Here is an 82,387-nt window from a genome sequence, read left to right as displayed (position 1 = left end):
GATTGTGGTGATCCACACCAAACCCGGAGGTCCTCCCTCACTTCAAGATCATCTGCCTAGGTGTCCCGCTGTTCACAACCTCCCGGGGCAGTACACCTAGGGCGCGGGACGCCCTGGCCAGGTGAGAGAGCTACGGGTGTGCCGGAGACGCTCAGTGTCTCCAATGTCGCGTTGGGGACTTCCTCGTTCGGCCTCGAAGCCACCGACGCCCGGAACGCCACGTTGCCTTGTCCCTTGAGTAACCGTCCCTGCCCACGAGCTGTCGTCGCGCGGAAAGGAGCGAGGGACCTTTGCGCACCGGGGTGGCAAAGATCCCTCGCGTGGGAGTGTGGCGTGGGGGGTCAGGCCAGGACGTCGGCCAGGTCGGTGGCGGCCAGGCCGTGCGCGGCGGCGACGGGGGCGTTGGTCAGGGCGCCCGCGTGCGTGTTGAGGCCCTTCGCCAGCGAAGCGTCGGCCTGCAGCGCCTTCTGCCAGCCGTGCTCCGCCAGCTGCACGGCGTACGGCAGCGTCACGTTGGTCAGGCCGTAGGTCGACGTCCGGGGCACCGCGCCCGGCATGTTCGCGACGCAGTAGAACACCGACTCGTGGACCTTGTAGGTCGGCTCGTCGTGCGTGGTCGGCCGCGAGTCGGCGAAGCAACCGCCCTGGTCGATCGCGATGTCGACCAGTACGCTGCCCGGGCGCATCCGCGAAACGAGTTCGTTCGAGACCAGCTTCGGCGCCTTCGCGCCGGGCACGAGCACCGCGCCGATGACCATGTCGGCCTCCAGCACGGACTGCTCCACCGACAGCGCGTTCGAGGTCACCGTGCGGATGCGGCCGCCGAAGTCGTTGTCGATCTGACGGAGCCGGTCGACGTTGGTGTCGAGGATCTCGACGTCCGAGCCGAGGCCGAGCGCGACCCGCGCCGCGTTGAGGCCCGCGACACCGCCGCCGATGACGACCACGCGAGCCGGGTGCACGCCGGGGATGCCGCCGGGCAGCACGCCGCGGCCACCGCTCGGCTTCATCAGCGAGAACGCGCCCACCTGCGGGGCCAGCCGTCCGGCCACCTCGGACATCGGCGCGAGCAGCGGCAGCGCGCGGTTCGGGGTCTGCACCGTCTCGTAGGCGATCGCGGTGGTGCCCGCGGCCAGCAGCGCGTCGGTCAGCGGGCGGTCCGCGGCGATGTGCAGATAGGTGAAGAGCACCTGGCCGGCGCGCAGCCGCGGATACTCCTCGGCGATCGGCTCCTTGACCTTGAGCACGAGCTCGCCCTCGGACCAGGTCTCCTCCGCGGTCGCGAGGATCTTCGCACCCGCGGCGAGGTACTCCTCGTCGGTGATGGACGAGCCGAGGCCGGCGCCGGTCTCGACGAAGACGTCGTGGCCGCGCCCGGTCAGTTCGTGCACGCCCGCCGGGGTGAGCGCCACCCGGTATTCATGCTTCTTGATCTCACGGGGGACGGCGATACGCACGGAATGCCTCCTGGCGGCGGGTCTGCGAACAAAGGTGCTGCCACTCACGGTGAGCCACCCGGACGGCGGTGTCATCGTTCGCCCGCGACAGTGTTGAGAACCGATCATGGTTTCGCGAGCACAATCGCTTGACCTCCAGTCAGCTGGAGCTTGCACCTTGGGTCACATGAGAGCCGTGTGGTTGAAAGAGTTCGGCGGGCCCGAAGTGCTCGTCGCGGGCGATGCCCCGGATCCGGTCCCCGCCGCGGGGCAGGTCCTGATCGAGGTGGCGTTCGCCAACATCACGTTCGTCGAGACGCAGTTCCGCGCCGGCGGAGGCGGGCCGTTCCGCGCCGAACCGCCGATGATCCCCGGCAACGGCGTCGGCGGCGTGATCAGCGCGGTCGGGGAAGGGGTCGACCTCGGCCTGGTCGGCAAACGCGTCGTGACCTCGACAGGCGGTTCCGGGGCGTACGCGGAACAGGTCGCGGTCGCCGCCGACGGTGTCTTCGAGGTGCCGGACGGCTTGGCCCTCGACGCCGCGGTGGCGATCCTCGCCGACGGCCGCACGGCGACCGCGCTCGTGACCGCCGCGCGTATCCGGCCCGGCGAGCGCGTGCTGGTGGAAGCAGCGGCGGGCGGTGTCGGCGGGCTGGTCGTCCAGCTCGCCAAGGCGGCCGGTGCCGAGGTCGTCGGCGCGGCGGGCGGCGCGGCGAAGACCGGGCACGTCCGGGAGCACGGCGCGGACGTGGCGGTCGACTACCGCGAGCCGGACTGGGCGGCGAAGGCCGGCGAGGTCGACGTCGTGTTCGACGGGGTCGGCGGCGAGATCGGGCAGAAGTCGTTCGGGTTGCTCAGGCCCGGCGGCCGGATGCTGATCTACGGACTGTCGAGTGGTTCGTGGACGGAGGTGTCCGAAGAAGACGCCGCCGCGCGCGGGGTCACGGTTATCCGCGGCCTCGGCGGACCGGCCGAGATGCGGGCGTTCACCGAGTCGGCACTCGCCGAAGCCGCCGCCGGACGGCTGGAACCCGTGATCGGTCAACGATTCCCGCTCGAACGGGCGGCCGACGCGCACGCGGTCATGCAGACGCGTGGCGCGATCGGCAAGACGTTGCTCGAGGTCTGATGTTCGACGTCGACGAATTCCTCGCCGGTCCGCTCACGGCCAGGGTCGCCACCGCGGGCCCGACCGTGCGCCCGGCCTGGTACCTCTGGGAGAAGCGGGCCTTCTGGATCCTCACCGGACCGTGGGCGCGGCTGGCCGGCCTCGTCCGCGAGTCGCCGTCGATCGCGGTGACGGTCGACGTATGCGACGTCGGCACCGGCCTGGTGCGGCAAGTGCTCGCGCGTGGTGAAGCGGAGGTGCTGCCCTTCGACGTCCCTCGTGGACGCCGGCTGCTGAGCCGGTACCTCGGTCGGGACGAACGCGAATGGGATGCGCGTTTTCGTTCTTACCTGCACGATGATCCCGAGGTGAAAGGGACCGTCTGGGTCCGGATGGTGCCGAAGAGATTCGTCGCCGAAGACCTCGGCTATCGGGTATGACGAACGGCCCTGCAACCTGCGAAACGGTAAATGCAGCACGATCGAGTCAAGATGTTGATCTTACTGGCCGGTAAGCTGCCATTCTGTTCCGCATGACAAATCAGGACTGGCGACGGGAGCGGCGCGTCCGCACCGTCGACACCGAAGGCAATCCGGCAGATGTCATCGTGGGCCTGGTCGAAACCCCGGGAAACGGCTACGAAGCCGCGCTGCGGGTCGACGGCGGCCCCGGTGTTCTTTTGCCGCTTTACCCCGGTGCCGATCTGCTCGCCGCGGTGCGGCAGACCATTGAGGACGGTTATCGCGCCAGCGCGCACTGAACCGTCGGATGTCAGGAAAGGGTCTTTCAAGACGTTTTTCGTCCTGAAAGACCCTTTCCTGACGTCTGGACAAGGTTTTGTCGAACTACAAACTGTTCGTTGTCGAGCATTTTGTAGTGGAATCAGCTCCATCGCAGGGAAACGAGTTGCGTGATCAGTGCCAGCCGGACATCGGGATCGTCGAGGTCCAGCGGGACGAGATCGAGCAGCCGCCGCATCCGGTACCGCAGGGTGTTGGGATGGATCCGGAGTTCCTTCGCGGCCGCGCGCGGGTCTCCGGGATGCCGCAACCATTGATAGAGCGTGTCGACGTAGCCGCTCTCGTGGGCTTCGTCGTGCGCGCGCAGCAAGCCGAGCGGGCCGAGCTCGGCGACCCTCGCGGTACTCGCCGCCGTCGCCCCGCGGTGCAGCGAAAGTGCGGTCCACGCCTCGTCGAAGGCCACGACGCGGCCGGGCACGAGCTTCGCGCGAAGCAGCCCCAGTGCCTCGTCGGCCTGAAGCCGTGACGTCGCGAGCTCGCCGATTTCGCAGGCCGACCCGGCGGCCGCCCGCGGTGTCCCGCCCTTCCTCGACGACGGCAGGGCTTCGAGTGCGGCCCGGAGTTCGTTCCAGCCGTCGCCGTCGGGGACGACCGCGTAGAGCACGCCGCCGAGTTCGGTGGCCACCGGCCGCCTGCCGACACCCTGCGAGATCCGTTCGAGGAGGGCGAGCCGCAGGCCCTCGTCGTCGCGGCCGTCGCCGCCGGAGACCTCGATGACCACGACGCGGTGCGGCTCCTCGGAGAGGTCGAGTTCCGCGATCGCCTTGCGCGGGCTGGCCTTGCCTTCCAGTACGGCACGCAGGAGCTCGGCCGAGACCCGGCGTTGCGAATCGGTGTGCGCGCGGCGGCGCAGCAGGTGCAGCGCGACGACGGGCGCCGCGTCGGCGAACGCGGCCGCGCGTTCGTCGGAGACCGGGCCCGCGACGACCGCCCACATCGACCCCAGCAGCTCACCGCCCATCCGGATCGGCACGATGAGCCGGGGCAGGGTGCCGTCGCGCTGCGCGGGCACGAAGATCGTCTGCCGCCCGCGGGAAAGCTCGCGGAACACCCCTCGCGAACGGAACCGCGCGAGCACGTCGTCGGGGATGCGGCGGCCCATGATCGTGGACACGCGCGCCGAGTCGGTCAGGTCCTGCCTGGCCGAGTAGGCGAGCACCCGCGAGTTGGTGTCCTCGATGGTCACGGGCGCGTCGACCACCGAAGCGACGGCGTCCGCGAGCCGGAACAGGTCACCGGAACCGGGGCCGCCGCCGTCCTCCAGCGCGTCCGACTCGTCGGCCAGCGCGTCGAGGACCGTCCTGAGCAGCCAGACGAGCTGGGCCCACGACGTCGCCGAACGCACCTCGATCAACGCGATGTCCGCCGATTTCGCCGCCCGCTTCACCGAGGGTTTCGCCGCGAGCGGCGGTTTCAGCAGGACGGCGGCGGCGCCTTTGGCCGCGCTGAGCCGGACGAGCTCCGCGGCGTCCGGCGTTTCGGTGATCGCGACACCTAGGACGAGATCCCCCGCGGCGAGGGTGTTGCCGGGTTCGGCGATGACGACGTCGCCGACGGCCGGGGACTCCTCGGGGACCTGGAGGGCGTGCAACAGCGTCGGACCGACCCGATCGACCACGCTCCGCACGGAAACCATGGGGCGATTGTCCAGCAGGTGGGACCGCCGCACACGTCAGACCTCGCGTGGCGTCCGCGCGTCGATGTCTTCCGGCGTGAACCGTTCCCGTTTGGTCGTCAGCGCCCAGCGGTGGCCGTCGGGGTCGACGATGCGGCCGTAGCGCTCGCCGAAGAACATCTCCTCGACCGGCGCCTCCACCCGGGCGCCCGCGAACACCGCGCGCCGCGCGAGGTCGTCGGGATCCTCGGTCTCCAGGACGAGCAGCATCGGGGTGCCGCCGAGGGTGGCGGGCGCGAGCGCGTCGAGCCGCGGGATCTCCTGGCTCACCAGCAGCCGCGCGTCGCCGACGGCGACTTCCACGAACAGCACGACGCCGTTCGGCAGCACGTTGCGGAACAGTTCCACGGCGCCGAACGCCTTGGTGTAGAAAGAAAGCGACGCGTCGACGTCCTTGACGAACAGATGCGGCACCAAACCGAGCGCCCGGCTCACGCCGACTCCGCCCGCTTCAGCAGCCCGGCCTGCCCGGCCACCGCGACGAGCCTGCTCAGGAACTCCGCCTCGCGGGCGGCGACGTCCCGGCCGGCGGGGGTCAGCCGGTAGTAGCGGCGGCGCGAGTCGTGCGGCTGGTCCTCGCTCGTGTCCGGGGCCTCTTCGACCAGGCCGTCGGCGACGAGCCGGGCGAGCGTCCGGTACAGCGTGCCCGGACCGAGTTGGGCGGTGCCGCCGCTCACCTCGTCGACGAAACCCATGATCGCGTAGCCGTGCGCGCGACCTTTCGCGAGCGCCAGCAGGGTCTGGAACGCCGCGGGGGTGAGCTGCGGGTTGCCGTCGGCCATCCGGGAAGCATACACTCCGATCTCGTTATATCCATCATGGATACAAAGGAGCCGGCGTGGCGATTCAAGGTGTGCACAAGATCGTGGTCGGGGTGCGGGATCAGGATCGGGCGAAGAGGTTCTGGTCCGAGGTCGTCGGGTTCGAGATCACCACCGACGTGCCGTACGACGACAAAGGGAACCGGTGGGTCGAGGTCACTTCGGCCGATGGGGTGACGTCGCTCGTTTTGAGTACCGCGCCGGAGGACCTCAAGCGCTTCGAAGTGCGGGACGAACTCCCGACGGGCAACTTCTTCTTCTACGCCGACGACATCGAAAAGACGTATGAGGAGCTTTCGGCGAAGGGAGTCGAGTTCCCCTCCCAGCCGGAGAAGCAGCCGTGGGGCTGGTGGGCGATGTTCACCGATTCGGAGGGCAACAGGTTCGCTCTTCAGGAAAGGAATCCCACCTCCTGAGAGTGGTTGGGTGCTGCGTGCGGCGGAGCTAGCGTCGGTGACAACAGCCGAAACCCCTTGAACCGCTAGGAGAATCGCGATGAGCGCGGACGGATGGTCGTTCGAGACCAAGCAGATCCACGCGGGTGCGGCGCCGGACACCGCCACCGGCGCGCGGGCGACCCCGATCTACCAGACCACCTCGTACGTGTTCCGCGACAGCCAGCACGGCGCCGACCTCTTCAGCCTCGCCGAGCCCGGCAACATCTACACGCGGATCAACAACCCCACGCAGGACGTGCTGGAGCAGCGGCTCGCGGCGCTCGAAGGCGGTGTCGCGGCGCTGGCGTTCGCCTCCGGGAGCGCGGCGACGACGGCGGCCATCCTCAACCTCGCGAACGCGGGCGACCACTTCGTCTCCAGCCCCTCCCTCTACGGCGGCACCTACAACCTCTTCCACTACACGCTGCCGAAGCTCGGCATCGAGGTCTCGTTCGTCGAGGATCAGGACGACATCGAGCAGTGGAAGGCCGCCGTCCGGCCCAACACCAAGCTGTTCTTCGCCGAGACGCTGGCCAATCCGGGCAGCAACGTGCTCGACATCCGCGCGGTCGCCGACGCCGCGCACGAATCCGGTGTCCCGCTGGTCGTCGACAACACCGTGCCGACCCCGTACCTCGTGCGCCCGATCGAGCACGGCGCAGACATCGTGGTCCACTCGGCGACCAAGTACCTCGGCGGGCACGGCACCACGGTCGCCGGTGTGCTGGTCGACGGCGGCACCTTCGACTTCGGCGAGGATCCGGCGCGGTTCCCCGGATTCAACGAAGCCGACCCGAGCTACCACGGCCTCAAGTACTGGGAGGCCCTCGGCCCGGGAGCGTACGCCGCCAAGGCCCGGGTCCAGATCCTGCGCGACACCGGCGCCGCGATCGCGCCGTTGAACAGTTTCCTGATCCTGCAAGGAATCGAGACACTTTCGCTGCGTCTGGAGCGGCACGTGGCCAACGCGCAGGCACTGGCCGAATGGCTGGAGCAGCGCGACGAGGTCGAAAAGGTGTACTACGCCGGGCTGCCGTCGAGCCCGCACCACGAGGCGGCGAAGAAGTACCTGCCGAAGGGTGCCGGCGCGGTGCTGTCGTTCGATCTGCGCGGCGGTGTCGAAGCCGGACGGGCCTTTGTGGACGGTACGGAACTGCACAGCCAGCTGGTCAACATCGGTGACGTGCGCAGCCTGATCGTGCACCCGGCCTCGACCACGCACAGTCAGCTCACGCCCGAGGAGCAGGCCTCCAGCGGGGTCACGCCGGGTCTCGTGCGGCTCGCCGTCGGGCTGGAAGGGATCGAGGACCTCAAGGCCGATCTCGAGGCCGGATTCCGGGCGGCCAAGGCCGCTCTGTGACCGGTGCGTGGCGAGAGGGAGAGCCGCCTGGACGTCGCCGGTTCGTCGGCGGCGTCCAGGCGCTCGAAACCGGCGGGACGCTGCCTTTCACCCTCGCCTACGAGACCTGGGGAACGCTGAATTCCAGCGCCTCCAACGCGATCCTCGTCGAGCACGCGCTGACCGGGGACAGCCACGCCGTCGGCCCCGCGGAGGAAGGCCACGTCAGTCCCGGCTGGTGGGACGGCCTGATCGGGCCGGGCAAGGCGATCGACACCGACGCCTTCTTCGTGGTGGTCCCGAACGTACTCGGCGGCTGCCAGGGCTCGACCGGCCCGTCTTCGCGGCATCCGGACGGAAAGCCTTGGGGCAGCAGGTTTCCCGCCGTGACCGTCCGGGACCAGGTGGGCGCCGAGGCCGTCCTCGCCGACGCGCTGGGCATCGGCCGGTGGGCCGCGGTGGCCGGTGGCTCCATGGGCGGCATGCGCGCGCTGGAATGGGCGGTGAGCGAGCCGGATCGGGTCGCGGCGCTGCTCGTGCTCGCGTCGACGGCGCAGGCGTCGGCGGACCAGATCGCCTGGGCCGCGCCGCAACTGCACGCCATCCGCGCGGATCCGGGCTGGCACGGCGGCGACTACTACGACGTCCCCGGCGGCGGCCCGGAGGCCGGCCTCGGTATCGCGCGCCGTATCGCGCACGCGACCTATCGCAGCGAAGCCGAACTGGCGCAACGCTTCGGCCGGCGTTACCAAGACGGTGAAGACCCCTTGCGCGGCGGGCGGTTCGCCGTCGAGTCCTATTTGGACCATCATGCCGGGAAGCTTTCCCGCCGATTCGACGCCGGCAGCTACGTGGTGCTCACCGAATCGATGAGCACGCACGACGTCGGTCGCGGGCGGGGCGGGGTCGCGAGCGCGCTCGGCCGGATCACCGCGCGCACGGTCGCGGCCGGGGTGGACAGTGACCGGCTCTACCCGCTGTACCAATCGCAGGCCATCGCGGACGGGATCGACGGGGCGGAGTTCGCCGTCATCGGCTCGCCGTACGGGCACGACTCGTTCCTGATCGAGACCGAGCAGATCGCGCGGCTGGTGAAGCTGCTGCTCGATCAGGTGACTCGCGTGATGTCCGGCTGATCACGCGTGTCGTCCCTTACGGGCTAGTCGGTGGTACCTACTGGCGCGGGGAAGGTGCCGTTGCGAAAGCCACTTTCGCAACGCGGCCCGCCGGACTGTCCGCCCTGCCGCCGACGCTCAGTGTCCCCAATGTCGCATCGGAGACACTGAGCGTCTCGAATGCGACATTGGGAACCTGGCGGCTCCTCGGAGCCAGGACACCGCCTAGTCCGCCACGGCGTCCGAGATCCAGGGCGCCACCGGCAGATCCCGGTCCAGGCATTCCGCCGACAGCCGGATCGTCCAGCGCAGCGCCTGCAGCACGAGGCTGTCGACCTCGTCCGGCGCGGCGTTGGCGAGCGCGATCTCGACCTGTTCCTGCGCGGCCTCGCTGTTGCCGTGCACCTCGGCCAGCAGCGTGCGCACGGCCGTCCGCACGGGCGGGTCCGCCTGGTCGATCGAGACCTCTTCGCCGTCTTCGTCGAACACCTGGACCTTGACCGGCGCGCTGCCGCCGTCACCGAGGGTCGACACCATGGCGCTGCATTCACCGAAGAGCATCATCACGAGCTCTTTGGTCTCTTCGGAGCGGGCTTGGGGCTCGACGGCGGTCGGCGTGAGCTCGTCGAGCGCCTCGGCGTCCTCCCCGAGGCTGATCGCCACGAGCGCGCGCTGCGCCTTTTCGACGAGCCTCCGCTCGTACTCGCTCCTGTCCGGCTCCACGTGCCTATCAAACACCAGAGGACGGAAAAGTGGGGATAGGCCGAAACCCGGACGTGGTCACTTGGCGGCGTGCAGTGCACCCAGCGCGAGGCGGCAGAGCATTTCGGCCAGTTCGCTGTCACCGAGATGGCGGTTGTACGGCGTCGAGTTGATCAACCCGAAGACCGCGTGCGCCGCCGACCGCGCCTGACGCTCGCCGATCCCGGGGACGGCGTCACTGATCGCGCGCACCCAGACCTCGACGTACTGGCGCTGCAGGGCCCGGACCTGTTTGCGATCACTGTCGGTGAGATTGGCGAGGTTGCGTTCCTGGACGGTGATCAACGCGGGATGCGCGAGCGCGAAGTCGACGTGGAAGTCCACCAGTGCTTCGAGGACCTCGCCCGGCTCGTCCCGCTGGCTCGCCCTCGCCGTCCCGCCGTCGAGCAGATAGCGGCTGATCGAGTTCAGCATCTCGCCGAGGATGGCGTCCTTGCTGCGGAAATGCCGGTACAGCGCCGGACCCGAGATGCCGACGGCCGCGCCGATGTCGTCGATGCCGACGCCGTGGAAACCGTGGTGGGCGAAGAGCTCGGCGGCGGCGGCCATGATCTGTTCGCGCCTGTTCGCCTTCTCGCCGTTCACGAGTGGGGTGGGGTTCGCCGGCATCTGGCCATATTAAGGCCGCACAGCTCGAGGCACGCTTTTCCGCCGAGAGCTCATCATCACAGTAAGCGAGCGCCGACACGCCACCCTTACTTCCAGCCTGAGCCAAGCGGGTTACCTGGGGAAATGACCCTGTTGCGTGGGGCTACCACCTGGTAATGCTGTCTCTCGTTAACTTGTCACGAAGGAGTGACCATGGCCGTCCCTGCTCGGATCAAAGCCCTTTCCTTCACTCGTTTTGGTGCGGCCCTGGGGGTCGCTGTCCTTGCCACCCTCGGTCTCGCGGGCACCGCCCAAGCGGCGACCAACTACGTGGCGCTCGGTGACTCGTACTCGTCCGGCGTCGGTGCCGGCAGCTACGGGAACTCGGGCGACTGCATGCGCAGTGCCAACGCCTATCCCCAGCTGTGGGCCAACGCCCACGCCGGGACCACCTTCAAGTTCGTCGCGTGCTCGGGGGCGCGCACCGGCGACGTCCTCAACCAGATCGCGAACGTCACCTCCAGCGCCACGCTGGTGACGGTCTCGGTCGGCGGCAACGACGCCGGGTTCGCCGACGTCATGACCACCTGCACCACCGGCAGCGACCAGACCTGCATCAACCGGGTCAACACCGCGAAGACGTACGTGAACAACACGCTTCCGGGGCTGCTGAACAACGTCTACAGCAAGATCAAGGCGAAGGCGCCCGGCGCGAAGCTGGTCGTCCTCGGGTACCCGCGCTTCTACACCGTGCCGGGTTCGTGCTCGGTCGGGCTGAGCGACACGAAGCGCACCGCGATCAATTCGGGTTCCGACGCGCTGGCGTCGGTGCTCTCGGCCCGTGCCGCGGCGAACGGTGCGAAGTTCGTCGACGTGCGGGGCGCGTTCACCGGGCACAACATCTGCTCGTCGGCCGACGACTACCTGCACAGCCTCACCTGGCCGATCGTGAACTCGTATCACCCGACGGCCGCCGGTCAGCGGGGCGGCTACTACAACCCGCTGGTCTCCGCGATCGGCTGATCGTTTCGCGCGTGAAGGCCCCCTTCCCTCGGCTCAGCCAAGGGGAAGGGGGCCTTCACGCGCTTCGAGGGATGCGGTGGACAGAGCGGGTTAGTGGGCGTTAACCTGGGCGAGCGAGTTAACGACGGCTAACTTGGCGACGAGGAGCCATGGACACACCCGTACTGAGCACTTCTGCCGATCCGGGCAGCGACGAGTACGCCCGCAGCGTCACCTCCCACGCCGAGCTGGTCGAGGATCTGCGCAAGCGGCTCGCCGCGGCCCGGCTCGGGGGCCCGGAGAAATCCCGCACCCGCCACGTCGAGCGGGGCAAACTCCTGCCACGCGACCGGGTCGACACCCTCCTCGACCCGGGTTCGCCGTTCCTGGAGTTGTCCCCGCTGGCCGCTACCGGACTGTACGACGACGAGGCGCCCTCGGCCGGGATCATCACCGGAATCGGGCGGGTCTCCGGACGCGAATGCGTGATCGTCGCCAACGACGCGACGGTCAAGGGCGGCACCTACTACCCGATGACGGTCAAGAAACACCTGCGCGCGCAAGAGGTCGCGCTGCACAACAACCTGCCGTGCGTCTACCTGGTCGACTCCGGCGGCGCGTTTCTGCCCAGGCAGGACGAGGTCTTCCCGGATCGTGAGCACTTCGGCCGGATCTTCTACAACCAGGCCACGATGTCGGCGCGCGGCATTCCCCAGATCGCCGCGGTGCTCGGGTCCTGCACCGCCGGCGGCGCGTACGTCCCGGCCATGAGCGACGAAGCGGTCATCGTGCGGAACCAGGGCACCATCTTCCTCGGCGGCCCGCCGCTGGTGAAGGCCGCGACAGGCGAGGTCGTCACGGCGGAGGAGCTCGGCGGCGGCGACGTCCATTCGCGTCAGTCCGGCGTCACCGACCACCTGGCCGAGGACGACGCCGACGCGTTGCGCATCGTTCGCTCGATCGTGTCGACTTTGGGGCCGCGGACGCCGCGTCCTTGGGACGTCCTCCCGACGGAGGCTCCGGTCGCCGACCCGAACGAGTTGTACGGCGTCGTCCCGACCGACCCGCGCGTGCCCTACGACGTCCGCGAGGTCATCGCCCGGATCGTCGACGGCAGCCGGTTCGGCGAGTTCAAGAAGGAGTACGGCTCGACGCTGGTCACCGGGTTCGCCCGGATCCACGGCCACCCCGTCGGCATCATCGCGAACAACGGCGTGCTGTTCGCCGAGTCCGCGATGAAGGGCGCGCACTTCATCGAACTGTGCGACAAACGCTCGATCCCGCTGCTGTTCCTCCAGAACATCACCGGTTTCATGGTCGGCAAGGCCTACGAGGCGGGCGGCATCGCCAAGCACGGCGCGAAGATGGTCACCGCGGTGGCCTGCGCGCGCGTGCCGAAGCTGACCGTCGTCATCGGCGGCTCGTTCGGCGCGGGCAACTATTCGATGTGCGGCCGCGCGTACTCGCCGCGGTTCCTGTGGATGTGGCCGAACGCGCGGATCTCCGTGATGGGTGGCGAGCAGGCGGCGTCGGTGCTTTCGACGGTCCGCCGGGACGCCATCGAGGCTCGCGGCGGCGAATGGTCCACAGAGGACGAAGAGGCCTTCAAGGAGCCGATCCGAGACCAGTACGAGGCGCAGGGCAGCCCGTACTACTCGACGGCGCGGCTGTGGGACGACGGTGTGATCGACCCGGCGGACACCCGCACGGTGCTCGGCCTCGCGCTGTCCGCGACGGCCAACGCGCCCTTGTCCGATGTCAACTACGGCGTCTTCAGGATGTGAGCATGTTCGACACGGTTCTGGTCGCCAACCGCGGGGAGATCGCCGTCCGCGTGATCCGCTCGCTGCGGGGGCTCGGCATCCGTTCGGTCGCGGTGTACAGCGACGCGGACGCCGACGCCCGGCACGTCCGGGAGGCGCACACCGCCGTCCGCATCGGCCCGGCCGAAGCGGCGAAGAGTTACCTGTCCATCCCGGCGATCGTCCAGGCGGCGGTCGACACGGGCGCGCAGGCGGTCCACCCCGGTTACGGCTTCCTCGCGGAGAACGCGGAATTCGCGCGTGCCTGCGCCGACGCCGGCCTGGTCTTCATCGGCCCGCCGGTCGAGGCCATCGACGCCATGGGTGACAAGATCCGCGCCAAGGCGACGGTGTCCAAGGCCGGTGTCCCGGTGGTGCCCGGTGCGTCCGATGTGGACATTCCCGAAGGCGGGTTCGCGGCCGCCGCGGAAAAGGTCGGCTTCCCGCTGCTGCTCAAGCCGTCCGCCGGTGGTGGTGGCAAGGGTATGCGGCTGGTCACCGGACTTTCCGAATTGGACGCGGCGGTCGAGTCCGCGCGCCGTGAGGCCAAGGGTTCCTTCGGTGACGACACCCTGCTCATGGAGCGGTTCGTCACCACGCCGCGCCATATCGAGATCCAGGTGCTCGCCGACACGCACGGCAACGTGATCCACCTCGGCGAGCGCGAGTGCAGTCTTCAGCGGCGGCACCAGAAGATCATCGAAGAGGCGCCGTCGGTGCTCCTCGACGAAGCCACGCGCGCGAAGATGGGCGCGTCCGCGGTCGAGGCCGCGCGCTCGGTGGGTTACGTCGGCGCGGGGACGGTCGAGTTCATCGTTTCGGCCACCGCGCCCGACGAGTTCTTCTTCATGGAGATGAACACCCGCCTCCAGGTCGAGCATCCGGTGACCGAGCTGGTCACCGGGCTGGATCTCGTGGAGTGGCAGGTCAAGATCGCCGCGGGGGACGTGCTCACCGTGGCGCAGGACGACGTCCGGCTGGACGGCCACGCCGTCGAAGCCCGTGTCTACGCCGAAGACCCCGCTCGCGGCTTCATCCCGACGGGGGGAACCGTGCTCGCGGTCCACGAGCCGTCCGGCGAGGGCGTGCGCGTCGACTCGTGGATGAGCGAGGGCGCGGTCATCGGCTCGAACTACGACCCGATGCTGGCCAAGGTCATCGCCTGGGGCCCGGATCGCGCGGCCGCGTTGCACCGGCTCGATCTGGCGCTCGCGGACACCGCGCTGCTCGGCGTCGGCACCAACGTCGCCTTCCTGCGCGGGCTCCTCGCCGACGGCGACGTCCGCGACGGCGAGCTCGACACCGGACTCGTCGACCGGCGACTGTCCACTTTGGTCTCCGAGGAGGTGCCGCCGGAGTTCTTCGTGGCGGCGGCGCTCGACAGGCTGCTTTCCCTGCAACCGCGGGGAGCCGTCATCGATCCTTGGGACGTGCCGGACGGCTGGCGGCTCGGCGGATCCGGCGGGATCGACTTCGCGTTGAAGTCGGGAAGTTCCGAAGTCGTCGTGCGGGTGCAGGGCACTCCGGCGAACGCGCTCGTGAGCGTCGACGGCGCCGAGCCGGTACGGGTTTCCGCGCGACGCGAGGGTGATCTGCTGGAAGTCCGGCATCCCACCGGTTTCCACCGCTATCGGCACGCGGCCGGGAGCGGGCGGACGGTGTGGCTCGCGCGTGACGGTCACAGCTTCGCGATCGGCGAGCGCGAGAGGCTGCGCTCGGCGGCCGGTGCCGCGGGCGGCGCCGGACCGGTCACCAGCCCGATGCCCGGAACCGTGCTGGTGGTCAAGGCCGCCGCCGGTGACGTCGTGAGTGCCGGGACGCCGCTCGTGGTCGTCGAGGCGATGAAGATGGAGCACACGATCACCGCGCCGATCGACGGCGTGGTCAGCGAACTCCCCGTCCGGGCGGGCCAACAGGTCGCGCTGGACGAGACGGTAGCCGTTGTGACACCCCAAAAGGATGAGCGATGATCGACTTTCGGCTGGATGACGAGTACGAGGCGCTGCGCAAGACGGTCGAGGAGTTCGCGCGCTCCGAGGTCGCCCCGGTCATCGGCGACCTCTACGAGCGGGAGGAGTTCCCGTACGAGATCGTCGCGAAGATGGCCGAGATGGGCCTGTTCGGCCTGCCCTTCCCCGAGGAATACGGCGGCATGGGCGGCGACTACTTCGCGCTCTGCCTGACCCTGGAGGAATTGGCGCGCGTCGATTCCTCGGTCGCGATCACCGTCGAGGCGGGTGTTTCCCTGGGCGCCATGCCGATCTACCGGTTCGGCACCGAGGAGCAGAAACAGAAGTGGCTTCCGGAGCTGTGCGCCGGCACCGCGCTCGGCGCCTTCGGGCTCACCGAGCCCGGCGGCGGCTCGGACGCCGGTGCCACCCGCACGCGCGCGAAACTCGACGGCGACACCTGGGTGATCAACGGCAGCAAGTCGTTCATCACCAACTCCGGCACCGACATCACGAAACTGGTCACGGTCACCGCCGTCACCGACGTGAAGGAGAACGGGCGCAAGGAGATCTCGGCGATCATCGTCCCGTCCGGCACCCCGGGTTTCGCCGTCGCGCCGAAGTACTCCAAGGTCGGCTGGAACTGCTCGGACACGCACGAGCTCTCGTTCGACGACGTCCGCGTTCCGGCCGAGAACCTGGTCGGCGAACGCGGCCGCGGTTACGCCCAGTTCCTGTCCATTTTGGACGAAGGCCGGGTCGCGATCGCCGCGCTGAGCGTCGGGCTCGCGCAGGGTTGCGTCGACGAATGCCTGACCTACGTCAAGGAACGCGAGGCGTTCGGGCACAAGATCGGTGAGTACCAGGCGATCCAGTTCAAGATCGCCGACATGGAGGTGCGCACGCACACCGCACGGCTGGCGTACTACGCGGCGGCGTCGAAGATGCTGCGCGGCGAGCCGTTCAAGAAGGAGGCGTCGATCGCGAAGCTCGTCGCGTCGAACGCCGCCATGGACAACTCGCGCGACGCGACGCAGATCTTCGGCGGGTACGGCTTCATGAACGAGTTCCCGGTGAGCCGTTTCTACCGGGACGCGAAGATTCTCGAGATCGGTGAAGGGACCTCGGAGGTGCAGCGGATGCTGATCGCGCGGCACCTCGGCGTCGCCTGACACCCTTGACCATGCAGATAACTATACCGGTATAGTTATCTGCATGGTCGGGCTGAAATCCGCCGCCGAGCTGGACGCCATGCGCGAGTCCGGCCGTGTCGTGGCGCAGACGTTGCACACCGTGAAAGAGGCGTCGGCGATCGGCGTGAGCCTGAAAGAACTGGACGAGATCGCCGCGCAGGTGATCCGGGACGGTGGCGCGAAGCCGTCGTTCCTCCACTACCAGCCGCATTCCGCCCCGGCGCCGTTTCCCGCCGTGATCTGCGCGAGCGTCAACGACGCCGTGGTCCACGGCATCCCGTCGGACCACCGGCTGAGTGACGGCGACCTGGTCAGCATCGACGCCGGCGCCTACATCGACGGCTGGCACGGCGACGCGGCGATCAGTTACGTCGTCGGCGAGGCCGATCCCGCCGACCTCGAACTCATCGCGACCACCGAACGCGCGCTGGCCGCGGGGATCGCCGCCGCGCTGGCGGGCGGCAGGATGGGCGATATTTCCCATGCCGTCGGCGCGGTCGGTCGCGAAGCCGGGTACGGCCTCCTCGCTCACCATGGCGGGCACGGGATCGGCCGCAGCATGCACGAGGATCCGCATCTGCCGAACGAGGGTAAGGCGGGGCGCGGCATGCGGCTCAAGCCGGGGCTGGTGCTGGCGATCGAGCCGATGTTCATCGCCGACGGCCGCGACGGCTACCGGATCGAGGACGACGGCTGGACGCTGCGCACCGTGCGCGGCGCCAGGGCCGCGCACGTCGAACACACGGTAGCGATCACCACAGAAGGCCCGCGCGTGCTCACGATGTTGTAGAACGGAAGGATGAGCGACTTCATCATCCGCCAGGGTGGTTCTGGGGACTTCCAAACGTTGCTGGACATGTTCGACGAGGTCGTCGCGTGGCTGGCCTCGCGCGGCAGCGAAGGGCAGTGGGGGACCGAGCCGTGGTCTACGATCCCGAAGCGGGTCGAGCGGGTCCGAGGAATGGCGGACGGGCCGGGGCTGTACCTCGCCGAGATCGACGGCCAAGTGGCCGGTGCGATCATCCTCGGTGACCGTTTCCCGCATGTCTCGCCGGTCGACGAACCGGAGATCTACATCGGCTTGCTGCTGACCTCGCGCCGGTTCACCGGTCACCGGGTCGGCTCGCGGCTCATCGAGTTCGCGCTGACCGAGGCGCGGGAACGCGGTATCGGCCTGGTGCGGGTCGATTGCTGGGCGGGCGGCGACGGCGACCTGCAGCGCTATTACGAGAGCCAGGGCTTCAAGCCGACGGAGCGCTTCGACGTCAAGGGCTGGATCGGGCAGGTGTTCGAGCAGTGTCCGTAGGACTGGCGTCCTCGCGGCTTCCGGTGCACCATAGTTGACACATCGCCAACAGTGCCCCGGACAGCGAAGCCGCGGAGGAGCCCAGCATGGCCAAGCGTGAACGTTCCCTGGCAGGCAAGGTCGTCGTGATCACCGGAGCGGCGCAGGGCATCGGGGCCAGCACCGCGACGGCGCTGTCCCGGCTCGGCGCCAAGGTGGTCATCGGCGACCTGGACCAGGTCCTCGCCGAGAAGACCGCGGCCGAACTGGGCGCGGAGGCGCTGCCGCTCGACGTCACCGACACGCGCGGCTTCACCGAGTTCCTCGACGAGGTCGAGCGGCGCGTCGGCCCGATCGACGTGCTGATCAACAACGCGGGCATCATGCCGCTCGCACCGCTCGAAGAAGAGGACGACGCGGCGACCCGCAGGCTGCTCGAGATCAACCTGCACGCGGTCATCCACGGCACCAGGGAAGCCGTGAAGCGGATGCGCCCGCGTGGCACCGGCCACATCGTCAACATCGCTTCGATGGCGGGAAAGGCGGGCTTCCCCGGCGCCGCCACCTACTGCGCCACGAAACACGCCGTCGTCGGCCTGTCGGAATCGGTGCATCTGGAATTGCACGGCACGGGCGTGCTGGTGTCCTGCGTGATGCCCGCGGTGGTGCGCACGGAACTGGCCAGCGGGCTCGGCGAGGCGAAGTTCTTCAAATCGGTGCAGCCGGAAGATGTGGCGCAGGCCATTGTCGATGCGTTACGCCGTCCCAAGTTCGACGTCTTCGTGCCCGCGTCGCTGGACGCCATGGGCAGGATCACACGGCTGCTTCCGCGCCGCCTCGGCGAAGGCCTGCTTCGCGCGCTCGGCGGCGACAAGATTCTTTCCTCCGCAACGCATTCCAGTGCTCGCGCGGAGTACGAATCGCGTGCCGCGCGGAGTGCTCCAGGGGCGGAAAAGGGCACCGATTCTTAACTCGTACGGCCTAGCCACTGTCCGAAATGGACGACCTGTGGCGGCCGGGGTGTTGAGTCGTGCGCTCCCAGGCGGCAAGATTACGTCTTACCGCGTTGATTCCCCAGGAGGCACACCATGGCCACACCCCCGGCACGGCTCGCCGCCGCCGCGTCGAACGTCGTCGGGAAGGTGCTGCACGGTGGTGTCGCCGATCTTCGCCCGGTGCCGCGCGTCCTGATCGACCAGGGCCCGAATCGTTCGCTGTACCGGCTGACGAACGGCAAGAGCCCCCAGTCGGGCCCGCCGGTGCTGCTGGTGCCGCCGCTGGCCGCGCCCGCGCTGTGCTTCGACCTGCGCCGCGGGTGCAGCCTCGCCGAGCACCTGGTCGAGGGCGGCCGCAACACGTACCTGGTCGACTACGGGAACGTCGCCTTCTCCGACCGGCGCCTCGGCATCGAGCACTGGATCGAGGAGGTGCTCCCGCGCGCGATCCGCAAGGTCAGCGAGGACTCCGGTGGCCAGGGCGTGCACGTCGTCGCGTGGTGCCTCGGCGGGATCTTCTCGTTGCTGACCACCGCCGACCAGCCCGATCTGCCGATCGAGTCGATCGCCACCATCGCGTCGCCGTTCGATTTCACCGCGATCCCGCTGATCGCCCCGTTCCGCCCGCTGGTCGACCTCACCGGCGGCCACCTGCTGACCCCGTTCTACCGGGCGCTCGGCGGCGCACCGTCCTATTTGGTCAGCCGCGTCTTCCGGGCGACCGGGATCAGCAAGGAGATCACCAAACCCCTTGCCATCCTGAAGAATCTCGACGACCGGGACTACCTGGCGCAGATCGAGGCCGTCGACCACTTCATGGACAACATGATCGCCTACCCCGGGCGTACGTTCGGCCAGATCTACCACCGGTTCTTCCGCGCCAACGACCTCGCCGAGGGCACGGTCGACCTCAACGGCCGCATCATCGCGCTGTCCGGGGTCAAGGTGCCGACGCTGGTCATCGCCGGGCAGAACGACACGATCGCGCCGCGCGCGGCCGTCGAACGGCTCACCGAGCTGCTGGACAACTCGCCGTCGGTGACCTTCGAGACCGCGCCCGGTGGGCACCTCGGCGTCCTCACCGGCCGGAAGGCCCGCGGGACCACGTGGCGCTACCTCGACCGTTTCCTCGACGAACAGGCCGCTTGAGCCTCGTCTTCGGTGCGCTGGGTGATGGCGCTGCGCAAGGACTGGCGTGGCGCGATCATGTCCACCATCTCGGTGATCTGGCGCCAGGCGTCGGCGATCTCGGCCGTCGCGCGGTCGCGTTGCAGGACGACCGTGGACAACACGAGCGCGGTGAGGCCGACGGTGGCGTCGAAGGCCTGGACGTGCAGCATCCGGGCGGCCAGTTCGTAGGAGCCGTAAGGACCGAGCCCGCGTATGGCGGCGATGATCGTGACGGTGCAGACGCACAAGGAGCACAGCAGCGCCCCGGCCTGCCGGAAGCGCAGCGCCGCCCACACGAGCACGGGGAAGACCAGGAACAGCTTCGCCGTCGTCGTGGACGCGAGGATCGACGTGCCGACGGCGAAGAGCGCGAGCGTCGCCGCCTCGCCCCAGCGGAGGAGCGGAACCCGCCTGGGCAGACGGAACCTCGGCGCTAGAAGCAGCAACGGCGTGATCGTCAGGACGCCCATCGCGTCGCCGGTCCACCACACGAGCGCGGTCGCCCAGAAGTCGCCGGGGCTCAGCGCGCCGCCGACGATCAGCACGCCGGTGCCCAGTGCGGCGCTGAAGGCCGTGCCCCCGATCGCTCCGACCGCCACCAGGAGGACGGCGTCGGGAAGCCGGTCGAGCTCGTTGCGGAAACCTAGCCGCCGCATGACCGCGTACGCCAGCATCGGGCCGATCGTGTTGCCCGCGGAGATCGCCAGGACCGTGCCCAGCGAAGGACCGAGGGCGATGTTCGTCAGGAGGGCGCCGAGGAAGATGCCCGGCCAGAGCCGGGGCCCCAGGAGCATCGGCACCGCCAGCGCGACACCGGCGGCCGGCCACAGCGGCGAGATCTGTCCTCGCACGATCGCCCACTGGATCCCGATCCGGGCGGTGGCGAAGTAACAGATCGTGACGCCGAGGACGATGAGACACCAGCGTGCGGCGGGGGAAAGCGGTCTCATCACGACTCCGGCCTTCGCTGGCTGAGGAAGCTAGGAGAGTACCCCTGTCCAGCGGCCGCGGAGGTGTTGTCGAAATGGTGGAAATAAACGGGCTCGTGAGTGGCAAGGACGGTTCTAACCGTCCTTGCCACTCACGAGCCCCACGCCTTACTTGAGCTCCGCCGACGTCTTGCCCAGGATCCGGCGCGCCACGATCAGCTGCTGGATCTGTTGCGTGCCTTCGAAGATGTCCAGGATCTTCGCGTCCCGGCTCCACTTCTCCAGCAGCGATTCCTCGGTGTAGCCGAAGGTTCCGGCCAGCTCGACGCATTTCAGCGTGATCTCGACGACCGACCGGCCGGCCTTCGCCTTGGCCATCGAGGCCTGCAGCGAGTTCGGCTTGCGGTTGTCGGCCATCCACGCCGATTCCATGGTCAGCAGGTACGCCGATTCGTAGTCCGCCTCCAGCTGCAGGAACGTCGCGGCGGCGGCGTGCTGGCTGTGGACGGGCTTGTCGTAGTCGATGGTCACCCCGGCGTCGGTGAGGATCTTCCGGGTCTCCTCCAGCGCCGCGCGGGCGACACCGATGGCCATGGCGGCGACCAGCGGGCGGGTGTTGTCGAAGGTCTGCATGACCCCGGCGAAACCCTTGGCGGTGTCGATCTCCGGCGTGCCGAGGAGGTTCTCCTTGGGCACGCGGACGTTCTCGAACCGCAGCACGGCGGTGTCGGAGGCACGGATGCCGAGCTTGTGCTCGACGCGCACCACCTCGAAGCCGGGTGTGCCCTTCTCGACGACGAACGACTTGATCGCCGCGCGGCCCTTCGTCTTGTCCAGCGTGGCCCAGACGACGACCGCGTCGGCGCGCTCGCCCGCGGTCACGAAGATCTTCTCCCCGTTGAGCACGTACTCGTCGCCGTCCAGGCGCGCGGTCGCGGTGATCGCGGCGGAGTCCGAGCCGCAGTCCGGCTCGGTGATCGCCATCGCGGCCCACAGCCCGGAGAACTTCTTGAGCTGTTCATCCGTGGCGACCGAGCCGATGGCGGCGTTGCCGAGCCCCTGGCGCGGCATGGACAGCAGCAGACCGACGTCGCCCCAGCACATCTCGATCGTGCCGAGCACGATGTTGAGGTTGGAACCGTTGCGGTTGCCCGGTTTCTCGTTCTTCTCGGACCGGCGGACACCCGCCGCGCCCGCACCGCCCTCGCCGGAGGAGTTCAGCCCGTCCAGCAGCGCGGCGAACATGTCGAGTTCGGCCGGATAGGTGTGCTCGGCGCGGTCGTACTTGCGCGAGATCGGCCGGAACACCTCGGCCGCGGCCTGGTACGCCTGGTTGATCAGGGTGCCGGCCTTCTTCGGAACCTCAAGGTTGATCATGACTGCCTTTCGAAAGTCCTGGGTCGTGTCCTGTGAGTCCGTTCGGTGGGCTTCGTGATCCAGGTGGTTTTGGTGCCGTCAGTGGCCGCCTGGGCGCGAAGACCGCGGACATGACTTGCAGGGCACGACCTAAAGAAGGACGGCGCCTTCCATCACGCCGATCGCACGGAGGTCGCGGTACCAGCGTTCGACCGGGTGTTCCTTGACGAACCCGTGCCCGCCGAGGAGCTGCACCCCGGCGCTGCCGATCTGCATCCCCTTGTCGGCGGCCAGTTTCCGGGCCAGCGCGACCTCGCGGGCGTACGGCTTGCCCTGTTCGGCGCGGGAAGCGGCGCGGAGCGTGACCAGCCGCAACCCTTCCAGCTCGATGGCGATGTCGGCCACCGAGAACGCGACGGCCTGCCGGTGGCTCACCGGTTCGCCGAACGCCTTGCGCTCGTTGACGTACGGCACCACGTAGTCGAGGACGGCCTTCGCGGTACCGGCGGCCAGTGCGGCCCAGCCGAGCCGCGAGAGCCGGACGACCTCGGTGAAGACCTCGGCCTTGCCGCCGCCGAGCAGCGCACCGGCCGGAAGGGCGACCTTCTCCAGGTGCAGCTTCCCGGTCGCCGCGCCGCGCAGGCCCATCGCCGGTTCGTTTTCGATGGTGACACCGGAGTTCGACGACTCGACGAGGAACAGCGCCGGGCCGCGGCCTTCCAGGTCGGCCGACACGATGAACAGCTCGGCGTCGGCGGCCCTCGGGACCAGCGACTTCACACCGTCGAGCTGGTAGCCCTTCGGCGTGCGGCGGGCCTTGGTCGCGGGCTTGAACGGGTCGAACAGCGCGGTGCGCTCCTGCAGCGCGAGCGCCGCGGCCGGGACGTTCTCGCCGACGAACGCGGGCAGGTAGTCCGCCTGCTGCTGCTCGTCGCCGTAGGACACCAGCGCGGTGCTGACCGCGGACGGCGCGAGCACCGCGACCGCGAGACCCAGGTCGCCGTGCGCGAGGGCCTCGGCGACCAGCGCGTTCGTGACGACCGACCGTTCGGTGCCGACCCCGCCCAGCTCCTCGGGGATGCCGACGAGCGTGATGCCGAGTTCGGCGGCACGGCTCAACAGGCCCTCGGGTGCCTGAAGCTTCGCGTCGGCGTCGGCCGCGGCGGGCCGCAGCTGTTCGGCCGCGAACTCCGTCACGGTCTCGACGATGAGCTGCTGGTCCTCACTCGGGGTGAGGTCGAACAGCCCGGTGTCCTCGGCAGGCGCGAGCCGCGCGGGCTTGCCGAGCTTTTGGGCGGATTTGAAGGTCCGTCCCGCCGCGCCCGCGACCCGGAAGCCGTTGCGCGTCCCGGCACTGACCAGGTTCTGCACGGGCTTCCGAAGTCCGGCCCGTTCAATGACCTTGCTCCCGGCCAGCCGGGTGAGCGCGGACAGGCCAAGGCCCATCGCGTCTCGTTTCCTAGGCGCACCCACGGTGAGTCTCCCTGCCTCGCTTACCTACTCGCGAGTAGGTTAACTCTCCTCGGGCGGAATCGCCACCACGGGGGAGGCGAACGTCACGCCGGTGAGTGATTCGGGAGGCCGGGCCTGCCCGGATTGCTCACGATCTTGCGCCTCTCGATGACCACGAGGCCCACCGCCGCCAGTGCGACGATGCCGACGAGCACGATCGCCGGCACCAGCTCCAGCAGCGGAGTCGCGGCCAGCAGGACCACCGCGAGCACCAGCCGCCGCACGTTCCACGAGCCCAGGTTCCGCCGCCGTAGCCCGCTCAACGCGATGAGGTACAGCGCGAGCCCGCCGGTGAGCGCCCAGATCGGGGTCCCGTGGAGGCCGTCGGCGAGGCTGTGGTGCTCGGTGTCGGACACGTACAGCAGCGACTTCTTCAACCCCAGCGCCACGAGCACGATCCCGGCGATGAGCGGGAGGTGCAGGAAGGTGTACGTGTCCGTCCCGATCCGCACCCGCTCCACGCCCTCCGCGCGCTTCAGGTTGTGCTCGGACACGTGCGCGACGACGGCGAAGTACATCCACCACATCGCCGAAGCGAGCGTGAGCCCGAAGACGGCGGCCAGCGTGATCGGCCAGGACATCGGGTACGAGCTGATCCCGATGCCGATCGCCACGATCGATTCGCCGAGCGCGATGATCACGATCAGCCCGAACCGCTCGGCGAAGTGGCCGGGCTGGTGCAGCCGCCAGTCCGAGGACCGGGTCCGGAAGACGTTGACGTAGTCGGCCAGCATCGCGACGGCCCAGATGCCGAGCTGTGCCCAGCCGGAGAAGAACGCGGCGGTGGTCAGCATCGCGACGCTCGGCAGCAGGCCGACGAACATCTTCAAGACGGTCCTGCGCAGCTCGGGGTCGGTCCGCGCGGCGCCGAAGTACGCGGTCAGGTGCAGCAGCCGGACGAGGAAGTAGCAGCCGACGAACATCAGCGGGGCGTACAGGCCGCCGGGCAGGTCGGTGAACGCCTCCGGAATGGTCAGCGAGACGAGGAACATCGTCCCCATCGCGGCGAACATCGCCAGCTGGGCGATGCCGCGGTCGACGTGCAGGGTGTTGGCCAGCCAGGCGTAGGCGCACCAGCACCACCACAGCACGGCGATCATCGCGACGCCCTGCCCGATGCCGAGCGGGGTGAGGTGATCGGCCATCAGCTGCGTGGTCTGGGTGATGGCGTAGACGAAGACCAGGTCGAAGAAGAGCTCCAGCGTGGTGACCTTGTGGTCTTCTTCCCGGGTTACCAGATGCAGGCCGCGTTTGATGGGCACGCGCATATCGTGCACCGCGGGCCTTTGCGGGACACGCGAGTTTGCCCAAAGCGGACTTTCAGACCCCGAGGACGGCGTGCATCAACGTCGTCAGCTCGGCCTCGATATTCGGGCGGCCGTTGACGCGCCGGGTGCGCGCGAGGTCGTTCGCGATGGTCAGCGCCGCGTGCACGGTGATCTTCACTTCGCGCAGGCTCAGTTCCGGCCGGACCTCCGACGCCAGCGCGATCCAGCGCGCGACGTAGTCTCGCTGGACCCGGATCAGGTCCGCCTTGTCGCGTTCCGGCAGTTCCATGGGGCTGCCGGAGAACGACACCAGCAGTTCGGGCGTGTGCAGCAAGGTGTGCACATAGGACGCCGCGAGCCTGCGCAGCGCGTCGCGTTCGTCGCCGGTCCGCAACGCGCGTTCCGCGGCGAGCGCCAGCCGGTCGGCCGCTCGGTGCCCGATCGCCACCATCAGCGCGGCCTTGCTGGGGAAGTGCCGGTACACGCTCGGCCCGGCGATCCCGGCGGCCGCGCCGATCTCCTCCATGCTCACCGAACGGAAGCCGCGTCGGCCGAACAGCTCCGTCGCGGCCGCGAGGATCTGCTCGCGGCGGGACGGTTCGCCGAGTGCCATCGACGGCGTCTCTTCCGGCGGCTCCGAGGGTTCGGGAAGTGTGACATGCAGCACCGACTCCGCCAGCTGCACCAGGATCTGCGCGAAGCGTTTCTTCGCCACGGACGTGTGATGCACGGAGACGCTGCCGAACACGCTCAGCCCCGCCCAGCACAGCAGCTCGGCGTCGTCGGCGGTCAGTTCGGGCCGCAACGCGAGCAGCGCCTTCGACCACGCTTCGAGCACCGCGCCCGACCGGCGGCGGATCTCGCGCCGTTCCTCCCGCGGCAGGTGCCTGCCCTCCCAGCGCCACAGCGCGGCGACCTCGCGCCGCTCCACCGCCTGCGCCGCGAGGGTGCCCAACAGGGCGTTGACCTGGGCGGGAACGGGAAGGTCGACGTCCGCGAGCGTCTCGGTGGTGGCCGTCTCCATGTCGTCGATGCCGGACAGCACGACGTAGGACAGCACCGCCTGCTTGTCCGAGAAATGCCGGTACAGCGCGGGCCCGGTGATCCCGGCCGCGGCGGCGATGTCGTTGATGCCGACGCCGTGGAACCCGCGGGCGCGAAACAGCTCCGCGGCGAGGCCTGCCAGCTGGGCCTTGCGGTCGCGCGGTCGGGCTGAACGCTCGGTCGGGTGATCCATGGGTGAACACACGATAGCGCCGGTTGCGTGCATCGCAACCCATTGACACCTTGGGGTTATCGCGGTTTATGTTAATGACCATTAGCATGGCTACCGGCCGGTACGACCCGGCTGTGTCCATCCCTGATACAGCGCCGTACTGCGGAGGAGTTTTTCTGTGAGTAGCGAGGCCTACATCTACGAGGCGATCCGTACGCCTCGCGGCAAGAACAAGGGCGGTGCCCTCCACGGCACCAAGCCGGTCGATCTCGTGGTCGGCCTCATCGAGGAACTGAAGGTCCGGCACCCGAACCTCGACCCCGCCGTGATCGACGACATCGTCCTCGGCGTGGTGTCCCCGGTCGGCGAGCAGGGCGCCGTGATCGCGCGCACCGCCGCGCTGAACGCGGGTCTTCCCGAGTCGGTCGCCGGCGTCCAGCTGAACCGCTTCTGCGCCTCCGGCCTCGAAGCCACGAACACCGCCGCGCAGAAGGTGCGTTCCGGCTGGGACCAGCTGATCATCGCCGGTGGTGTCGAGTCGATGTCGCGCGTGCCGATGGGCTCCGACGGCGGCGCGCTGTTCATGGACCCGGCCACCGCGTACGACAACTACATCGTCCCGCAGGGCACCGGCGCCGACCTGATCGCGACCATCGAGGGCTTCTCCCGCGAAGACGTCGACGCGTGGGCCGTGCGTTCGCAGGAAAGGGCCGAAGCGGCCTGGTCCGGCGGCTACTTCGCGAAGTCCGTCGTCCCGGTGAAGGACATCAACGGCGTCACGATCCTCGACCACGACGAGCACCGTCGTCCCGGCAGCACCATCGAGGGCCTCGGCAAGCTCAAGCCCGCCTTCGCAGGCATCGGCGAGCTGGGCGGCTTCGACGCCGTCGCGCTCCAGAAGTACCACTCGGTCGAGAAGATCAACCACGTCCACACCGGTGGCAACTCGTCCGGCATCGTCGACGGCGCCGCGGTGGTGCTGGTCGGCAACGAGCAGATCGGCAAGGACTTCGGCCTGACCCCGCGCGCCCGCATCGTGGCGACCGCGACCGTCGGCTCCGAGCCCACGATCATGCTCACGGGCCCGACCCCGGCCACCGAGAAGGTCCTCAAGATCGCCGGCCTCACCCCGGACGACATCGACCTGTGGGAGCTGAACGAGGCCTTCGCCTCGGTCGTCCTCAAGTGGATCAAGGACCTGCACCTCGACGAGGAGAAGGTCAACGTCAACGGCGGCGCCATCGCGATGGGTCACCCGCTGGGCGCCACCGGCGCGATGCTGGTCGGCACCGTCGTCGACGAGCTGGAGCGCCGCCAGGCGCGCCGCGCCCTGGTCACCCTGTGCATCGGCGGCGGCATGGGCGTCGCGACCATCATCGAGCGGGTCTGAGGAAGAGACAATGACTGAAGCGAAGACCATCCGCTGGGAGCAGGACGCCGACGGCATCGTCGTGCTCACCCTGGACGACCCGAAGCAGTCCGCCAACACGATGAACGCCGACTTCCGCGAGTCGCTCGGCGTGGTCGTGGACCGCCTGGAGGCGGAGAAGGACAGCATCACCGGTGTCGTCCTCACCTCGGCCAAGAAGACCTTCTTCGCCGGTGGCGACCTCAACGACCTGATCCAGGCCAAGCCGGAGCACGCCGCCGAGATCACCGAGAGCAGCGCCCTGATGAAGGGCCAGATGCGACGGCTCGAGCAGCTGGGCAAGCCGGTCGTGGCCGCCATCAACGGCGCCGCGCTCGGCGGCGGCCTCGAACTCGCGCTCGCGACGCACCACCGCATCGCGGCCGACGTCAAGGGCAGCCAGATCGGCCTCCCCGAGGTCACCCTCGGCCTGCTCCCCGGCGGCGGCGGCGTCGTCCGCACCGTGCGCCTGCTGGGTATCCAGAGCGCGCTGCTGAACGTGCTGCTGCAGGGCCAGCGGCACCGCCCGGCCAAGGCCAAGGAACTCGGCCTCGTGCACGAGCTCGTCCGCACCGTCGAGGAGCTGGTCCCGGCCGCGAAGGCGTGGATCAAGGCCAACCCCGAGGCCGGCGTGCAGCCCTGGGATGTCAAGGGTTACAAGATCCCGGGCGGCACCCCGTCGAACCCGAGCTTCGCGGCGAACCTGCCCGCGTTCCCGGCGAACCTGCGCAAGCAGATCAAGGGCGCGAACATGCCTGCCCCGCGGGCGATCCTGGCCGCGGCCATCGAAGGTTCGCAGGTCGACTTCGACACCGCGATCACCGTCGAGACCCGCTACTTCGTGCACCTCGCCACCGGCCAGGTCTCGAAGAACATGACGAAGGCGTTCTTCTTCGACCTGCAGAGCATCAACTCCGGCGGCTCGCGTCCGGAAGGCTTCGAGAAGTACACCGCCAAGAAGGTCGGCGTTGTAGGCGCGGGCATGATGGGTGCCGCGATCGCGTACGTCTCGGCGAAGGCCGGCATCGACGTCGTGCTCAAGGACGTCACCCTCGAAGGCGCCGAAAAGGGCAAGGGCTACGCGGTCAAGCTGGAGGAGAAGGCGCTCTCCCGCGGCAAGACCACGCAGGAGAAGTCCGACGCGCTGCTCGCCAAGATCAAGCCGACCGACAAGGCGGAGGACTTCGCCGGCGTCGACTTCGTGATCGAGGCCGTCTTCGAGAGCGTCGAGCTGAAGCACAAGGTGTTCCAGGAGATCGAGGGCATCGTCAACCCCGACGCCGTGCTCGGCTCCAACACCTCGACCCTGCCGATCACCGCGCTCGCCGAAGGTGTCCAGCGGAGCGAGGACTTCATCGGGATCCACTTCTTCTCGCCGGTGGACAAGATGCCGCTGGTCGAGATCATCTGCGGTGAGAAGACCTCGCCCGCCACGCTGGCGAAGGTCTTCGACTACACGCTGCAGATCAAGAAGACCCCGATCGTCGTCAACGACAGCCGCGGCTTCTTCACCTCGCGCGTCATCGGCACGTTCCTCAACGAGGCCGTCGCCGCGCTGGGCGAGGGTGTCGAGCCGGCGTCGATCGAGCAGGCCGGCGCCCAGGCCGGGTACCCGGCCCCGCCGCTGCAGCTGATGGACGAGCTGACCCTGACGCTGCCGCGCAAGATCCGCAAGGAGACCCGCGAAGCGATCGAGGCCGCCGGCGGCACCTGGAACGCGCACGCGTCCGAGGGCGTCATCGACCGGATGGTGGAGGAATTCGACCGCAAGGGCCGTTCCACCGGTTCGGGCTTCTACGACTACGACGAAGACGGCAAGCGGGCCGGTCTCTGGCCGGGCCTGCGTGACGCGTTCAAGTCGGGCACCGCCGAGGTTCCCTTCGAGGACCTCAAGGAGCGCATGCTGTTCGCCGAGGCGCTCGAGACCGTGAAGTGCTTCGACGAGGGCGTGCTCACCACCGTCGCCGACGCCAACATCGGCTCGATCTTCGGTATCGGTTTCCCGGCGTGGACCGGTGGTGTCATCCAGTACATCAACCAGTACGAGGGTGGCCTGCAGGGCTTCGTCGACCGGGCTCGTGAGCTGGCGGAACGCTACGGCGACCACTTCACCCCGCCCGCTTCGCTGGTCGAGAAGGCCGCGAAGGGCGAGATCTACGAATAAGCCGCTTCGTGAACGGCCCGTTCCTTGCGAAATTCGCCAGGAACGGGCCGGTTTCGTACTGCGACGCTCTTGCTACTTCTTCTTGCGGTTCAGCTGAGGGAGCCAATACCCAGGAGGCTGGGGGTCTGTGCCGCTGGGTGCCCAATGTTCCGGGTCGGGATTCCTCGGGGCCCAGCTTCGAGGAGGTGGCAACGAACACACGAAGATCACCGTGTACGCGGCCACGGGTCTGGACTGGGTGCGCGCGCATCGCGAAGTGCTGCAGGACCGGCTGCGCGAGCACGGCGCGATCCTGCTGCGCGGGATGCCTGCCGACCTGGCGGTGTTCAACCAGGTCACGGAGGAGATCGGCGGCTCGCTGCTGACGTACACGGAACGGTCGACGCCGCGGTCGGCGGTCTCGGGCAACATCTACACCTCGACGGAGTACCCGCCTGCCGAGTCGATCCCGATGCACAACGAGAACTCGTACTCGGCGCGCTGGCCCGCCCGCCTGTTCTTCCTGTGCGCCACCGCGGCCGAAACCGGCGGCGCGACGCCGATCGCCGACAGCCGCGCGATGTACCGCCTGCTGCCGGAGGACCTGCGGGAGCGCTTCGCGGGCGGCGTCACCTACACCCGGGCGTTCCGTGAAGCCCGCCGATTTGGCGAGCTCGGCGACCCTGGCCAGGCTGGGCGTGTCCACCTGTCGCAGCATGCCCAATGTGGCGCGGAGTTCGCGCAACGCCTCCTTGCTGGTCTGTTTGATCGTGGTCAGTGCCTCCTCTGATTTCGCCGGATCCTTGCCGTGCAGGGCCGCGCCCGCCTGGACGTTGATGAGCGCCAGGTTGTGGCCGAGGACGTCGTGCAGTTCGCGCGCGAACCGGAGCCGCTCGTCCGTGGCCCTCCGCCGTGCCCCGGTCTCCTTGGTGCGTTCGGCTTCGCGGCGGTAGTACGTCACCGCGCCGACCGCGATGAACCAGCCCGTCATCAGCAGGAACGCGAAGTCGTCCACCTGCCGTACGGCGCCGCCCTGTGCCTCGCCGATCGCGACGCCGCCCATCGAGGCCGCCGCGACGACCGCCGCGCTGCGGATCCGCCCGGTCGAGGCGTTGTTGTACAGCGCGAAGGCGAACGCGAGCAGCACGAATCCGTCGGGGTCGGTCTGCGGATAGCAGATCGCGCAGCAGGCCGCGGTGAAGATCGCGACGGGGAGTGGATACCGGCGGCGCAGGAACAGCGCGGCGCAGGCGAGTGCCACGCAGGCCCAGCCGATGACCGCGTTGCGCGGTGCTTCCGCGCCGTCCCCGAGCGAGACCACGACGGAACCCGGATCACCGCCGCGGTGACCGCGATGTCCGCCGTGTACCGCGCAGGATCGCCACACGACGAGAGTAGCGCGAACCGGGGCGATTGACAAAATGGATTTTTACGTTCAAACTTGTTTTTGTGATCAAGGGCGTGGTGCTGTGAGAGACGTGGAGTACCTCGATCGGCTGGAGCAGGCGGAGGCGTTGCTGAAACCGCAGCGGGTGGACGTCCTGCGGCAGCTGGCGGAGCCGCGGTCGTGCACCGAGGTGGCGACGGTGCTGGATCAGACTCCGCAACGGGTCTACTACCACGTGAAACGACTGGTGGAAGCCGGTCTCGTGAAGCAGGTGTCGGAGCGGAAGGTGCGCGCCGTCAGTGAGGGCGTGTATCAGGCGACAGCCCGTTCGTACTGGTTGTCACCCGGACTGGTCGGACGGCTGGGCCCGCGGGCGGCGCGGGACGAGCTGAGCCTTGGCTACTTGGTGGACCTCATGGAGGAGGTCCAGGCGGACGTCGCCGCGCTCGACAGGACCGCACCGGAGCTGCCGTCGATCGGTGTCTCCGGTGAGATCCGGGTGGAGCCCGAGCGGCGGCAGGAGTTCCTCGACGAGCTGAAGACGACTTTGCAGGATCTGTTCACCCGCTACGGCGGAGCGGAAGGCGACGCCTTCAAACTCGCCGTGGCCTGTTACCCGAAGGGAGATGCCCGTGACTGAACCGACGAGGTTCGAGGTGCGCCTGCGCGCGCCGATCGACGAGGTCTGGCACGCGCTGACCGATCCCGGGGCACTGCGCGAGTGGCTTTCCGAATACGCGGAAGTCGGCCTGCCGTCCCGGTACGAGTTCTGGGGCCGCTACACGCCGGAAGGCGATCGTCCGCGCCAGCGGCTGCTACTGGCCGAGAACAATGTCCTGCGGTTCGCCTGGACCGTCGACGGGACGGAGACCGTCGTCGAGATCGCGCTGACGGAAGACGGGGGCGAGACGTCCTTGTCGTTCAGTCAGAGCGGTCTGCCGGACTACGCCGCGATGCTGGCCGATCCGGACTCGTCACTCGGCATGATGCACACGTTCTGGGCGCTTTCCGTCGCGAACCTCGTCGACCACGTCGAAGGACGGCCGCTCACCGCCCGCTGCGACCTCACTTCCCCGCTGATGAGCGAAGAAGTGCGGATCGACGCGCCGCGAGGTGAGGTCTACTCCTCGATCGCCGATCCCGCCGTGTTCACGCGCTGGTTCGGCGCCCGGATCGAGGCGGAGACCCACGTCGGCGGACGTTGGGCGATGGGTTCACTGGAAAAGGATCCGGACCCGGCGAAGATCGTCGACCTGGTGCCCGACTCGAGGATGTCGCTCGCGTACCAGGACGGTGTCGTCGCCACTTGGGAGCTCGAGGACTCCGGCGGCGGTACGAAGCTGACCTTCGTCCAAAGTGGATTCTCGGACGCGAAGCCGCCGTACGGCATGTGGATGGGCTGGCTCAGCGGTTTGGCGGAACTGCGCAGGTTCCACGAGGTCCACTCATGGCGCCCGTTGTGGGTCGACATCCAGCTGGAGGGAACACCCGAAGGACTCATCACCTTGGATGGCAAGTAGGAGGAAGCGATGTTGCTCGAAGGCAGGAACGCGATCATCTACGGGGCGGCGGGCGGAATCGGGAGCGCGGTGGCCCGCGGATTCGCCAGGGAGGGCGCGAGCGTCCACCTCACCGGCCGCACCTTGAAGAAACTCGACGCGCTGGCCGACGAAATCCGGGCAGCGGGCGGGAAAGCCGAATCGGCGGAATTCGACGCTCTCGATGAGTCCGCCATCGACGAGCATGCCGCTTCGGTGGTTTCCTCGGCGGGCAGCGTCGACATCTCGATGAACGTGATCACACACAACGACGTCCAGGGCACTCCACTGGTCGAGATGTCGTTGGAGGACCTCGAAAGCCCGGTCCGGACGGCGGTGCGGACGAACTTCCTCACCGCACGGGCCGCCGCCCGGCACATGATCGGGCAGGGGTCCGGGGTGATCCTGATGTTCGGTGGCGACGGTGACCCGCTGCCGGGGTACCACCTCGGCGGGCTGCAGGTCGCGTTCAGCGCGATGGAGGCGTTGCGGCGCGGGCTGGCGTGCGAACTCGGGCCGCAGGGCATCCGTGTCGTGACCCTGCGCACCGGCGGGATCCCGGAGACGATTCCGGCGGGCGCCGGCCTCGACGACGCCATCCGTGACATGGTCGACGCGACGATGCTCAAGCGGACGGCATCGCTCGAAGACGTCGCCCGTGTGGCCACCTTCGCCGCGTCGGACCATGCGCGCAGCATGACCGCGACGGCGTTGAACATCAGTTGCGGCTCGATGGTCGACTGACCTTCTCTCCGGCGGTAACACCGGCGGGCGATCTCCCGGCTACGCGGCACCACCAGGTGCTGGGGCGGTCGTTATGCCGAAGAGAACGACGAAGCTGGGCATGGCACTGGCGATCGGACTTCTGGTCGCCGGAGGCTGCGGTGTGGAGACCGTGCCCACCGGGCGGGTCACGCCGCAGAGCGACCCGGTGCGGACAACGCCGACAGTCCCGACAGCGCTGACCACAACGTCGACACCGACCAGCAGTTGGGCACCGCCGACGCCTCAGCAGTTCGTGCCGACGACCACGGCCGCGGTCGAGGTGCCGAAGCAGGTCGAGCCCAAACCGACGAAAACACCTCCGAAGACCACATAGGCGGCGAAGGTGCTGAAACTGGCGGAGTGCGGAAGCGACTACTACCGCAACACCGACGGTGTCTGTGTCCATCGGCCGTCGGCCGGACCCGGCGCTGCCGACGGAGCGACCGCCCTCTGCGAGGACGGTTCCTATAGCTACAGCCAGAATCGCCGCGGTACCTGTTCCGGCCATGGTGGGGTTCGCACCTGGCTGTGATCCCGTCGGTCGACCATTCACTGAGAAGGGTGGTGCTGTGTAAGGTCGGATCATGGGATGCACAGGGTGAAACCGGTCGGACGGGCACCTTCGCCCCGGATCTTCGTCGTCGTGCTCGCCACCTGCGGTCTGGTGGCGTCGTTCATGCAGACGCTCGTCGTCCCGCTCATCCCCGCGTTTCCCCGGCTGCTCAACGCGACACCGTCGGACGCGTCGTGGGTGGTCACCGCGACCCTGATCGCCGGAGCCGTGGTGATGCCGGTGAGCGGAAGGCTCGGCGACCTCTACGGCAAACGCCGGTTGCTGCTGATCAGCCTGGGTTTCCTGGTCGCCGGTTCGGTGGTGTCCGCGCTGACCAGTTCGCTCGCGCTGATGGTCCTCGGCCGGGGGTTGCAAGGCTGCGCCATGGGCGCGATCCCGCTGGGCATCAGCATCATGCGCGACGAACTCGCGCCGGAACGGGTCGGCGCCGCGATCTCGGTGATGAGTTCGACGCTCGGCGTCGGCGGTGCGATCGGGCTCCCGGTATCGGCGCTCGTCGCGCAGAACGCAGACTGGCACGTCCTGTTCTGGGCGTCGGCCGGGCTCGGGCTCGTCTGCGGCCTGCTGATCCTGTTCGTGGTGCCGGAGTCGCCGGTGAAGACACCGGCGCCGTTCGACTACCTCGGCGCGCTGGGGCTGACGATCGGACTGGTCTGCCTGCTGTTGCCGATCGTCAAGGGCGGCGAATGGGGCTGGGGCAGCGGCCGCACCCTCGTCTTCGCGGGGAGCGCGGTGGTGATCCTGCTGGTCTGGGGCGCCTACCAGCTGCGGCGGCGTGATCCGCTCGTGGACCTGCGGGTCTCCGCGCGGCGGCCGGTACTGTTCACCAACCTCGCGTCGATCATGATCGGGTTCGCGCTGTACTCGATGGCGTTGTCGTTCCCGCAGCTGCTGCAGGCGCCCGCGTCGACCGGCTACGGCCTCGGCCTGACCATGGTGCAGGCCGGGCTGTGCCTCGCGCCGAACGGCCTGGTCATGTTCATGCTGTCGCCGGTTTCGGCCAGGCTCATCGAGCGCTACGGACCACGGACGACACTGATGGTCGGCGCCACCACCATCGCGGCCGGATACGCCTTCGCGACCGTGTTGATGGACAACGCCTTCGAGCTGATCACGGCGTCGATCATCATCGGCGGCGGCGTGGGCATCGCCTACGCGGCCATGCCGGCGCTGATCATGGGCTCGGTCCCGGTCACCGAAACCGCGTCCGCGAACGGGTTGAACTCGCTGATGCGCTCCGTCGGCACGTCGACGTCCAGCGCGGTGATGGCGACCATGCTCGCGTCGCTGGCGATCACCATCGGCGGGGTTTCCGTCCCGTCCGCGACGGGGTTCCGGCTGAGCTTCGTGGTCGCCGCCGGTGCGGCGCTCCTAGGACTCGTCTTGACCGTTTTCGTCCCGAAGCAACGTCAGCCCGAGCCGATGGTCGTTTCGGTCCGCTAGCGCCCTGCGTGCGATGAAGGGACTCATCGCACGCAGGGGCGGCTCCGCTCAGAACAGCGTCGGAACGATCGCGTCGATCAGGTGCGGGCCCGGCTCGGCGAGCGCGCGCTGGAACTGCTCGGCCAGCTCCTCCGCCGTCGTCGCCCGGGTCGCCGGGACGCCCATGCCTTCGGCGATCTTGACGAAGTCCATGTCGGGGCGGGAGAGGTCGAGCAGCTCGTTCGCCTTCGGGCCGTTGGCGTCCGCGCCGACCCGCTGCAGCTCCAGCCGCAGGATCGCGTACGCCCGGTTGTTCAGCAGGACCGTGGTGACGTTGAGGTTCTCCCGAGCCTGCGTCCACAGCGCCGAAATCGTGTACAGCGCGCTGCCGTCGGACTGCAGGTTGATCACCGGCCGGTCCGGCGCGGCGACGGCCGCCCCGGTCGCGACGGGCATGCCGTAGCCGATCGCGCCGCCGGTCAGGGTCAGCACGTCGTGCCGGGGCGCGCCCGCGGTCGCGGCGGGCAGCAGCAGACCGGAGGTGTTCGCCTCGTCCGCGATGATCGCGCGCTCCGGCAGCAGCGCGCCGATCACGTCGACCCAGTTCTGCGGCGTCAACGGCCCGGACGGCAGCGCGGGCCGGGAGGACTCCTGCAGCACCGGCTCCGTCTCGGCGGCGACCAGGTCGGCGACGTCGTTCAGCGCTCGCGGCACGTCCTGCGCGACTTCGGCCAGCACATGGACCTGCGCACCTTCGGGAACCAGGTTGCTCGCCTTGCCGGGGTAGGCGAAGAACGACACAGGCGCCTTGGTCCCGGCGACGATCACGTGCTTGATCCCGTCGAGCTGGTACGCGACCTGCTCGGCGAGGTAGCCCAGCCGCTCGATCGTAGGCAGGCCTTCGCCGCGTTCGAGCCGGGCGGGGAAGGTCTCGACGAACGCCTTCACGCCGGTCGCGGCCGCGATCCGGCTGGTCGCGCGCAGACCGGCTTCTCGGCAGCCGCTGCCGCCGACGAGCAGCGCGGCCGGTTCACCACTGGCCAGCACCTCGGCGATGTTCTTCACCGTCGTCGCGTCGACGACCTGCGGGATCCGTGGCGGGATGGGCGCGCAGGTCTCGCCGCCCTCACCCCAGGACGCGTCGGCGGGGAGGATCAGGGTCGCCACCTGGCCGGGGGCGTCCTGGGAGGCCGCGACCGCCGCGGCGGCGTCGGCACCGACGTCCTTCGTGTGCTCGGAGCGGCGGACCCAGCCTTCGAGGGAACCGGCGACGGCCTCGATGTCCGATTCGAGCGGGGCGTCGTACTGCTTGTGGTAGGTCGCGTGATCGCCGATCACGTTGACGATCGGGGTGTGCGCGCGGCGCGCGTTGTGCAGGTTCGCCAGCCCGTTGCCGAGACCGGGGCCGAGGTGCAGCAGCGTGGCCGCCGGCTTGTCGGCGATCCGCGCGTATCCGTCCGCGGCACCGGTGACGACGCCTTCGAAGAGGCCGAGCACACCGCGCATCTCGGGTACGGAGTCGAGCGCGGCCACGAAGTGCATCTCCGAGGTGCCCGGATTCGAGAAGCACACGTCGACACCGCTGTCGACGAGCGTGCGGATCAGGGACTGGGCGCCGTTCATCTCACTCACTTTTCAAGCCCTCTCAGCGAAAAGAACGCCGGGGTTGAGAATCCCGGCCGGGTCGAAGCTCTCCTTGATCCGGCGCATCAGCGCGATCTTCGCCGGGTCCTCCAGGTCGAGGAAATAGCCGGATTTGGCCCGTCCGAGTCCGTGCTCGCCGGAGATCGCGCCGCCGAGTTCCATGCCGAGCGCGAAGATGTCGGTCAGCAGCTGCTTCCGCTTCTCCGGGTCCTTGCAGAAGATGGCCAGGTGGACGTTGCCATCGCCGGCGTGCCCGCAGCCGAGCGCGCCCGCCTCGCGCGACAACGCCATTTCCCTGGCCTTGCGCAGGAACTCGGGCATGGCGGACCGCGGGACCACCACGTCGATGACGTCGTCGGCACCGGCCGCCTTGGCCGTCCAGAACGCCTTCTCACGCGCCTCGATGAGCTTGCGGGCCGAAGGGCCCTCGAGCACGTACACGTCCATCGCGCCGACATCGCCCAGCAGTCCGCCGAGTTCCTCGATGTCGGCGTGCAGCCGGTCGTTGTCGCGGTTTTCCAGTGCCACCACCAGATACGCCTGCGCCTTGTCACGGATGGCGTCCGGGACACCGAGGCTGAGCTTCTCGTTGTAGCTGATCGCCGCGAGCGTGAGGTTGTCGATGTACTCGAGGATGTGCGGCGCGAGGCCGCTGGCGACGATCTTCGGGACGACGGTCATCACCTCGTCGAAGGTCTCGAACGGGGCGAACACCGTGGCGCCGTGCGGCAGGCGCGGATACAGCTTCACGATGACCTCGGTCGCGATCGCGAGAGTGCCTTCGGAGCCGATGATCAGCTGGGTCAGGTCGTACCCGGTCGAGACCTTCGAGGTCTTGCCGCCGGTCCGGATGATCTCGCCGGTCGGCAGCACGGCCTGCAGGCCCACGACGTTGTGCCGCGTGACGCCGTACTTGACCGCGCGCATGCCGCCCGCGTTCGTCCCGACGTTGCCGCCGACGCTCGCGCTCAGCTCGCCGGGGTAGACGGTGTAGCCGAGTCCGGCCGCTGTGGTCTTTTCGTCCAAATCGGACAGCGTGACACCCGGCTGGACGACGGCGACGTGGTTCTCCGTGTCGATCTCCAGTACCGCGTTCATTCGTTCGAAAGAGATCACCAGGCTGTCTTCGCGTGGTGTGGCGCCACCCGAGAGCCCCGTGCCCGACCCTCGCGCGGTGACCGGCACGCCGTGTTCGGTCGCCGCCTTGAGCAGCTCCGCGACCTCCTCGGCGCTTCCCGGTTTCGCCAGGTGGGCGGGCCGCCGCGCGGTGGTGGTCAAAGCCTCGTCGTGTGCGTAGTCCTCGGGGATCGCCTCGCCCGAGAGCAAGTTCGTGTCCCCGACGATCTCGGCGAACCGTGCCGCAACATCGCCCATCGACTGCCCTTCCTCACGCCTCTTTGCCTGGTTGTCGAAGCGTAGTACGTCGTGGGCGAGGATGGCCATGAATCCTTTTCACGTTTGTCTTCCTCTGCGTCCACAACCTCGTGACAACCTCGCTCGGTTACCCATGTCGCAGCGGGCCGCGGTGGTCCGCCGGAAGGGGGTGGACGCTCGATGGGATCCAGGATGAGACGGAGCGCGGCGCTGGGGGCGGCGCTGGCGGTGCCCCGTGCGGGCGCGTCGAGTTCGGGCGGCCGGTGCGAAGGGCGAGGGCGTCGAACGGGTCGGTGAGACCGAGCTGGCCATCGTGAATCCGCAGCGAGCGCGGATCAGCGGCCTGATCTTCAAATCGGGCGAACAGGTGGGCGCCAAGCTGAGCTTCACCGCCGGCGCCGAAGCTGCCGGCGGGCAGTACACCGTCCACCTGACCCAGGTCGACCAGCGTGGTGAAGAGGTCGGTGGCGTCGAGTACCGGCTCACCGAAGCGCGACAGTGAGCCAGGGTGGGATGCCGGCCCGTGGGCGGTGAGGGTGAACGCCCACACCGCCCACGGGTTTTCACGCGCGTGCGAACGAAAGCGTCTCGCCCTCGACACCTCGCAGCCAAAGGTCCTGGGCGGCTTCGGCCATTTCCGCCAGTCCCTCTTCGATCGTCGCGAACACGTTGCCGGGCACCCAGCCCGCGTCGCCGTTGATCAGCAGATTGTTGCGGCCGTAGAAGATCGCGAGGTCCGTCGCGCCCTGGTCGCTGTGCGCCTCACTGCCCTCGTCGTAGCCGTACGCCGGGTTGCCGATCTCCCACGCCTCGAACCCGAAGTACACGACATCCCCCGGAATCGGGGTCACCGTGGGGTTTTCGCGGCCCGGCTTCGGTTCGGCGAAGGGCGGCACGAGCGTGTAGACCTCGTTGCGCGCGTACTTCGCGTGGTACGCCGAACCGCTCTGCGGCAACGCGTCCCAGACGGCGCGGCAGGTCCGCGGGGCTTCGGCGTCGAGCAGCCGGGCCCGGCAGGACACTCCGCGCTTGTCGAGCGTGATCGTGATGTAGCGGGCCATCACTCGACCCCCGCCACCACGTCGCCCCAGATGCGCAGTGCCTCGTCGACCTGTGCTGAGTCGACGATCAGCGGCGGCACCATCCGGACGACGTTCATGTACGCCCCGCAAGTCAGCAGCAGCAAGCCGTTGGAGGAGGCGGCTTTCTGGGCCGCCTGGGCCTTTGCGGTGTCCGGCTCGCCGTCCGGCGTGGTGAACTCGGAACCGACCAGCAGCCCCAGCCCCCGGACGTCACCGATCGACGCTGATTTGTCCGCGATCACCCGCACGCCCTCCAGGAGCTGGCGTCCTCGTTCGGCGGCGTTCTCGACCAGGCCCTGCTGCTGGATCACCTCGAGCGTGGCGATCGCCGCCGCGCAGGCCACCGCGTTGCCGCCGTAGGTCCCGCCCTGGGAGCCGGGGAGCGCCTTCGCCATCAGCTCTTCCGACGCGGCGATACCCGAGATCGGGAACCCGCTCGCGAGCCCTTTCGCGATGAGCACGATGTCCGGGCGCCCCCCGAAGTGCTCGTGTCCCCAGAACCGGCCGGTCCGGCCGAAGCCGGTCTGGATCTCGTCCATCACCAGCAGGATCCCGTGCTTGTCCGCGCGTTCCCGCAGTCCGGCCAGGAACTCGGTGTTCGCCGGGACGTACCCGCCCTCGCCGAGCACCGGCTCGATGAAGAACGCGGCCGTTTCGTTCGGCGCGCAGACCGTCGCGAAGAGGTAGTCGAGCTCGCGCAGCGCGAACTTCGTCGCCGTTTCCTCGTCCCAGCCGTAGTGGAACGCGTAGGGAAAGGGCGCGACGTGCACGCCGGACATGAGCGGCGAGATCCCGGCACTGAACCGGGTGCCCGACGTCGTCATCGTCGCCGCCGCGACGGTCCGGCCGTGGAACCCGCCCTGGAAGACGATGACGTTGGGCCGCTTCGTGGCCTGCCGCGACAACCGCAGTGCCGCCTCGACCGCCTCGCTGCCCGAGTTCGCGTAGAAGAGGGAATCCAGGCCTTCCGGGAGGACACCGCCCAGTTTCTCGGTCAGCTCCAGCATCGGCTTGTGCATGACCGTCGTGTACTGCCCGTGGACGAGTTTGCCGATCTGTTCCCGCGCCGCGCTCACCACGTGCGGGTGACAGTGGCCGGTGCTGGTCACGCCGATACCGGCGGTGAAATCCAGGTGACGTTTGCCATCGGTGCCGTAGAGGTAAACCCCCTCACCGTGGTCGACCACGACCGGCGTTGCCTGCTTGAGCAGCGGTGATAGCTGGGCCATGGGCTGCGCTCCTAGGTCGGCTGAGCTGTTGTCGATTGTTGACAATATCCATAGCATGGCGTTCGGGACAACATGGAGGAGCGTTGGGATGAGCTCGATCAGTGAGGCCGGCGTCGTCACGTCGGTCGGCAAGGAACTGTTCATCGGCGGCAAGTGGGTACCCGCCACGGACGGGAAGACCTTCCCCGTTTTCGACCCCTCGACAGGCGAAGCCCTGTGCGAGGTGGCCGACGCGTCACCGGCGGACGGTGTCAGCGCACTCGACGCGGCCGTCGCCGCACAGGCCGACTGGGCGAACGTCGCCCCGCGCGAACGCGGGGAAATCCTGCGCCGCGCCTACGAGCTGCTGATCAAGCGCGCCGACGAACTCGCGCTGCTGATGACCCTCGAGATGGGCAAACCGCTCGCGGAGTCGAAGGGCGAGATCACCTACGCGGCCGAGTTCTTCCGCTGGTTCGCGGAGGAGGCCGTCCGGATCGACGGAGGTTATGCCGTCGCTCCCAACGGGTCTGGCCGGTTCCTCGTGACGAAGCAGCCCGTCGGGCCGTGTCTGCTGATCACGCCCTGGAACTTCCCCATGGCGATGGGCACCCGCAAGATCGGACCCGCGGTCGCGGCAGGCTGCACGATGGTCATCAAACCCGCTGCTCAAACCCCCCTTTCGATGTTGGCCCTCGCGGCGATCCTCGCCGAAGCGGGGCTGCCGGAAGGTGTGCTGAACGTGCTCACGACGTCGGACTCCGGCGGCGTGATGGAGCCGTTGATCCGCGATGGCCGCGCGCGGAAGCTGTCCTTCACCGGCTCGACCGGCGTCGGACGGAAGCTGCTGGAACAGTGCGCGGACAAGGTGCTCCGCACTTCGATGGAACTCGGCGGCAACGCCCCCTTCCTCGTCTTCGAAGATGCCGACCTCGACGCGGCGATCGAAGGCGCGATGACCGCGAAGATGCGCAACATCGGCGAAGCCTGCACGGCCGCGAACCGCTTCTATGTCCAGCGCGGCGTCGTCGACGAGTTCTCCCGGCGCCTCACCGAGCGCATGGAGGCCTTGCCGATGGGGCGCGGCACCGAGGAGGGTGTCGTCGTCGGCCCCCTCATCGACAAAGCCGCCGTCGAGAAGGTCAGTGGCCTGGTCTCCGATGCCACCGAGCGAGGAGCGCGCGTCCTCACCGGAGGATCCACAGTCGACGGTCCGGGTAACTTCTACCAGGCCACGGTGCTGACCGACGTGCCCAAGGACGCCAGGCTCGCTTCGGAAGAGATCTTCGGACCGGTCGCCCCGATCACTCCATTCGACAGCGAGGACGAGGCCATCGCGGCGGCGAACGACACCGAATTCGGTCTCGTGTCCTATGTGTACACCTCCGATCTCAAGCGGGCACTGCGGGTGTCGGAACGGCTGGAAGCCGGCATGATCGGCCTAAACCAGGGACTGGTTTCGAACCCGGCGGCGCCGTTCGGCGGGATCAAGCAGTCTGGGCTCGGCCGTGAGGGAGGCAGCGTCGGCATCGACGAGTTCCTCGAGACCAAGTACATCGCGGTGGCTCTGTGACTTCCTATCGCATTGCGAGCATTCCCGGCGACGGGATCGGCGTGGACGTGACGGTCGAGGCCCGCAAGGTCCTCGACCGCGCGGCGGCATCGCATGGTTTCTCCTTGTCCTGGACGGAGTTCGACTGGAGTTGTGAGCGGTACACCAAAACCGGCTCGATGATGCCCGCCGACGGGATCGAGCGGCTTTCCGCTTTCGACGGGATCTTTCTCGGCGCCGTCGGCTTTCCCGGCGTCCCGGACCACGTGTCGTTGTGGGGTCTCCTCATTCCGGTCCGGCGCGCGTTCAGCCAGTACGTCAACCTCCGGCCGGTCCGGCTGCTGCCGGGGACGACGTCGGCTCTGGCGGGCCGCGGTGCCGACGAACTGGAGATGGTGATCGTCCGGGAGAACTCCGAGGGCGAGTACTCGGAGCTCGGCGGCAGGCACAATCGTGGACTGGGGAACGAGTTCGTCTTACAGGAATCCGTGTTCACGCGGGTCGGGGTGGAGCGGATCATCCGCTACGCCTTCGAGCTGGCGAAGACGCGCGCAGGGCGGGTCTGTTCGGCGACCAAGTCCAACGGGCTCATTCACTCGATGCCTTTCTGGGACGAGATCTTCGCCGAAATCTCAGCGGAGTACCCGGACGTGCATGCCGAGCAGTGCCATGTCGACGCGCTCGCCGCACGGATGGTGCAGGCGCCGGACCGGCTCGACGTCGTGGTGGCTTCCAATCTGTTCGGCGACATCCTGAGCGATCTGGCGGCGGCCGTGACGGGCGGGCTCGGAATGGCGCCTTCGGGCAACATCAATCCGACCGGTGAGCTCCCTTCCATGTTCGAGGCGGTGCACGGCAGCGCTCCCGACATCGCCGGACAGGGCATCGCGAATCCGGTGGCGCAGATCCTGGCGGGGGCGATGCTGCTCGACCATCTCGGGGAAACCGTCGCGGCACAAGATGTACGCGTGGCGGTGGAAAAGGTTCTCGAGGAGGGGGCCGTGCGAACCCCCGACCTCGGCGGGAAGTCCACCACCGCCGAACTCGGGTCCGCGGTGGTCGCCTCTCTATCTTGAACCATCCGCATGGTGGCGTGTCAAGTCCCGGAAGTCATGAACGGTCCATTCACGACTTTTGAGTACATGAAGGCCTCCTTCCTTGCGCCAAGCGCAAGGAAGGAGGCCTTCATGTACTCAAGGGACGTAGGTCTGGAGTGGCCGGCTCTTGATTCGCCACTTGCGCCCCTGGGGCAGCCAGATACGCCGAGATCTCAAGCATGTCGGGTGACTCGTTCGGCGCTCCCGTTGTGGCATTGGAGTCGTTGAGGGTCGCCAATGCCGCATTGGGGACGTCAAGGCCCGTGAACTCGGCTCCCTGCAAGCATTCCCTGTCCAGCACATGTCACTAGGGATCCCGAGGTAAGGCGCTGGCGGTCCGTCACGCAACCTGGCCTTGCCCCTCGGCGAATTTCTCGAGAAAAGGCGTAAATGTTGCCCTGAAAGGGAATCTGGGTGCGAGATTCGCCATCGAAGGACCGTTCGCCGCCTGCCTGGCAGCCGGGGCCGTGAGTTTTTGTCGGTGCCCCGGTGCACAGTGCCGGTCATCGGATTCGACGACTGGAGGAGCGCCGATGTGCTGGCATTGCGACAACCCCGGGAAGACCCGCGACGACTACCTCGTCGAGGAGGTCCGTCCGCTGATCCGGAAGTACGGCTGGATGGTGCAGACGGTCGAGCGCGGAAGTGTCCAACCGGGCTTCGCGTACACGGTCGGGCTCACCGACGCAGGGCTGCCCGAACTCGTCGTCACCGGCTTGAGAGAACGAAGATCCGGCCAGCTGCTGAACTATTTCGCCCAGCAGGTGGTCCGATCGGGGCCGCCTGAGGCGGGTGAGGTGCTGCCCGCCGCGGTGGGATGGCCGTCGTTCGAGATCGTTCCGCTCAGTTCGCCGCCGGCGCATCTGCTCACCGCCGTTCTCCTGTACGGCGAAGAATTCCGTGCGCTGCAACTGGTCTACGAGGACGAGCACGGCAAGTGGCCATGGGACAGGGATTTCCGCGGCGGGACGGGCGGTCAGCCGGTGCTGGGGGTGCGGGGCCGTGGCTGAATCCCTAAGGCACCGCGGGAGCTTCGCCTTCCCGCAGGCTGGTTCCCGGGGCGAGCCGTTGGACGGCGTCCTCCATATGTGCTTCCAGCAGCGACAGCGCGGTCTCTTCGTCGCCGGCCCGCAGGGCTTCGATGATCCTGGTGTGCTCGGTGACCCGTTCCTCGACCTGCTGATAGGTCGCCTGCAGCGCGGTGAGGCACATCCGGGTCTCGATCAGCAGGGTCCGGGCCATGCGCACGAGCCGTTTGCTGCCGGAAGCGGCGATCAGCGCCTCGTGGAAACGGAGGTCCGCCCAGGAGAGCGCGGTCGGGTCGTCGTCGTCCGCGGCGGTGGCCATGGCGCGTACGGCCTCTTCGAGCTCGGTGGCGACCCGTTCGCGGTCCCCGCGCAGCGCTCGCAGCATCGCGGCGCGCTCGATGGCCGAGCGCGCCGAGTAGATGTCGTAGACGTCGCCGGGCTCGAGGTCGATCACGAACAGGCCGCGGTGGCGCTCGCTGCGCAGGAGCCCTTCGGAAACGAGGTGCTGCATCGCCTCGCGCAGCGGCCCCCGCGAAACCTGGAACCGGGAGGCCAGATCCGTTTCACCGAGCTGGGTGCCGGGAGGGAGGGCGCCGGTCATGATCGCGTCCCGCAACTGCCGCGCGATGATCCCGGCGGTCGACTCCCGGCTGACCGGCTCGATATCCGGCAAGGACATGGTTCAGTTGCCCCTCTTTCCGAACAGTGCGCCCAAGGTGCGGACGAGCGGGGACTTCCCGGTGAGCCGCAGACCTTCCCAGACGGTGACCTGATTGGCGGTCAGCACCGGCTTGCCGAGCCTGGTTTCGAGCGTGTTGATCTCGCCGAGCGTCCGCATGGCGGTGTCGGGGACGAGCAGCGCGTCGGCGGCCGGGTGGTCCCGGCTCACCGCGAGCTCGACGACGGCTTCCGGACTGAGTTCGCCGACCTCGGCCGCGGTGTCGATGTCCGCGCTGCCCATCGACACCACTTCGACCCCGCCCGCGCCGAGGAACTCGACGAACAGCCGGGCGACGTCGTCCGGATAGCTGGCGGCGACCGCGACCCGCCGGACGCCGAGGGCCCTCGCGGCGTTGACGAAGGCGAAGGAGGTGCTCGACGCCGGGACACCGGCGACGGTGGCCAGCCGGTCGGCCTGTTCGCGGGCGCCTTCCCAGCCGTAGACGAAGCTGCCGCTGGTGCATGCCCACACCACCGCGTCGGGTTCGTGTTTGGCCAGGAGCGCGGCGCCGTCGGCGAGCCGGCTTTCGCTGCCGAGGTCCAAGAGCTCCGGCACGGCGTGCAGATCGGTTCCGTAGATGTGCTCGACCGGCAGCTTGATCCCGGCCATGTCCCCGCCGAGGAGCTGTTCCGCGAGCGGGTAGTCGTCTTCGGCCGCGTGATCGGGGTAGATGAATCCGATGGTGGTCGTCTCGGACGGCGGCTCGGGCGGGGCGAACGGCGTGATGGGCACGGAACCTCCGGAGGGCAGATTGTCGACAATCGTAGGCGAAGAGGTCAGTCGACCTCCCGGAGCCACTTGCCGGGCCCGACGATCGGCAGGTTCATCCGCCGGAGGCAGGCCCACATGGTGAGCTGATTCGCGGTGAGGACCGGTTTGCCGAGCGCGCTTTCGAGTGGCTCGATCAGATCGTAGGTGGGGAGGTTGGTGCAGCTGACGAAGATGGCTTCGGCGTCGGCGTGGTCGGCGGCGAGGATGCGTTCGGCGATGGTCCGGTAGCTGACCTTCCAGATGCCGCCACCCAGGCCGAGATGGTCGCTCGAGACGGTGCGGACCCCGAGTTCGGACAGGAAGTCGTGCAGCTTCCCGGTCAGGTCGCCGTCGTAGGGCGTGAGCACCGAGACCCGGTGGAGGTCGAGCTGGTGCAGGACCTCCGCCAGCGCTCCGGACGTGGTGACGGCGTCCGTCGCGCCCGCGTCGCAGATCGCCTTGGTCAGCGAGCGTTCGTAGTCCACACCGTTGACGAAACTGCCGGAGGTGCACAGATAGGCGACGACTTCGGGCTCGACGTGGAGCACGTCCCGCGTGGCGGCGGCGAGATGCCTGCTGTCGCTGACGAGCTGGGCCATCTCCATGCTGACGGGCACGGGCTCGTACGGCGTCCGCGCCAGATGGAGGGAGACCTCCATGGGCACCCAGCGCCACAGCTCACGTTCCAGGGCCAGGTCGAAGGGGGCGATCACACCGATGCCGCGCTGCGCCAACGGGCCTTCGAACTCCAATAAGTCGAAATCCAAGTCTCAGCCTCCGGAAAGCTTCTGTTGTCACAGGTCCGGTGCTCCGGGGGTCGTTCCTCGGATTGTTGACAATCATACGAGCCACTTTTACGGTGTCAACGTGATCTCCTCAGTGGCCCCTGTGCTGGCGGTGCTCTGCGGAGACACGCGCCCACCGGACATGCGCGCTATCGAAGACCGAGCGGTGGTTCGTTACACCGGCGAGGCCGGGTTGGCCGACGCGTTGTCCGGCGCCGACGCGTTCTTCGTCTACGACTTCCTTTCGACCGCGGTTCCGGGGGCCTGGCACGCGGCCGACAAGCTGCGCTGGCTGCATATCGCCAGCGCGGGCGTCGACCCCGTCCTCTTCCCGGCGCTGCAGGAGAGCGACGTCGTGCTCACCAACTCCCGAGGCGTTTTCGACGGGGCCATAGCCGAGTACGTCCTCGGAGTCGTTCTCGCGTTCGCCAAGGATTTCGTCCGCTCGTGGGACCTGCAGCGGCAGAAGCAGTGGAAGCACCGGGAGAGTGAACGGATCTCCGGCCGCCAGGTCCTCGTGGTCGGAACCGGGCCGATCGGCCGGTCGATCGCGCGGATGCTGCGGGCGGCCGGGATGTCGGTGGCGGGCGTCGGACGCCGTCCTCGTGAGGGCGATCCCGACTTCGGGGACGTGTACGCGTCTTCGGACCTCGCCCGTCATCTTCCCGGGGCGGACTACCTCGTCGCGGTCGCGCCACTGACCGAGCAGACGAAGGGCATGTTCGACGCCGAGACCTTCGCCGCGATGAAACCGGGAGCGCGGTTCGTCAACGTCGGCCGCGGCGAGCTGGTCGTCACTTCGGACCTGATCGGCGCACTGCGGGACGGGCGGCTCGGCGGCGCGGCGCTCGACGTCTTCGACACCGAGCCGCTGCCGTCCGACAGTCCTTTGTGGACTATGGAGAACGTTCTGATCTCGCCGCATATGTCGGGCGACTTCGTCGGCTGGCGTAATACTCTGGTAGAGGTGTTCGCGGACAACTTCCGTCGCTGGCGCGCGGGGGAGCCACTGCGCAACGTCGTGGACAAGCGGCTCGGGTACGTGCCGTCGGAGACGCTTCGCCAAGGTTAGGGGCAGGATTGAACGACACCAAGTTGACCGCGAGCGAGCTCGTCGCCGCGTACGCCACCGGAGAGCTGTCGCCGGTCGAGGCCACTCAGAACGCCTTGCGTGTCATCGAGGAACGCGACGGCGAGACCAACGCTTTCTGCCTGGTCGACGCCGACGGCGCGCTCGAACAGGCGAAGGCGTCCGAGATCCGCTGGCGGGACGGCAATCCGATCGGCTGGCTCGACGGTGTCCCGGCCTCGATCAAGGACATGTTCCTGACCCAGGGCTGGCCGACGCTGCGCGGTTCGCGGTGCATCGACCCCGACCAGCCGTGGGACGTCGACAGCCCGGTCACCGCGCGGCTGCGTGAGAACGGCTTGGTACTGCTGGGAAAGACCACGACGCCGGAACTGGCGTGGAAGGGCGTCACCGACAACCCGCTGACCGGGATCACCCGCAACCCGATCGACCCGTCGACGACGGCGGGAGGGTCCAGCGGGGGCAGTGCCGCGGCCGTCGCGGCGGGGATGGGTGAGCTCTCCGTCGGCACCGATGGCGGCGGCTCGATCCGGATCCCGGCTTCGTTCTGCGGAATCGTCGGGCTCAAACCGACACACGGCCGGATCCCGCTGTTCCCGGCGAGCCCGTTCGGCCCGCTCTCGCACGCCGGACCGATGGCGCGTTCGGTCGACGACACGGCGCTGCTCCTCGACGTCCTCGCCCTGCCCGATCATCGAGACCCGGCCGCGCTCGCCCCACCGGTTTCGACCTATCGCGAGGCCGTCCGCCGGGACGTGCGCGGGCTGATCGCCGCCTACTCGCCGACGCTCGGCTACGTCGACGTCGACCCGGAGGTCGCGGAAATCGTCAAGTCGGCGGTCCGGTCGCTGGGCGACGCGGGCCTGCACATCGAAGAGACCGATCCCGGTTTCACCGACCCCAAACCGGCCTTCGACATCCTGTGGTCGACGGGGGCGGCCAAGTGGCTGGACACCTTCCCCGCCGGTTCGGAGACGAAGGTCGATCCCGGCCTGCGGAAGGTGTGGGAACTCGGCAAGACCTTCTCGGCGAGCGACTATCTCGGCGCCAACGCCGAGCGGGCCGCGCTGGGCATCCTGATGGGCGAGTTCCACACGCGCTACGACGTGCTGATCACGCCGACCCTCCCGATTCCCGCCTTCGAAGCCGGGCACGAGGTCCCCCCGGGCAGCGGGCTGAGCGGCTGGCCGGACTGGACGCCGTTCACCTACCCGTTCAACATGACCCAGCAGCCCGCGATCAGCGTGCCGGCGGGCCGCACCTCCAGCGGCCTGCCGGTCGGGTTGCAGATCGTCGGCCCGCGGCACTCCGACGACCTGGTGCTCGCGGTCGCGAAGCTCATCGAGGAGGTCCGTCCCTGGCCGTGACCTGCGGAAAGGGAGCAAGGGACCTTTGCTGCCACTTGGGCGTCAGGGCTGCGCGGCGTGCGACTTCCGGACGAGCCCGCGCACCTGGCCGCTGCACAGCGCGAGACCGGTGGCGGCCACGACCAGCGCGGCGCACGCGAGCAGAGTCGTGCTGACCCCGAAGTGCTGCGCGGCGGGCCCGGCCGCCATCTGCCCGAGGGGCAGGGCGATGAAGGAACCGAGCATGTCGTAGGAGTAGACGCGCGCGAGTTTGTCCTCGGGCACGTTCTCCTGCAGCGAGACGTCCCACGCGACCACGAACTGCTCGATCGCCAGCCCGGAGACGAACATGGCCGCCAGCAGCAGCGGAAGCAAGGGTGCCTGGCCGAGCAGGATCAGTGGTGGCGCTTCGAAGAGGATCACCGCGACGCCGACGAACAGCGCGCGCCGCGGCTGCCATCGGGCCACGAGGATCCCGCCGACGAGCGAGCCGATCGTCTGCGCGGCGAGGGCGAATCCCCAGCCGGAGCGCCCGAAGGTGCTGTCGGCGACGACTGGGCCGAGCACCGCGATCCCGCCGGCGATGACGGCGTTCACCACCATGAACTGCACGACCACCACCCACACCCAGGTGCGCGACCGGAACTCGTGCCAGCCTTCGACGAGTTCCGCCAGCGGGCGGCTGCCAGGGACCCGTTCCCGGCGGCTGAGGCGGATGCACCGGTAGGAAAGGGCGGAGCCCAGGAACAGCAGCGCGTTCCCGGTGAGCGCCCAGCCGGGGCCGACCGCGGTGACCAGGATGCCGCCGAGCCCGGCGCCGGCGATCCGGCCGGAGTTCGAGAGCAATCTGGCCAGCGCGTTGGCCTGCGCGAGGAGGGTGGCGGGCACCGTCAGCGGGGTGAGCGACGCCGACGCGGGAGCGGAGATCGCGGCCACCGCGCCGTTGACCACGCTCAGGCCGACCAGCAGCGGGATCGACGCGAATCCACAAAGGACACTCGCCGCGATGACCGCCTGGGTCAGGGTGGCGGCGACTTCGGTGCCTTGCAGGATCACCGACCGCGGTAGCCGGTCGGCCAGAACGCCGCCGAACAGCAGCAAGACGACGCTGGCCACGGACCGCGCGCCGACGACGATGCCGATGTCGACGGCCGAACCGGTCAGGTCGATCACCGCGAAGGCGAGCGCGAGCGGGGCGACGGCGTTGCCGAACTCCCCGAACGTGCGGCCGGCGATCAGCCAGCGGAAGTTGTGCCGGCGCAATGGTTCGCGCAGGGACGTCACCGTCGCCTCATCTCGAACAGCGAGACCGTCGCGCTGACCGGGATCGTGCCCCGGGTCCGGGGCGGCTTCGCGGCGGAGTGCAGAAGGTCGCTCAGTTCGCGAGCGTGTTCGAGTGCCTTCTCCCACGTCTCGCGGTCGACCCACATCTCCGCGTCGCTCGTCGATCCCTGCTTGCCGGGAACGCGGAATTCGCTGCGGCGCTTGAGTTCTTCGGCCATCGTCGCGATGAGAAGCTGTTCCTCCCCCGGATTCGCCGACGTGAACCGCGATCCGGACTCCGGATCGTGCCGGTAGCGTTTCGCCAGGCCGCCCCGGATCCGGACCTCCTCGGCGACGTCCAGCAGGCCGGCCTCGTGCAACCGCCGCAGGTGGTAGCTGACATTCGCTTGTGTCTCACCGAGTTCGCGCGCGGCTTCGGCCGCGCTCATCGCGACACCGGTCAAAAGCGACAGAATGCGCAGCCGCACGGGATGGGCGAGGACACGCAAGCCGTCGAGGCCGGGGGGCTCGGACATGGGACGAGTATCGACTGCCGGGACGCGAACCGTCAAACAGTTATTTGGGGGTATCGTTGGCCGGGAGATCCGGTGCGGTGATCCGATGTCTGTGCTCTGCTGGAGCCATGCGTACGGCGACATTGGGCAGGAGCGGTCTCGAGGTGTCGAGGATCGCTTTCGGCACCTGGCAACTCGGCGGGGACTGGGGTTCGTTCGACGAGGACACGGCGATCGCGGCGATCCACCACGCCCGCGAACTCGGGGTGAACTTCTTCGACACCGCGCAGGCCTACGGTTTCGGGAAATCCGAAGCGATGCTGGGGAAGGCGCTGCGTGAGGAACTCAAGCGCGACCGCGACAACCTCGTCATCGCCACGAAGGGCGGTATCAAGCCGCGTTCCGAACGGCCGCGCGACTCGCGGCGCGAGTGGCTGTCACAGGGCATCGAGGACAGCCTCCGTTGCCTCGACGTCGACCACATCGACCTCTACCAGATCCACTGGCCCGATCCCGACGCTCCCGCCGAGGAGACTGCGGGGATCCTGCAGGAATTCGTCGACGCCGGGAAGATCCGGCACGTCGGTGTCTCGAACTACGACGCCGCCGGGCTGGCCGCCTTCGACAAGACCCGGCCCGTGGAAACCCTGCAGCCGCCGTATCACCTGTTCCGCCGCGACATCGAAACCGATCCTCTCCCGTACGCGCGTGAGCACGACATCGGCGTGCTCGTGTACAGCCCGCTGGGCAGCGGACTGCTGACCGGGTCTTTCACGCCGGAGACGACGTTCGAGAAGACCGACTGGCGTTCACGGTCGTCGGCGTACACCGGCGAGACCTTCCGGCGCACTCTCGCCGTCGTCGACCGGCTCAAGGAATTCGCGGCGGACAAAGGAATCTCCGTCAGTCAGCTCGCGATCGCCTGGACGCTCGCCCAGCCGGGCGTGCACGTCGCGATCGTGGGCGCGCGGAAGGCGGCCAACATCGAGGCCAGTCTCGCCGCCGCGGACATCGATCTGGCCGCCGACGAACTCGCGGAGATCGATCGGCTCACCGCCGACGCCGTTCCCGTGTCCGGCGCGAGCCCCGAAGGGGTCGCCTAAAGCTTGAATTCGGTACCGTCCAAGGGAAGCGATGCGCCGCCGCCCAGTACGGCGGCGTGTTCGGACGACGCGGGATCGATCACCGGGTTCGTGTTGTTCAGGTGTGTGTACGCCCACCGCGGGCCGGGCCGGAGCTTCGCGAGACTGCCGGTGATCGGCAGATGCCCCATCGCCAGCTGGGCGCCGTCGCCGACCTCGGCCGCGGTGGCGCCCGACATCTCGTCCGGCGCGTAGAAGGTCCCGTCCAGCAGTACCAGCCCTGCATCGCGGGTGAAGTCGTCGAATCCGTCCGGCCAGCTCTTAAGACAAGGCGCGTACACGAAAACGCCGCCGGTCACGACGTCTTCGATCCGATACGCCACCACCCAAGGACCGTCCTCGGTGGACGAACGCGCGTACTTCGGCCGCTTGTCGCTCACGGGAAGCATGCTCACCCGCAGCCCGTCGATGGCGACCCTCGACGACGGCAGCCAGTCCCAGCCGCCGTACCCGTCGATGATCGACCGCGCGGGGAAGTGCTCGGACAAGGCGCCGAGCACGGCGTCCGGTGCCCACACGGGCAGACCGCCCGCTTCCCGCAGGAGAAGCAAGCCGAGTGAATGATCGAGTTCGGCGTCGGTCAGCAGCACCCCGCGCAACGGGATCTCCCTCGGCCCCGGCCCGGCGCGCAACGGTGGTGTGGCGAGGATCTGCGCGCGGATGTCCGGCGAAACGTTGAGCAGGTACCAGCCTTCGTCGTCCGCGCTCACCGCCACACAGTCCTGCGTCCGCGGCGGCGCGTCCGAGACGCACAGGGCGCAGGCGCAGTTCCACTGAGGGAATCCGCCGCCCGCCGCGGTGCCGAGCAAGATCACCCTCATCGCGGCGTCCGCATCACGAGCTCGTCCGTTTTCGCCTGCGTGGCGAGGATGAGGTCGACGACCTCCCGATGCGGCGAACGCGAGCACACCGGATCCGTCGCCGAGGCGTCACCGGTGAGTTGGAACGCTTGGCACCGGCAGCCGCCGAAGTCGATCGTGCGCCGATCACAGGTGCGGCAGGTGTCGGGCATCCAGTCCTCGCCGCGATAGGCGTTGAAGGAAGCGGATTCGTACCAGATCCAGGCCAGCTGCCTGTCCCGCACGTTGTCGAATTCCAGCGTCTCGATCGCTGTCGACGCGGGGCACGGCAGCACGGTCCCGTCGGGCGCCACGGTCAGTTGCCGCGCGCCCCAGCCGTACATGCACGGCTTCGGGTACTTCTCGTAGTAATCGGCGACGACATAGATGATCTCCATGCGGCCACGCAGCCGTTCGGTGGCCGCGCGCACGATCGGCTCGGCCTCCTCGAGTTGCCGCCGGGTCGGCATCAGGGCGTCACGGTTGCGCAGGGCCCAGCCGTAGTACTGCGTGTTGGCCAGTTCGAGCCGGTCCGCGCCCATCTCCTCGGCGAGGCCGATGATCCCGGCGAGCTGATCGTGGTTCCGCCGGTGCAGGACGACGTTCACCGAAAGCGGCAGCCCGGCCTTCCTGATCAGTTCGGCGGCGACGAGCTTCCGGTCGTGTGCCCGTGCTCCGGCGAGCCGGTCCGCGCGGTCGGCGGTCGCGCCTTGGACGGACAGCTGGACATGCGCGATGCCGCGCTCGGCGAGATCGTCCAATCTGGACTCCGTCAGCCCGAGCCCGGACGTCACCAGGTTGACGTAGCACCCCAGTTTCGTGGCGTGTTCGACCAGGATGGGCAGATCCGGTCTGGCGAGCGGCTCACCGCCGGACATGTGCACCTGGAGCACGCCGAGTTCCCGCGCCTGGGTGAGCACGGAAAGCCATTCCTCTGTGGACAGTTCTCCGTCGCGGGCGATCAGCTCGACCGGATTCGAGCAATACGGGCAGTGCAGCGGGCAGCGATGAGTCAGCTCGGCCAGCATGCCCAGTGGCGGCTGCGCGGTTTTCAGGTCCATTCGACGATCCGCCGTTCTCCCAGCCGGGACAGGACGTCCAGGATCTCTTCCTCGCGCACACCGGTGTAGCGTTCGCGCAACGCCGAAGCGATTCCCGTGACATCCGCGACGCCGTCGCAGAGGGAAAGCACGGCCGCGGCGGTCGGATTCGGGACGAGCACACCTTCGGGGAACAGGAGGACGTGCGTTTCCCTGGTCTGGTCATAGCTCAGCCGGACTCCGCGCCGCAGCCGCGGCACCGAGCCCGGTTCGAGGGTGGTCATCACTACTCCTTGGCCGCCGCGCGCTCGATGGCGTCGAGCATCGACCAGAGCACGTCGGTCTTGAACGACAGCGCGGCGATCGCCTTGTCCTGCTGCTCGCGGGTGACGGCGTGCCGGACGACGATGTCGAGCGTCCCCTTGCCCTCACCGGAGACCTTGTCGATGCGATTGGTGAAATAGGTGAGGTCCTCCGGCGCGATCCACGAATAGTGCGCCAGCATGTCGGCGACCCGCCGCTGCATGAGATGGCCGGCGAACATTTCGGTCAGCCCCGAGGCGACCGCTTCGAGCCAAGGTCTCGTGCGGGCGAAATTCACGTAGGCGTCGACGGCGAACCGGACCCCGGGGGCGACGTGCCGCTGATCGAGAACCTCTTCGCGGTCGAGCCCGACCGCGGCGCACAAACGGAGCCATCGCTCGATTCCGCCGTCACCGGCCTTCGTCCCGTCGTGGTAGACGATGCGGTCGAGCCATTCCCGGCGGATCTCCGGCAACGGGCAGTTGCTGATGATCGCCGCGTCCTTCTGCGGGAGAACGCACTGGTAGTACCAGCGGTTCGCGGCCCAGATCTTCAGCTCGTGCTGGGACAGGTCACCGTCGTGCATCCGCACGTGGAAGGGGTGGGTGCCCCAGTAGCGGTGCGAAAGCCCGCGCAACGCCGCGATGAACTCCGACGACGACATGAGGGACACCGTGCTGCCTCCGGGTGCTCGCTGATCGGGACGGCGGCGGTGGTGGGGGACGGCCCCCACCACCGGATGCGCATTCAGTCCTCCATGCGGGCCGCGTAAGCGGTGACCTCCATGGGGGTTTCGTATTCGACGAAGTCCGGGGTGGTCCATACCTCGATCATTTCTGCTCCTAACGTCCACATGGGATCGAACAGGGCCGAAGCCACCGTCACCCTAGAAGCGCGTCGCCGATTCTGACCAGACGTAAGGACCGACTTCCGGCGGCATTTTGTAAAGTTTCCTACCTATGGCCGATCGAGCTGGGCCGGTCGTCACGCTCGGCGCACACAACGGTTAACGACCGGTGCCGCCGATAGCCCGTCCAGTGGTGTCCGTTTCGTCCCGTGGTGTGTTTCTATCCAACTCGACGGGTGCGCCCCGACCACCCGCCTACCGCCGCCATCCGAGCTCCAGGGGTGTAGCTGAAGGAGGCGTCCCATGTCCTTACGTCGTACTCTCGCCGCCGCGTTCGCCGCGGCGACGGCCGTGTCGATCGCGGCCGTCCCGGCCACAGCCGCCGAAGCGCCGTCGATCCAGGCGATCAGACAGCTCGCGAGCGGCCTCAACCAGGCCTGGTCGATCGACTTCCTGCCCGACGGCACCGGCGTCTTCACGCAGAAGGACGCCAGGACGATCAGCAAGATCGACAAGGCGGGCAAGGTCACTACGGTCCAGACCATCCCCGGGGTGAGCGTCACCGCGGAGGCCGGTCTGCTCGGCATCGCCGTCTCGCCGAATTACGCCACCGACCAGACGGTCTTCATCTACTACACGACCAGTTCCGACAACCGGATCGCCAAGCTGAAGCTGGGCCAGACGCCGACGCCGATCGTCACCGGCATCCCGCGTGGTTCGCAGTATCACCACGGCGGGCGGATCAGGTTCGGCCCGGACGGCTACCTCTACGCGGGTACCGGCGACGGCCAGAACGGCGCCAACGCGCAGAACAAGAACTCCCTCGGCGGCAAGGTCCTGCGGGTCACCACCGACGGCGCGGCCGCGCCCGGCAACCCGTTCAACAGCCGCGTCTACTCCTACGGCCACCGCAACGTCCAGGGCCTGACGTGGGCGAACGGCCAGCTGTACGTCTCCGACATCGGCGCGAACAGGCTCGACGAGCTGAACAAGATCGAGCCGGGTAAGAACTACGGCTGGCCGACCTGCGAAGGCCCGTGCAACACGGCCGGGATGACCAATCCGGTCAAGTCCTGGCCGACGTCCTCGGCGACGCCGAGCGGGCTCGCGGCCTACAAGGGTTCGCTGTACATGGCGTCCCTCAAGGGTGGCACGTACAAGCTCGACCTGAACGGCAACGGCGGCAAGCTCTGGACCAACCTCGGCCGCACGCGTGACGCCGTCGCAGGCCCGGACGGCCAGCTGTACACGATCACGCCGGGCGGCCTGTACGTCTCCGACGGCAGCTGACACGACCGCCATCAGGGCTGCGGCTCCCCGACCACACTTGCCGCGTCACGGTCACGGGACGCGGACCAGCCGCCGAAGATCTTGAACCGGATCCACTCGTTCACCGGCGGCTGCGCGAGATTGGTGAACCAGGTGTGGTGATCGCGATGGTTGCTGACCGTGCCCACCAGCACGTGGCCGCCCCCGCCAAGTCTGGCCTTCCTGAAGGCGGGGGCACCACTGTCCTCCGGGCGCACACCGGCCCCCTGCCGGGGCGCGTCGGCGCAGAACCATTGCGGGCCAGGCTTGGCGCACCGGTAGGCCGCGGTGAAAGCCATTTCGTGGGCATGCTCCGGCCGCTGTTGACCGGTACTGCCGTAGCCGGCGACCGTGAGCTTCATGCCGGGCCAGGTCGGCCAGAATTCGCCGGAGGCGATGAGCTTGATCGGAGTGGTCCGAACCGGACGCTCGAGCGTCACCACCGCGACGTCGGCGGTACGGGCATCACCCGTACCCCACGGGTGGCGTTCGGCGCGAACCACCTTGACCGTGTGGGTCTGGGGCCCGGTGCGAAAGTAGGCGAACATGCCCTCGGGCTTGTCGGGCTTCTTGGCGAAGCAATGCGCTGCCGACACGATGTGCCGGGGCGACACCAGCGAACCCGAGCAGTAGCCCTCCTCCGGGTTCCCGACTCTCACCAGCCACGGATAGGTGCCAGGTGGCACCTCGGCGCCACCCTCGATCGCGCCGGCGGTGCCCCCGGGCACCATCGCCAGTCCGACGGCCATTGCCAGAATGACGAACGCGCGAAACCGGCCGAACATCGCATCATCTCCTAAGATCCACCGGGCTCGGATCGCCCGGGACAGAAAGCAAGTTCACGAAAGGTGGGTGGGGACGGCTCTCACTGGCGCCGTGTACTGCCGATGGCACGAGCCCGCCTTCGTCGATCAACACGATCCGATCCGCCTTCGCCGTGAGTGACGGCGAGGGCAGGCCCCATGGTGCGGAGTGCTCCTCGCGCACGGTCTCGCCGCACAGCGGTTCTTCTTGCGGCACGTAGGTAATTCGCCGGCGAAGTCCGTCACGGTTCAGGTCGCGCACATCGACCGTATCGAGCAGAATCCACGGGTGGCTCCGCCGGATACCCCGACAGTCGATGGGCATGGCGAGGCGTCATCGACGTCCTCCGCCCGGCAGCCACCCGAGCTCACTCGGCGCTGTCCGGTCAGGTGGCCTTCTCGGCACCATCAATTCATCCAATGTGGACAGATAAGGTGAGAGAACCTGCTTGGTCGCGCCAAAGGCGACGGCGCGAGGCATACCTGGCATGCGGCGGTTCGGATGTCACGTCGATAGCATGACGGTCTTGGACAAGCGGCCGCAAGAGGCCAGCAGCATGGCTCCGCGACTTCATGGCGGCTCTGTTGCGGCACAGGGCAATGTGAAGACGTCATAGCTCGGTGCGCGTCGCGGGCACGCGCGACCTCGAACCTGGCGGGACGCTACCGCCGGCTATCGCACCGAACGGCGGCCAGGTGGCCGGCCGCGTCGAGCGCGCTGCCGGTGAGCAGGTTGCCGAGCAGGACGCCGACCCCGGCGATGGTGTCCATCTCGATGGGAAACACCACGATCGTGCCCAGCGCCAGCGGCGCGGCGGAGATGAGCAGTGGAGCCATCGCGATATCGGTGGCATTCCTGAGATCCCGCCGGAGGCCAAGGCCGGGGTATGAAGGCGGCGGCCCGCACTCCACGTCGTCCGGCACCACATCGCGAAGACCAGTGTCACCAACACAGTTCCGGCCACGCCCGGACCGGCGATGCGGCGGGCGTCCAGCGGGAGCGCGAGAAACACCTGGAACGACAGGACGTACGAGCCGCCCATCGCCAGCGAGAACGGTACGAACGACCGGACTTGTAACCCGGTGAGCACGGCGAACACCGCGGCGGCGGTCAGGCAGGTGACCTGGAACGCAAGGCTGGTCAACGCGAGCCCGATGACGGGTCCGAGCAGGATGCCGGTTTGGTGAAGACGGTGAACAATGCGAACGCTTCCACGCGGCGTTCTCCGGCATCCTGTGCCACGTAGGCGCGTACGGCTGGATCGAACAACGCCCGGCGAAACCGGTTGCGGCGGACGCCATCAGCAGTGCCGGGACGGAGTGGCGAGGCCGAGCAGTGCGAACCCGCCGGTGCACAGGGCACAGCCGGCGACGATGAGGGGCTTGTAGCCGAAGCGGTCGGCGAATGTTCCGCCGATGAGGAACATGCCCTGCTGGGGAAAATTCCGGACGCCGAGGATCAGGCCGACGGTCCAGGCCGCCAGTTCGAGGTCGCCGGACAGGTGCGCGGCGAGGTGGGGCATCAGCATGGAGAAGCCGACGTTGATGGTGAACCGGTTCAGGATCTGCTTCACGGGAGAATCCCCACCCGCGGTCGCATGATTTCCGTTGTTTGGATCGGGTCGACGACGTTGCCGCAGCGGGTCCAGTGCGAGACGATCCGGTCGGCGGAGCGGGCGATGTTGTCCGGTGTGGACGGTGGCGGCACGGTGAGCAGATCGTGGTGGGCGCAGTAATCGTCGTTGTAGACGGTGTCGAAGTACCGGTGCGGTCCGTCCGGGAACACCGCGGCGATCCTGGTGTCGAGGTCGCAGGTTCGGGCCGCCCAGCCGGCGACAAGGGCGACTGCTCCCGTGCTCCATCCGCCGCTGGCGTGGTGTGTGGTCGCGAGTGCCCGGCAGGCCCATACCGCTTCGGCGGGAGCGACCCAGTGGACCTCGTCGAAGGCGGCGTAGTCGACGTTGCGGGGGTAGATGCTGGACCCGAGTCCGCGCATCAAGCGACTTTGGGCAGGCTGGCCGAAGATCGTGGACCCGATGGTATCGACGCCGATCAGGGTCAGGTGGGGGAAGAACTCCCGCAGTACCTGAGAGATGCCGGCCGAGTGGCCCCCGGTGCCTACTGAACACACGAGGATGTCGACGCGGCCGAGTTGGGAAACCAGTTCCAGCGCCAAGGGAGCGTAGGCCGTGATGTTGTCGGGATTGTGGTATTGGTCTGGGCAATAGGCGTCAGGGGTCGCGTCGAGGATTTCCTGAACGCGTTCGCGGCGGGCTTGTTGCCAGCCGCCGCTGGGGTCGGGTTCGGACACGGTCTCCACGCGTGCGCCGTAGGCGGTCAGCATGCGGTGGATGTTCGGCTCCAGCTCGGGATCGGTCACCAGCGTCACCGGGTGCCGGTGCACGGTGGCCGCGAGGGCGAGCCCGAGGCCGAAGGTGCCGCTGGTGGACTCGACGATCCTGGCGCCGGGGCGCAGCTCACCGCGCTCCTTGGCCGCGGCGATCATGTGCAGAGCGGGGCGGTCTTTCACGCCACCGGGGTTGAATCCTTCGAGTTTGGCCCAGAATCCACGCCCGGGCGGGGCGAAGGGCTGATCTATCCAGAGCACCGGGGTGTTGCCCGCGGTGGTGGCGGGATTGTGGCAGCGCGGCGCGCTGCTGATCAGTTGTGCTGTAGAGGACCGAGACGAGCTCACGACTGCGTTGTTCGACAGGGTGGAGGGCATCGATTTCTCACTTCACGCGGACGCCGGGAATAAGGCGCAAGAATTCTGACTTGTGGTCTGGGGGATGAGACCGATCAGATCCGCGTGACGCAGAGTTGCAGGAGAACGAGCCGTCCGGTGCGGCCGAGATCTCTGTCCACGCGCCATCGGAGTGAACCGGTCGCGCCATGGCCGTCCGCCACGATGACGAGTGTGGCGACCGCCGCCAGCAGCATGGTCAGCCAGGCGAAACCGTTCGCCGTACGTGTCGCCGCGCAGAACATTTCACCTGCTCCGTGGCAGGTGTGGTGATGGTCCGGTGTATCACCGTCCCGCGAGGACACGTGGACGGTCTCGGTATCGGCTGCGGTGGTTGTCGCTTGTTCAGCCGTTTCGTCGTGGTGGTGGGAATGCGACATTCCGCAGGGAGTCAGGTACAGGAAGACGAAAGACAGCAGCACGGTGACCGCGAGCGCGACCCGCCAACGAGTGCGACGTGAAGTGACCGATGTGCTTCTCACAGGCACGGGAACGTAGCAGCGACGATCTTGCGGTCACCATCCGGCGGATGGATGACTGCCGGATGGCGGTACCTTGTTCTGCTTGGCGTTGGGCAGGAAATCGCTCGCGCCGAAAGGAACCGGATCGCTGGGTTACCTTCGGAATCCGAGGGCCACGTCAGGAAGTGCTTCGGCGAGCTGGTCGACCTGGCCGGTGCTGGTGAAGACGCGGTGTCTGTCCACTAAGTACTGGGCGATGGCCTCGTGGAGGCCGAGGGTGTCCATGGTTCCGGAGTGGACGCGGGAACGGATGTCGTCCGGAGGGGAAGCTTTCGTCGCGATGGCAAGGATCGATGTCGGGCAGCCAGGCTGGTGAGGGCTTGACGTCGGTCAAGGTTGATCGCGCCTCCTCCGGAGCCGGAACGTAACAGCCGCGATCCGGTAGCGGCCATCCGGCGGGAGGCCGACGGGCCGAATGGCTTAAAGGCGGGGGACGGAGACGGCGTGTTCGAGTTCGGCGAGCGCGGTGTCCAGGTGGGTCAGGATGCGCTGCAGATGCGGCACGCTCCGGCGGCAGCCGGTGACACCGAAGTCCAGGTTGTCCCCGTTGCTGGTCAGCGTGATGTTCAGCGCCTGCCCGTCCAGCAGCACCGACGCCGGGTAGATGCCGTCGAGCGCCGCGCCGTTCCAGTACATCTGCTTGCGTGGCCCAGGCACATTGGAGATCACCAGGTTGAACGGCGGTTTCGTGTTGTTCACGAAGCCGGGGATCGGCGACACGCCGAGCTGGGCCACGTTGATCCCCGACAGCAGCAGCGTCTGCAGCGGGGTCAGCTCCGAGAAGAGCTTCTTCCCGTTCCGCATGGACGCGTTGATCGTCGCCAGCCGGGCGGCCGGATCGGTCAGATGGGTGGCGAGGTTGCACAGCAGCGCGCCGATGTTGTTCCCCGCCGCGTCACCGCTGTCCTTGCGCCGCAAGGAAACCGGGACCATCGCGGTCAGTGGCGTGTCGGGGAGCGCGTTCTGCTCCATCAGGTAGTCCCGCAGCGCGCCCGAGCACATCGCGAGGACGACGTCGTTGCGCGACACCCCGGCGGCGGTCGCCACCTTGCGCACCCGGTCCAGCGACCACGACTGCGCGGCGAAGCGGCGGGCCCCGCCGATCGGCACGTTCAGCATCGTCTTCGGCGCCTGCGACGGCAGCGTGAGCGTGTGCTCCTGGAACGCCTCCCGCGCCACCTTCATCGCGGCGGGCGCGATGCCGGCGAGCTGGTTGACCGTCTTGCCGAAGGTGCTGAACACCGAGGGCGACGCCTTGCCGTTGCGGCCGCCGTCCGGTTTGGCGCGGCGCCCCCACGGCGGCGGGCAGTCGAGGTCGAACGGGTCGTCCGACAGCGTGCCCTGGAGGTGCCGCAGTGCCGAGACGCCGTCCATCAGCGCGTGGTGGATCTTGCTGTAGATCGCGAACCGGCCGTCCTGGAGACCCTCGACCAGGTGGATCTCCCACAGGGGGCGGTGCCGGTCGAGCAGGGTGCTGTGCCACCGTCCGGTGAGTTCCAGCAATTCGCGGATCCGGCCGGGCTGGGGCAGCGCCGAATGGCGGAAGTGGTAGTCGAGTTCGAGATCGGTGTCGGTCGCCCAGGCGATATGCCCGGCGGTGTTGACCGGCCGGGCGGGACGGCGCCGGAACACCGAGCGCATGTTGTCGGACTCGAGCAGACTCTTGCGGACGTCACGCAGATAGTCGGGGCCGGCGCCCTCGGGTTTCTTGAACAGTTGCAGTCCGCCGACGTGCATCGGATGCTCGCGCGTTTCCACGAGAAGGAACATCGAGTCGGTCACGGGCATGAACGGCATCGTCGGACCACCTTCCGCGCGGCGGCGTGCGAACACGCCGGGTGCCAGAGTCTACGCACACCGAAACCACCATCTCACGCTTTAGGGTTGCTCACATGACGATCCCGACCGATCCGCAGACGGGTGAGTTCCGTCGGTCCGCCAACCATTTCGACGCTCGTGTCACCGCCGACGGCCGCGACGGCTGGCCGGTGGAGGCGGGCAGATACCGGCTGGTGGTCAGCCGGGCCTGTCCCTGGGCCAGCCGCGGGCTGGTCGTCCGGCGGTTGCTCGGCCTCGAGTCCGCGCTGAGCGTGGCCGTGGCCGACCCGATCCAGGACGAGAAGAGCTGGCGGTTCACCCTCGATCCCGGCGACCGGGATCCCGTGCTCGGCATCAAGTACCTGGCCGAGGCCTATCACGCGGCCGATCCGCACTACATGGGCGGGATCAGCGTTCCGGCCATTGTGGACATTCCGAGCGGACGGCTGGTGAGTAACGACTATCCGCGGATCACCCTCGATCTGTCCACCGAATGGACCAGCCTCCACCGGCCCGGCGCGCCCGACCTCTACCCAGAGCGGCTTCGCGACGAGATCGACGCCGTCAACGCGGGGGTCTACGCCGACGTCAACGCCGCCGTGTACCAAGCCGGTTTCGCGACCAAGCAGGCCGCGTACGAGGACGCCTATACCCGGCTCTTCGCCATGCTGGACGCGCTTTCCGACCGGCTCGAAAAGCAGCGCTACCTCGTCGGTGACACGATCACCGAAGCGGACATCCGGTTGTTCACCACCCTCGTCCGCTTCGACGCCGTCTACCACGGGCACTTCAAATGCAACCGGGACAAACTGACCGAAATGCCGGTGCTGTGGGCCTACGCCCGCGACCTCTTCCAAACACCGGGCTTCGGTGACACCGTCGACTTCGACCACATCAAGCGGCACTACTACGCGGTGCACGAGCAGGTGAACCCGACCCGGATCGTCCCCTTGGGACCGGACCTGTCCGGCTGGACGACGCCGCACCACCGGGAGCAGCTGGGCGGGCGCCCGTTCGGCGACGGCACGCCGCCGGGACCGCCGCCCGAGGACGAACGGATCGGGGACACGGATGGAGCCACTTCCTGAGCGCACCGACGTCGTCGTGATCGGCGGCGGCATCATCGGGGTCAGCTGCGCGTACCGGCTCGCCGCCGCCGGGGTCTCGGTCCTGCTGCTCGAACGGGACATCCTGGGCGCGGGCTCGACGGCGAAGGCGGCGGGCGGGATCCGGTCGTCGTTCACCACCCGGGTCAACATCGAGATCGGGCTGCGAGGGCTGGCCGAGTACGCCTCCTTCGCCGAGATGTACGGGACCGAGATCGACTTCCGCCGCGACGGCTACCTGTACCTGGTCACCGATCCCGCGGACCTGCCCGAATTCGAGCGCTGCGCCGAACTGCAGAACTCCTACGGTGTCCGCAGCCGCCTCGTCGAGCCCGCCGAAGCGCGGCGGTTCTCCACGCTGATCGACACCGAGGGTGTCGTCGCGGCACTGTGGTCGCCGGACGACGCCAAGGCGACCCCGGACTCCGCCGTCCAGGGCTACGCGCGGGCGGCCCGCGGGCACGGCGCGGTGCTCAGGACCGGCGTCGAGGTCGTCGGGATCGAACGCGACGGCGACGAGATCACCGGCGTCCGGACCGGCGATGGTTTCGTGCGGACGGAAGCCGTGGTCTGCGCGGCGGGCGCGTGGTCGGGCCGGATCGGCGAACTGGCCGGTGTCGACCTCCCGGTGCGGCCGTTCCGGCGGCAGGTCGTGTTCACCGGCCCGGTCGCGGATCTGCCCGGGGCCGTGCCGCTGACCATCGAGATGCCGTCCGCCTTCTATTTCCACCGCGAGGGCCCCGGCCTGGCGATGTCCTTCTGCGACGGTGACGGCGACCCCGGCTTCGACACCCGCTATCAGCCGGGCGACTGGCTGCCGGAACTCGCCGAGATCGCCGCGCGCCGGGTGCCCGGGGTGCTCGACGCGGGGATCCGCGGCGGCTGGGCCGGACTGTACGAGGTCACCCCCGACCGCAACCAGATCGTGGGGGAAAGCGTCCACCTGTCGCGGTTCTTCTACGCGACCGGCTTTTCGGGACACGGGTTCCAGATGGGCCCGGCCGTGGGGGAGCTCGTGCGGGACCTCTACCTGGGGCGGGTCCCGGCCATCGACATCACCGGGCTCGACGTCCGCCGGTTCGCCGGCGACCGGGCCGTGACGAGGGAGCACAACATTGTCTGAGTTCGTCGAAGTGACCACCGAGGCCGAGCTGTGCGAGATCCTGCCGCCGCCGCTGGAACGGACCGCGAACAAGGCGCGCCCGAAGCTGCACGAGCTGGACCGCCAGTGGCTCGCGGAGTCACCGTTCGTGCTGATCGCGACGTCGGCGGCCGACGGCACCTGCGACGTCTCGCCGAAGGGCGACCCGGCCGGGTTCACGCTGGTGCTGGACGACACGCGGATCGCCATCCCGGAGCGGCCGGGCAACCGGCGTGCCGACGGGTTCCACAACGTACTGGCGAATCCGCATGTCGGGCTGATCTACCTGATCCCTGGCCGCGGCGACACGCTGCGGATCAACGGCCGCGCGCGACTCGTGCGGGAGGCGCCGTTCTTCGACGACATGATCGTGAAGGGCAACCGGCCGAAGCTCGCACTGGTCGTCGACATCGACGAGATCTTCCACCACTGCCAGAAGGCGTTCATGCGGTCGAGGCTGTGGTCGCCGGAGAGCTGGACGCCCGGCGCGCTGCCGTCGCGGGCGGCGATCGCGAAGACCTTCGAGCGGCCGGACGACAGCATGGCCGACCTCGAGGCGTACTACGCCCCCGCCGCCTACTCGGCCGGCCTGTACTGACGCCACTGTCCGTGAAGGCCTCCTTCCCTACTTTCAGGGTAGGGAAGGAGGCCTTCACGGACTGCGGTGGTTGCTGGATCGTTGAACGATCTGGCACTATCGGCGAGGTGCCTGCACCCACCGGAGCCCAGCATCTCGCCGACGCGCTGACCGCTCTGGGGACCGAAGTCGTCTTCGGTCTCCCCGGCGTGCACAACCTGCCGTTATGGGAGGCGCTGGCCGATACGGACATCCGGCTCGTCGGGGTCCGGCACGAGCAGACGGCGGGGTACGCGGCCGACGGTTACGCCCGCGCCACGGGGAAGCTCGGCGTCGCGCTGGTGACCACGGGGCCCGGCGCCGCGAACACGCTCGCCGCCGTCGGCGAGGCCATGGCGTCGGCCGCGCCGGTGCTGATCATCGCGACCGACATCCCGTCCACGCTCCGGCGGCCGGGCGTGGTCCGCGGCGTGCTGCACGAGTCGTCGGACCAGCAGGCGATGTTCGCGCCGGTCACCAAGGCCGGGTTCACCGTGACGAGCCCCGACCAGGTCGCCGCCACCCTCCATCGCGCGGCCCGGCTCGCGCTCCAGCCGCAGAGCGGGCCGGTCTACCTCGGCATTCCCGCCGACTTCCTGTCGGAGCGGACGCCCGCGCGCCGCCCGCCGCGGTCGCACGCCCGGCCGTCCGAGATCCCGGAACTCACCGAGGCCGAGGCGCTCCTGGCCACCGCCGACCGGCCGCTGATCTGGGCGGGCGGCGGCGCCCTGCGTGCCGAGGCGGGTGAGGCGATCGGGAAACTCGCCGAACGGCTGGCCGCGCCGGTGCTCACCACGTTCGGCGCTCGCGGGCTCCTGCCGGTCGATCATCCCTGCCTCGCCCCGAATCCGGTGCACGCGCCCGAGGTCGGCGCGCTGTGGGACGAGGCCGACGTCGTCCTCGCGATCGGCACCGACTTCGACGGGCTGATGACGCAGAACTGGCTGATGCCGCAGCCGAAGAAGCTCATCGCGATCAACGTCGACCCGGACGACGCGGCCAAGAACTACCGGCCGGACATCACGCTGGTCGGTGACGCCCGGGTGCTCGTCGAGGCGCTGAAAGTCGAGGAACGGCCCGGTATCGCGGCACTCGTCGGCAGGCTCGCCAAGGTCTCCTCCCGGGTCCGGCGGCGGATCAAGGAGGAAGAGCCGCAGGCCGCGGACCTTCTGTCCACTTTGGACGAGGTGCTGCTGCAGGACGCGGTCGTGGTCGCGGACATGTGCGTGGCCGGGTACTGGATCGGCGGATTCCATCGCGTCCGCGCGCCGCGCAAGCTCGCGTATCCGATGGGCTGGGGCACCCTCGGCTACGGCTTCCCCGCCGCGCTCGGCGCGGGCGCCGCGGGCGTCGGCCGCGCGATCTGCGTCAGCGGTGACGGCGGCTTCCTGTTCGGCTGCGGCGATCTGCACACGCTGGCGCAGGAACAGCTGCCGGTCACGGTGATCGTCGTCGACGACGGCGGCTACGGGATGCTCCGTTACGACCAGGATCGCGCCGGGCTGCCGCGCCGGGGTGTCGACTGGGACAGTCCTGATTTCGTCGGCCTGGCGCGGTCTTTCGGGGTGCACGCGGACCGCGTTTCCGGATTCGGGCGCGCGTTCCGGCGGCTGCTCGGTGAGTTCGTCGAGTCCGACGAGCCCAACGTGCTGGTCGTGCGCGCGAAGATGGCGCCCCCGCTCAACACCTCGCCGCGCTGGTACCGCAAGGAATCCCCGTGACCGGGCTCCGCGTCGGCGTGGACATCGGCGGCACGTTCACCGATCTCTGCGTTCTCGGCGAGACCGGCGTCGTCGCCGTCGGCAAGGTGCTGACGACGCACGACGAACCCGCTCGCGCGGTCGAGGAGGGTCTCAAGAGGACACTCGCGGACGCCGGGCTGGACGCGGGCGACGTCGAGCAGTTCGTGCACGGCACGACACTGGTCACGAACGCGCTGATCGAACGCAAGGGAGCGCGTACCGCCCTCCTGGCGACGGCCGGTTTCCGTGACGTGCTGGAGATGCGGCGCGAGCACCGGTACGAATTGTACGACCTGCTCATCGAATTGCCGGCCCCGCTGGTGCCACGGCACCTGCGGTTCGACGTCCCCGAGCGGATCCTCGCCGACGGGACCGTCCACACAGGACTGGACGAGGAGTACGTCGCGCGACTCGGCCGGGAGCTCGACGCCAGGGGGATCGACGCCGTGGCGATCTGTTTCCTGCACGCCTTCACGAATCCCGCGCACGAACGACGGGCGGCCGAGGTGCTGCGGGAGGCCGCGCCCCGGTTACGGGTCGCGCTCTCCAGCGAGGTCGTCCCCGAGATCCGCGAGTTCGAACGCATGTCGACCACGGTCGCGAACGTCTATGTCCAGGACCTCACCGAACGTTACCTGCGTGACCTGGAGAGACGCCTGCACGAGGCCGGGGTGCGGCCGTCACCGCACATCATGCTGTCCAACGGGGGCATCGCGACCGTCGACACCGCCGCGCGCTACCCGATCCGCATCCTCGAATCCGGGCCGGCGGGCGGGGCGCTGGCCGCGTCCGCGATCGGGGCGGCCGCCGGCGTCGAGGATCTGCTGGCCTTCGACATGGGCGGCACGACGGCGAAACTGTGCATGATCTCCGGTGGCGCGCCGCTGGTGACGCACGAGTTCGAAGTGGACCGGAAGTACCGGCTGCTGCCGGGATCCGGGTTGCCGGTCAAGGTACCGGTCACGGACATGATCGAGATCGGGGTCGGCGGCGGCTCGATCGCGCGGATCGACGCGCTCGGCCTGCTCACCGTCGGGCCCGATTCGGCGGGATCCGAGCCCGGCCCGGTCTGTTACGGCCGAGGTGGCACCGAGCCGACCGTGACGGACGCCGACCTCGTGCTCGGTTATCTCGATCCTGGGTATTTCCTCGGCGGCGGAATGACTTTGGACCTCGAAGGCGCGCGCGAAGCGATCCGCTCGAAGATCGCCGGACCGCTCGGAGTCAGCGTCGAAGAGGCCGCCTGGGGCATCCACACCAGCGTCAACGAGGACATGGCCAACGCCGCCCGGGTCCACGCCGTCGAACGTGGCAAGGATCCGGCGAAGCTGCCGATGTTCACTTTCGGTGGCGCCGGTCCGGTGCACGGCGTCGGGGTGGCTCGGGCGCTCGGCGCGCCCGAGGTGGTCGCGCCGCCTGCCGCCGGAGTGCTCAGCGCGGCGGGATTCCTCACCGCGCCGCCGGCGTTCGACTTCGTGCGTTCGGCGCGCTCCGCGGTGCTCGAACTCTCCTGGGAACAAGTCGACGCGCTGTTCGGAGAGATGGAGGCCGAGGGCGCGGAGCTGCTGGATAAGTCCGGTGTGGACGGTGCGGACGTGACGCACCGCCGGATCGCCGAGATGCGGTATTCCGGGCAGGGCTACGAGATCCGGGTGCCGGTCGAGGGCGGGGACTGGCCGGGGTCGCTGATCGACGCGTTCACCGAGACCTACCGGACGCTGTACCGGCGGACCGGGCCGGACGTCGCGATCGAGGTGCTGAACTGGCGCGTCGTCTCCAGCGGCCCGGCGCCCGAGGTCACGCTGAAACTCGCGCGCGCCGAGGCCGAGGGCGACGCGCGCAAGGGGAGCCGTCCCGCGTACTTCCCCGCCGAAGGTGGCTTTGCCGACACGGCGGTGTTCGACAGGTACCGGCTCAAGCCGGGTGATCGCGTCGAAGGCCCGGCCATTGTGGAGGAACGAGAGTCCACCGTGGTCGTTCCGCCGGATGCGCGCTGTGTCGTCGGCGAGGACGCCGCTCTGGTGGTGACGGTGTGAGCGTCGACCCGATCTTGGTCGGGGTACTGGGAAACCGGCTGCACTCCATCCTGGCCGAACAGCAGAACGCGCTCGTCAACACGGCGTTCTCCTCCGTGGTGCGGGAATCGCTCGACCTCGCCTGCGCGGTGTTCGATTCCCGCGGCGGGATGATCGGCCAGTCCGTCGGCGGGACGCCCGGCCACATCAACGCGATGGCGACCGGGATGCACCATTTCGTCGCCGCGTACCCGCCGGAGACACTGGAACCCGGCGACGTCCTGCTCACCAACGACCCCTGGCAGACGGCCGGGCAGATCAACGACATCACCGTCGCGACGCCGGTGTTCCTGCGGGGGCGGCTGGTCGCGTGGTTCGCTTCCTGTTGCCACGCCCCGGACATCGGCGGGCGCCTGGTCTCCGCCGAGGCCAGCGAGGTCTTCGAAGAGGGCCTGCGCCTGCCGATCATGAAGTTCCTCCGCGCGGGTGAGGTCAACGCGGATCTCGAACTGCTGATCCGCGCGAACGTCCGCACCCCGGAGGAGACCATCGGCGATCTGTACGCCCAGGTCACCGGCAACGAGGTCGGGGCCGCCAGCCTGGTTCGGCTGCTGGAGGAATTCGGGCTCGATTCGCTGGACGACGTCGCCGCGGAGATCATGAACCGCTCCGAGCGGGCGCTGCGGGACGCACTGGCGAAACTACCGGACGGCACCTACACCAGCGAGCTGGTGACCGACGGATCCGACGACGAAGAGGTCGTCCTCAAGGTCGCCGTGACCATCGACGGCGAGGACATCCACCTCGATTTCGCCGGCTCGTCACCGCAGAGCCGCCGCGGGATCAACGTCGTCCTGAACTACACCCGGGCCTATGCCTCGTTCGCGGTCAAGGCGGCCATTTCGCCCGAGGTGCCGCACAACGCGGGTTCGTTCCGGCCGGTGCACGTCACCGCACCGGAGGGCTCGGTGCTCAACTGCACCCCGCCCGCGCCGGTCGCGTCCCGGCACCTGATCGGCCACTTCCTGCCCTCGCTGCTGATCACCGCTCTGCACGAAGCGTTGCCCGGCAACGCCTTGGCGCACAGCGCGGACGCGTTGTGGATGACGATCTGGCGCGGGACCGACGCCGAGGGCCGCGAATTCATGCTCAACGTGTTCCAGACCGGCGGGATCGGCGCGCGGGCCACCAAGGACGGTCTCAGCACCACCGGATTCCCGAGCGGGCTGCGGTCCACGCCGACCGAGGTCATCGAGACGATGGCCCCGCTGATCCAGCGCGAACGCGTGCTGCGCATGGATTCCGGCGGCGCCGGGAGATGGCGCGGCGGCCTCGGCCAGTGCACCACCATGGTCGCCCGCGGCGAGATCTCGTGGAGCGTCAACGGGAACGTCGACCGGGTGCGCCGTCCGGCGTCCGGTGTGGACTCGGGACATGACGGCGCGGTGGGCCGGTTCGAGCTCGCCCGCGGAGCCCTGCCGTCGAAGAGCCGGGTGAACCTGCGCCCCGACGACGTGGTGAACGTGATCCTCCCGGGAGGCGGTGGTTACGGCGACCCACGCGAGCGCGATCCGGAGGCCGTGCTCGCCGACGTCGTCGACGGGTACGTCTCGGTGGAAGCGGCGCGCGAACTGTACGGCGTCGAGGTCACCTATCACGGAGATCCCGAGGCGCTGGTGCGTCTTCCGGAGGACTACGAAGCGGTTTCGTCGAGAGGGAGGAAATGAGCATGGGCCGGCTGGCAGGCAAGGTCGCGGTGGTCTTCGGGGGAGCGCGGGGCATCGGTCTCGCCACCGTGAAGGAGTTCGTCGCCGAGGGCGCGACCGTGTTCTCCAGCGACATCCGTGAGCCCGCGGAAGCCGTCGAAGGCGCCCGTCAGTCCCTTGTGGACGCCACTGACGAAGGCCAGGTCGACGAATTCGTGCGCGGTGTGATCGCCGAAACCGGACGGATCGACGTACTGTTCAACAACGTCGGTATCCACCTCGGAAAACCACTGGTGGACACCACACTGGCGGAGTTCGACAACATCTTCGCGCTGAACGTGCGCGCGGCCTTCCTCGGCACACGGGCGGTACTGCCGCACATGATCGCGAACAAGGCGGGCAGCATCGTCACGACGTCGTCCAACGGCGGCGTGATGGGCCGCCCCGGCGACCCGGTGTACAACGCCACCAAGCACGCGCTGGTCGGCATGACGAAGTCGATCGCCGTCGCGCACGCGCACCAGGGGATCCGGGCGAACACGGTCAACCCGGGCGCGATCGACACGGACATGCTGCGCGGCACGCTCGCGTCGCCGGAGGACTTCGAAGCCAAGCAACACCAGCTGACCGCGAGCACACCGGCGGCGCGGGTCGGCGAGGCGTGGGAGGTCGCGAAAGCGGTGGTCTTCCTGGCCAGCGACGAATCGCGGTTCGTCAACGGGGTCGCCCTCCCGATCGACGGCGCCAGGGCCGCCGGCGCCATGCCGGGCAACCGGTACAGCCTCGACTTCGAACTCGGTGTCAGGTAAAGCCATGTCCACTCCTGCCGCCGAGGAGACACTGGCCCGCGACAGACCCTTGCTCGAACGGAGCGGGACAGCGGAACGGGTCGCCGAGATCCTGCGCCAGCGCATCACCGAAGGCGTCTTCCCGCCCGGGTCGAGGCTTTCGGAACCGTCGATCAGCGCCGCGCTGGGCGTCTCGCGCAACACGCTGCGCGAGTCCTTCCAGCTGCTGGCGCACGAACGGCTCGCGGTGCACGAACTCAACCGCGGCGTATTCGTCCGCGAACTGACCGCGCAGGATATCTCGGATCTGTACGTGATGAGGCGGGTCACCGAATGCGGTGCGCTGCGGCGCGCGGCCGAACTGTCCACTGTGGATCTCGCGGCGATCGAGGCCGCGGTCCGGGAGGGCCGTGCCGCGGCCGACGAAGGCGACTGGCAGGCCGTCGGGACCGCGAGTATCGCGTTCCACCAGGCGGTGGGCGACCTGGCGGACAGCGAGCGGGTCAGCACTACGATGCGCCAGGTCCTGGCGGAGACGCGGCTGTTCTTCGTGCTGGCGGAGAACACGCGGGCGTTCTTCGAGCCGTTTTTGGAGCGGCACGAGCGGATCCTGCGGGATCTGGAACGGGGGCGCTTCGGACCGGCTGAGACGGCGCTGGAGAAGTACCTGCGGGATGCGGAGAAGCAGCTTCTGGCCGCTTACGACCGCCGGGAGTCGTGAGTGCCGGCGGGCAGATCTTGGGCGTCGCGGCTCCAGTCCGGACAGATCCGTGGCGCGAACTGTGCACGATGGAGTGTTCGCGTCCCGGCCGGATCCGGGTGAGGATGGGGGCACGAGCACGAGGAGGAGATCATGGTTTCGTCGGCGTCCGCGCGCAATCCGCTGTGGCACCCCTTCGCGGACATGGGAGCGGTCGACGGCGACCGGCTCGTCATCACCCGCGGTGAGGGTTCCTATGTCTGGGACGATGAGGGCGAGCGGTACTTCGACGCGACAGCGTCGCTCTGGTACGCGAACTTCGGGCACGGGCGCGAGGAGATCGCGCAGGCCGTCGCGGACCAGTTGCGGACGCTCGATTCGTACAACCTGTTCGGCTACAACGCCAACGAGCCCGCGCTGAAACTCGCCGAACGGGTCTCCGCGCTGACCCCCGAACCGGGCTCGAAGGTGTTCTTCGGTTCGGGCGGCGGTGACGTCATCGACACCGCGGTCAAGATCGCCCGTTCGTATTTCGCGCACACCGGGCGCCCGGAGAAGGTGCACGTCATCGGCCGGGTGCAGGGTTACCACGGCACGCACGGTTTCGGCACGGCCGTCGGCGGTATCGCGGCCAACGCGGCGGGCTTCGGTCCGTTGCCGGGCGACATCTCGCATGTGCCCTACGACAGCGCCGAAGCGCTCGAAGCGGAGATCCTGCGGGTCGGGCCGGAGCGGGTCGCGGCGTTCTTCTGCGAACCGGTGATCGGCGCGGGCGGTGTCCTGCTTCCCCCGGACGGATACATCGAGACGGTCGCCGAGATCTGCCGCAAGCACGACGTGCTGTTCGTCGCGGACTGTGTGATCGCCGCGTTCGGGCGGCTGGGTACCTGGTTCGGAATCGACCGGTGGGCCGTGAAACCGGACATGATCACGACCGCGAAGGGCATCACCGGCGGGACGATCCCGCTCGGCGCGCTGATCGTCGCGCCGAGGGTGGCCGAACCGTTCTTCACCGGCGCGCCGGGTGCGCCGGTGCTGCGGCACGGCGCGACCTACGCCGGGCATCCGGTCGCGTGCGCCGCGGGGAACGCGACGCTGGACATCTACGAGCGCGACGGGCTCATCCCACGCGGGCGGGAACTGGAGAAGCCGCTGGCGGACGCGCTTTCCGGGCTCGCTTCGCATCCGTTGGTGGCGGAGGTCCGGTCCGGGCTGGGCTTCCTCGGCGCGGTCGAGCTGAAGGCCGACGTCGTCGAGGCGGACCCCGGCGCGGCGAACCGGTTGCAACGGCTGGCGCGGGACGAAGGCGTCCTCGTGCGGAACCTGGCGAAGGGGATCGCGGTGTCACCGCCGCTGATCGCCGGCGAGACCGAACTCGACCTGCTCGCGACGGCTTTGCCGCGTGCGCTGGACAAGCTCGTCTAGGCGCGGTCACCCCGCGGCGGCGGTCACCTGTGGCTGCCGCGGGAACGCGTTCCGGTAGGCGCCGGGCGAGACACCGACCTGCTTGAGGAAGTGGTGGCGCAGGTTGTTCGCGGTGCCGAGACCGCTGAGTTCCGCGATCCTCTCCACCGGCAGGGCGGTCGATTCCAGCAGGCTCTGTGCCCGGGAAAGCCGCTGGGTCAGCAGCCATTGGAGCGGTGTCGTGCCGGTCGCCTGCTGGAGACGCCGGTAGAAGGTCCGGCGGCTCATCATGGCGCGCCGGGCGAGATCTTCGATCGTCAACGGCCGGTCGAGATGTGCCCTCGCCCAGTCGAGCACCGGTGCCAGCCCCTGATCGTCGGTGGCGGGAACGGAGAGATCGATGAACTGGGCCTGTCCGCCCGGCCGGTGCGCGGGCACGACCATCCGGCGGGCGAGCTGGTTGGCCACATGTGCCCCGAGGTCGCGCCGGACCAGATGCAGGCACAGATCGAGGCCGGCGGTCATCCCGGCGCTGGTGAGCACGTCGCCGTCGTCCACGTAGAGCACGGAGTCGTCGACCTCGACCTCGGGGAACCGCTCGGCCAGCTGTGCGGTGTGCATCCAGTGCGAGGTCGCTCGACGGCCGTCGAGCAGCCCGGCCTCGGCGAGGGCGAAGGCGCCGGAGCACAGGGAAACCATCCGCGCGCCCGCGTCGTGGGCGCGCCGTAACGCGCTGATCAGCTCGGGTGAGACCGGTGCGCCGTCGCTGAGAACCTCGTCCGGTACCGACGACACGATGACCGTCTCGGCGCCGACGATGTCGTCGAGCCGGTATGGGGTGCGCAGCGCGAACCCGGGGGCCGCTTCCGCGGCGCGGTCGCCGGTTCCGCACAACCGCAGGTCGTACCAGGGATCGGCGAGATCGGGCTGGGGCATCCCGAAAACGGTGGCGGGGATGCTCACCTCGTACAGGTCCCAGAAGGCGATCCCGATCTCCTCGGGGACGACCAGGGCGACCGAACCAGCGCTCATGGCCACATCCTATGGCACGAATTTGGTGTTTCCGGTCATCAGTGTCACTGGCAGCGCGAAGTGCCGGCCACGAGGCTGGTCCCATGAGTACAAAACCTGAGCGCGTCACCGTGATCGGCCTCGGCAACCTGGGCCACGCGCTGGCTGAAACCTTCTTGCGCCAAGGGCTTCCCACGACCGTTTGGAACCGCGACGCCACCAAGGCGGACGCGCTCGTCGCGGCAGGCGCGACGGCGGCGGCGACCGCCGCGGAGGCGATCGCGGCGGGCGACCTCGTGATCGTCGCGCTGCTCGATGCCACCGTCGCCCGGCAGGTCCTGACGACGGCAGGCGATGCCGTCGCCGGGCGCGCGCTGGTCAACGTCACCTCCGGTGGGCCGGAGGACGCGCGGGAACTGGCCACCTGGGCGGCTGAACACGGCGCGCAGTACCTGCACGGAGCCGTCTACGCGGTGCCGCAGACGATCGGCACCGCCGGATCGTCGATCAGCTACAGCGGTGCCCAGGCCGTTCACCGGCGTTGGCAGCCGAAGCTGGATCTGTTGGGGAAAGGCACTTTCCTCGGCGCCGACGCCGGTCTCGCGTCGGGCTACGACGTCGCGATCCTGGCCGGGATGTACGGCATGATCGGCGGTTTCCTGCACGCCACGGCGATGGCGTCGGCGGCCGGGGTGCGCGCCACCGAGCTGACGCCGATGCTGCTGTCCTGGCTGGCGGATTCGTTCCCGGCGCTGACCACCTTCGCCGAGGAGATCGACCGCGGCGGATACACCGGTGGCGAGTCCAGCCTGGCCATGAACCAGGCGGGGCTGAGCACGATCATCCGGGCCAGCCGGGCGCTGGACGTTCCGGCGGACACCCTGCTCCCGATCAAGGACCTGATCGACCGGCAGATCGCGGCCGGACACGGCGCGGCCAGCCTCTCGCGTGCCGTCGAGTCCTTCCGGAGCGCCGCATGAGCACGACGACCCGTGACTTCGGTGAGCTGGAAGCCGAGTTCGACACCTACGTCGGAGCCATCAACTACGCCACGATGGTGACCGTCGACGCCGAGAACCGCCCGCGAACCCGGGTGCTCATCCCGGTGTGGGAGACGGTGGACGGTCGTCCGCTCGGCTGGCTGGCCACCTATCGGACCCCGGTGAAGGCGGCCCATCTCGAGGGCAACCCGCATACCAATTTCTCTTACTGGGCGCCGGGGAACAACTCGGTGGCGGTCGACGCCGTGGCCGTCTGGGACAACGAGCCCTCGGTCAAGGAGCATGTGTGGGACCTGTATCGCAAGACCAGCCCACGCGGCGCCGGCTACCCCCTCGGCAATTTCTGGCATGCGCCGTCCGATCCGCGGCTGCATGTGCTGCGCCTGACGCCGTGGCGGATCCAGGTGATCCGCGGTGCCGACCTGCGCAGCCGGATCTGGCGAGCGGACCGGAACGAGTAGCCGGGTCGTCGTGGGTGTTCCGGGCCGCCGGAACGACCTGGAACACCCACGACCTCCTGCCACGCCTCACGCGAGGCGCGACGCGCACGAGGGCCGCGCGCTCGGTCATGAAGGGCACAGCCGACGGGACCAGGTCCCTTCATGACACCCCCAGTGGCGGGCCCTCGCGGGCCCGCCTCAGGAAAGGCAGAGTTCGTTGCCCTCCGGGTCCGCGATGGTGATCCACTCCGCGGGCCCTTGCTTGCCGCGGTGCAGGAACGTCGCACCGCGCGCGGTCAGCCGCTCGAGCTCGGCCTCGATCTTGCCCGCCCCCATCCGGATGTCGAGGTGCAGCCGGTTCTTGACCGTCTTCCCCTCGGGTACCAGCTGGAAGAGGAACCGCTGTCCGGTCTCCGGGTGGACGATCGCCGCGCCGTCCTTCCACACCAGGACACCGTTGTGCGTGGTCGTCGCTTCCTCGGAGGCATACCCCTTGGCGATCATCTCGCGGATGAACTCCTCGTTGCTCTCCTCGACCCGCCACCCGAGCATCTCGGCCCACCAGCCTGCGAGGTCGTGCGGATGAGCGGAGTCCACGGTCACCTGGAAGTCATACGCCATACCGGCACATTAACGACCCGCCCCGACAATTCCGGGCGGTCATGCCCGCTGACCACGGTGAACCGCCATTTGTCGACCCCGCCGCCGATGATCTCGGCGTAGCGCCGGGCGCCGTCCGCGTTGGCGAAGCGCACCTGCTGCCCGTTGGTGAGATGGGTGATCTTGACCGCCATCCGTGCCTCCCTGAAGTCCGGTGCCGGCCCGCGGAGCTTCCCCCTCCGGGGCCGGCGCCGACAGTAGAACACATGTTCGACACTGGTCGCCAACCCAACCCCCCGCGCGGGTCATCGACGCATGGTCACCCGTGGCCACGCGTCCAGGCCACGGGCGGTTTCGTGGTCCCGGACGGCACGCAGGCCCTCTGTGAGGGTCTCCTCGTCGAGCGTCGCGAAGCCGAGCTGGGCGTAGTACGGCGCGTTCCACGGCACCTCGGCGTACGTCGTCAGCGTCAGCCCGGCGAGCCCTTCGCGCGAAGCCCACTCCGCGGCGTGCTCGATCAGCCGCCGCCCGAGGCCCCGACGCGCGTGATCCGGATGGACGGACACCTGCTCGATGTGGCCGTGGCCGTCGACGACCTCGGCGAGCAGGTACGCCACCGGCCCGTCGCCCGCGTCCCACACCCAGGCCCGGCCCGCGCGCTGGAAGGTCGTGAGGTCCGCGATCGATGGCGGGTCGTCGTCGGCGATCGCGGCCATGCCGAGCGCGCGGAACGGTTCGCCGGCGGCGCGTTCGATGTCCTGGAGTACGGGAAGGTCTTCGGAGGTGGCGAGTCGGATCACGGATCGAGTTCTACCCCGCCGCGGCGCGTGGAGGCGCGTGAATTAGGGGCTTCGGCGGGGGACACGCGTGTTTGGAGGGCGATCTCGCGTGATTGGGGAGCGATCTCGCGTGATCAGAGGGCGAACGATGAGACGGCGCGGTGGATCCTTCTCGCGTACGACTGGAGCGCGACGATCGCGGCCCGCTTCGCGTCGTCGCCGATCCGGGTGGCGGGGGCGGCCAGTGTCAGCACCGCGGGCCGGTGCCCGGTGCTCGGGATCGGCACGGAACACGACCAGACGCCGTCGTCCAGCTCGCCCCAGCTGACCGCGAACCGGTTCGCCCCGGCGCGTTTGACCTCTTCCCGCACGCTCGGGCCGCGGCGCTGGACGATCGACGAAAGGCGCCTTTCGCGTTCGCCCTCCGGCAGCATGGCGAGCAGCATCTTGCCCGACGCGCCGGTGCCGAGCGGGACTGAATGCCCCGGCTGGAAGGTGAAGCGCATCGCGCGTTCGCATTCGACCCGGTCCGCGCAGACCGCGGATTCGCCGAAATGCTGGAACAGCAGCACTGTCTCGCCGAGGTCGCGGGCCGCCTCCTCCATCGCCGGACGGGCCAGCCGGGCGAGGTCGTTGGCCAGTTGCGCGGCCCGCGCGAGCGGCATCACCTGGCTCGTCACGTGGTAGCGCCCCGTCCTGCCCTCCTCCAGGAGCTGGAGTTCCTTCAGCAGCGCGACATAGCGATAGGTCGTGGCGACCGGGGTGCCGATCCTCGCCGCGAGCTCGGCGACGCTCGCGTCCCAGCGGCGTTCGGAAAAGGAGAGCAGCAGCTGCAGTACTTTGCGCGAGCTGCTGGCGCCGGGGGTGCGTTTCGGCGGGGCGGTGGTGTCCAGGGATCGTGCGGCAGGCGTCATCTCGACCTCTCGCCGGAGAATCACGAAGAGTCAAGAAACTAGCACATTGTGTGAATTGCCGACCAGGGTCTTTGGTCCACGAACAAGCGGACTTCTTGCTAGGTTCGGCCCATGGAAAAGCCCTTGGCAGGCAAGATCGCGTTGGTCGCCGGGGCGACTCGCGGGGCCGGGCGGGGAATAGCGGTCCAGCTGGGCGCCGCGGGCGCGACCGTTTACGCGACCGGTCGCAGTACCGGTTCCCGGCGATCGGAAATGAATCGCCCGGAGACGATCGAGGAGACCGCGGCGCTCGTCGACGAAGCGGGCGGGCGTGGGATCGCGATCGGTGTGGACCATTTGGCGGCGGACCAGGTCCGCGAACTGGTGGAACGGATCGACGCCGAACAGGGCGCGTTGCACGTGCTGGTCAACGATATCTACGGGGCGCCCATCGAATGGGGCAAGACGGTCTGGGAGTCCACTTTGGACGTCGGGCTGCGGACGCTGCGGCTCGCCGTCGACACCCATGCCATCACCAGCCATTTCGCGCTCCCGCTCATGATCAGGAATCCGGGCGCGCTGGTCGTCGAGGTCAACGACGGACCGCCGGGTACAACTCGGAGAACTACCGGGTTTCGTTCTTCTACGACCTCGCCAAGACCGCGGTGAACCGGATGGCGTTCGCGCTCGGGCACGAGTTGGAACCGCATGGCGGTACCGCGGTGGCCGTCACGCCGGGCTGGTTGCGTTCCGAAGCGATGCTCGACGCTTATCGGGTGACCGAAGAGAATTGGCGGGACGCGACGAAGGTGCAGCCGCATTTCGCCATTTCTGAAAGCCCGGCGTTCGTCGGCCGGGCGGTCGCCGCACTGGCCGGTGACGCGGAAGTCGCCCGCTGGAACGGGAAATCGGTGTCCAGTGGCGAATTGGCGAAGGAATACGGATTCACCGACCTCGACGGCAGCCGTCCCGATTGCTGGCGCTATCTCGTCGAGGTCCAGGACCCCGGTCTGCCCGCGGACGTCACCGGCTACCGCTGAACCTCCCGGCGCAGGAACGGCGTGAGCAGGCCGGGGGTGGCCTGCTCCGCCATCGCCAGCCCGGCCGATTCGCCGACGTCGACCACCTGATAACCGCCCTTGCCCGCCGCGATCGGGGCCGTCACGGTGATCAATCCGGCACGGCGCTGGAAGAAGGAACGGCTGACGACGACGCCGGTGACCCCCTCGCGCCGGATCGCCACCGTCGCCCGCGCCAGGGAACCCGATCGGCTGACCAGGTATCGCCCGACGATCGCGTGGCCGAGGTTGCGGTAGCGGTCCCAGCCCACCAGTGCGGCGAGCGGGACCAGGCCGAGCGCGACCTGCCACATCCACGACGGCAGGAAATCGATCCACGCCAAGCCGAACAGGGTGGCGGCCAGGATCAGCACGCCGCCCACCGCGCGGGTGAGCCGCCTGGTCAGCGCCCGCCGCGGATGCCGGTTCAGCGGGACGGTGGCCGGGTCGAAGTTCTCCCGCAGCACTTCGGCCGCGACCTCGTGGACCCGGCCGACGGGCGCCGGCGGCAGCAGAAGCCCACCGCCCTTGTCCCCGCCTTTGCCCTCACGCAGCCCGCCCACGATCGCGGTGAGCCGCGCCCCGCCGGCGATCCGCAGCGGCAGGGGCTCCTTCACCTCGACGCCGCGAAGCCGGTCTTCTTCGATGGACACCGAACGCGTGGTGATCAGCCCGCGCCGGACGTGCAGGGTGCCTTCCGTCTCCCGGGTGAGCTTGAAGTTCCAGAACGACAGCACGTAGCCGCCGACGGAGAGCAGGGAGACGACCACGAGCAGGGCGACCGCCGCGACGACCACGATCAGCCACACCGCCGTGTTCGCCAGATCGTCCATGAGATCCCGCAGCGGGCCGACGTTCTCCGGGGCGATGTTCAGCTGGTGCGCGAAATGCCAGACCGCGGCGAAGATCGCGCCCACCACGGCGAGCCCGGACAGCGTGAACGGCGCGTACCGCACCCATTTGCGGTCGACCTCGGCCACGACCTGCTCGGGAGGCGGGGCGGTCTCAGTGGTCTCCTTGCGGTGCAAGAGAACCGTGCGCAGCCGGTGGGCCTCGGCCTGGCTGACGGCGTCGAGCACCAGCTGATCGCCGTTCGCGCCCTGGGCGGGCGAATGCCGTCCGGTGCCGATGCGCACGGCGCTGAGGGAGAACAACCGGTGCTTGGGTTCCGAGGTGACGTCGACCGTGCGCACCCGGTCCAGCGGGATCGCGCGATGCTTGCGCAGCAACAGTCCCGTGGTCCATTCCACCTGGCCGTCGGCGATGCGGTACCGGGAAGTGAGCACGTGCGAGACACCGACGAGCACGGTCAGCGCGGTGACGCCGAGCCCGAACCATTCCCAGCCGTTGCCCCGGCCGAGGACCACCGTCCCGATCAGCACCGGCAGTGATTTCACGACGTCGAGCACCGGCCTGATCAGCAGCATCCGGCGATCGAGCCGGCGCCACTGGCCGACGGCGGCGTCCGGTGGTGCCTCGGTGCTCATGTCGCGTCACCGGGAGTGGCCTGCGTGGTCTTCGTGAGTTCCGCGGCGAGCTTCAGCGCTTCGGCGTGGTCGAGACCGGCGATCTTGACCGGACCCGCGGCCGACGCCGTCGTCACGGTGATCTTCGCCAGCCGGAACAACTGCTCGACCGGGTCGCGTTCGATGTCGACGGTCTGGATCCGCGAGATCGGCGCGATCCGCCAGTCCTGGCTGAGCCAGCCTTCCTGGGTGTACACGGCCTCGCCGGTGACCTCCCAGCGGTGGACCCGGTAGCGCCACTGCGGCATGACCAGCAGATGCAGCGGCGCGACCACGCAGGAGATCGTCAAGGTCACCGTGAGCCACGTCGGCGCGTCGTCGCTCGTGATCACGAACACCGCCTGCGCGCCGATGAGGATCACCCAGCCGACCGCGGCCCACACCGTCCAGTAGCCGATGGCGCGCCTGCTCACCCGGTTGGCGGGCGGGCGCAGGCCGAGCGTCTCTTCTGTCACCCCTCCAGCCTGCACCACGTCCGAGTGGACCGCCCACGACAGCTGTCACGGACCGATAGGATCCAAGCCACCGTCGGCGGAATGGATACCCCCTATCGGGGCGTTGCCACCTGCTAGACGGTCGTACCCACGAAACCTGGAGGATCTGGTGGCGCTGGACCCGGAAGACCTGTACGAGGTGGACTCGGACGTCCCTGACCTCGGCGGGGCCGTGCTCCTGCACTACTTCGACGGCTTCATGGACGCGGGTTCGGCGGGCAAGCTCGTCGCCGAGCAGCTGCTGAACTCCTCCGAGCACCGGGTGATCGCGCGCTTCGACGTCGACCGCCTCATCGACTATCGCTCGCGCCGCCCGGCGATGACCTATTCGATCGACCACTGGGAGGCCTACGACGCCCCCGAACTGGTCGTCCACCTGCTGCACGACGCCGACGGCGTGCCGTTCCTGCTGCTCACCGGGCCGGAACCGGACCACGACTGGGAGCGGTTCTGCGCGGCCGTGCGCGGGCTGGTCGAACGCTGGGACGTCCGGCTCACCACCGGTTTCCACGGCATCCCGATGGGCGCGCCGCATACCCGCCCGCTCGGCGTGACCGCGCACGCGACGCGGAACGAACTCGTCGGCGAACACCGTCCGCTGCCGAACCGGATGCAGGTGCCGGGCAGTATCGCCGGGCTGCTGGAGTTCCGTTTCGGCGAGTGGGGGCACGACGCGTCCGGGTTCGCGGCGCACGTGCCGCACTACCTGGCGGACTCGACGTACCCGAGCGCCGCGCTGAACCTGCTCGGCGCCGTCGCCGCGGCGACCGGGCTGAACCTGCCGGACGGGGACCTGCGGGAGGCCTCACACGAGGCGGAGGCCGAGATCGCCCGCCAGGTCGCCGGATCGGAGAAGGTCGCCGACGTCGTACGCGCGCTGGAGCAGCAGTACGACACGTTCATGGAGGCGTCCGGCAAGGAGAGCCTGCTCGCGGAGTCGGTCGAGCACATGCCGACCGCCGAGGAACTGGGCAACCAGTTCGAGCGGTTCCTGGCCGAGCAGAACGGCGGGGAGACCCCGGAGCGCTGAGGGCTCCAATAGCGTTGGTCTTCATGTACTTGGGGGTGATGGGCGGCCTTCACCACCTCTGGGGCTGCCACGCTCGCTTAGGTGCGTTCTGCCGGTGCGCTGGCGACACGCGTGACTGGACGGACGACTCGCGGCGGCCCCCTGGCCACGTGTGTGTCGTCCATCCAGTCACGCGTGTCGTCCGCCGGATCACGCGACATCGCCGGTGCTGCACGTCGTGAGTGGTGTTTCGGGTTATTGAGGGGAAGGGTGAATGTGGCGTGACCTCGCCTCTGCGACGAAGGACCCCTTCACTGGCTCAAGGCAGAGCGGCCTTCGCGGCCGTGGTTCTGGACTGGCCGACAGGAGCCGACCGTGCCCCCGAGTGTCCACAAAGGACACTTTTCGCTGACTCAATGTCCGAGTGATGCCCAGATGGGCGATGTCACGAGGGGGTCGTGAGTGGCGTTTCGGGCTAGAACCCGAAACGCCACTCACGACCCCCTCGTCGAACCGTGCAAATCACCCAAGTCGGACACTGTCA

The 82,387-nt window shown here is 68.6% G+C and carries 84 protein-coding genes and 2 pseudogenes; 46 read left to right on the top strand and 40 right to left on the bottom strand.

Going from position 1 to position 82,387, the window contains the following annotated elements:
• Positions 1–341: 341 nt before the first annotated feature.
• A complete protein-coding gene (gene ald / locus AC069H_RS09545; RefSeq protein WP_378444572.1) occupies positions 342–1,457 on the bottom strand; it encodes an alanine dehydrogenase in 1,116 nt (371 codons plus the stop codon).
• A 166-nt stretch (positions 1,458–1,623) separates the two neighbouring features.
• Here ald and AC069H_RS09540 point away from each other — a divergent pair, with 166 nt between their 5' ends.
• The 3 genes from AC069H_RS09540 (at position 1,624) to AC069H_RS09530 (ending at position 3,304) form a co-directional block, all read left to right on the top strand.
• A complete protein-coding gene (locus AC069H_RS09540; RefSeq protein WP_478231929.1) occupies positions 1,624–2,565 on the top strand; it encodes a zinc-binding dehydrogenase in 942 nt (313 codons plus the stop codon).
• Positions 2,565–2,984, top strand: a complete 420-nt coding sequence (locus AC069H_RS09535; RefSeq protein WP_478226341.1) for a pyridoxamine 5'-phosphate oxidase family protein — start codon at positions 2,565–2,567, stop codon at positions 2,982–2,984. Before AC069H_RS09540 ends, AC069H_RS09535 begins: the two co-directional genes overlap by 1 nt.
• Positions 2,985–3,076: 92 nt before the next feature.
• The gene (locus AC069H_RS09530; protein WP_034309241.1) at positions 3,077–3,304 is read left to right on the top strand and encodes a hypothetical protein; all 228 of its coding nucleotides are present in this window, start codon (positions 3,077–3,079) and stop codon (positions 3,302–3,304) included.
• A 122-nt stretch (positions 3,305–3,426) separates the two neighbouring features.
• Here the strand turns inward: AC069H_RS09530 and AC069H_RS09525 are convergent, their stop codons facing one another.
• From AC069H_RS09525 to AC069H_RS09515, 3 genes are read right to left on the bottom strand one after another with little or no spacing between them, the layout of a single operon-like run.
• A complete protein-coding gene (locus tag AC069H_RS09525; RefSeq protein ID WP_340683884.1) occupies positions 3,427–4,980 on the bottom strand; it encodes a helix-turn-helix domain-containing protein in 1,554 nt (517 codons plus the stop codon).
• 36 nt (positions 4,981–5,016) lie between these two features.
• On the bottom strand, positions 5,017–5,454 hold the full coding sequence (locus AC069H_RS09520; RefSeq protein WP_478226342.1) for a VOC family protein: 438 nt from the start codon (positions 5,452–5,454) through the stop codon (positions 5,017–5,019).
• Entirely contained in the window at positions 5,451–5,801 is a 351-nt protein-coding gene (locus tag AC069H_RS09515) for a PadR family transcriptional regulator (protein WP_478226343.1), read from the bottom strand. The genes AC069H_RS09520 and AC069H_RS09515 overlap by 4 nt, the downstream gene beginning before the upstream one ends.
• Positions 5,802–5,857: 56 nt before the next feature.
• Between AC069H_RS09515 and AC069H_RS09510 the strand changes: the two genes are divergently transcribed.
• The 3 genes from AC069H_RS09510 to metX all read left to right on the top strand — a co-directional run bounded on the left by AC069H_RS09510 (position 5,858) and on the right by metX (position 8,752).
• Positions 5,858–6,256, top strand: a complete 399-nt coding sequence (locus AC069H_RS09510; RefSeq protein WP_478231928.1) for a VOC family protein — start codon at positions 5,858–5,860, stop codon at positions 6,254–6,256.
• Positions 6,257–6,335: 79 nt separating this feature from the next.
• Complete coding sequence (locus AC069H_RS09505) at positions 6,336–7,637, top strand: bifunctional o-acetylhomoserine/o-acetylserine sulfhydrylase (RefSeq protein WP_478226345.1); 1,302 nt, start codon at positions 6,336–6,338, stop codon at positions 7,635–7,637.
• Positions 7,634–8,752 carry a homoserine O-acetyltransferase MetX gene (gene metX, locus AC069H_RS09500; RefSeq protein ID WP_478231927.1) on the top strand — a complete coding sequence of 373 codons (1,119 nt, stop codon included), beginning with the start codon at positions 7,634–7,636 and terminating at the stop codon, positions 8,750–8,752. The genes AC069H_RS09505 and metX overlap by 4 nt, the downstream gene beginning before the upstream one ends.
• Before the next feature lie 204 nt (positions 8,753–8,956).
• Here metX and AC069H_RS09495 read toward each other — a convergent pair whose 3' ends face one another.
• Together AC069H_RS09495 and AC069H_RS09490 are read right to left on the bottom strand one after the other, a co-directional pair.
• Positions 8,957–9,454 (bottom strand): hypothetical protein, encoded by a 498-nt coding sequence (locus AC069H_RS09495; protein ID WP_034309225.1) that lies wholly within the window; start codon positions 9,452–9,454, stop codon positions 8,957–8,959.
• A 57-nt stretch (positions 9,455–9,511) separates the two neighbouring features.
• Positions 9,512–10,102, bottom strand: coding sequence for an SACE_7040 family transcriptional regulator (locus AC069H_RS09490; protein ID WP_465420411.1), 591 nt, complete (start codon positions 10,100–10,102; stop codon positions 9,512–9,514).
• A 192-nt stretch (positions 10,103–10,294) separates the two neighbouring features.
• On the opposite strand from AC069H_RS09490, the gene AC069H_RS09485 reads away from it, so the two are divergent.
• The 8 genes from AC069H_RS09485 (at position 10,295) to AC069H_RS09450 (ending at position 19,456) form a co-directional block, all read left to right on the top strand.
• The gene (locus tag AC069H_RS09485; RefSeq protein ID WP_478231926.1) at positions 10,295–11,104 is read left to right on the top strand and encodes an SGNH/GDSL hydrolase family protein; all 810 of its coding nucleotides are present in this window, start codon (positions 10,295–10,297) and stop codon (positions 11,102–11,104) included.
• Between the two features lie 149 nt (positions 11,105–11,253).
• Positions 11,254–12,867, top strand: a complete 1,614-nt coding sequence (locus AC069H_RS09480; protein ID WP_478226348.1) for a carboxyl transferase domain-containing protein — start codon at positions 11,254–11,256, stop codon at positions 12,865–12,867.
• A gap of 2 nt (positions 12,868–12,869) precedes the next feature.
• Complete coding sequence (locus AC069H_RS09475; RefSeq protein ID WP_478231925.1) at positions 12,870–14,855, top strand: acetyl/propionyl/methylcrotonyl-CoA carboxylase subunit alpha; 1,986 nt, start codon at positions 12,870–12,872, stop codon at positions 14,853–14,855.
• A complete protein-coding gene (locus tag AC069H_RS09470; protein ID WP_340683876.1) occupies positions 14,852–16,006 on the top strand; it encodes an acyl-CoA dehydrogenase family protein in 1,155 nt (384 codons plus the stop codon). The genes AC069H_RS09475 and AC069H_RS09470 overlap by 4 nt, the downstream gene beginning before the upstream one ends.
• 43 nt (positions 16,007–16,049) lie before the next feature.
• On the top strand, positions 16,050–16,817 hold the full coding sequence (gene map / locus AC069H_RS09465) for a type I methionyl aminopeptidase (protein ID WP_478231924.1): 768 nt from the start codon (positions 16,050–16,052) through the stop codon (positions 16,815–16,817).
• A 9-nt stretch (positions 16,818–16,826) separates the two neighbouring features.
• Positions 16,827–17,333, top strand: a complete 507-nt coding sequence (locus AC069H_RS09460; protein ID WP_478231923.1) for a GNAT family N-acetyltransferase — start codon at positions 16,827–16,829, stop codon at positions 17,331–17,333.
• Between the two features lie 86 nt (positions 17,334–17,419).
• Entirely contained in the window at positions 17,420–18,283 is an 864-nt protein-coding gene (locus AC069H_RS09455; RefSeq protein ID WP_478231922.1) for an SDR family oxidoreductase, read from the top strand.
• 117 nt (positions 18,284–18,400) lie between these two features.
• A complete protein-coding gene (locus AC069H_RS09450; protein WP_478226353.1) occupies positions 18,401–19,456 on the top strand; it encodes an alpha/beta fold hydrolase in 1,056 nt (351 codons plus the stop codon).
• Here AC069H_RS09450 and AC069H_RS09445 read toward each other — a convergent pair.
• The 5 genes from AC069H_RS09445 to AC069H_RS09425 all read right to left on the bottom strand — a co-directional run bounded on the left by AC069H_RS09445 (position 19,420) and on the right by AC069H_RS09425 (position 25,779).
• The gene (locus AC069H_RS09445) at positions 19,420–20,427 is read right to left on the bottom strand and encodes an MASE1 domain-containing protein (protein ID WP_478231921.1); all 1,008 of its coding nucleotides are present in this window, start codon (positions 20,425–20,427) and stop codon (positions 19,420–19,422) included. The genes AC069H_RS09450 and AC069H_RS09445 overlap by 37 nt on opposite strands.
• 147 nt (positions 20,428–20,574) lie before the next feature.
• A complete protein-coding gene (locus AC069H_RS09440) occupies positions 20,575–21,783 on the bottom strand; it encodes an acyl-CoA dehydrogenase family protein (RefSeq protein ID WP_478226355.1) in 1,209 nt (402 codons plus the stop codon).
• A 129-nt stretch (positions 21,784–21,912) separates the two neighbouring features.
• Positions 21,913–23,208, bottom strand: a complete 1,296-nt coding sequence (locus AC069H_RS09435; RefSeq protein WP_478231920.1) for an acyl-CoA dehydrogenase family protein — start codon at positions 23,206–23,208, stop codon at positions 21,913–21,915.
• A gap of 110 nt (positions 23,209–23,318) precedes the next feature.
• Positions 23,319–24,542: a low temperature requirement protein A gene (locus AC069H_RS09430; RefSeq protein ID WP_478231919.1), complete on the bottom strand. Its 1,224-nt coding sequence runs from the start codon at positions 24,540–24,542 to the stop codon at positions 23,319–23,321.
• Between the two features lie 52 nt (positions 24,543–24,594).
• On the bottom strand, positions 24,595–25,779 hold the full coding sequence (locus AC069H_RS09425; RefSeq protein ID WP_478226357.1) for a TetR/AcrR family transcriptional regulator: 1,185 nt from the start codon (positions 25,777–25,779) through the stop codon (positions 24,595–24,597).
• Between the two features lie 157 nt (positions 25,780–25,936).
• On the opposite strand from AC069H_RS09425, the gene AC069H_RS09420 reads away from it, so the two are divergent.
• The 3 genes from AC069H_RS09420 (at position 25,937) to AC069H_RS09410 (ending at position 30,099) form a co-directional block, all read left to right on the top strand.
• On the top strand, positions 25,937–27,148 hold the full coding sequence (locus tag AC069H_RS09420) for an acetyl-CoA C-acetyltransferase (RefSeq protein ID WP_478226358.1): 1,212 nt from the start codon (positions 25,937–25,939) through the stop codon (positions 27,146–27,148).
• A gap of 10 nt (positions 27,149–27,158) precedes the next feature.
• Positions 27,159–29,330: a 3-hydroxyacyl-CoA dehydrogenase NAD-binding domain-containing protein gene (locus tag AC069H_RS09415; protein ID WP_478231918.1), complete on the top strand. Its 2,172-nt coding sequence runs from the start codon at positions 27,159–27,161 to the stop codon at positions 29,328–29,330.
• Between the two features lie 127 nt (positions 29,331–29,457).
• Positions 29,458–30,099: a TauD/TfdA family dioxygenase gene (locus AC069H_RS09410; protein ID WP_478231917.1), complete on the top strand. Its 642-nt coding sequence runs from the start codon at positions 29,458–29,460 to the stop codon at positions 30,097–30,099.
• Here AC069H_RS09410 and AC069H_RS09405 read toward each other — a convergent pair.
• Positions 30,073–30,300: pseudogene (locus AC069H_RS09405) on the bottom strand (histidine kinase); the annotation flags it as partial. The gene AC069H_RS09410 and the pseudogene AC069H_RS09405 sit on opposite strands and share 27 nt — an antisense overlap.
• Here AC069H_RS09405 and AC069H_RS09400 point away from each other — a divergent pair.
• The 8 genes from AC069H_RS09400 (at position 30,284) to AC069H_RS09365 (ending at position 35,016) form a co-directional block, all read left to right on the top strand.
• Complete coding sequence (locus AC069H_RS09400) at positions 30,284–30,484, top strand: hypothetical protein (RefSeq protein ID WP_478231916.1); 201 nt, start codon at positions 30,284–30,286, stop codon at positions 30,482–30,484. The pseudogene AC069H_RS09405 and the gene AC069H_RS09400 overlap by 17 nt on opposite strands.
• 21 nt (positions 30,485–30,505) lie before the next feature.
• Positions 30,506–30,658, top strand: a complete 153-nt coding sequence (locus AC069H_RS09395; RefSeq protein ID WP_478231915.1) for a hypothetical protein — start codon at positions 30,506–30,508, stop codon at positions 30,656–30,658.
• Positions 30,659–30,778: 120 nt separating this feature from the next.
• Positions 30,779–31,336, top strand: a complete 558-nt coding sequence (locus tag AC069H_RS09390) for a helix-turn-helix domain-containing protein (RefSeq protein WP_478231914.1) — start codon at positions 30,779–30,781, stop codon at positions 31,334–31,336.
• Entirely contained in the window at positions 31,329–32,216 is an 888-nt protein-coding gene (locus AC069H_RS09385; protein ID WP_478231913.1) for an SRPBCC domain-containing protein, read from the top strand. Before AC069H_RS09390 ends, AC069H_RS09385 begins: the two co-directional genes overlap by 8 nt.
• Before the next feature lie 9 nt (positions 32,217–32,225).
• Positions 32,226–32,978, top strand: a complete 753-nt coding sequence (locus tag AC069H_RS09380) for an SDR family NAD(P)-dependent oxidoreductase (RefSeq protein WP_478231912.1) — start codon at positions 32,226–32,228, stop codon at positions 32,976–32,978.
• A gap of 73 nt (positions 32,979–33,051) precedes the next feature.
• Positions 33,052–33,333 (top strand): hypothetical protein, encoded by a 282-nt coding sequence (locus AC069H_RS09375; protein WP_478231911.1) that lies wholly within the window; start codon positions 33,052–33,054, stop codon positions 33,331–33,333.
• Positions 33,334–33,342: 9 nt separating this feature from the next.
• Positions 33,343–33,531, top strand: a complete 189-nt coding sequence (locus tag AC069H_RS09370; RefSeq protein ID WP_478231910.1) for a DUF3761 domain-containing protein — start codon at positions 33,343–33,345, stop codon at positions 33,529–33,531.
• A gap of 57 nt (positions 33,532–33,588) precedes the next feature.
• Positions 33,589–35,016 carry an MFS transporter gene (locus AC069H_RS09365; RefSeq protein ID WP_478231909.1) on the top strand — a complete coding sequence of 476 codons (1,428 nt, stop codon included), beginning with the start codon at positions 33,589–33,591 and terminating at the stop codon, positions 35,014–35,016.
• A gap of 48 nt (positions 35,017–35,064) precedes the next feature.
• On the opposite strand, the gene AC069H_RS09360 is transcribed toward AC069H_RS09365, so the two are convergent.
• Both AC069H_RS09360 and AC069H_RS09355 read right to left on the bottom strand, forming a co-directional pair.
• Positions 35,065–36,618, bottom strand: a complete 1,554-nt coding sequence (locus AC069H_RS09360; protein WP_478231908.1) for an acetolactate synthase large subunit — start codon at positions 36,616–36,618, stop codon at positions 35,065–35,067.
• A 12-nt stretch (positions 36,619–36,630) separates the two neighbouring features.
• On the bottom strand, positions 36,631–38,013 hold the full coding sequence (locus tag AC069H_RS09355) for an FAD-binding oxidoreductase (RefSeq protein WP_478231907.1): 1,383 nt from the start codon (positions 38,011–38,013) through the stop codon (positions 36,631–36,633).
• A 235-nt stretch (positions 38,014–38,248) separates the two neighbouring features.
• Here AC069H_RS09355 and AC069H_RS09350 point away from each other — a divergent pair, with 235 nt between their 5' ends.
• A complete protein-coding gene (locus AC069H_RS09350; protein ID WP_478231906.1) occupies positions 38,249–38,515 on the top strand; it encodes a hypothetical protein in 267 nt (88 codons plus the stop codon).
• A gap of 61 nt (positions 38,516–38,576) precedes the next feature.
• On the opposite strand, the gene AC069H_RS09345 is transcribed toward AC069H_RS09350, so the two are convergent.
• A complete protein-coding gene (locus AC069H_RS09345; RefSeq protein ID WP_007033814.1) occupies positions 38,577–39,074 on the bottom strand; it encodes a DUF3830 family protein in 498 nt (165 codons plus the stop codon).
• Complete coding sequence (locus tag AC069H_RS09340) at positions 39,074–40,324, bottom strand: aspartate aminotransferase family protein (protein ID WP_478231905.1); 1,251 nt, start codon at positions 40,322–40,324, stop codon at positions 39,074–39,076. Before AC069H_RS09340 ends, AC069H_RS09345 begins: the two co-directional genes overlap by 1 nt.
• A gap of 88 nt (positions 40,325–40,412) precedes the next feature.
• Between AC069H_RS09340 and AC069H_RS09335 the strand changes: the two genes are divergently transcribed.
• The 3 genes from AC069H_RS09335 (at position 40,413) to AC069H_RS09325 (ending at position 43,962) form a co-directional block, all read left to right on the top strand.
• Positions 40,413–41,876: an NAD-dependent succinate-semialdehyde dehydrogenase gene (locus AC069H_RS09335; protein WP_478226368.1), complete on the top strand. Its 1,464-nt coding sequence runs from the start codon at positions 40,413–40,415 to the stop codon at positions 41,874–41,876.
• Entirely contained in the window at positions 41,873–42,931 is a 1,059-nt protein-coding gene (locus AC069H_RS09330) for a tartrate dehydrogenase (protein WP_478231904.1), read from the top strand. Before AC069H_RS09335 ends, AC069H_RS09330 begins: the two co-directional genes overlap by 4 nt.
• Before the next feature lie 554 nt (positions 42,932–43,485).
• Positions 43,486–43,962: a DUF4262 domain-containing protein gene (locus AC069H_RS09325; RefSeq protein WP_478226370.1), complete on the top strand. Its 477-nt coding sequence runs from the start codon at positions 43,486–43,488 to the stop codon at positions 43,960–43,962.
• A 4-nt stretch (positions 43,963–43,966) separates the two neighbouring features.
• On the opposite strand, the gene AC069H_RS09320 is transcribed toward AC069H_RS09325, so the two are convergent.
• Genes AC069H_RS09320 through AC069H_RS09310 form a run of 3 tightly spaced genes read right to left on the bottom strand, consistent with a single transcriptional unit; the run spans position 43,967 to position 46,218 of the window.
• A complete protein-coding gene (locus tag AC069H_RS09320; protein ID WP_125673879.1) occupies positions 43,967–44,659 on the bottom strand; it encodes a GntR family transcriptional regulator in 693 nt (230 codons plus the stop codon).
• A 3-nt stretch (positions 44,660–44,662) separates the two neighbouring features.
• Positions 44,663–45,433: a maleate cis-trans isomerase family protein gene (locus AC069H_RS09315; RefSeq protein WP_478231903.1), complete on the bottom strand. Its 771-nt coding sequence runs from the start codon at positions 45,431–45,433 to the stop codon at positions 44,663–44,665.
• Positions 45,434–45,477: 44 nt separating this feature from the next.
• Positions 45,478–46,218: a maleate cis-trans isomerase family protein gene (locus AC069H_RS09310; RefSeq protein ID WP_378442929.1), complete on the bottom strand. Its 741-nt coding sequence runs from the start codon at positions 46,216–46,218 to the stop codon at positions 45,478–45,480.
• Between the two features lie 160 nt (positions 46,219–46,378).
• Here AC069H_RS09310 and AC069H_RS09305 point away from each other — a divergent pair, with 160 nt between their 5' ends.
• Entirely contained in the window at positions 46,379–47,308 is a 930-nt protein-coding gene (locus AC069H_RS09305; protein ID WP_478231948.1) for a D-2-hydroxyacid dehydrogenase, read from the top strand.
• 8 nt (positions 47,309–47,316) lie between these two features.
• On the top strand, positions 47,317–48,693 hold the full coding sequence (locus tag AC069H_RS09300) for an amidase (protein ID WP_478231902.1): 1,377 nt from the start codon (positions 47,317–47,319) through the stop codon (positions 48,691–48,693).
• Positions 48,694–48,735: 42 nt separating this feature from the next.
• Here the strand turns inward: AC069H_RS09300 and AC069H_RS09295 are convergent, their stop codons facing one another.
• Positions 48,736–49,956, bottom strand: a complete 1,221-nt coding sequence (locus tag AC069H_RS09295; RefSeq protein ID WP_478231901.1) for an MFS transporter — start codon at positions 49,954–49,956, stop codon at positions 48,736–48,738.
• A complete protein-coding gene (locus tag AC069H_RS09290; RefSeq protein WP_478226374.1) occupies positions 49,953–50,471 on the bottom strand; it encodes a helix-turn-helix domain-containing protein in 519 nt (172 codons plus the stop codon). The genes AC069H_RS09295 and AC069H_RS09290 overlap by 4 nt, the downstream gene beginning before the upstream one ends.
• A gap of 143 nt (positions 50,472–50,614) precedes the next feature.
• On the opposite strand from AC069H_RS09290, the gene AC069H_RS09285 reads away from it, so the two are divergent.
• Positions 50,615–51,553, top strand: a complete 939-nt coding sequence (locus AC069H_RS09285; RefSeq protein ID WP_478231899.1) for an aldo/keto reductase — start codon at positions 50,615–50,617, stop codon at positions 51,551–51,553.
• Here the strand turns inward: AC069H_RS09285 and pqqB are convergent.
• From pqqB to pqqA, 5 genes are all read right to left on the bottom strand, one after another.
• Positions 51,550–52,413 (bottom strand): pyrroloquinoline quinone biosynthesis protein PqqB, encoded by an 864-nt coding sequence (pqqB, locus tag AC069H_RS09280; protein ID WP_478231897.1) that lies wholly within the window; start codon positions 52,411–52,413, stop codon positions 51,550–51,552. The genes AC069H_RS09285 and pqqB overlap by 4 nt on opposite strands.
• Entirely contained in the window at positions 52,410–53,492 is a 1,083-nt protein-coding gene (gene pqqE, locus AC069H_RS09275; RefSeq protein ID WP_478231896.1) for a pyrroloquinoline quinone biosynthesis protein PqqE, read from the bottom strand. Before pqqE ends, pqqB begins: the two co-directional genes overlap by 4 nt.
• Positions 53,483–53,755, bottom strand: a complete 273-nt coding sequence (gene pqqD / locus AC069H_RS09270) for a pyrroloquinoline quinone biosynthesis peptide chaperone PqqD (RefSeq protein WP_478226378.1) — start codon at positions 53,753–53,755, stop codon at positions 53,483–53,485. Before pqqD ends, pqqE begins: the two co-directional genes overlap by 10 nt.
• 2 nt (positions 53,756–53,757) lie before the next feature.
• A complete protein-coding gene (gene pqqC / locus AC069H_RS09265; protein WP_478231895.1) occupies positions 53,758–54,438 on the bottom strand; it encodes a pyrroloquinoline-quinone synthase PqqC in 681 nt (226 codons plus the stop codon).
• 83 nt (positions 54,439–54,521) lie between these two features.
• Entirely contained in the window at positions 54,522–54,653 is a 132-nt protein-coding gene (gene pqqA, locus AC069H_RS09260; protein ID WP_478226380.1) for a pyrroloquinoline quinone precursor peptide PqqA, read from the bottom strand.
• A gap of 271 nt (positions 54,654–54,924) precedes the next feature.
• Between pqqA and AC069H_RS09255 the strand changes: the two genes are divergently transcribed.
• The gene (locus tag AC069H_RS09255) at positions 54,925–55,911 is read left to right on the top strand and encodes a PQQ-dependent sugar dehydrogenase (RefSeq protein ID WP_478226381.1); all 987 of its coding nucleotides are present in this window, start codon (positions 54,925–54,927) and stop codon (positions 55,909–55,911) included.
• A gap of 11 nt (positions 55,912–55,922) precedes the next feature.
• On the opposite strand, the gene AC069H_RS09250 is transcribed toward AC069H_RS09255, so the two are convergent.
• The 7 genes from AC069H_RS09250 to AC069H_RS09220 all read right to left on the bottom strand — a co-directional run bounded on the left by AC069H_RS09250 (position 55,923) and on the right by AC069H_RS09220 (position 61,793).
• Positions 55,923–56,714, bottom strand: coding sequence for a S1 family peptidase (locus AC069H_RS09250; protein ID WP_478231894.1), 792 nt, complete (start codon positions 56,712–56,714; stop codon positions 55,923–55,925).
• A gap of 4 nt (positions 56,715–56,718) precedes the next feature.
• Positions 56,719–57,057: a hypothetical protein gene (locus AC069H_RS09245; RefSeq protein WP_478231893.1), complete on the bottom strand. Its 339-nt coding sequence runs from the start codon at positions 57,055–57,057 to the stop codon at positions 56,719–56,721.
• A gap of 338 nt (positions 57,058–57,395) precedes the next feature.
• Positions 57,396–57,569 carry a hypothetical protein gene (locus AC069H_RS09240; protein WP_478231892.1) on the bottom strand — a complete coding sequence of 58 codons (174 nt, stop codon included), beginning with the start codon at positions 57,567–57,569 and terminating at the stop codon, positions 57,396–57,398.
• A gap of 464 nt (positions 57,570–58,033) precedes the next feature.
• Positions 58,034–58,306 (bottom strand): hypothetical protein, encoded by a 273-nt coding sequence (locus tag AC069H_RS09235; RefSeq protein ID WP_478231891.1) that lies wholly within the window; start codon positions 58,304–58,306, stop codon positions 58,034–58,036.
• Positions 58,303–59,457: a PLP-dependent cysteine synthase family protein gene (locus tag AC069H_RS09230; RefSeq protein ID WP_478231890.1), complete on the bottom strand. Its 1,155-nt coding sequence runs from the start codon at positions 59,455–59,457 to the stop codon at positions 58,303–58,305. Before AC069H_RS09230 ends, AC069H_RS09235 begins: the two co-directional genes overlap by 4 nt.
• Positions 59,458–59,531: 74 nt before the next feature.
• Positions 59,532–59,957: a hypothetical protein gene (locus tag AC069H_RS09225; protein ID WP_478231889.1), complete on the bottom strand. Its 426-nt coding sequence runs from the start codon at positions 59,955–59,957 to the stop codon at positions 59,532–59,534.
• A 459-nt stretch (positions 59,958–60,416) separates the two neighbouring features.
• The gene (locus AC069H_RS09220) at positions 60,417–61,793 is read right to left on the bottom strand and encodes a WS/DGAT/MGAT family O-acyltransferase (RefSeq protein ID WP_478231888.1); all 1,377 of its coding nucleotides are present in this window, start codon (positions 61,791–61,793) and stop codon (positions 60,417–60,419) included.
• A gap of 95 nt (positions 61,794–61,888) precedes the next feature.
• Between AC069H_RS09220 and AC069H_RS09215 the strand changes: the two genes are divergently transcribed.
• From AC069H_RS09215 to AC069H_RS09175, 9 genes are all read left to right on the top strand, one after another.
• Complete coding sequence (locus AC069H_RS09215) at positions 61,889–62,902, top strand: glutathione S-transferase family protein (RefSeq protein WP_478231887.1); 1,014 nt, start codon at positions 61,889–61,891, stop codon at positions 62,900–62,902.
• Positions 62,886–64,043, top strand: a complete 1,158-nt coding sequence (locus tag AC069H_RS09210; protein ID WP_478231886.1) for an NAD(P)/FAD-dependent oxidoreductase — start codon at positions 62,886–62,888, stop codon at positions 64,041–64,043. The genes AC069H_RS09215 and AC069H_RS09210 overlap by 17 nt, the downstream gene beginning before the upstream one ends.
• Positions 64,036–64,659, top strand: coding sequence for an MSMEG_1061 family FMN-dependent PPOX-type flavoprotein (locus AC069H_RS09205; protein ID WP_478231885.1), 624 nt, complete (start codon positions 64,036–64,038; stop codon positions 64,657–64,659). Before AC069H_RS09210 ends, AC069H_RS09205 begins: the two co-directional genes overlap by 8 nt.
• A gap of 107 nt (positions 64,660–64,766) precedes the next feature.
• A complete protein-coding gene (locus AC069H_RS09200) occupies positions 64,767–66,398 on the top strand; it encodes a thiamine pyrophosphate-binding protein (protein ID WP_478231884.1) in 1,632 nt (543 codons plus the stop codon).
• Positions 66,395–68,455, top strand: a complete 2,061-nt coding sequence (locus AC069H_RS09195; protein WP_478231883.1) for a hydantoinase/oxoprolinase family protein — start codon at positions 66,395–66,397, stop codon at positions 68,453–68,455. Before AC069H_RS09200 ends, AC069H_RS09195 begins: the two co-directional genes overlap by 4 nt.
• Complete coding sequence (locus AC069H_RS09190; protein WP_478231882.1) at positions 68,452–70,161, top strand: hydantoinase B/oxoprolinase family protein; 1,710 nt, start codon at positions 68,452–68,454, stop codon at positions 70,159–70,161. The genes AC069H_RS09195 and AC069H_RS09190 overlap by 4 nt, the downstream gene beginning before the upstream one ends.
• 2 nt (positions 70,162–70,163) lie before the next feature.
• Positions 70,164–70,949 carry an SDR family NAD(P)-dependent oxidoreductase gene (locus tag AC069H_RS09185; RefSeq protein WP_478226394.1) on the top strand — a complete coding sequence of 262 codons (786 nt, stop codon included), beginning with the start codon at positions 70,164–70,166 and terminating at the stop codon, positions 70,947–70,949.
• Positions 70,950–70,953: 4 nt separating this feature from the next.
• Positions 70,954–71,649, top strand: a complete 696-nt coding sequence (locus AC069H_RS09180) for a GntR family transcriptional regulator (protein WP_478226395.1) — start codon at positions 70,954–70,956, stop codon at positions 71,647–71,649.
• A 132-nt stretch (positions 71,650–71,781) separates the two neighbouring features.
• A complete protein-coding gene (locus AC069H_RS09175; protein WP_478226396.1) occupies positions 71,782–73,053 on the top strand; it encodes an aminotransferase family protein in 1,272 nt (423 codons plus the stop codon).
• 6 nt (positions 73,054–73,059) lie between these two features.
• On the opposite strand, the gene AC069H_RS09170 is transcribed toward AC069H_RS09175, so the two are convergent.
• Positions 73,060–74,064, bottom strand: coding sequence for a GlxA family transcriptional regulator (locus AC069H_RS09170; protein ID WP_478226397.1), 1,005 nt, complete (start codon positions 74,062–74,064; stop codon positions 73,060–73,062).
• A gap of 83 nt (positions 74,065–74,147) precedes the next feature.
• Here AC069H_RS09170 and AC069H_RS09165 point away from each other — a divergent pair, with 83 nt between their 5' ends.
• Both AC069H_RS09165 and AC069H_RS09160 read left to right on the top strand, forming a co-directional pair.
• Positions 74,148–75,023 (top strand): NAD(P)-dependent oxidoreductase, encoded by an 876-nt coding sequence (locus AC069H_RS09165; RefSeq protein WP_478231881.1) that lies wholly within the window; start codon positions 74,148–74,150, stop codon positions 75,021–75,023.
• Positions 75,020–75,505, top strand: coding sequence for a pyridoxamine 5'-phosphate oxidase family protein (locus AC069H_RS09160; RefSeq protein WP_478226399.1), 486 nt, complete (start codon positions 75,020–75,022; stop codon positions 75,503–75,505). The genes AC069H_RS09165 and AC069H_RS09160 overlap by 4 nt, the downstream gene beginning before the upstream one ends.
• Before the next feature lie 177 nt (positions 75,506–75,682).
• Here AC069H_RS09160 and AC069H_RS09155 read toward each other — a convergent pair whose 3' ends face one another.
• From AC069H_RS09155 to AC069H_RS09140, 4 genes are all read right to left on the bottom strand, one after another.
• The gene (locus AC069H_RS09155) at positions 75,683–76,105 is read right to left on the bottom strand and encodes a VOC family protein (RefSeq protein ID WP_478231880.1); all 423 of its coding nucleotides are present in this window, start codon (positions 76,103–76,105) and stop codon (positions 75,683–75,685) included.
• On the bottom strand, positions 76,084–76,278 hold the full coding sequence (locus AC069H_RS09150) for a hypothetical protein (RefSeq protein ID WP_020631236.1): 195 nt from the start codon (positions 76,276–76,278) through the stop codon (positions 76,084–76,086). Before AC069H_RS09150 ends, AC069H_RS09155 begins: the two co-directional genes overlap by 22 nt.
• Positions 76,279–76,389: 111 nt before the next feature.
• Positions 76,390–76,884, bottom strand: a complete 495-nt coding sequence (locus tag AC069H_RS09145; protein ID WP_478231879.1) for a GNAT family N-acetyltransferase — start codon at positions 76,882–76,884, stop codon at positions 76,390–76,392.
• 113 nt (positions 76,885–76,997) lie between these two features.
• Positions 76,998–77,777 (bottom strand): IclR family transcriptional regulator, encoded by a 780-nt coding sequence (locus AC069H_RS09140; RefSeq protein WP_478231947.1) that lies wholly within the window; start codon positions 77,775–77,777, stop codon positions 76,998–77,000.
• A gap of 111 nt (positions 77,778–77,888) precedes the next feature.
• On the opposite strand from AC069H_RS09140, the pseudogene AC069H_RS09135 reads away from it, so the two are divergent.
• Positions 77,889–78,796: pseudogene (locus AC069H_RS09135) on the top strand (SDR family oxidoreductase).
• Here AC069H_RS09135 and AC069H_RS09130 read toward each other — a convergent pair.
• Positions 78,787–80,301 carry a PH domain-containing protein gene (locus AC069H_RS09130; protein WP_478231878.1) on the bottom strand — a complete coding sequence of 505 codons (1,515 nt, stop codon included), beginning with the start codon at positions 80,299–80,301 and terminating at the stop codon, positions 78,787–78,789. The pseudogene AC069H_RS09135 and the gene AC069H_RS09130 overlap by 10 nt on opposite strands.
• Positions 80,298–80,837 carry a PH domain-containing protein gene (locus tag AC069H_RS09125; RefSeq protein ID WP_478226419.1) on the bottom strand — a complete coding sequence of 180 codons (540 nt, stop codon included), beginning with the start codon at positions 80,835–80,837 and terminating at the stop codon, positions 80,298–80,300. The genes AC069H_RS09130 and AC069H_RS09125 overlap by 4 nt, the downstream gene beginning before the upstream one ends.
• 106 nt (positions 80,838–80,943) lie before the next feature.
• Here AC069H_RS09125 and AC069H_RS09120 point away from each other — a divergent pair, with 106 nt between their 5' ends.
• The gene (locus tag AC069H_RS09120) at positions 80,944–81,864 is read left to right on the top strand and encodes a proteasome assembly chaperone family protein (RefSeq protein WP_340683814.1); all 921 of its coding nucleotides are present in this window, start codon (positions 80,944–80,946) and stop codon (positions 81,862–81,864) included.
• The last annotated feature ends 523 nt before the right edge of the window (positions 81,865–82,387 follow it).

It is taken from the genome of Amycolatopsis sp. NPDC043887 (assembly GCF_056435665.1).
Note: the sequence above shows the minus strand (reverse complement) of the source record. Positions and strands in the feature narration are given on the sequence as shown.

Coding starts and splice junctions, on each gene's coding strand:
- AC069H_RS09210 (WP_478231886.1), top strand. CDS start 62,886: ATGGAGCCACTTCCTGAGCGCACCGACGTCGTCGTGATCGGCGGCGGC.
- AC069H_RS09435 (WP_478231920.1), bottom strand. CDS start 23,208: ATGGGCCTTGGCCTGTCCGCGCTCACCCGGCTGGCCGGGAGCAAGGTC.
- AC069H_RS09245 (WP_478231893.1), bottom strand. CDS start 57,057: ATGCCCATCGACTGTCGGGGTATCCGGCGGAGCCACCCGTGGATTCTG.
- AC069H_RS09360 (WP_478231908.1), bottom strand. CDS start 36,618: ATGAACGGCGCCCAGTCCCTGATCCGCACGCTCGTCGACAGCGGTGTC.
- AC069H_RS09325 (WP_478226370.1), top strand. CDS start 43,486: ATGTGCTGGCATTGCGACAACCCCGGGAAGACCCGCGACGACTACCTC.
- AC069H_RS09480 (WP_478226348.1), top strand. CDS start 11,254: ATGGACACACCCGTACTGAGCACTTCTGCCGATCCGGGCAGCGACGAG.
- AC069H_RS09415 (WP_478231918.1), top strand. CDS start 27,159: ATGACTGAAGCGAAGACCATCCGCTGGGAGCAGGACGCCGACGGCATC.
- AC069H_RS09455 (WP_478231922.1), top strand. CDS start 17,420: ATGGCCAAGCGTGAACGTTCCCTGGCAGGCAAGGTCGTCGTGATCACC.
- AC069H_RS09215 (WP_478231887.1), top strand. CDS start 61,889: ATGACGATCCCGACCGATCCGCAGACGGGTGAGTTCCGTCGGTCCGCC.
- AC069H_RS09485 (WP_478231926.1), top strand. CDS start 10,295: ATGGCCGTCCCTGCTCGGATCAAAGCCCTTTCCTTCACTCGTTTTGGT.
- pqqB (WP_478231897.1), bottom strand. CDS start 52,413: ATGAGGGTGATCTTGCTCGGCACCGCGGCGGGCGGCGGATTCCCTCAG.
- pqqD (WP_478226378.1), bottom strand. CDS start 53,755: ATGACCACCCTCGAACCGGGCTCGGTGCCGCGGCTGCGGCGCGGAGTC.
- AC069H_RS09230 (WP_478231890.1), bottom strand. CDS start 59,457: ATGCCCTCCACCCTGTCGAACAACGCAGTCGTGAGCTCGTCTCGGTCC.
- AC069H_RS09290 (WP_478226374.1), bottom strand. CDS start 50,471: ATGTCCGAGCCCCCCGGCCTCGACGGCTTGCGTGTCCTCGCCCATCCC.
- AC069H_RS09170 (WP_478226397.1), bottom strand. CDS start 74,064: ATGAGCGCTGGTTCGGTCGCCCTGGTCGTCCCCGAGGAGATCGGGATC.
- AC069H_RS09400 (WP_478231916.1), top strand. CDS start 30,284: ATGAACCAGCCCGTCATCAGCAGGAACGCGAAGTCGTCCACCTGCCGT.
- AC069H_RS09320 (WP_125673879.1), bottom strand. CDS start 44,659: ATGTCCTTGCCGGATATCGAGCCGGTCAGCCGGGAGTCGACCGCCGGG.
- AC069H_RS09220 (WP_478231888.1), bottom strand. CDS start 61,793: ATGCCGTTCATGCCCGTGACCGACTCGATGTTCCTTCTCGTGGAAACG.
- AC069H_RS09140 (WP_478231947.1), bottom strand. CDS start 77,777: ATGACGCCTGCCGCACGATCCCTGGACACCACCGCCCCGCCGAAACGC.
- AC069H_RS09540 (WP_478231929.1), top strand. CDS start 1,624: ATGAGAGCCGTGTGGTTGAAAGAGTTCGGCGGGCCCGAAGTGCTCGTC.
- AC069H_RS09165 (WP_478231881.1), top strand. CDS start 74,148: ATGAGTACAAAACCTGAGCGCGTCACCGTGATCGGCCTCGGCAACCTG.
- AC069H_RS09475 (WP_478231925.1), top strand. CDS start 12,870: ATGTTCGACACGGTTCTGGTCGCCAACCGCGGGGAGATCGCCGTCCGC.
- AC069H_RS09340 (WP_478231905.1), bottom strand. CDS start 40,324: ATGGCCCAGCTATCACCGCTGCTCAAGCAGGCAACGCCGGTCGTGGTC.
- AC069H_RS09365 (WP_478231909.1), top strand. CDS start 33,589: ATGCACAGGGTGAAACCGGTCGGACGGGCACCTTCGCCCCGGATCTTC.
- AC069H_RS09525 (WP_340683884.1), bottom strand. CDS start 4,980: ATGGTTTCCGTGCGGAGCGTGGTCGATCGGGTCGGTCCGACGCTGTTG.
- pqqC (WP_478231895.1), bottom strand. CDS start 54,438: ATGTCGTCGTCGGAGTTCATCGCGGCGTTGCGCGGGCTTTCGCACCGC.
- AC069H_RS09160 (WP_478226399.1), top strand. CDS start 75,020: ATGAGCACGACGACCCGTGACTTCGGTGAGCTGGAAGCCGAGTTCGAC.
- AC069H_RS09460 (WP_478231923.1), top strand. CDS start 16,827: ATGAGCGACTTCATCATCCGCCAGGGTGGTTCTGGGGACTTCCAAACG.
- AC069H_RS09535 (WP_478226341.1), top strand. CDS start 2,565: ATGTTCGACGTCGACGAATTCCTCGCCGGTCCGCTCACGGCCAGGGTC.
- AC069H_RS09130 (WP_478231878.1), bottom strand. CDS start 80,301: ATGAGCACCGAGGCACCACCGGACGCCGCCGTCGGCCAGTGGCGCCGG.
- AC069H_RS09155 (WP_478231880.1), bottom strand. CDS start 76,105: ATGGCGTATGACTTCCAGGTGACCGTGGACTCCGCTCATCCGCACGAC.
- AC069H_RS09345 (WP_007033814.1), bottom strand. CDS start 39,074: ATGGCCCGCTACATCACGATCACGCTCGACAAGCGCGGAGTGTCCTGC.
- AC069H_RS09450 (WP_478226353.1), top strand. CDS start 18,401: ATGGCCACACCCCCGGCACGGCTCGCCGCCGCCGCGTCGAACGTCGTC.
- AC069H_RS09440 (WP_478226355.1), bottom strand. CDS start 21,783: ATGATCAACCTTGAGGTTCCGAAGAAGGCCGGCACCCTGATCAACCAG.
- AC069H_RS09355 (WP_478231907.1), bottom strand. CDS start 38,013: ATGGGCGATGTTGCGGCACGGTTCGCCGAGATCGTCGGGGACACGAAC.
- AC069H_RS09380 (WP_478231912.1), top strand. CDS start 32,226: ATGTTGCTCGAAGGCAGGAACGCGATCATCTACGGGGCGGCGGGCGGA.
- AC069H_RS09505 (WP_478226345.1), top strand. CDS start 6,336: ATGAGCGCGGACGGATGGTCGTTCGAGACCAAGCAGATCCACGCGGGT.
- map (WP_478231924.1), top strand. CDS start 16,050: ATGGTCGGGCTGAAATCCGCCGCCGAGCTGGACGCCATGCGCGAGTCC.
- AC069H_RS09240 (WP_478231892.1), bottom strand. CDS start 57,569: ATGGCTCCACTGCTCATCTCCGCCGCGCCGCTGGCGCTGGGCACGATC.
- AC069H_RS09185 (WP_478226394.1), top strand. CDS start 70,164: ATGGGCCGGCTGGCAGGCAAGGTCGCGGTGGTCTTCGGGGGAGCGCGG.
- AC069H_RS09490 (WP_465420411.1), bottom strand. CDS start 10,102: ATGCCGGCGAACCCCACCCCACTCGTGAACGGCGAGAAGGCGAACAGG.
- AC069H_RS09425 (WP_478226357.1), bottom strand. CDS start 25,779: ATGGATCACCCGACCGAGCGTTCAGCCCGACCGCGCGACCGCAAGGCC.
- AC069H_RS09375 (WP_478231911.1), top strand. CDS start 33,052: ATGCCGAAGAGAACGACGAAGCTGGGCATGGCACTGGCGATCGGACTT.
- AC069H_RS09430 (WP_478231919.1), bottom strand. CDS start 24,542: ATGCGCGTGCCCATCAAACGCGGCCTGCATCTGGTAACCCGGGAAGAA.
- AC069H_RS09150 (WP_020631236.1), bottom strand. CDS start 76,278: ATGGCGGTCAAGATCACCCATCTCACCAACGGGCAGCAGGTGCGCTTC.
- AC069H_RS09470 (WP_340683876.1), top strand. CDS start 14,852: ATGATCGACTTTCGGCTGGATGACGAGTACGAGGCGCTGCGCAAGACG.
- AC069H_RS09445 (WP_478231921.1), bottom strand. CDS start 20,427: ATGAGACCGCTTTCCCCCGCCGCACGCTGGTGTCTCATCGTCCTCGGC.
- AC069H_RS09175 (WP_478226396.1), top strand. CDS start 71,782: ATGGTTTCGTCGGCGTCCGCGCGCAATCCGCTGTGGCACCCCTTCGCG.
- AC069H_RS09255 (WP_478226381.1), top strand. CDS start 54,925: ATGTCCTTACGTCGTACTCTCGCCGCCGCGTTCGCCGCGGCGACGGCC.
- AC069H_RS09180 (WP_478226395.1), top strand. CDS start 70,954: ATGTCCACTCCTGCCGCCGAGGAGACACTGGCCCGCGACAGACCCTTG.
- pqqE (WP_478231896.1), bottom strand. CDS start 53,492: ATGGACCTGAAAACCGCGCAGCCGCCACTGGGCATGCTGGCCGAGCTG.
- AC069H_RS09530 (WP_034309241.1), top strand. CDS start 3,077: ATGACAAATCAGGACTGGCGACGGGAGCGGCGCGTCCGCACCGTCGAC.
- AC069H_RS09335 (WP_478226368.1), top strand. CDS start 40,413: ATGAGCTCGATCAGTGAGGCCGGCGTCGTCACGTCGGTCGGCAAGGAA.
- AC069H_RS09515 (WP_478226343.1), bottom strand. CDS start 5,801: ATGGCCGACGGCAACCCGCAGCTCACCCCCGCGGCGTTCCAGACCCTG.
- AC069H_RS09305 (WP_478231948.1), top strand. CDS start 46,379: ATGCGCGCTATCGAAGACCGAGCGGTGGTTCGTTACACCGGCGAGGCC.
- AC069H_RS09250 (WP_478231894.1), bottom strand. CDS start 56,714: ATGTTCGGCCGGTTTCGCGCGTTCGTCATTCTGGCAATGGCCGTCGGA.